We start from the raw sequence: 115,343 nt of genomic DNA, 5'->3' as shown, positions 1-115,343 counted from the left end.
ACCCCGGCACGGGGCCGGGGCCCATCCAGCTCGTGGCGGCCATCATCTTCGGCGCTCCGTGGAGGGCCATGGCGGTGCCGGCCACCAGCCGAACGAAGAGCAGGCCCGCCGCCGTGGAGCGGTCGAGCGCGCGAGGGAGGAGAAAGCTCAGCATCCTGTCCATGTTCATGATCCCTCCGCCGCCGGTACCGGCCGGAATCGGCGCGCCACCGCGGCTCATGGGACATGGATGCGCCCGACCCGGGCGCGTGATAACCAGCCTGCAGCTTGAAGGACCTTTCCGCGTTCGTGAAAGATGCGGGTGCCGGATGGACCGCTTGACCAGCATGGCGGTGTTCACGAAGGTGGTCGCGACCGGGAGCTTCTCGAAGGCCGGGCGCGAGCTCGGGCTCTCCCCCGCGGGCGTGAGCAACCACATCCGCGCGCTCGAGGACTGGCTGGGCGCGCGGCTCATCCACCGCACGACGCGGCGGCTCAGCCTGACCGAGGCGGGCGAGGCCCTCCACGAGCGCTGCGCGCGCATCCTCGAGGAGGTGGAGGGGGCGCAGGCCGCCGCCGGCGCGCTGCAGGAGGCGCCGCGGGGCCGGCTCAAGATCTCCGCGCCCATCACCTTCGGGATGCGCCACCTGGCGCCGGTGATCGCCGACTATCTCCTCGCGTATCCGGGGGTGGCCGTCGATGTCGCGCTGAACGACCGCAAGATCGACCTGCTCGAGGAGGGGTTCGATCTCGCCGTCCGCATCGGCGAGCTCCCGGACTCGAGCCTGGCCGCGCGTCGCCTCGCGACGAGCCGATCCGTGCTCTGCGCGTCCCCAGCCTACGTCGAGCGTCACGGCGCGCCAGGGGAGCCGGCCGAGCTCGAGCGCCATGAATGCCTCGAGTACGCGTACCGCGCGACGCCGGGCCAGTGGCGGTTCAGCGGGCCCGACGGCGAGGAGGTGTCCGTGCGCATCCGAGGGCGGCTGACCTCGACGAACGGCGAGCTGCTGCGCGTCGCCGCGCTCCGCGGGCTGGGCATCAGCGTCGCGCCGACGTTCATCGTGGGTGAGGACCTCGCCGCGGGCCGCCTGGTCCCCCTCATGCCCCGCTATGCTCCGGCGGAGCTCGGCGTTCACGCCGTCTACCCGCAAGGGCGGCACGTCCCGGCGAAGGTCCGGAGCTTCATCGACTTCGTCGTGAGTCGCTTCGGGCACGAGCCCGCGTGGGACGCCTGGGCGCGCGGCGGGGCGGCCCCACCGGCGCAGGCGGCGCGGGCGCGGCAGAAGGAGCGGCGATGACGCCGCGTTCAGCGGCGCGACGGACGCGAGGACAGGGAGGCGCCGCGGGAGCTGCGGTGACCGCACGACGGGCGATCAGCGGGTCTGCTGCGGGACGAGGCGGTCGGCCGTCTGCGCTGAGCCCTCGAGCCCGGCGTCAGCCGGGACCTGGACGCGTATCAGAGCGCCGGCGCGTTCATGAGACGCGCCGCACACCGGCCGTCCTTGCAGAGGCAGCCGCCGCCGCAATCCATCGTCCCTGGCCGGCACTCCTGCGTGCACACCCGCCCCTCCTCGCACGCGGGCGCGCTCGCCTTCGCGACGCAGGCGGCCGGGTGGCATCCGCAGGCGGGCACGCAGTCCGCGTCGCTCTGGCACGGGTCGCTGCCCACGACGATGTCATCGCCCGTCGAGGGGGCTGTCGGCGGCGTGCTTGGCCCCTGTCCCGGAGGCGCGCTCGCTCCGGGGGGCTCGCGCGACGAGCTCCCGCACGCGGCGCCGCAGAGCACGGCGGCCAGGAGGACTCCCGTCGAGCGCTGGAAGATGTGTCTCATGCACGTGCTCTCTCATGAGTCACCTCCAGGTTCAAACGGTTCACGAGGTCGCGCCTGGAAGAGCCAGCGCGCCTGCTGTGCGATGAGGTCCCCGCGGGGGCGCCTCGGGCGATGCGCGGAACATCGCGTCTCGGGCCCGCTATAGTGCCCAGCGTGCTCTCCCGCTCCAGGCCACCGGACGCCGCCATCCGCGCCTTCCTCGCCCGCCAGGCGGGGCGGCCGCTCTCGTACGCGGACGTCGGCTGCACCGGCGCCGGCGGCGGCCCCGCGCGGCCTCCCGCCGGCTTCGACGTCGACCACCACCGCGTCGTGCTCGGCCACGGCGCCGAGCTCTTCGACCGCGCCGTCGAGGCGATGCGGCGCTGGGCGCAGCTCCAGCTCGGCTGGGTCGAGCTCTGCTACCCCGACGCGCCCCTCGATCCCGGCGTCACCGTGGGGATCCTCGTCCACGTGCTCGGGATCCACTGGCTCAACGCGTGCCGGGTCGTCTACACCGTCGACGAGGCGAGCGGCCCTGTTCGCCGGTTCGGCTTCGCCTACGGCACGTTCGAGGAGCACGGCGAGCGCGGCGAGGAGCGCTTCCTCGTCGAGCACGACGCGCCCTCGGGCGAGGTCATCTACGAGATCTTCGCCGTCTCCAGGCCGAACCACATCCTCGCCAGGCTCGGCGCTCCCTACGCGCGCACCGTCCAGCGGCGCTTCGCCCGCGACTCGATGAGCGCCATGCGCCGCGCCGTGGCCTCCTCGCCGCGCGGCGAGCCGGGCCCCGCGCGCTCCCGGTGACCCGGCCCCGCCCTCACGCGAGCGCCCGGCCCTCACGCGAGCGCCCGGCCCTCACGCGAGCGCCCGGACAGCGCGCAGCACCGCCTCCACGTCCGCCTCCGAGCTGAGCAGGCTCGGCGCGACGCGGGCGTAGGAGGTCGCGTAGGGCGAGGTCGACGCGATGATCTTCCGCTCCCGGAGCCTCGTCACGACGGCCGCGGGCGTCAGCCCCGCGACCTCGAAGCAGACGAGCCCCGCGGAGATCGCTTCGTCGAGCGGCGTGTGCAGCGTGACGTGCCCCATCCCCTTGAGCCCTTCCTTGCACTGCCGGTTCAGGGCATGGATGCGCGCCGCGACCCTCGCCTTGCCGATGCGCCGGTGGAACGCGAACGCCGCGGGCAGCGCCCAGCGGTGCTCGAAGGAGTGGAACCCCCCGGGAGACATCATGTTCGCCGTGGTCGGCGGCGCCGGCTGGCCCGCGAGCCAGGCCCCGTATCCCTCCCGGCCGAAGTGCGGAACGCTCGGGCGCAGCAGCGGCCAGAGCTCGGCCCTGCCCCAGAGCACGCCCGTGCCCCGCGGCCCGAAGATCCATTTGTGACAGCCCGCCGAGAAGAAGTCGCAGCCGAGATCGGCCATCGAGACGTCTTCGACCCCGAAGCCGTGCACGCCGTCGACGCAGCACAGGACGCGGTCGCCCGGCGCCCGCCCCTGGTTCGCCCGGGCGACGACCTCCGCGATGGCGCGCACCGGCGTCTTCACCCCCGAGCCCGAGTGAACCCACGTGATCGCCACGACCCGCGTGGCCGGGGTGATCGCCGCCTCGATCGTGCCCGCCATCTCCGTCGCCGTCGCGGCGCTGCTCCGCTCGTACAGCGCGATCTTCCGCACCTTCGCGCCCGTCCGCTCCGCCGCGAGCCGGAGCGACTCGTGCGTGGCGTAATGGTCGTGCGCCGTCGTGAGGACCTCGTCGCCGGCCCGGAGCGGCAAGCCGAGGTACAGCGAGGCGAGCCCCATCGTGGTGCTGTCCGTGAGCGCGATCTCGTCGGCCCTGACGCCCATGTACGCCGCGGCGGCCTCCCGCACCGGCGCCGGGTCCTCGTGGTCGTGCAGCGCGTCCACCGGATTGTCGTCGAGCCCCCTCCGCAGCGCCTCGATCGCCTCGCGCACAGGCCGCGGGTGCGACGCGAGCAGGAAGCTCGCCATGTGGATCCACGCCGGCGACACGTCGAACTCGCCCCGGACGCGCTGCCACTCGTCGGCGGGCGCCCGTGGCCGGTCGCTCGCGGCGATCGCCGGCTCCGAGGCCGCGCAGCCCGCGGCGCCGAGCGCCAGCAGGCCTTCGAGCAGGCTTCGCCTGGGTACTTTCGTCATTCTCGTCTCCTCCCTCGATGCAGGGCGCAGCCGCTCCGGAGCCGCACGCGCGCTCGCCAGGGAGCGCCGCGCCTCCGCGAGCAGGGGAGTCTCCCCTCCCCGCTCCGCGCACGCCGCGGAGTATGCACGGGCGCCGCGGGCAAGGGTAAGCCTTCGAAACGAATGACGTTTTCGTGATGGCGGGCAGCCCGCAACGGTCCGTTGTTTCAGCGCTGTCCCGTCACGCGGCGTGAGCTCGATATTCCTGCATCACCGCAGATCGCCTGTGGGCGGCGCGCATCGCGAGATGCGCTTTTTCACCATCGGAGCCAGGGATGGGCTCCTCCGGTCGCCGCGGCCGTCGCCAGATGGGCTTCAGCGGATGAGGTACCCGCCGAGGAACGCCTCGACGTCCCCGGCGAGCGTCCCTACCTCGACGGGGATGCCGGCGGCGCGCAGCAGCGCGACCCCGCGGCCGAGGTTCCTGGGATCGCTGTCGATCACGGCCACGAACACGGCGCCGACGCGCCGGTGGATCAGCGCCTTGGCGCACGACGGCGTGCGGCCGAAGAACGAGCAGGGCTCCAGCGTCACGAACGCGGCGCAGTCCGAGACATCGCCGGGGAGCGCCGAGAGCGCCATCGCCTCGGCGTGGTGGCAGCCGGGCGCCTGCGTGAACCCCTCCGCGACGATGCTCCCGCCGCGCACCACGACGCAGCCCACGGGCGGGTTGGGGCGGCAGCGCGGCAGCGCCCCGCGCGACACCTCCAGCGCCCTCGCCATGAAGCGCCGCTTCTCGGCCTCGGAGTACGAGAAGCGAGCGCCCCGCGGGATCCGCGCCTCGACGGCCAGCGCGCTCACGGCGCCGGGCTCGGGTACCGGGCGTGGATCTGGTCGATCTCGGCGAGCACGTCCCTGTCGAGCACCACGCCCGCGCTCTTCACGTTCTCCTCGAGCTGCTCGAGCGTCGTCGCCCCGAGGATCGTGCTCGCCACGAACCAGCGGCTCCGCACGAAGGCGAGCGCGAGCGTCGCCGGGGTGAGGCCGCGCTCGCGCGCCAGCTTCACATAGGCCTGCACCGCCTCGTGCACGTTGGGCTTCCGGTAGCGCTGGCCGAACGTCTCGAACCGGGCGAGCCGCGAGCCCGGCGGAGGCCCGCCCGCGTACTTGCCCGTGAGCAGGCCGAAGGCGAGCGGGCTGTACGCGAGGAGCGGCACGTCCTCGCGGCGCGACGCCTCCGCGAGCGCCGCGTCGAACGTGCGGTTGACGAGGCTGTAAGCGTTCTGGATCGACACCGGCTTCGGGAGCCCGAGCTGCTCCGCCACGCGGCTGAACTGCGTCACCCCCCAGGCCGTCTCGTTGCTCAGCCCGATATAACGGACCTTGCCGTCGCGGATCACCTCCGCGAACGCCGCGAGCTGCTCCGGGATCGGCGTGCTCGAGCGCTCGTTCGCCGGGTCGTAGGCGGTCGCGCCGAACTGGGGCACGTACCGGTCGGGCCAGTGGATCTGGTAGAGATCGATGTAATCGGTCCTGAGGCGACGCAGGCTGTCCTCGACCGCGCGCCGGACGTTCGCGCGGTTGACCGCGAGCGAGCCGCCGCGGATCCACGAGAAGGGCCGGCCCGGCCCCGCGATCTTCGTCGCGAGGACCACCTTGTCGCGCGGCCTCTGGCTCAGCCACTCGCCAACGTAGCTCTCCGTGCGCCCCTGCGTCTCGGCGCGGGTCGGCACGGGGTACATCTCGGCGGCGTCGACGAAGTTGATCCCGGCGTCGAACGCGTAGTCGAGCTGCGCTTTCGCTTCCTCGAGCGTGTTCTGCTCGCCGAACGTCATCGTCCCAAGGCAGAGCTCCGAGACCCGGAGCTCGCTGTCACCCAGCTGTCGGTAGTGCATCGCTGTTCCGTCCGTTCCCGCGTCCCGTACCACGGCCCGGCGCGGCCGTCCACCATAACGGATGCAACTTCTCTTATAACAGACGGTCGCTCCGTGGGGCGTGACTGCCCCGATGCGCCGGAAGCACCAGCGCGCCTGGGTGACCTCGGACATCCACGAGCCGCCGTTGCAGCGCGCCACGACCACCGCCCGTGGACGTGGTGGAGGCCGAGGACGAGCGAGCCGCGCCGCTCCGCCTCACCACACGGACCCCAGCTCGAACATCGCGCTCGCGCCGCGCTCCGGCATGTCCGAGGAGATGCGCTCGTCCCTGCCGTGGGTGCCCGCGGCGTCGGCCACCGTGAAGCGGATCGACATGACTTCAGAGCAGGTCATCCCCTTGCGGCGGAATTCATCGCAGTCCCTGAAGCCGACGATGACGCCCAGGCGCGGGCGGATGGTGCCGTCGCGCACGGACTGACGCCCGGCCACGACGTCATGGTCTCCGTTGCGGCGAGATGCGTTTAACCATTGCGAGCGTGCTCAGCCGGGTTTATCATTCTTCCGCTTTCGGTAATCTCTAGAATTTCTCCCGGAAGACCTCCGCACAGAACAGACGTGGACGCCGCTGCCGCGTTCCCGCAGCGGCGTCGATGGCGAGGTCTGCGATCCGCCGTGACCCGATGTCATGGCTGAACGGTCCGGGGTGAAGGGATTTGGGCCCGTGCTGGGCGCTCTTCGAGCGCAACGCCGATGGTGCCCAGCGCGACGCAGGACGTCGGCGCCCGGGGACGTTCACAAGCGCTCGCGCGTTCGTTCGTGACGTTCAACATCCTCCAGAAGGAGCCAGGAGCTGAATATGAACGGCGTTCTACCTCTCTTGACGTTCATCGCAGTCGCTCTGATCCACGGGCCGGCGGCAGCGGCGACATTTTATGTCGACGACACCGGCGACGACGAGAACGATGGCTTGACCCCTGCAACGGCATGGGCGACGCTCCAGCATGCCGTCGACACCATCGGTCCTGGCGATACCGCCCTCGTGCTGGAGGGACTCTACGAGGGGTGTCGTATCGAGAGCTCTGGCGAGGCCGGCCAGCCAAAGACCCTGCGGGCACACCCACCCTGGGGAGCCGTTGTGCTCGAGCCCGGGCCGAACAACCGGCATAACAGCAACATCGAGGTCGAGTCGTTCGACGGCGTCGTCAAGCACTGGGTGATCGACGGCTTCGAGATCGTTGACGGCCCCCGATCCGGCGTCGACGTGCGCGTCACGCGCGACATCACCGTCCAGAAATGCCACGTCTACAACAGCGGTAGAACCGGGATCTTCACGGCGTTCAGCGACGACGTGGTCGTCCAGTACAACGAGTCCGAGCTCAACGGCGAGCACGGAGTTTACATCAGCAACAGCGGCGACTTCCCCGTGGTGCGCGGCAATCTCCTCCACGACAACTTCGCGGCCGGTGTCCACATGAACGGCGACAGGACCATCCAGCCCGGCGACGGGCTCATCAGCTTCGCCACGGTCGAGGCCAATGTCATCTGGGAGAACGGCGTCGGCGGCGCCTCGGCCATCAACTGCGACGGTGTCAGCGACAGCGTCATCCGGGACAACCTGCTCTACGGGAACCACGCGAGCGGGCTCTCTCTCTACGCCATCGACGGCAGCGAAGGCTCCAGCCGCAACGAGGTCTACGACAACATCATCGTGATGGCGGATGACAGCCGCTGGGTGGTCAACATCCCCGAGTCGCCTGAGGGCATCTCCAACCCGAGGTGCAACAAGATCGTGAACAACGTCCTCTACACGCCGCGCCTCGACAGGGGCTCGATCCTGATCTATCCGGGCGGCGCGGAGGACCCTTGCTTCAAGAGCGATTACAACGTGGTCGTGGACCGCTTCAGCAGGGACAACGGCGACACGATCATCAGCCTCGCGAGGTGGCGGCGAGCGACGGGGCAAGATAGGCACTCGCTCCTCGCGCCGTCGGGTATTCTGTTCGTCGATCCTGCGAGCGACGACCGTCGGCTGCACTTCGGCGGCCCGGCGGTGGACCGTGGGCTCTTCCTCGGCGGCGCCGCGCTGGACGATCTGGACGACCTGTGAGGGATTTCTCGGCCGCTCGGCGCGGCGTATGAGGCCGGCGGGCGCGCCGTCGGCCCTCTCCGGCCCACCAGCTTCCGGCAGCCGCTTGCTCGGGTCTCCGCCCTGAAGCTCATCGCGGAGCGCATGGTACCCGAGCTGCGCTCGGGGCGGCGTCTTCGTCGCGCGCTTGCGGGCTGCGGGCGCCCCGTGGAAGATGCGATCGATGGTCCGCGATCTCGGCCTTCGACGAGCGCTCCGGACGCTCGACCGGATCCCGGCGGGGCGCGCGCTCGCCGCAGGGCTCGGTACCGGCGCGGTGCTCGGGTTCGTGTGCCTTCGAGCGCCGAGCGCGGCGGGGATCGCCGGGTTCATGGCGCTCTTCGCTGCGGCGGCGCCGCTCGCGATATCAGCCCGACCAGTCGCGGTGCCGGCGGGGGAGCCCGAAGCCCCCTCCGGCCAGATGCGCCACGACGGCGCGGAGCCCGGCGCGCTGCCGCTTCAGCGCTGGGGCATCCTCCGGAGGCCGCTTGTACCACGACGCGCGCCGGCGGGCGCTCTCTGCGGGCGCCGCCGGCGGTCCTGGCGATGCGCGAGCGCCGACGCGGCTGCCGTCCGGGCAGCCGAGGAGCTGCGCGACCACCTGCTATGGCCTTGCGCGGCGAATGCTTCTGTGATTGCTTCGAAGATCGCGCCCCTTATCGAGGAAAGACAATGGACCAGCAGAAGCCGAACGGCAGGCCGACGGCCATCGTTTCCGCGGACGTCGTCAAGCGCCTGTTCAAGGAGTCGGCCTCACCCGAAAGCACGCCGAGCGCCGTCGACCCGGCCGAAGCGCTGACGGAGGAGCAGCGCCAGGAGCTCCTCGTGAAGCTGAGCGCTGCGCAGGCCCAGATCGAGAGCGCGGATCTCGGTCCAGGCATCATGAGCTCCCCGGATGCCGCGCTCGGAGCGCGACTGCAATCGTGGATCGCCGAGAACGCCGAGGAGCGAGACGCCGAGGAGGCGGCGCTGGCGACGAGAGAGATCCAGTTCGACGGGCGCGATCTGCGCTGGGGCACCAGCCTGCTCAGCTGGCTTGGAAAGGTCACCAAGGAGGACCAGAAGCGCCCCACCGGCGGGCCGGAGGACCTCCCCTCCAGGTGCCGGATCGGCATCGCGGGCGACTGGGGCTCTGGCCTCTACGGGTCGCGTGCGGTCGGCATCCAGCTCGCCGACCGCGGCTACACCTACGCGATTCACCTCGGGGACGTGTACTACGCCGGGACCGAGCGTGAGGTCGCGGCACGCTTCCTGCCGTACTGGCCACACGGGAACGGGGTCATCGGCCGGACGCTCAACTCGAACCACGAGATGTACTCCGGCGGCCACGGCTACTTCAAGAAGGCCCTCCCGGCGCTCGGGCAAGAGTCCAGCTACTTCGCCCTGCGCAACGACGACTGGCTCATCCTCGCGCTCGACACGGGTTACGACGAGCACGACCTCGACGCGCGGCAGGTCGAGTGGATCCGGCAGAACGTCGACGCCGCGGGCGCGCGGCGGGTCATCCTCATGTCGCACCACCAGCCCTTCAGCGAGCTCGAGAAGGGCGGACCGAAGCTCGTCCAGGCGCTCGGGCCGCTGCTCGAAGCGCACAAGGTCTTCGCCTGGTACTGGGGCCACGAGCATTGCGCGTTCATCTACGACGAGCACCCGACGTGGAAGCTCCAGGGACGCTGCATCGGGCACGGCGGCTTCCCTTACTTCAGGTACAAGGGCACCACCGGGCTCAAGCACGTCAGTCAGCAGGGCTCCTCGCACTGGCGCATCTTCAAGCCGAGCGCGAGGTCGCCCGGCGGGCGCATGCTCGACGACCCCAACCCGTACGTCGCGCCCAAGGCCGAGCCGGAGGAGTACGGCGCGCAAGGGTATGCGTCGCTCGTGTTCGACGGGCCGTCGCTCGTCGAGCACCTGCACCGGCCGACGGGCGAGATCATCTACACAAAGCAGCTCACGCCATGAGCGAGCTCGAGGACCTCACCGAGCAGCTCGCGATGTGGCGGCGCGCCGCAGAGCGAGCCCTCCAGGGCAAGCGCGTCCAGGAGGCGATCAACGCTCCGCGCGCCCTCGTGCCGCCAGGCGCAGGCATCGACGATGCGAGCGCGCAGCTGGCGGTGGATCTCCTGCAGGCCGGCGAGCTGCCGAACCCGGCGCAGCTCGCGTCCCTCGCGCAGTGCCTGCGGCTCCTGCGCACGCCGCTCTTCGTCACCCAGGGCGCGATCGTCGATCCGGCCCCGATGCTTCCCGACGCCGAGCCTCGCTGGCGCCCCGGGCAGTGGGGCGCCTTCATGCGGCGCTCCGCCGCGTGGCTGCGCGCCGTCTGCCGGGTCGATCGCGCGGACGGGACCCCCGAGGGCACGGCCTTCCTGGTCGGCCCCGAGCTCGTCATGACGGCAGGGCACGTGGTGATGGATGCCTCGCTCGGCGTGGGGCGCCTGATGCGCGGCCAGGCGACGGTGCGCTTCGGGCAGGAGCGCAATACCCTCGATCCGGAGCCTCCGATCGACGTGGTCTCGGTCATGTTCCTGGACACGCAGCTCGACGTCGCGCTCTTGAAGATCGACAGGACCCCGGACGGCGTCGCCCCGCTCGTCCTCTCCAGCCGCTCGTCGGCGCTCCACGCCGAGGTCGCGGCCGTCGGCTACCCGCGCAAGGATGCGAGCCGCAACCTCGGGATCGGCCTGGCCATCTTCGGCGAGCCGTTCGACGTGAAGCGGGTCGCGCCCGGGGAGATCATCAAGCTCTTTCCAGGCGAGTTCCGCCACGACTGCTGCACGCTGGGGGGCAACTCGGGGTCTCCGATGCTGGACGTGTCGACGGGGAGCGTGCTCGGCGTGCACGTCCGCGGCATGAACGGCTGGTACAACGTGGCCGTGTCGGCTGACAGCCTCGCCAGGCGGCCCGACCTCAGGGACAAGATCGAGCACTGGACGGACTGATGGACAACCCGATGTGGCGCGCGATCATCATCGCGGTCCGGGATTACCCGAACATCGTCGGCCTCTCGAGGTCGTTCAGGAACGCCGACAAGGGCGCGCTCGTGTTCCGCGATTGGGTCACGACGACGGGCGGCGTCCCACCGAAGAACGTCGTCTTCCACCTCGGCGTCGAGGGGGACCAGCCCGCAGGCACGCTGCCGGCGACGCGGGCCGCGATCCGGAAGAGCCTCCTGACCATCGGGAAGGAGTGGAAAGATAAGACCGAGCGGCTCTATTTCTACTACTCGGGTCACGGCTTTTCGTTCAGGGATGGGCCCCAGTCCTCGGTCGATCTCATCACGACCTCCGAGTTTCAGGACCTCGACGACACGGATCCCGCCCTGCGCGTCGACGTGCTCTGCCGGGTGCTGCGCAACCTGGGAGGGAAGGGCCGCCATTTCATGTTCATCGACGCGTGTCGCAACGACGCGGAGCAGCTGATCTCCGGCGGAGATCTGAACATCAACGACCTCAGGCCGTCGGTCACCGGCAAGCCTGATCAGTTCGTCTTGCAGTCGACCACGACCGGCGCCGCCGCGACGAGCGGCGGCCCCGTGGGCAGCCCGTATGCTTCCGCGCTGCTCGACGGGCTGAACGCAGCAGGCAGATCGAAGCTCTGGCAGTATGCCAAGCTCGTCGTCACCTTCAGCTCGCTCGCCGAGTACATGAACGAGCGCCTCCGGCCGCAGGAGGTGGAGCCGACCGGCAAGGGCGACGTCGTGATCCGGGAGGTGAGCCCCGTCCCGGTGTACACCTGCACGGTGACGTTCGCCGGCTACGAGGCGGGAAAGGCCATGAGCCTGCGGATCACCCGGCCGGATGCGGACGAGAGCGCCGGGCGTGAGGTCCAGGTCGTCAGCGATCGGATGCGGGTCGAGCTGAAGACTGGCGTCTACCAGCTCGATCTTCGCTCGGCGGAGTTCACGGCGACCTTCGAGCCTTCCGGGCCCATCGACGTCTTCGAGGACATGGAGGTTCGCGTCGCCCTGCGCCGGTCTGAAGCCGGGCCGCTGGAGCTCGGGACGCCGCTCGACTTCGGAACGCCGGACAGCTTCGAGGAAACGATTCCTCCCTCGATCCCTCCGCCAGAGCTCGGCGTCCTCAGGACGGCGAGCGCTGGGCCTGTCCGCAGAGCGGCGGCCGTGGGCGGCCCGGCCTCCGGTTCCCTTACCGACAGGCTCCGCTGGATACTGCGCGCCCTGGGCGTACCGGTGCACGAGCTGCTCGACGACGGGGAAGGCGTGCCCGCCTTGCTGGCGCTCGCGGTGACGCAGTGGATTTCCCTGGCCAGAGACCCGGCCAGCTCCTTTCGCGGGCTCTTCGTTCCTGAGCTCGAGCGCGACATGCGACCGGGCAGACGGGGCGTGCTGGTGCTCGCCGTGGGCGACGAGCGACCGTCGATATCGCTCGAGCGCGCAGGCGAGCCGCCGCGCTTCGCGGACGCCGAGGAGACGCGCTTCGCGAAGGATGTCTGGGCAGCGGGCCGCGTCTCGACCAAACCGCTGCTCGCGGTGGTCTCGTGGCCAGGGAAGCAGCTCATCGCCGCGGCGCCGCCGCTCCTGCCCGACCACATGACCTTGCTCGTGGTGCAGAGCCGACGGAGGGCGAGCCCGCGCCTGTTCTGCCTCGCCATCCCGGACGGGCCCGGCGCTGAACCAGGAGACGCCACGTCGCGGCTGGAGGAGGTCCTCCGGCTGGCGCGCATCGAGGAGGCGATCGTCGATGGCACCGCGACGTTCGGGGGCAAGTCGCTCGACACGCTGGTGGATGCCGTCGTCGGGCCCGCCGCGTGCCACGCGCTCATCGCTGACGCGCGCCTCGACGAGGCACGGCAGCTCTGCAGCGCGCTCGCAGCGCAGTATCCGCGGGTCCCGGACGTCCTCGGCCTGCGATGCCTCCTCGACGGGCGCCGCCGTCGCCCCTCCACGCCGGCCTACCCCTTCTGGCTGGAGGGCGCGCTGGCGCTGCGCCCGAACGGCGTGTTCGAGGAGCTCGGCATGGTCCTCTCCCTGACCGGCCCCTGGGCGCTGTGGCGAGCGCCGGCGCTGCGCAGCGCACCCCAGCGGCCATGACGCGGTGAGCGCGCCGCCGAGGAGGGCGAGAAGCGGCAGCAGGGCCGCCTTGGCCTACGCCACGGTCAACCCGGGCTGCGTCACCGGCAGCACTCCGAGCAGGGCCTCGCGCATCGCGGTGTACTTGACTCGATCGACGCGCGCGGTTCGTCCGGGCGACAGCACGTTTTCGATTTCAATCTCATCTCGGGACTTCACCATCGAGCGCGCCATTCACGAAGTCGACCCTGGGGACCCGGAACCGCATCGCGATCCAGGCGCCGAGGAGCTTCACGTAGAACATGAAGGGCTGGGTCTTGCCGTTCGGCACGTCTTCCGGCAGCTTCGTGCCCTCCGGCAGGTCTTCTGTCATCGTGCGCATCTCGAGCGGCGGCAGCGTCTCGAGCGGCCACCTGAGGCCGTAGAGGCTGAGCCAGTGGCCATCCGTGAACTCGAGGAAGAAGGGAGTATTGCAGCAAGCGGCGACCACCCGGCGGGTCTTCGACGCAGGCTGAAGACGATGTTCCTTGAGCTGAGCCGCCCCGGCCGTGCAGCGGACTCGATCCTTGCGGTAGAGCACGAAGCGCGTCGCGCCCGATGCTTCGAGGAGCTTCGGAGCGCCGGGGAGAGCCTCGAGCGCTGCGCCGGCGGCTCGGCAGCTGTTGCAGTAGCACTCCACGCTCACGAGGTGCCGTCCCTCGAGCTCGAGGGCGACCTGGCCGCAGGTGCATGTCAATCGCGTCATCTGTGTCACGGGCACGCTCCTCGGGGTTCAGGGCGAGAGAACAGCAGCTTCAGGTACGTTGCGAGGTGGTCGAGGCTCTCGCGCGCCACGCCGGGATCGCTCGCGGCCTTGGCGACGACGAAGGCCCCCTGAATGACCGCTTGCGTGTGCCGGGCGAGGCTCGCGGCGGAGACCTCCTGTCCACGGCCGCAGGCCTCGAGCGCGGCTCGCATGTCGGGCTCGAGCGAGCTCGCGTGGCCGAGGATGCTCGCGGCGCAGGCGTCTCGGATCGCCGGCGAGCTCTCGTAGGTCTCCTGAACCAGCGTGCCCGCGAGGCACGTGAACTCCGGGAAGGGCCCCGCGATCAGCGCCTTGCGGAGCTCGACGTACGCCAGCACGCGATCGCGCGGATCCTCCACCTCGTGATACGGCGCCCCCGCGAAGAGCGTCGAGGTCGACTCGTCCCAGTCCCGGGCGACGGCCACGCCGAGCGCCTCCTTCGTCCGGAAGTGGTGAAAGAAGGCCCCCTTCGTGACGCCCGCGGCGCTGCAGAGGTCGTCGACCGACGTCGCCGCGTAGCCCTTGGCGCGAATGAGGTGGCGCGCGGCGTCGATCAGCCGCTGCCGCGCCTCGCCCAGCTCCGGTTTCGACTTCGTCGGCCTGCCCACGACACGTACATACCGTACGGATGGTATGTACGTCAAGGATGAATGTGGCGATTTCCATGCCCGACCGGGCGATGAGGAGCCCTTCCCCTTCCCGCGGGCCGACGGGCGCGTCGGCAGCACCGCCGTCCCCGCCGTGACGCGTCTCCTGGAGGCGTCGTGTCCTGAGGGCCCCTCTGGCTCTGCCCCGGGACGGCGCCCTGGAAAGAGCGGGTGCGGTCGCAACGCCGAACAGCGATCGCCAGTTCGCCCGCGGGCGACGAGATGCTACGGCGGCGGCCAGCGGACGCCGAGGCCCTGGTGCGGCGAGTCCGCGCTCAGGCGGACGTCGTCCGCGGGGGCCGGCAGCGCGCGCCACACGCCGGGGTGCTGATCGGGCTGCTTCCCCTGGTTCTCCTCGAGCGCCTCGTAGAGCGCGCCCTGGTGCAGCAGGTACGCGCCCTTCGGGTAAACAACGGCGCGCTCGTCCGGGCTCAGCGTCGCGCGGTCGGTCCACCACTCCAGACGCCGGTAGTTCTCGTCGATCGCGCCCGCCATGAAGTCGCGGAAACGGATCCGGGGCACCGCCGCGTTCGGGTTGTCCTCGGCCGTCACGCTGTCGAACAGCCACTTGATGAACGGATAAGGCCCGTCCACCCGGTCGCCCACGAGGACGTGCGGATTGGGCGCGTTGCTGCCCACGCCGAAGACCTGCACTGGCTCGTCCGTGTCGGGGTATACCTCGCCATAGTTGAAGTGGAACCCGAGCAACGTGTTGCGCTCGAAGCGTATCGTGGCGCCGGTGTCCACCGCGTGCGTGTACACCCCGGTGAGCGACGTGTCCGCGAAGTAGTTGTCCGTGAACGCGATCGTGTCCCCGGGCGAGCGCGGGTCGTCCTCGACGCGCGTCGGGAACAGCTCGACGAAGAGGTCGCCCGTCCCGATCACGACGTTGTGGTGAAGCTCGAGCTGCCGTAGCGCTGGCCGAACTGCACATTGCCGTCCTGGTAACGGTAGAACGCCGACCGCCACCGGACCGCCCCTGGACCGATGACGTTGTGGTGGCGGTCCGGGCCGGTGACCAGGGCCGGCTCCCCGCCGGCTTGCATGACGATGGCGCCCTCGAGCGGCGCCGCGTCGCCTGTGACCACGCCGGTCACAAGAAACGTGTGCGGCAGCTCCTCCGGGGCGCCCCGAAACCGGTTCCGACGCTCGCGCAGGTGGTCGTCACGGATGCCGCGCCGGCGCCCGCCGGCCCGGCGCCGCCCTGGCCGGCCGCGGGCGGCGGCGCCTCCGAGCACGCGCCGCCGAGCAGGCAGGCGGCGAGCGCCGCTGGAAGCATGGGTGATCGTAGCCGAGTCAGGGTTCGCGCCGCCGTTCGCATCACGGCAGATCCATACGGTATAGCCGGCTCGGCAGCCTGCCGACCAAGTAGCGCTTGCCATCCGGCCCGGAGGTGCGTCGGTCGATGCGCCAGCACGGCCCGCGAGCTGGGCCGTGAAGATGTCTCCGGTTCGGAAGCGCCCGAGGTCTACAAGACCGCCGTGTGCCACGAGGACGCCGATGAAACGCTGGCCGAGCTCGGCATGGCGCCGAACCACAGGGCGGGCGATTGCGACGTGCCGATGTGCGCGGCATGGATCTGCTGCCTGAAGACCGCGGATCACGCGTCACGTGTGGGTGCGTAGACGTTCGAGCGGCGGCACGAAGCAGGGATTTCCTCGACAGAAAAGGAGACCATCTTGGCGATGCATCCCCCTGAGGCCGAAACGGATAGGCTCCCCGAGACGCCGGCAGTGTCGCGCGCCTACGCCTGGCTGGTCTTTGCCTTGAGCTTTGGCCTGCTGCTGTCCGACTACATGTCGCGGCAGGTCCTGAATGTGGTCTTGCCGTCGCTGAAGATGGAATGGGGCCTGTCCGACACCCAGATGGGGGCCCTGAGCGGCATCGTGGCGCTGACCGTCGGTCTGCTGACCATCCCATTGTCGCTGCTGGCCGATCGCTGGGGCCGCGTCCGGAGCCTGACCCTCATGGCGACGCTGTGGAGCGTGGCGACGCTGGGTTGTGCGCTGTCGACCAACTTCGGTGAAATGGTCGCCGCACGTTCCGTCGTCGGCGTCGGGGAGGCCGCCTATGGCAGCGTCGGTACCGCCGTGGTGTTGTCCGTATTCCCGCGCCGCCAGTGGGCCAGCCTGAGCGGCGCCTTGATGGCCGGCGGCGCGTTCGGCGCCGTGCTGGGCATGGCGCTGGGCGGCTACATCGCCGCGAGGATGGGCTGGCGCTGGTCGTTCGGCGTGACGGCCCTGTTCGGCCTCGTCCTGGTCGTAATTTACCGCTATGCCGTAACAGAGCAACGGTTGCGACCAGCGCATGATGGTCAGCGCGCCGCTGTCGCACAGCCCCCTGTGCGCCAGACGATGACCTTCCGCGCGGTGATGAAGGCGCTAATTTTCACGCCCTCGCTTGTTTGTCTCTATGCCGGCGGCGGTCTGCAGCTGTTCATCATGGGCGCGATACTGGCCTGGATGCCCAGCTACCTGAACCGTTACTACGGCATGACGATCGATCGGGCTGGTGTCACCGCGGCCGTCTTCATCCTGATCGGTGGCATCGGCATGATCGTCTGTGGGGTGTTGGCCGATCGACTGAGCCGCCATCAGCCGGCTCGCGCGTGGATGATGGCGATCGCGTACAGTCTGACCTGTTGCACTTTGCTGGCTGTGGCCTTCCGGCTCGAAGCGGGCCGTCTGCAAATGGTGCTCGTGGGGGCCGGCATGTTGTTCGCTGGGGGCACGGCCGGCCCGGTCAGCGCCATGGTCGCCGGCCTGACCCGGGCGTCCATCCGTGCGACGGCGTTCGCGACGTTGACGCTGGCCAACAGCCTGCTCGGCCTGGCTCCGGGGCCCATGGTGCTCGGCGTCATTGCCGACCGGATCGGCCTCCTCGGCGCCCTGCGGGTCGTCCCGTTCGTCGCGCTCGCGGCCTCACTGGCCTTTGCCCTGGGCGAGCGCCATTCAGGGGCCCGGATGGATGAAAGCCCCTGACCCGAACGACCCCCGAGCGCCCGCGGGACCTGCGCCTCCACGCGCATTTTGCGCCTGCTCGTTCGTGGACGGCGTCGGCCAGGCTGACGACGCCGAGCTCGGCGCCGATGGTGCAGGTGAGCGGCTCGACCTGGATGGAGCCGCGCGTCGGCGTGCGGGCGGCGCCCGATCCGGCGGATGTTGAGCTGACCATTCTGGTCCTCCGAGCTCCGCTTACGTGGGTACGGCGATGGATAGCCGATCTGACGCGCTACACGACAAAGATCGAGGAGCCGGTCGTCCTGCGCGACTCCAGCTCACGGTGCGCCCGCGCCGCGTCCTCTAGCCTGTAGCGCTGGTTGATCTCGATCCGGATCCGCCCCGCGGCGACGTGGCCGAACAGCTCGCCCGCGAGCTCGCCCTTCTCCTCGGGATCAGCGATGTAGTCGGCGAGCGCGGGGCGCGTGACGAACACCGATCCCCTGGCCGCGAGCTGCGCCACGTCGAGCGGTGGGACCGGGCCGGAGGCCGTGCCCATGCACACGAGCAGCCCGCGCGGCCTCAGCGAGGCGAGCGAGCCGGCTAACGTGTCCTTGCCGATGCCGTCGTAGACGACGGACACGCCGGCCCCGCCGGTCAGCTCGCGCACGCGCCTCGCCACGTCCTCGCGGCCGGAATGGATGACGTGATCGCAGCCGTGGGCGCGCGCGATGTCCCCCTTGGCGTCGCTCGACACCGCGCCGATCACGACGAGGCCAAGGAGCTTGGCCCACTGCGAGACGATGAGGCCGACGCCGCCCGCCGCCGCATGCAGCAGGATGCAGTCGCCGGCCTTGAGGGGCCAGATACGGCGCATCAGGTAAGCCGCCGTGAGGCCCCGCATGGTCATCGCCGCTGCCCTCTCGCAGCTGATGCCGTCCGGCAGCCGGATCAGCGGCGCTGCGGGCAGGATCCGCTCGGTGCAGTACGCCCCGAGCGTGTCGAGGAAACCGGTATACGTCACCCGGTCGCCCGGCGCGACATTCGTGACGCCCTCACCGACCGCTTTAACCACACCGGCGGCCTCCACCCCGATGCCGCTGGGGAGCGGCACGGGATAGAGCCCGCTGCGAAAATAGGAGTCCGCGAAGTTGAGCCCGACGGCGACATGCCGGACCCGGACCTGGCCGGGGCCCGGGCTGCCGACGGCGGCCTCCTCCCAGCAGAGGACCTCCGGCCCGCCGGTCTGATGAAAGCGGACTGCATGTTCCATCGAACTCCTCCCGGATCCCGCCCCGGCGCTTGGCCGCCGCGCGCAGCGGCACCCCGCGCTCGCCCACCTTGCGGTTGGGCGCGTAGCCGAGCTTCGCCAGCGTCTCGTCGACGCTCCGATAGATCTGGCCGATTTTGTAGATGCGGCGGGCCTCCTTGCCGTCCGCGAGCTCGCGGCCGAGCTCGCGCGCGATACGGACGGTCTGCTCGATCTGCTGCACGGAGGTCATGCGCTGCCCCTTGCGTCCCCACAGCGTGTCCTCGATACCGCAGCGGGCGTGCAGCCCCATCGCGATCGCCATCGTGTTGATCGGCAACACGTTGCGCATGAGGGTCTCCACCGTCAGACAGGCGCCGTCGGGCACGCGGCGGATGAACTCCATCATGTTGTAGGGGTTCGGCCCATCGAACCCGGCGCCGATGGCGACCCAGGTGACGTTGAGCGGCCCGGTGTAGACGCCGCGGCGGATCAGGCGCTCCACCGTCTCGAGCTGAGGGATGTTGGCGAGCTGGAAGTGGGGCTGGATGCCCGCTGCCGTGAGCCGCCTCAGGTGCTCCTCGACCCAGGCCGGGCCGGCCGGCACGGTCATCTCGCGGTAGGCCTCGCGAACGTCCGGCTGCGCGAACGAGCTGCCGGCATAGTCGTCCTCGGTCATCAGCTCGACCACGTTCATCTGGGTGGTGTTGATCGCGATCGTGACCTGGTCGGGCTTCGGCGAGAGCTCGGTCAGCCTGGGGCGCGTGTCATCGCTCAGCCACTTGGCCTGCTCTCCCTCGCTCTCCGGGGAGAAGGAGATCGATCCGCCGACCTGCAGGAGCATGTCAGGCACCGCGTCGCGCAGGCGCGCCAGCAGCTCGTTGAACATGGCCAGCCGCTTGGAGCCCTTGCCGTCCGGCTCGCGCGCGTGCGCGTGCAGCACGGTGGCGCCCGCGTTGTGACAGTCCACCGCCTTCTGGACCTGTTCGGCCATCGTCACCGCGATGTCCTCCGGAAAATCGGCCGGCTCCCATTCCGGCCCGTACGGCGCGACCGTGATGACGAGCTTTTCTTGGTTCTCTGGGAACAGGGAGTCGTCCAGGAAATCCATATAGGTTCCTCGCCTCAGGTCACCATCGAACGAGGCGGTGTGGACGTCCTGCGCGTCGGCGCGCTGAAGCACGCCGGTGCTGTTCTCCCTGGTCCGTGACTGCTCCGAGCGCAAGGGTGCGGCTTGGTGGAAGCACCCCGGTCGTCCCGGCTCGTCCTCTCGGGGCGGTCGTCGCGGCGCGGGCGCGTCGCGGCGCGGACGCGTCGCGGCGCGGGCGAGCCAGGTCCGCGGAGCGCCGCTGTGCTCAGTTCTCGCGCCGTCCGCGCCCCGGCGCTCCTCGCGGAAGCCGTCGGCGGACTGGGTGCCGCGCGAGGGTGGCGGGTGGAAGCGGGCCGAGGTGAAGCAGACGCGAGGGCTCAACGATAACCATGACCGCTCGCCCCAGGCGTCACGAGGTGAGGGGCAGAAATCTGCGGTTCGGGGTGGCTATCGACAACCCAGATCAGTTGAATGCCGTGAGGTCTTTCGGCTTGATGCCATGCTGCTCGCAATAGGCAAGGTAGCGCTGCATCCCGGTCTTCCAGTTTTCGAGCGCGAAGACGTTGTCGTTCTCGTCGAGAAACGCGAGATCGCCGGTCACCTGAACCAATGTGACCACATATCCGCTTCCGCCTTCCGTGCTGACGACTTCAGGCGTGTGGGCCGATGCGGCGGTCTCGTACACGATGCTGCCGGGCCCGGCGCCCCAGTCGTGCTCCTTGTATTTCCACTTGCCTTCGATCGTGTAGACCATGACCGTACCAGTGTGGTGGTGCCTGGGCAGTTGCAGGTCGAGCGGCGCCTTCATCAGTACGATCCATTCACCCCTGATCGGGTCAAGCTTGAAGTACTTCAGCAGGACGTTTTCTGCATAGGGCGTAAACGGCACCCACGGTAGCGATTCGCCATCGATGACTTCGGTGCCGACGTGTTCGTAGAGCATATCTCTGTCCATTGGTGTGGTTGTGGTCCAAAATTTGTAAACGTGCCAGGGCTACCCGCCTGTCTCTGATGGGCGGATGGCCTGGATGCGCCGGATGGAACCGTTCGGCTCAGGCCAGCGGGCTGCCCATGAGGGTGGCGCGAAGCATCTTTCTTGGCGCACTGCCGTAGTCAGCCACTGCGTAGTGCTGAACCTGCAGATTGTCCCACATGGCAACCGTGTTGGTTCTCCACTTCAGACGCACCTGGTATTCCGGAATCGCGGCCTGAGAGGTCAGATAGTTCATCAGATGATGAGCCTCCGGCATGAAGTCCTGTCCGTACCGGATGTGCTCGAAGCTGAAGAAATTCGAGAAATGGGTCGTGAACGCCGAGTTGACGAACAACACCTTTTCGCCCGTCTCAGGATGGGTGAGCACAACCGGGTGCTCAACACCGGGGGTCTTCGCGGCCATCGCGTGGCGCTCCTCGATCGGCAACTGGGCGCCAAAGGTTTGCTCGGCACTGTGCTTGGCGCACAAGCCATCGATCCGTTGCTTGATGGTGTCGGGCAGTTTTTCATACGCCATCACCATGTTGGTCCATATGGTGTCTCCGCCGGTTTCCGGACCGAGTTCGCAGCGCAACACCGCTCCGCGGGGCGGCGCCTTCTTGAAGGTGACATCGGCATGCCAGATGTTTTCGCGGCTGGACTTTTCGACGTAGTTGGGTTTGCTCGGGTCGAGATTGCGGTACAGCATCAGCAGCTTGTCCGCCTCCGGATGGCTCGGAGCAATGGGATGGGCTTCCAGTTCGGCGAACTGCGCGGCGAAGTTCTGTTGCTCCATCGGCGAGATGTTCTGATCGCGAAAGAACAACACCTTATGCTTCAGCCAAAGCGCCCGTATTTCAGCAATGGCGTCTGGATCCAGGGCGGCATCAGCGAGGCTGATATTGCTGAGTTCGGCGCCGATGGAGGGCGTGCAAAGCTCCACCTTGATCGAATGCCGGCGCACCGATGGCCGGATAATGGCCGGTGCGGTGGGCGTGGCTTGTGAGGTAGTGTCTTGGGGTACGGCGGTCGACGTCATCGATGTCTCCAATCTGTGCTTGTGCGGCGGCGAGCAATATGTGCGTCCTGCAGATGTGGCTTGTCCCTGTTGACGCGCCGTTGACGCGCCCGAGCACGCCTGACGCGCCCGAGCACGCCCGCACCATCGCGCTCGTGGTGGGCACGCGTCCGGTCGCTGATGGCCATCAGCCGATGACCATCGACCAGCCGGGCCTGCTCGCCATCAATGAGCCAGCTCGGTAACAGCGGTACAGGGGCACCCTTTCGTCAGTCCACGAGACCAATAGTATGCATTACGGCCGCGATGCTATTGGCATGGCGGGACATTTTCTTCGCACATTGGGACGCGAGGCCAGGAGCCTCGGCGGGAAAGTGAATAGCGACAACGCTCCGGCGCAGTCCGGGCGGCAAAGCCGGCAATCGCGAGAGCAGGCCGGGATCTGTAACGTCAACGTCAGGAACGTGTAGGGTGCGGCTGGTTCAGGCAGTGTGGCTGGCTGGGATGACGAATGGACGCGTCAGACGCCCTCGAACCTGCCTTCCTGCTTATGCGAGATGGGTCCGGCTGCCGCCTTGCTCTCCCGGTAGCGGGCGGCCCAATCCGAGGGTGCCTTGCCAAACTGACCGCGGAACCAGCGAGAAAAGTCACCGGCAGAGGAAAAGCCGAGAAGTTCGGCGACTTCATACAACTTGCGTTTGCTGTTGGCCAGATACTCCTCGGCGAGCTCAGCACGTACAGCATTGATGATCGTTGTGACACTCTCACCCTCCGGCGCCAGGTGCCGGTTAAGGGTGCGTCGATGCATGCCAAGATGCTGGGCAACCCGATCGACGGAACAAAGTCCGCTTGGCAGCAGCATCCTGACGATCTGGCGCGCCCGCTGCGCCGGCTCGTCGCGGAGGTTGGCCATCTGCATGTCCAGCCATCGCTTCACCTCGCGATGCAGCGTCGGATCTGCAGCGGGGATTGGCATGTCCAGGTCGCACCCGCGGCAAACGATTGAATTGCATTCCTGTGAAAACACAATATCTGTTCCCAGAACGCGGCGGTGCACGTCAAGGCTGGCAGGGCGCTCGTGGGTAAAACTGACTCTTACCGGTCGGAAGGTATTGTGGGTCAGCATTCTCAACGTCCGCAGTTGGATGGCGGTCGACATTTCGATGGTCTGGCGCCAGACGCCATGGCGCTGCATATTCACACCCACGTGCAGCAGCACGACGTCACCTGCGTCGTCAAGCAGCAATTGCACGCCGGCGTTGTGCAGTCGCATATAGCGGACGCAAGATTGCACTGCTGCGCGAAGCGTTGGCTCTTCCCGGATCAGCAGCGCCAGCATGCCCAGGTTGGCCAGGCTTCTCGTTTCCGCGAGCAACAGTCCGAAGGCCTCTTGGCCGGACAGGCGGGCCGACTCCTCCAGCAGCCACCCAACCGACTCGGCACTAATCATCAGATTCGGATCGTCGAGGACGCTGGCCGGCAGCTTGGCCATCCGCAGCATACGAAACGGATCGAGCCCCGCTGAGCGGGCAACGTGCTCATAGTCGGAAAGGCTGGCACTTCGCGTCAGGGTGTGCATGTACCGTCACCTGTCCCAATTTCACAAGATAATGTCCTGGCAAGCTTAGCACAGAACAGCCTGTGAGGGCTACCTTACTACTTAGCAGGGAACCGGGTTCCAGCCGGAAATGCGAGGTTCAGGCCGCTCGCGCCTCGAGATCCACCGTGTCTCGTCCGCTCGAACGTCACTAGTCACCGTGATTACCCTGGACGGTGCCGCTCGTCCCCCGGCGGATCTGACGACCGACCGGTGGCAGCCTTGCGGTTTGCCCGAGGGAATTCCAGTTCCCTGCTTAGAGGCCGAAAATTTCAACAGATGGAGGTAGACAATGGACACGTGCGCTGCAATGCGCATCGGTCAGCCGATCGCCGCATTGGGGCAAGTGGACGCGGACGACCCCGACGCATTCAACCACTGCTTTGCCGAATTCAACGGTATTCGCATGCATTACATCGACGAGGGGAAGAGCCCGCTCGTCATTCTACTGCATGGTTTTCCATACCTGTGGTACATGTGGCGGCGCCAGATCGTGGCTTTGGCCGAGGCCGGCTTTCGGGTCGTCGCCCCCGATCAACGGGGATTTGGGCAAACCGATCGGCCGGATTCCATTGAAGCCTACGATATGAGTCAGGCAGTCGGGGACATGGTTGGCTTGATGGCGGCCCTGGGTGAAACGTCCGCGGTGATCGTCGGACACGACTTGGGCGCATGGGTGGCTCAAGCGGCGGCCATGCTGAGGCCGGATCTGTTCCGCGGCCTCGTGATGATCAGTACTCCGGTGCCACCGCGTGGAAAGGTCAGACCGACCGTCGGCTTGCGGGAAATGGCGAAGGGCAGGGTGTCCCACCACCTGTACTTCCAGCAGATCGGTAAGCCGGATCGAGAATTGGCCAGCGATCCGCGCAAGACATTGCGCAGCGTCTTCTACTCGGTCTCCGGCAGCGCCGTCGGCGCCGAACGCTGGCGCCTGTTCGTCGAACCCGGTGAGCCCATTCTCAACGCCTTCACTGAGCCGAAGGAGTTCCCGTCATGGTTGAGCGCACGGGCGCTCGACTACTACGTCGATGAATACACGCGCACAGGATTTACCGGTGCCCTGAACCACTACCGCTGTCGCGACCGGAACTGGGAAATCACAGCGTTTCTGGACGGCGCGGTGGTGCGCCAGCCGAGCCTGTTCATCGGTGGCGCTGCCGACCCTTCCCTCGAGCCGCTCGAAATTCGCAGTCGCTACGACCGGCTCGACACCCATCTACCCGGACTGCAGAAGAAGGTGCTGCTACCCGGCGTGGGCCATAGCGCGGCGGAAGAACGCGCTGATCAAGTCAACGAATTGCTCCTGGAATTTCTCGAGCAGCTCGAGCGCTAGCCTAAGCTCAGCCGCGTGCGCTGCGCTCGACACCAGCGACGCGCCGAGCTCACCCCTGACGCTGTGCAGGCGATCGTCATCGAGGTTCAGCGCGACGTGGATCCGGACAAGAAGTTCTCGTGGCCGACGTACGTCACGGCCGTGCGCGCCAGGAAGCGCTGCGGCACGGTCGTCCTCGTTCTCGTTGTCGCGCCGGACGCCGGCGTGGCGGCCTGGGCGGCGGAGAACATCGACCTCGGTTTGGGCCTCGGCAACGTCGAGCCGCTGGTGCTCGGTCCGGCCGTCGTACCCGAGATCACCGACCCAGCTGACGCGGAGGAGGAGACGGAGCTCGCCGTGCTCTCGGCGGTGGCGCACGGCAACCGGCCGAACGGGCTCACGGTGGTCCAGGCGGCGCTCGTTGCCCTCGGCCGGCTCGACCAGGAGCACGCGCTGGTCTACTTTCAGCTCATCTCGAACGGGGTTGCGTGAGCCCATGCGGCAGGCTCTGGAGGCGTTGATCATGGAACGGCAGATCGAAGGCGAGGCGACGTTTCCCCCGTTCGTGCAGGAGCTCATCGATCGCGGCAAGCTCGAGGGCATACGTGAGGGCAAGAGGGACACGCTGCTGCGGCTGCTTGCGCGTGCAGGGATCGTGCTGGCCGAGGACGAGAGAGCGCGCCTCCAGGCATGCACGGACATTGCGACCCTCGACCGCTGGATCGATAACGTCCTCGGGGCGAAGACGGCCACCGAAGTGCTCTCCTGACGCTCGACGGACGCGGCCCAACAAGGCGATGAATCAGCCGGGCTTCGCCCGCTGATCGTCACCAGAGCGTTCCCCCGCGCATCACCTCGTCACTCCGCGCCCCCGGCCGCGAGCGCGCCGTCCTCTCGCCGCCTCGCCTGCCGGTAGCCGATGGGGCTCACGCCGTGGGCGCGCGCGAAGGCCCGCGCGAACGCGGGCTCGCTGTCGTAGCCGACGCGCGCGGCGACGACCTTCACGGGGAGCGTCGTCTCGCCGAGCAGGACCGCGGCGCGCTCGAGGCGCAGCCGGCGCACGTGGTGGCCGAGCGGCTCGCCGAGGAGCGCCGTCGCGCGCGCCGCGAACGCCGAGCGGGAGAGCCCGGCCTGGCGCGCGAGCTCCGCGAGCTCCCACCCGCGCTCGGGCGCCGCGCGCACCCGCGCGAGCGCGGCCGCGATCGGCTCGTCCCGGAGCGCCTCCCGCCGCGGCAGCGACGCCGCCGGGTCGCGCAGCGCGCTCGCGAACAGCGCGTGCCCCCACGTCTCGCCCACGGAGCGGCGCAGCGCCGGCGACAGGTCCGGCGCCCCGGCGAGCAGCGCCAGCGTGTCGTTGAGCCAGCGCGCCAGCCCCGGCGTCTCGCCCGTGACGTGAACCGCCGGCGGCAGCAGCGCGAGCCACGGGGCGCCCGCCGCGTCGAGGTGCAGGTCGACGATGACGAGGCGCGTCTCCGGCGCGGCCGCCGTCGCCACGGAGCCCTCGCCGACGGCGTGCATCCCGCGGCAAACGGCCTCCGGGTGCTCGAGCGACGTCGACGGCCGGTCGCGAATGGCGTGCTCGTCGGCGCGCGGCAGGAACACGAGCTCCCCCGCGCCGAGCGCGAGCTGCCGCCGCGCCACGTCGACCCACCCGCCGCCGCAGGTCGCCGCGTACACCCGGGCGGACGCGCGCTGCGCCGGCCGCCGCTTGCCCCAGCGCTCGCCGAGCGCGAAGCGCATCACCTCGGTCTCGCGGACCACGACGCTCCGGGCCAGCTCGTCGAACGCGGCGGACATGACGTCATCGACTCTACTGCGCGCGCCGTCCGGCGCCAGCCCTGGACGCGCGGATCGCGGAGCTGGACGCCCTGCAATCGCGGCGTGCCTACGCTGTCCCTCGCAGACGAGGCGTGCCCACGCCGTCCTCGCGCACGAAGCCGCCCTCGCACACGAAAGGAACGAGCCCGATGAGCGATCCCCGACCGCATTCCCCGCCGGATTCATCAGCGCAGCACGCCCCGCCGCGCTCTCCATCGCAGCCCCCGCCGCACGATGCCGCGCGGGCGCTCGACGCGCACCTCGCGCTGATCGGCCGCGACATGGAGGCCTGGCTCGACCTCTTCGCCGACGACGCGACCGTCGAGTTCCCGTACGCGCCCGCGCTCGGCACGCCGGCCCTCCTCGAGGGCAAAGCGGCCATCCGGCGCTACTTCGAGGGCGCCCTGGAGAGCTTCCGCGACCTGACGTTCCGGGACGTGCGGCGATACCCCACCACCGATCCCGAGGTCGCGCTCGCCGAGGCGCACGGCTCGGCGGTCATCCTCCCCGCGGGCAGGCGCTACGAGCAGGACTACGTGATGCTCGTCGCGACGAGGAACGGCAAGGTCGTGAGGTACCGCGAGTACTGGAACCTCGGGCCCGTCGTCGCGGCCTTCGGCGGCGATCTCATCGCGCAGCTCAGCGCCCGCGCGGGGGCGTCGTGAGCGCGCCCGCCGCGAGCGACGGGCCGCGCGTCCTGATCACCGGCGGCACGGGCAACACAGGGCGCGCCCTCGCCGCGCGGCTCGAGGCCGCCGGGGCGCGCGTGCGCCTCGCGAGCCGAGCGGCGCCCGCCCCCCGCGAGGGCCTGGATCACGCGCGCTTCGACTGGGCCGACCCCGCGACGCACGAGGGCGCGCTCCGCGGCGTCGACCGCGCGTACCTCGTCGCGCCCTCGGTGGTCGAGGACCCCTCGGCGCTCATGCTGCCCTTCATCGACCGCGCGCTCGCGGGCGGGGTTCGCCGCCTGGTGCTGCTCAGCGCGTCGCTCGTGCCCGAGGGGGGCCCCGGGCTCGGCCTCGTCCACCGCGCGCTCCGCGAGCGCGCGCCCGAGTGGGCGGTCCTCCAGCCCTCGTGGTTCATGCAGAACTTCGTCGTTCCGCACAATTTCCGCCTCGAGGGGATCCTCGGGCCCGGCGAGATCACGACCGCGACGGGCGGCGGCCGCGTCGCCTTCATCGACGCCGACGACATCGCGGAGGTCGCCGCGCGCGCGCTCCTCGACAGCGCGCCGCACAACGCCGCGCACGTCATCACCGGTCCGGAGGCGCTCAGCTACGATGACGTCGCGGCCATCCTCTCCGAGGTCGCCGGCCGCGCGATACGCCACGTCCGCGCCGACGAGGCCGCCGCGCGCGCGCACCTCGTCCAGGCGGGGGTGCCCGCGCCCTACGCCGCGCTCCTCGTGCAGCTCGATCTCGCGATCCGCGACGGGGCGGAAGACCGCGTGACCGACACGGTCCAGCGCGTCACCGGCCGCGCGCCCCGCGCCTTCCGCGACTTCGCGCGCGCCCACGCGCACGTCTTCAACGAGCTCCACGAGCCCGCGCGCGCGCGCCGCGACGGCCCGGCCGGGTGAACGTCCCGGTCAGCCGGGCCGGACCGCGCGAGCCATGAGAACCAGCCTCACGGGCTCCGCAGGACAATCGCCCTCACGTCGTGGCTCACACCTCTCGTCCGCACAGCCGTTCTCTTGTAGCCTGGTCCGGTGCTGGCGGACGGCGCCTCTCCGGAGGTCGTCCACCCTCACGGGGTCAGCGGGAATCACGACCGGGGGAGGTGAGCCATGAGTACACGGAACCGCTTTGAAGACTGGCAGGAGTTCCTGGACAACGCCTCACTGGGCGTCCACCTCGTCGACGCGAACGGCAAGATCCTGTGGGCGAACAAGCTCGAGCTGGAGATGCTCGGCTACCGGCCCGAGGAGTACATCGACCGACACGTCGCGGATTTCCACGTCGACAAGGACGTGGTCGACCAGATCCTCTGCACCCTCTCCGGCACCGGCAAGCTGCTCTCGTACCCGGCCCGCCTCCGCGCGAAGGACGGCAGCGTCAAACACGTGCTGGTCAACTCGAACGTCTACAAGCGGGACGGTCAGTTCATTCACACGCGCTGCTTCACGAGCTGTATCTCGGAGCTCGTCTATGATCAGCTCAGGGGCGAGCTGGTCCGGGGCCGCCGTGCCGGGTGATCGCCAGGAGGTCGCCGCGGCCAACCTGCGGCGGCTCGACGACCTCGCGCGGGAGCTCTCGCGCACGAGGGAGATCAACCAGGAGCAGCAGGAGACGATCCGCACGCTGTCGACGCCGATCATCCAGGTGTGGGAGGGGGTGCTGATGATGCCCGTGCTCGGCGCGGTCGACCTCCGCCGGGCCGAGCAGATGATGCAGGCGCTCCTCGGCGCGGTGGCGCGCACCCAGTGCCGGGCGGTGATCATCGACCTGACCGGCGTCGAGTCGATCGACGCCGCGCTCGGGGGCCTGCTCCTGTCGCTGGTGCGCGCGGTGGAGCTCCTCGGCGCGCGGGGCATCATCGTGGGCATCCGCCCCGAGGTGGCGCGCGGCCTCCTCGCGGACGGCGTGGACATCTCGCGGGTAGCCACCCTGTCGAGGCTCCGCGACGCCCTCGTCCTCTGCATGGGCCAGGCGCCGGCGCGCCCCGCGCTGCGCAGCAGCGTCAGGTAGGCCGCCCAGGTTCGTCCTGGTGCGGAGAAGAAGAGAAGAAGAAAAAACCACAGAGGCACAGAGGGCACAGAGGATGAATAAATAAATAGTTTTTACTTTCTGTTCTGTGCCTCTGCGGTTCCTTCTCGTTCTCTCTTCTGCCCTCTGTGCCCTCTGTGCCTCTGTGGTTCATTCTCTCTGAAACCACGACTACCCTGGGCAGCGCGGGTTCACCGCTCAGCCTACAGGCGCGCTGCTCCGGCCCGGCTCGCTCAATCGAGCGGCACAGGCCAGAAGGCCGAGTCGACCAGGTAATCGCGCGCGTCGACACCCCGCTCGCGCGCGAGGGCCAGCGGGACGGGGCGGTAGAGCAGCGTGGCCGTGACGTTCGCCAGGTCGCAGCCCGCGGGGATCGCGAAGCCGTGCGAGGTCACCGCGAAGCTCCCCGGCGCGATGCGGTTGTCGCTGGCGATGTCGACGGCGCGGTGCTGCGGCGCGTGCCGCGCGCCCGCCGGATCGACGAGCACCTTGGCGAAGGTGTAGCCCGCGGCCCCGGCGAACGCGGCCGCGGGCTGGCCGTCCTCGTGCGCCCCGGGGAGCGGCGCGCCGAGGTAGACGACATCCCCGTCCTGGGCCGGGATCTCGCCGCTCAGCGTGAGCGCGCCGCCGCCCGCGGAGACCACCCGCGCCTCGCCGACCGGCGCGCGGATCTCGAGCCCCTTGTCCGCAGGGTCGAGCGACGGATCCGCGAAGCGGCCGACGCCGCTGTAATCGTCGTACACGCCGGTAGGCCGCACGGCGCGCACCACGTCCCCCGCCCGCGCGCGCGCCGCCCCCGCCGGCCAGGCGAGCACGGCGCCCGAAAGGCTCGCGTCCCCGCCCACGCGCCCCTCCGCGAGCGCGCCGCCCGTGTCGTTCACCGTCATGCCGCGCGACGGCGCCATGGGCGCGCCGCACGCCTCCGCGGCGACGAGGAGCACGAGCGCCCGCATCGGCTCCCCGGTCGGGACCGCGTGGCCCGCGAGCCCGCTGACGACAGCGACCTCGACGGCGAGCTCGCCCGAAGCCGCCGTCGCGGCGGCGACGCGCACCTCGACCGCCTCCCGGAGGAGCCGCGGCGCGCGCGGCGCGCCATCGAGCGGCCCGCGGAAGCCGTGCGAGAGCACCGTCCCCGGCGGGCGGACGAAGCCGAGCTCGATGCTCGCGTTCGTCTCGTCGGTCAGGTCGACGCTGCTCTTCAGCGAGGGCACCTCCGGCATGTGGCACGACTGGCACTGCGCCTCCGGGCGGTTCCACGAGCTCCCGGCCCACTCGGAGAACGTCTCGTGGATCGGCAGCCCGTCGGGCCAGCGCGCCGGGTCGAGCGCCGCGCCCGGCAGGAGCGCCGCCTGCTTCTGCTCGTGGCAGCCGCCGCAGAACGCCGAGGTCGAGTACTTCGGCTGGTAGCTCCCGCCCATGAACTTGCTCGGCACGTCCGGCCGCGGCCCGAACATCACCTGCGCGAGCTTCGCGGAAGGGTCGGCCGAGCTCCGCTCCTGCGGGCGCTGGATCATCAGGGCGCCCGCGACGCCGGGCGGCTTGCTCAGGTCGACGTCGCGGATCTTGTGGCAGGCGTCGCAGTGATTCCCCTTCTCGAAGGCGATGCCGGTGGCCTCGAGGAGATCGCGCCCGCCCGCAGGGCCATCCATGCCCGCGGCGTGGCAGTCGGCGCACGCGCCGAACGCCGCCGGTCTCCCCGCCGCGGGCAGCGCGGGGTCGTCGCACGACGGCTGCGCTTCCCCGCCGCAGGAAGGGTTGAGGTCCGGCAGCACGCCGCCGCCGAGGTAACACCGCATCGCGGCCTCCCCCTCGCTGCCGGGGACGCGCCCCGCCCGCCAGCGCCCGCCCGCGGCCGTGCACGCGGCCTCGTCGGCGTGGGCCAGCGAGACCCCCGCATAGACGGCCTGGAGCAGCGGGCTCCTGGCCGACCGCGCGTGCCCCGACCCGAGGAACTGGGTCACCAGCGTCGTGTGGCAGTGGTCGCAGTACCGCGTCGAGTTGTGGGGGTCGCCGTCGCCCGGGTCCCCGTAGCTGTAGCCGAGGGCGTTGTCCGGCGGCGCCACGTAGCGGAGCGCGATCTCCACCGGCCCTTCCGGGACGAGCTCGAGCTCGATGCCGTCCGTCCGGTACCCCACCTTCGCGGCGACGAGGGTCGGCTGGCCCGGGATGTCGCGCGTGATCTCGATGGAGAACGCGCCGTCGGGCCCGGTCACCCTCTCCGGCTCGCCGCCGGCCTGCATCACGAGGGCGCCCTCGAGCGGCGACGCGCCGTCCGTGACCACGCCGGTCACGACGAACGTGCGCGGCAGCTCCTCCGGGGCGCCGCCGAAGCCCGTGACGGCGCTCAGGCCGGTGGTCGTCGCCGGGTGCGCGCCGGCGCCGCCCTGCCCGGCGCCGCCCTGTCCGCCCGGCGGCGGCGCCGCGTCCGAGCAGGCGCCGCCGAGCAGGCAGGCGGCGAGCGCCGCGGCGCGCAGGGAGCTACCGGGCCGACCCGGGGTTCGCGCCGCGTGGCGAAGGTAGCGGCCGGCGAAGGCACCGCCGGCGAAGGGGCTGCGGAGCGGGAGCTGGAGGCACGGGCGGCGCACCGTCGACATCCTCGGACATCCTGGCAGCTCCTCGCAACCGCGCCCGCCGCGGGCGCAAGACGCACCGCTGAACGAGACGGCGCTGAGCGAGGCCCGGTTCAGTGCCGTCGGCGCCCCTGGGTTCTCGGGCTTCGAACCCCGCTTCCGTCGCGCGAGACACTCCTCGAGCTACGACACGCTATTGACTGACGCCGAGCGCGTCGAGGTGGTCATTATAGGCGTCGATCTGTTCCGCCGTGACCACGTCGAGGCCAGTGTTGACGCGGATATCGTCGATCATCAACGGAGCGAGGATCTTCTTGGTCGCGTCGAGGCCGATGTGCTTGATGCCGTAGAGGATGTAGGGCACGAGGTAGCCCTCGTAGTACTGCCGCTGAGTGTGCGTGGCCTTGATGAACCCCTTGCGCATGTAGCTGACGGTCTTCGGATCGAAGTCGAACGCGACGATGGCGATGTCCTTCCTGCCCGCGGCCTCTGCGGCCATCGCGCACCGATACGCTTCGTTGAACATGCCGATCATCCCCACGACGGGCGGGTCCGCCGCCTCGATCTTGGCCTTCATCGTTGCGGTGTCTTCTTCGTCGCCCATCTCCGTCAAGGTCTCTTGAATCACCAGGGTCTCGTAGTCGGTTCCCTTGAACACGTCCTGAGCACCCTTCGTCCTTTCCATCCCGGTGACCCACACGGGGTTGGTGTTGCCGAGGATGATCACCGTACCCGGCCCCGGGGGCAGCATCGGGAGCAGGGTCTCCCCTGCCTTGGTTCCGGCAGCCTCGTTGAGGGTTCCGACGTAGATGGATCGCTTCGATGTCGCCACGTCAGCGTCGAGCGTCACCACGTGGATCCCCCGCTCGACGGCCGCATCGATACCGGTTGCGTTGCCTTCGCCGAAGGGCGCGATCCCAATTGCGTCGACGCCCCCCGCTATCGTCTGCTCGATCTGCTCGTTCTGGAGCTTTACCGCCATCTGCTGATCGCCCGGCTCTTCAAGGCGCCCGACCACGTTCCCCGTCATCCGGAGCTCGCCCATGGCTCGGTTCGCGGCCGTGGCGACCGGCGCAAAGAAGCCGGAAACAACCTTCAGCAGAATCTCCGCATGCATTGACTCGTGCGGGAGCTCGTTGAGCTCGGCGACGAGATCATCGACCGTCGCCTCGAGCTCCACTGGCGTGAATTCAGTGGCGGGAGTTGGCCTTCGTTTGATGGGCGTGGGGCTCTCCTCCACGGAGTAGGTGCCGGGTGCATCGCTCGATCCGCATGCAGCCGTCATCAACGTGAGCCCGAAGGCCGTGATCCAGCGTCTTCCTATCGTCTTCATGAGACTCCTCCCCCTTCGTGGTTCGCTCGTCCGCGCAGTGACCCCTGCCTGCGTCAGAGTCGATCTTGCATCGAGATCAATTCCAAAAATTGCATGTGACGGCGACCGGGGCAAGGTCAACGAAGGCATCACCGCGGATGGTCCACGTTTGCATGAAATGATGCTCATTTGCCCCGTATTCGTCGAACTCGTATTCTGCGGCCGCCCCCACGTATCGGAGAGGGATCCCCGCACGAAGCTTGGTCATCGCCGTCTTCAGATCTCGCCACGAGGCGCTCTCGTGGTCGGGGCTGTTGAGGTGGCGGATGATCTGCTGCAGCTCGTGTCCAGACTCAGGAATCGCCCCGCGCGTCGCCTCTGCGTACGCGAGACCCATCGCGATGAGGACGACACCGTCGTAGTAGAAGTGTGCCGCCGGGAACGGCACCTCACGGTCCCACCGGCGGGAGAAGTGCCCGATGAAGGCGGCGGCGTTCTCGGTCGTGCAGTCGACCGTCTCTCGGGCTGCGTCCGTGATATGGCACTCGTTCTGCAGGCTGAGCGAAGGCGTGACCCCGACGTATCCATCGAGAGAGCCTGTGGGGATGTTGGCGAGGAGCACCTCGGTGCGCAGCGCGGGACCGAGAAACCAGGTACCAGGGCGTCCGGAGGCGGTCCATTCGGTCACGATGGTCGAGCCGGTGAGCGGGTACGCCGCCAGCAACGTGCGATCGGCGTGGTGTCCGAAGCCGGACTCGAGCTCGGTCGTGTACGCTTGTTCGCCCGGCGCGAACGTCGTCGAGGGCAGGCTCTTGCCCCCGAGCTCCACGAAGGCGGTGATGAACCGGCTGCTGAGGGTGGCGTTGTAGTCGTCCCGCGCGGCGAGGGTATTCACGGTGCCGACGCCATCGCGGACGGCGAGCTTCGCCAGCGCACAGCCAATGGCAAATGGGGAAGGGGCGAGCCGCATCCAGCCTCCCCTCGTGTCGCTGCGCGCGACGGAAGGCGCGGCATACCCCGGCAGCATGTGAAAGGCGTCGAGCGCCCTCATTTCCGGCGCGATCTTGAGGGCGAGATCATTCTCTTCGGGCCCTACCACGTAGGCGACCTGCTCCGTGTGGAGCAGGTCGAGCAGCGGGCTCAGCCCGCGCTCCGTGCTCGAGTGGCTGTCTCGGCTCACGACGTCGAACGGCCTCCCGTCGAGCCCACCCGCAGCGTTCAGGTCCTCGATCGCGAGCAACATGGCCTTCTCGAGGTTGCCGCCGATGGCCGACTCTCTCCCGGAGAAGGGCAGGATGGCCCCGATGACGACCGCATCCGCGGGGTGACCGGGCTCTGCCGGCGCGCATGATGCCGAGACCAGCGACACGAGCCCCGCGAGCAGCGAGATCTTCATGCCGTGCAAGCGGCTGCGATCAGGAAACCCCTGCTGGTATCGATGATACATGCCCCTCCCCTCGAGACACTGCATCACGTGGAGGACAGAGCTGTCAAGGGTGCATCGATGAACCTGAACGGCGGTTTTGGCGTCGAGTGGTTAGCCTGCGTCATTGGACCCCGCGAGACCGCAGCGGTGCGCTGATGTAGCCCGGTGCGATCCCCTCGCCGACCCGCCGGGCGCGCTCAGGCGGCGCGGCGCTGCGCTGCGCGGTAGTTGCACGGAGAGCGCCCGGCCCAGCAGGACGGCGATGACCTTGTGCACGTCGGCGCCATGGGGAAGCTGGGACGATGGCCCCGATGATCTCGGTGCCGACCTCGGCCCATCAGGAGCCCGATGTCCGCATATCTCTCCGCTCCACGGCGCCGCGCGCTGGTCCTCGGGCGACGAGAACCTAGTTACCGCACACCGCCCAGCCCTCTTCATCGATCCGGCAGGGCCCCGTCGGCAGGCAAGGGAACTTCTGGAGGCCGTTCATGCTGTCGCACAGCACCACGGCGGTCTGCCCGTCGACCTCCTCGCACGTCCCCAGCTCGGGGATGCCCGTGCAGTCGGGCGCCGCGACGTCCGGCGCGAACCAGCAGCGGGGGCGCGCGCCCGGCCCCTCGGTGCACGAGTCGGGCGCCGCGGCCGCCTCCACCTCGGGGCTGAACGTCAGCGCTTGCTCGTACGGCGGGATGAGGCCGGGGATGGCGGTGCCGCGGAACTTCGTCTGACAGAGCGCTCCCTGAAAGATGGTGTCCACCCTGCACTGCGGCGGCGGGTTATGGTAGTTCGTCACCGCCTCCTCGCTCGTGTCGGGCGTGCTCAGGTCGGGCACAGGGATGCGCTCGGTCCAGCGACCGAAGGCCTCGGCGACCGCGGCGAGCCGATAACAAAGGTTCTGTGCGTCGACGTCGCTCCACGCCGCGTCGCAGCGGGTCTTCACGTACCCGGTCACCGTCTCGCGGAACCTCGCGTTCACCTCGCGCTCGGCGGACCAGAGCCGCGGCAAACACTCCTTCGACGCGAAGTAATCGGCCTGGCCTTCGGCGCTGCTCACGGTCCCGAACTCCCCCATCTCCAGGCCCTGGACCTGCTGCACCTGTTGACCCGAATGCTTGAAGGGGAAGCCCCCGAGCGCGTGGCCGATCTCGTGACAAGCGACGAACGCGGCGACGTCGGGCGGCGTCAGGCCTTGCCTGCGGAGCTCGACGCCGAGGTGGATACGCCAGGTGCGATCGGCGGCGATCTCCAGCCTGGGCGAGAGCGCGGTCCCGTAGCTCACCACGAGGCGAGCCTCGTTGTCGCTCGCGTGGTCCCGGTAGGCGTCCACCGCGCGGCTCGCGATGTCGAAGCCCTGCTCCGACGTGATCGTCGTCGCGCCGGTGCCCGCTTCGACCGCGGCGACCTCATGGACCTTCTTGACGACCACCGTCGGGTGCTCTGTCGATTGCCATGTCGCCCCGCCGACGCCGCCCGAGCCGGCCAGGATGCACAGCGCATACAGGCCCTCCTGCGCGGGCACCGGGAGGCTCGCGAGCCGGTCGTCCTCGATCCCGATCGGCGCGGAGTAGCCCTCCGCGGATCGGCAATCCACGCTCTCCATCGGGCCCACCTTGTAACGGTAGTGTGTGTCCGACGTCGAGGAGAGGCGGACGCCCCAGGCGCTCTGCTCGGACGGCGCGCCCCGGGCCGGCGTGGCGATGAGCGACGGGATCCCGGTCAACGAGGCATGTCCGCCGGGGTCCAGCTGGCAGCCGGCGTTCGTCGGATCGAGCCGGCCCCCGGCGTCGAAGCACGCAGCGATCCCCGTGGCATCCACGATGTAGCTCGCGCCCTCGACGCCGCGCGGGGGCTCGCCGCCGCCTACCTCGCACGGGTAGCCCAGGTAGCAGGGGTCCAGCGGCTCGACCGTCTTGAAGTGCGCGCTGAAGACCCCGAAGACCCTCCCCTGCTGGTCGAGCGCCGGGCCGCCCGAAGCCCCCGGGCCCATCCCGCGGCAGTCGTACACGTGCATGTCGCGCCAGTACCAGTAGTGCTCCACCACGTCGGCCCTGAGCGCGCGCTCCTTGCAGCGCGCACGGCGCACATACCTGTCCTGGTACTCGCCGCCGTCGTGCTCCACCGGCACCCCGGCGAGCTCCACGGGCTCTCCCGCGGCCGGGGCCGCGTCGGCCAGCGGGAGCGGCTCGATGCCGATCGCCTGGAGCTCACCGATCGTGAGATCGAGCTCGATCAGCGCCAGGTCGGCTCCCTTCATCGTGACGTACGCGTTCCGGACACCGAGCGCTTGCACGAGCGATTCAGCGGCGGTGTCATGGAACTCGTAGAAATAGAAGCCCGGGGTACCCTCGGTCTCCTGATCGACCCTCACGTCGAAATACATCGAGAGCTCGAACGGATGCCGGGCGCATTGACCGGCGGTGAGCACGTGAGCGGGCGCGCTGGCGTCGTCGCTGGTCCTGATGAACGCGCCAGTGCAATTGCCGTTCATCGAGGCGACCGCCCGGAGATAGGCATTCTCGGGGTCTGCGCCGGAGACCAGCTCCGCCTCCGCCGGGGGCGGCTCGTCCGGCGGATCCGGCTCCCCCGTCGTGGTGGACGACACCTCGCTCGTCGGGGGTGGATCCTCGCGCGTCGAGGCCGACGGAGCAACGCCGCCGGGGGGCGGCGGAACAGGGACCTCGAAGCAGGCGAACAAGGTCAACGCGGCGAGGCTGACGAGCGATGCAGCCGCCGTGCCACGGTGCCCATAGTTCCTGGTTCCAGGTCTCGTGCGCATTGCGGTCGCTCGTGAGGATGACATGGGACGGTCGCCTGAAGGGACCGAGGCGACAAGGAAGCTCGAGCTGCGCGGGGGAGGCGCCGCCCTCCGCGCCTCCGGGGCGCGCGCGGCGTCCCGCCGGTCGTCAGCGGACACGAGGAGGCGCGCCTGGACACCGGGGACAGAGCGATCGCTCGCCGCCCGGCTCCGGGCAGCTCACGGGACTTGATGCCGCCACGGTGAGCGAGCCTTCAGACTATTTCAGGGCTCGGGCCGCAGGGGCAGGCCGAAGAGCGGGAAGAGCCGCTGGGCGTCGAGGAACGAGCACACCCCGACGATCTCGCCGGCGGACACCTCGATCACCTGCATCGCCCACGGCTCGAAGGCCCCCGCGCCGCTCGGCCGGTACTGCGCCAGCGCGGGCGAGCCGTTCGCCACCGTCGGCACGAGCCGCGAGCCCTTGCACCCCGCGCCCACCTTGAGGAGCCACGCGCGCACCGAGGCGCGCCCCCGCAGCCACAGCGCGTAGGGCGGCATCGACCAGGTCGCGTCCTCGCGGAGCAGCGAGACCAGCGCGTCGGTGTCCTGCCGCTCGAAGGCCTCGACGTAGCGGGCCAGCAGCGACTGCTGCGCGTCGTTCATCGGCTCGTGGAGGTCGGTCTTCTCGTCCTGCCCCAGCGTCGCCCGGGCGCGCTGCAGCGCGCTGTTGACCGAGGCGACGGTCATCCCGAGCAGCTCCGCGATCTCCGCGGCCTCCCAGGACAGGACCTCCTTCAGCAGCAGCACCGCGCGCTGCCGGGGCGGGAGCCGCTGCAGCGCGGCCACGAACGCGAGCCGGATCGTCTGCCGCGACGAGACGAGCTCCGCCGGATCGCACGCCGCCAGCGCCCGGCCGTCGGGGATGGGCAGGATCCACGTCGCCTCCGGCAGCGTGTCGAGGACCGGGTTCTCGGCCGATCCCACCGGCCCGAGGTCCATCGGCCGGGCCCGCCGCGCCCGGCCCTCGAGCATGTCGAGGCACACGTTGGTGGCGATGCGGTGCAGCCACGTGCGCACCGCCGCGCGGCCCTCGAACTGATCGAAGCTCCGCCACGCCCGCACCATCGTCTCCTGCACGGCGTCGTCCGCGTCGAAGGCGGAGCCGAGCATCCGGTAGCAGTGGCCGGTCAGCTCCCGCCGGTGCTGCTCCAGGCGCAGCTCCACCTCGCTGGAGGGAGAGCTCGCGGCCGGGCTGGAGGAGATGTCCATGGCGGTAGAATACTCCGGGTGCCCGCCGAGGACCCCCTGCCGGACGCACCCGCCCCTCGCTCCTGCGGCGCATTCTGGACTGATCGTTCCAGAATGGTCAGCCCAGGATGCGCGGCGCAGGAGCGAGGCCACCCCGGGCTCGGCAGGGGGCCAGCCCGCGCCGCGCGACGCGCGTGAGCTCCTCGGACCTCTCGCGGTAGTAGACTCGGACAGGAGACCTCCATGTCGCTCAGGCAGCGCGATTACATCCTCCGCATGATCGAGCAGCTCGCCGAGGCCATCGGCCGGATCGCCGGGCTCCGGCGCGCCGGCCAGCTCGACGAGGCGGAGCTGCTCGTCCGCACCACCGCGGATGGGCTCTTCGGTCCGATGCGGGACATGCTCGACCGGCTCGACGCCGCGGGCGCGGCCACCCTGCTCGGCGATCACGAGAAGATCGGCGCGTACGCGGCGCTCTGCGCGGAGCAGGCCGAGCTCCTCCAGCTCCGGGGCCGGGCCGGGCAGGCGCTCGCGGAGCGCAGGCGAGCGCTCGAGCTCCACCTCGAGGCGACGGGCCGCGCGCCCGACGGCAACCCCCGCGCGCAGGAGGCCGCGCGCGCGCTCCTCGGGCAGGTGGACGCCGCGCGCCTGTCCGAGCGGTACCGCGCTCTCGCCGCGAAGCTCGGCTGACCCGCCGGGGCGCGGCGCGTCCTGCGCCGCGCCGCCTGCCGGATTGCCATGACACCGGCGCGAACCCATGAGAGGTGGAACTCCCGTGGAACCGACCACCCCGTCCGTCAGCTTCGCCTCGCTCGGCATCGGCCCTGCCCTCCTCGATGTGCTCGCCGAGCTCGGCTACGAGGAGCCCACCCCCATCCAGCGGGAGTCGATCCCGCACCTCCTGACCGGGCGCGACCTGCTCGGGCAGGCCGCCACCGGCACCGGGAAGACGGCGGCGTTCGCGCTGCCGCTCCTCGAGCGGCTCGAGATAGGGAGCGAGCCGCCCGCCCGCCCCTCGGCGCTCGTGCTCGTGCCGACGCGCGAGCTCGCGATGCAGGTGGCCGAGGCGATGCACCGCTACGGCCGGCGCCTCGGCGTGCACGTGCTGTCGGTCTACGGCGGCCAGCCCTTCGGGCAGCAGCTGCGCGCGCTGCGCCGCGGGGTCCACGTCATCGTGGGCACGCCGGGCCGCGCCCTCGACCACATCGGCCGCGGCACGCTCCTGCTCGACGGCATCCGCACGGTCGTGCTCGACGAGGCCGACGAGATGCTCGACATGGGCTTCGCCGAGGCGCTGGAGGCGATCCTCTCGGCCACGCCGAAGGAGCGGCAGACGGTGCTCTTCTCCGCGACGCTGCCCCCGCGGATCGCGGCGATCGCCGGCCGGCACCTCCGCGACCCGGTGCGGGTCAAGATCGCGGCCGAGAAGGCGGCCCCCGGCGAGCTGCCGCGCGTCCGCCAGACGGCGTACATCGTGCCGCGGGCGCACAAGCCCGCCGCGCTGACGCGGGTGCTCGACATGGAGGACCCGTCGTCGGCGATCATCTTCTGCCGCACCCGCAACGAGGTGGACGAGCTGACGGAGGCGCTGCGCGCCCGCGGCTACGAGGCCCAGGCGCTGCACGGCGGGTTCTCGCAGGAGCACCGGGATCGCGTGATGGCCCGCTTCCGCGCCGGCACGGCCGACCTGCTGGTCGCCACCGACGTCGCGGCGCGGGGGCTCGACATCGAGCACGTCTCGCACGTCATCAACTACGACGTCCCCTGCGCCGCCGAGGTGTACGTCCACCGCATCGGCCGCACGGGCCGCGCCGGCCGCGAGGGGGCGGCGATCACGCTGGTGGAGCCGCGCGAGCACTACCTGATACGCAACGTCGAGCGGCTCACGGGCCAGCGCATCGAGGCCGCCACCATCCCGACCGTGGCCGACCTGCGCGCCCGGCGCCTCGAGCTGACGCGCGCCTCGCTCCGGGAGGCGCTCCTGGAGGGCGGGGCCGAGCAGTTCCGGGTCGTCGTCGAGGCGCTCTCCGACGAGTTCGACGTGATGGACATCGCCGCCGCCGCGGTGAAGCTGGCCCACCACGCGACCGAGGGGGAGCGGCCGGAGAACGAGGCGGACATCCCCTCGGTCCGGCCGCCTCCGCCGGAGCGCGCCCGCGACGACCGCGCGTGGCGCGGCCCTCCGGGTGCGCGCGGGCGCCCCGGGGAGGCGCAGGCCCGGCCGCGGCGCGACGGAGGGGAGGCCGACGGCAACGTCGCGCGGCTCTACATCGGCGCGGGGCGCAACGCCGGCATCCGCCCGGCCGACCTCGTCGGCGCGATCGCGAACGAGGCGTCGCTGAGCTCGCGCGACATAGGCGCGATCCAGATCGCCGACGGCTTCTCCACCGTGGAGGTCCCGGCCGACGCGGCGGACACCGTCATCGAGGCGCTGCGCGCCACCCGCCTGAAGGGCCGCAAGGTCCAGGTCCGCCGCGACCACCATGACGTCCCCGGCGGAGCGCGGGGCGACGCGGACGAGGCCCGCGGTGGCGGCGGCGCGGACGAGGCCCGCGGCGGCGGCGGCGCGGACGCCGAGGTCAAGCCGCGGCGCAGCACGGCCGGGGCGCGACCGCGGGCCAGCGCGGCCGACGAGGCCAGACCGCGGGCCAGCGCGGCCGACGAGGCCAGACCGCGGGCCAGCGCGGCCGACGAGGCCAGACCGCGGGCCAGCGCGGCTGACGAGGCCAGACCGCGGGCCAGCGCGGCCGGGGCACGCGGCGGCGCGGACGAGCCCCGCGGCGGCGCTGCCAAGACCCGGCCTCGCGTGGTGACCGTAGAGGCCCGGGAGGGCGCGGCCGAGGCTCGCGGCAGCGCGGCGGGCATGGCGCCCCCGCGGCGGCGCCCCCGGGCCTGAGCGCCACCACCGCCCGGGAAGCTCAGCTCAATCCGCGGCGGTCTTCCGCCGCTGGAACTGGGCGAAAAGCGCCGCGCGGACCTCGTCGTGCAGCGGCTCGCCCGGGATCCCCCTCAGCGCGTCGATCGTCAGGTCCATCTGCCGCAGGTACGTGCGACACCGCTCACACCACGAGAGGTGCCGCGCACAGCCCTCCTCTTGCTCCGCGGACAGCGCCCCCTCGCTCCTGTCGGTGATCATCTCCGTCAGCTGACAGCACGTGACGACCATGCGCGCTCACCCCCTCGTCAGGTATCGCTCCAGCGCGGCCCTGAGCTTCGATCTGCCACGGTGCAAGAGCACCCTCTGGTTCGCCTCGCTGATACCCAGGATCTCGCAGACCTCGTCGGAGGGACACCCCTCCACGTCGCGCAAGACGATCACCGCGCGCTGTCCAGGCACCAGCGCCTCGAGCTCACGCTGCAGCACGGCGCCGATCTCCTTGCGCAGCAGGAGGCCTTCCGGGCTCTGCTCCGTCCACGGAACGGGCGGATTCACCCAGTCGCCCGTGCCGTCGAACCGGGCCGGATCGACCGCCGGCTCGCTGCCCTGATCCGCGTCCTCCAGCCAGGAGACAGGGACCGTGCGCTTCTCTCGCGTGCCCCACGTCCTGGCGCGGTTCGTCAGGATCCTGAACACCCATGTCTTCAGCGAGGAGCGCCCCTCGAACCGCACGAGGCCGTCGAAGACCGCCGCCCATGTCTCCTGGACGACCTCCTGCGCGCCGGCAGGGCCGGCGATGGTCCGGGCCAGCCGGAGCATGGGCGTGTGGAGCTGGGTCACGAGCCGCTCGAAGGCCTGCTCGTCTCCCGCGAGCAGCCGGCGCACGAGCGCCGTGTCGTCCGCGAGCGCAGCGGAGGGGGCCGCGTCGGCCGGCGCGCCCACGGGCGCAGCGGAGGAGGCCGCGTCGGCCGGCGCGCCCGCGGCGAGCACCGGGCCTGTGTCGGCCGGCGCGCGCTGCGCCGTCGGCGCCAGCGCGGCCGCCGTGCCGTCGGGGCCGGCGCGGGCCGAGAGCTCGTGGGACACGTGAGTCACGGTATCACGCCGCCCGGCCGCGCATCAATCGAGGCCGATCCGGGGCGGCCCGTCCCGTGGAGGACGACGGCCGCCGCCCGGGTCACAGCGACGTCAGCGCGTCCGCGAGCTCCTGCGGCTTCGTCAGGAAGGGGGCGTGGCCAGCGTCGAGCGAGAGCACCTTCTCGCAAGGCAGCGCCGTGTACTGCGATCGCTGCTCGGCAGGGCTGATGGCAAGATCCTTGAGCGCCTCGATGTAGACCCGGGGCACGCTCCCCCACCGCTCCTCCGTGACATGGATGGGCTCGTCGAACGGCTTCGCGGGCTCCTCGCGCAGGTGGCTCTCGAGCCGCTGGATGTCCTCCGGAGAGCAGTCCTGGCAGAAGGCGTTCTCGGCCCACCCCTCCTTGAAGGACAGCGAGGTGCCGTCGCTCGACGGGGCCGCATAAGCCTTGATCTCCGCCCCCTCGTCGTCGGCCCACTCCTGGTTCAGCGACCGGCCGTCCTTCATCAGGAACGCGGTCAGGTAGACGAGCGTCTTCACCTTGTCGGGCCGCTGCTCGGCGGCCTCGCTCACCACGATGCCGCCCATGCTGTGGCCGACGAGGACCACGGGGCGCGAGGCGCTGTCGATGGCCTCCACCACGGCGTCCGTATACGCCTGCAGGCTGGCGCTCGCGAGGGGCGTCTGGTCCTCGCCGTGCGCGGGGAGATCGAGGGCGATCACCTCGTTGCCGCCGGCCTCCAGGAGCGGCACCACCTTGTCCCATGCCCAGGCGCCCACGAAGGCGCCGTGGACCAGGACATACGTGTTCTTGCCCGACCCCGGGGAGCCGCCGCCTCCCGTCCCCCCGTCCGCGTCCCCGCCGCCGCAGCCGAGCAGCGCGGACGACATGAGCGCCGCGGCCGAGATCATGGTGCCAGACCGCAGGACCTTGCGAAGCAGACCGTTCATGGATGTCTCCTCATCGTCGCCAGGCTCTCCTCGAGCGCGACGTCGTCTGTGTTTCGGCGTGCGATGAACGCGCGCGCGCCTGCGCCCGGGCGTGTCCCCGGCGCCACGGCGGCTCATCCCGCTACGAGCACAGTCTCGGAGGGGGGCCGAACGTTACAGCCCGATCGAGGAATCGTACGGAGAGGGCCGCGGCCTCGCGCCGCCGGCGCGACGGGCAGCCGGTGCACCGGATCGGCAGCAGCAGCCCGGAGAGGGCGGCGGCGTGCACCAGGGCGAAGTAGGCGATCGCGGCGCGGTTCGCGCGGTCCCTCATGGCGGCGCTCTCCCCTCCCCTCACGCGACCGCGGCGGCGCGGCCCGCCCGCCCGGACCTGATGCGCGCGAGGCCGCGCGGATCCGCCCGGCAGGACGAGGCGTCGAGGCGCGAGAGCGGCAGCGACTGGCGGCGCACGTAGAGCGCCACCGGGACGAGGAGGACGAGCAGGAGCCCCCACGAGTACGCCATGTGCAGCGCAGGTGTCAGGCCGGGGACCACGGCCCGCTGGACGACGCGCGACATGAGGAGGAGCGCCGCGGAGAGGCCGATGAAGGAAGCGATCTCGCCGCGGAGCTGGCGCGCGGCGTCCCCGCCGGCGGGAGCGAGGAGCGCCGGAGCGTCGGTGGCCATGCCGGCAGGCTGAGCAGCCGACGTGCCACGAGGCGGCACCCTGACGGATCGCGGCAGTACGCGAACGGATCGCGGTGCTCGCGGGCGCGCGGCGCCGCGCGGCGCCGTCAGCCGGTGAGCGCGTTGCGCGGTCGCAGCGCTGATTGCGCCGACATGGCACAACGCCGGCGGAGGTCACCCTCCAGCGCAGGGCGCGAGGGCGACCTGCTCGAGGTCCTGAGCGGCGCCTCGCTCAGATATCGCCGCCGGCCTCGCTCCCGAGGCGCTTCGCCGCTTCCTCCCAGGTTGCCTCCCGCTCGCTCCCCTCCCACGAGATCACGTTGCTCGTCCCGCGGCTGATGGAGTGGGCCTGGCCCATGGCCCTGACGTGCGCCGGGCTGCCGACGAAGGCGAACATGTCCTGTTCGCTCTCCCATACGGTGAGCGTGCGGAGCGCCGCGCACGAGGAAGAGCGCGCGCCCGCCATCGCGACGAAGCCCTTCATCGTGAACATCCCCTCGACGACAGGATCGGCGAGATCTGCCGCCGTCTGCGCCATCTCGGGCTTCATGGCGAGGTAGGTCGTCGAGACGAGGTAGCTCCCCGGCTTCAGCGCGCCGGTGCCGGCGTCGACGCCGGGCCCCGCGAGCTCGAGGGCGCCCTCTCGGTCCGGCTCGAGCTCCCCCTTGTAGCACCCGTCGAACCGCGCGCCTCCACCGCCGTTCGGTCCTCCCGCGGCCCCCTCGCTCGCGGAGGACGCGCCGTCGCGGTCGTCAGCGCACCCGCCCCCCGCCATGGCGACGACCATCCCCAGACCGACCGCGAAGCGCTGCAACAACCATCCATTCATCATGTGATCTCTCCTCTTTTCAATCATTTCGTCGTGACGTCACAAGGGCTGTACGACAGCGAAATACAGGCCGTCGAACGAGCGCCCGAGCCGCTTCGATGCGAAGCGCTCCGCGAAGCCCATGGCGATGACCCGCACCTCGCCGGCCCGGGAGCGCACGCCTCGCGACGACGCCAGGGTGACCACCCAGCGACGCTCCCCTTCCGCCCTCTCGACTTCCAGGTACGTGTACGAGCCGGCGTCGAGCCGCTGCACGACGTGCCCTTCGAAGCGCATTCCCTCTCCGGCCGGCAGCGCGAAGGCCGACAGAGGCCCGAGCGGGCCCGCCGCGGCGCCGTCCGGAGCACGGCGCCAGCCCGCGCCGGCGACCAGCCATTGCGCGCTGACGCCGAGGAGCGCGAGGGAGACCACTGTAGCTCCTGCGAGGCGCGTCCATCGGCGCCCCTTCTGTCGCGTCGCGACCATCGCTCTCTCCCTTGCTTGCGCGCCATCGGCACGCCGCGAGCTCACCCTGCCTTCCGCGAGCGGCCGCGGCTCGCGCCGGCCGACGAGGGCACGGAAACGCGCGACCGGCGGCATCAGCGCGCGAGCGGACGGCGCGGATCGCGGCCGGCGCGCAGAACCTCGCGCCCTGCGCCGCCCTGCGCCGCCCTGCGCCGCCCTCGCCGCCGCTCGTCACGCGGCGCTGCCGCTCGTCACGCGGCGCTGCCGCTCGTCGCGCGTCGGCGACCGTTCGTCGCGTTCGGCTCTCGGCGCGGCGGCCATCTGCTATCCTGTGGCATCGTGGCCGCCGCCCGCAGTGAGACAAGGCCGTCGCGACCCGTCCTCATCCCGCGCGCGGCGATGTGGTTTGGCGCGGTCGCGCCGCCTTTCATCAGCCTGCTGCTCGACGAGGACGCGATCGACGTGCTCCGATGGGCTCAGCCCCCCGGGCGCTGGGCGAGCGCGCTGCGCGGCGTGGCTGCGATCGCGCTGTACACCAACGCGATGTTGCTCGCGCACGCCGCTGCCTACAACGCCGGTCTGGCTCGATTACCTCTCCAGCAGCTCGCCCGTCCCGTCCGGTTCGCCGTCTACGGGCTGACCAGCGCCGTCGTCGTGACCGCGGGCACGCTGCTGTTGATTCCGGTGTTGCGCGTGGTGTCACCGGACATGGTGGAGGACCCGCTCGGCCTCATCGTGAGAGGCGTCCTCCTCAGCTTTGTGTGGCTCGGCGCGGTCTACACGTACGTGCAGTTCATGGCCCGCATCCGCACGGAGAAGCTCCTGGCGCACCGCGAGCAGCTCGCCGCGCTCGATGCGCGCGTGCGGCTGCTCCAGGTGCGGACGAACCCTCATTTCCTGTACAACAGCCTGAACAGCGTCATGAGCCTCATCGCCACCGATCCCGAGCTCGCCGAGGAGACCCTGGGGCGGCTCGCCAGGCTCTTTCGCTACTCTCTCGAAGGCTCGGAGCGCCACGTCGTCCCGCTCGGCGACGAGATCTCGAACGTGACCGAGTATCTGGAGGTCGAGCGGATCCGCTTCCGGGAGCGGCTCCGGTATGCGGTCCTCGTGGACCCGGCGCTCCACTCCATCGAGGTGCCGCCGATGCTGCTCCAGCCGCTCGTGGAGAACGCCGTCAAGCACGGCGCCAGCCGCCGCGTGGAGGGTGGCTCCGTGACCCTCCGCGCCGAGCTCACGGGCGACGATCTGCTGCTGTCCGTGCTCGACGATGGCCCAGGCCCGGAGGGCTCGAGTCATCGTGGAACCGGCACCAGCCTGCTGGATCTGCGGGAACGGCTGCGGCTCCTCTATGGAGAAGACGGCCGTCTGTCCGCGGGGGTCGGTCCCGAGGGAGGGTTCATGGCCCGGCTGCGCTTGCCGGCGCGGTGGAATCGATGACCATGCGCGTGCTCGTCGTGGACGACGAAGCGCTCGCGCGGGCGCGGCTCGTGCGCATGCTCGCCCGCGTCGAGGACATCGAGGTGGTCGGAGAGGCGGCGACGGGCGCGCACGCGCTCGAGCGCGCACGCGAGCTCCACCCCGACCTGCTCCTGCTCGACGTGGACATGCCGGGACTGGACGGGTTCGGCGTGGCGGAGGCGGTCGGCGCGCCGCTCGTGGTCTTCACCACGGCGCACGCGCAGTACGCGGCGCTCGCCTTCGAGGCCGACGCGGTGGACTATCTGCTCAAGCCCGTGGTGCAGGAGCGCCTCGAGCGGGCCCTGGAGAAGGTCAGGCAGCGCCTGCGCGCGCGATCGGTCATGGCCGCCCCGGCGCCCCCACCGGAGCCGTCCCCGGTGACGGCGGCCCCGGCGGCGCCGGCGTCCGTGGAGCGCGCCGTCGAAGCGGCCGCCGGGGTGAGCACGGCCGCGCTCCTGACCGTTCACGACGGGGGCAAGGTCCGCTTCTTCGATCCGCTCCGCGTCACGCGCTTTCGCGCCGACGACAAGTACACAGCTTTCCTCCTCGACGGCGAGGAGCATCTCTTGCGAGAGAGCCTGAGCACGCTGGAGGAGCGCCTCGCGCCCTTCGGCTTCGTCCGCGTGCATCGGGCCGAGCTCGTTCGCGCGAACGCGGTGCGGGCGCTGACGCCGGAGGCGGGCGGTGCGCTGCTCCACCTCTCCGATGGTCAGACCGTCTCGGTGAGCCGTCGCTCCTTGCCAGCGCTGAAGCAAGCGCTTCGGCTGCGCTAGCGCCACGGCTCAGCGGACAGCACGGCTGCCGTGAGCGCATCTGCGCGCGAGACCATAACCGCCTGTCCACCTTCGCCGCCCGTGGTGCCGCCGTTCAGCGGCGCGAGCCCACCGGGCCTGGTAAGGGGAGCAGTCGGCCGTGGATGTGTCGGTGGGTCGCCGCCGGTCGGCCCCCCGGTCGAGGCGCTGGTCGCGCTGCTCGCCTTGGTGGTGGCGGCGGTGCTGGCCGGGTGGCGGCTGCAAGCTCGGGCCGGCGCCGGGCGGCAGCCGCCACCCGGCCAGCACCGCGCTATCTGCGCTGCGTTCGCTGCCCGCGGATCGAGAGGTCTTGACGTCGCCGCCGCACATGGACGGGCCAAGCGCCAGGAGCGCGAGCGGCAACGCGAGGATCCGACATGCGTGGTAGCTCAAGATCATGCTTGAGCACCACTTGTGCAACGGCTGTGCCGCCCGGCGCCGTGCGGTCCCGGCCGCCCTGCTGTCGGGGCGATATCCGCGGGGGTGACCGCGATAGTCCCGCCTGGGCCTGGTGCCGCGCCGGCGCTGGCGTGAGCGGGTGGCCATGAGGTCCCGGCGGAGCTCCCGCGGAGAGAGCAGCTGGACGACGTGCGATCAACCCCGGTGACGTCAACCACGTCAACTCCTGGTTGACATCGCGGCGCGAGGAGTCGCGGCGCGATGACGCGCACCGACGAGAACGCTCGCGCCGCGAGGGCACGGTCCGGCCTTTCTCGGGCTGCCCCGCTGTCCAGAGCGCTCGCCCTGCCCCGCCTCGATGGCGGCCCCGGCCGTCTCCCTGGCGGCCCCGGCCGTGCCCGTGGCAGCACCGCGTGATATCCCTGCGCGGCCGAGGTTGACGTCGTCGTCCAGGAGGCCGCTCTCCGCCGGGTCAGGACCGCGTTCAGCGCCGGGAAGGGCAAGGGAAGAGACGATGAAGCGACATGTGTTGATCACCGGGGGTAGCATCGCGGGTCCTGCTCTGGCGTGGTGGCTGGCCCGTCATGGCATGGCGGTGACGGTGGTGGAGCGCGCCCCGACCTTCCGGGACGGCGGGCAGAACATCGACGTGCGCGGTGCCGGCCGGAAGGTCGTCCAGCGCATGGGGCTCGAGGAGGCGATCCGCGAGCGGACGACGCACGAGGAGGCGATCGCTTTCGTGGACGAGCGAAACAACGTGCGGGCCAGGATCGGCGCTGAGCAGTTCAGCGGCAACGGCCCTGTCGCCGAGCTCGAGATCCTCCGCGGCGAGCTCGCGCGCCTGCTGCTCGATCACAGCCGCGGTTCGGCCGACTATATCTTCGGCGACAGGATCGCTGCCCTCGACGACCGCGGCGACAAGGTCGGGGTCCGCTTCGAGCGCGGCGACGAGCGCGAGTACGACCTGGTCATCGTCGCGGAAGGGATCGGCTCGTCCACGCGCGCAATGCAGTTCGGGGATGAGGTCGAGCGCGTTCCGCTCGATCTGTACATCGCCTACTTCACCATCCCGCGCGGCGAGAACGACAGCAATGTCTCGCGCTGGTTCAACGCGCCGGGCGGCCGCAGCGTGTTCCTGCGGCCGGACAACCTCGGCACGACGCGCGCCGCCCTGTCGCTGCAGGAGAAGCCTCGAGGTTACGAGAAGCTGACGCAGGACGAGCAGAAGGCGTTCTTGAAGGAGAGGTTCGCGGACGCCGGCTGGGAGACGCCGCGCGTCCTCGCCGCGCTCGACGAGGTGAAGGACTTCTACTTCGAGGCGATCGGTCAGGTGAAGATGCCTCGCTGGTCCAAGGGCCGCGTCGCGCTGGTCGGCGACGCCGCCTATTGCGCCTCACCGGTCAGCGGCATGGGCACGAGCCTCGCGCTCGTCGGCGCCTATGTGCTCGCCGGCGAGCTCGCGAGAAGCGACGATCACGCCAGGGCATTCGCCGCTTACGAGCGCATCATGCGCCCTTATGTCAACCAGGCCCAGGACGTACCGAAGGTGGGACCGCGTATCGCGCAGCCGCAAACCCGGACCGGGATCGCTCTCCAGCAGGCCGCCCTGAGCCTCGCGAGCAAGCCCTGGTTGAGCTGGCTCGCCGGCAAGCTGCTGTCGCCGCCCTCCGACAAGATCGACCTGCCGGACTACGGCCGGAGCGCGTCAACCGCCTGATACCGGCCGGATGTTGGCTGGCGGCGCTGGCCGCCATACTCTTCAACGCCATGACCCAGACCGCCACCTACGTTTATGTCTCCAGCGCCGAGAGCCGCGAGATCTCGGTGCTGCACCTGGACACCGCCGACGGATCGCTGACGCCGGTGCAGACCGTCGGCGTCGAGGGCCAGGCCGGGCCCCTGGCCGTCTCGCCGGATCAGCGCTTCCTCTACATCGCGCTGCGCTCCGAGCCCCATGCCGTGCAGAGCTTCGCGCTCGACGCGGCCAGCGGGCAGCTGAAGCCGCTGTCGACGGCGCCGCTGCCCGACAGCATGGTGCACCTCGTCACCGATCGCAGCGGGCGCCATCTCTTCGGCGCCTCCTATGGAGGCCACAAGACGAGCATCAGCCCGATCGGCAGCGACGGCACGGTGGGCGAGCCTGCTGCGGTGTTGCCCACCGGCCGCCACGCGCACGCCACGCTGGTGGCTCCGTCGAACCGTCATGTCTTCGTCACCACCCTCGGCGCGGATGCGGTGATGCAGTGGCGCTTCGACGCGGCCACCGGCCAGCTCACGCCGGGCGATCCGCCGACCCTGCCGGTGCGTCCGCAGGCCGGCCCGCGCCACCTCGTGTTCTCTCCCGACGGGCGCTTCGTCTACCTGCTCAACGAGCTCGACGCGAGCGTCGACGTCCTGGCCTTCGACGGCGGGCGCGGGACGCTGTCGGCGGTGCAGAGCCTCTCCACGCTGCCCGAGGGCTTCTCCGGCAAGCCCTGGGCGGCCGACCTGCACCTCACGCCCGACGGTCGCTTCCTCTACACCTCGGAGCGCACGTCCAGCACGCTGGCCGGCTTCCGCGTCGATGCGCAGACCGGCCGTCTGAGCCTCGTCTCGCACACGCCCACGGAACAGCAGCCGCGCGGCTTCCACATCGACCCCAGCGGCCGCTGGCTCGTCGCCGCCGGGCAGCTCTCGCACGCCGTGCGCGTGCACGCCATCGACCGCGCGAGCGGCAGGCTCGACGGCTCGAGGCCGCACCCGGTGGGCCGCAGTCCCCACTGGGTGGAGATCCTGAGCTTCCCCCGGCCCTGAACACCGCCAGCGCTGGGTGCTCGACAGCGAACGCATGACTTCTCCTCCGGTACGAAGTACGGGCGGCGGCGGTGCTGGCCGGCCGGCACATATCCTGACGTGTGCCGCGGCACAGCCTGGCGCAGAACGAGATCGTGCATCTGGCACGCTCGGCCGTGATTTGCAGTGGCTTTCGCGTCCTCTCGATCTGGCACCCGGGGTGCACTGGCGGGTGGCATGATGAAACTCACTTCGACCCTTCTCGTGTTGATTCCGATCCTGTGTGCCGCCTGCGACCCAGGCGAGGGCGGCGCGATCGACTTCTCCGATCTCTTCGGCGGCCACCACGATCACGGCGGGCCGTCGGACTCTCACGATCCCCCTGGGCCACCGGGCACTGGCGGCGCGGGCGGGGGCACCGCGCCGGAGGAGCTCCTGCAGGCCGTCGCGATGACGCGCGCGCAGCATGACACGCTCTCGGAGGCGTACTGGGAGGAGGTGGAGCTCGAAACCGGCAGCGTGACCAGCGTGACCAGCGGAGGCGGCTTCGAGGACGAGCCGGATCCCAACGAGCTCATTCTCAGCGTGTCCGACATCGCCGTGCTGGGCTGCGGTGTCTATCCCGTGAGTCTTCCCTGCGGTGGGCACAGGACGCTGTCGTTCGTCTTGCCGGTCGCGTACCAACAGGTCGGTGTTTACGACTTCGATGACCCCGCGCTCCACGGCTTCGTGACCGAGACGGGCGAGCACCACACGCCAGGGTCGGACAGCTGCATGCGAGGCGGCGGTACGATGATCGGTTCGGGCACGCTCGAGATCCTCGCGATCGACAGCGTCGAGGTGCGGTTCCGCGTGACCGCCGGATCACCATCGCTGGACAGCGACGTGGGCGGAGAGTACACGGCGCCGCGCTGCCCGTGAGCAATGCCCCTCAGCGACGAAGTCCCGGATCGAGGCCCTGACCGCGGCGCTGCCGCCTCCCGACGGGCCGCAGGCCGGCGAGGGGGCCGCGAAGCAGCGCGCCTGAGGGCGCAGAACGTGGCTCCCAGTCGACGTCCTCCTGCAGCGCCTTCGGCAGCCGCTGCCGGGCCGCCGTCGCTCGCGCGGCGCGGGCTGGCAGCTCGGGCGCAGCCTCCCTCGCTGCCGCGGCCATTCTGGACTGATCGGTCCAGAATGGCCGCGGCAGCGAGGGTCACGGGAGTCCGGCAGGTCCCCAGGCCGGAGCCTGCGACGGCCGCCGCTTTGGGTGGTGACGCTGCGCGTTCTGGGCTAGACGCGTCGCCATGCCCTGGCGATCGGTCGAGCTCCGACGAGCTCTCCTCGTCGCGCGCCGGAGCGCAGCCTTCGCGCGCTGGAGCGCGAGGGGCGAGCGGCGCAACGAGGACCAGACGCCGCCGGGCCGGCAGGCACCAGGAGAGCTCCGTGGCTGATCGAGACGATCTCGTTGCGCGCGACCGCCGCTGCGTCATGCACCCCTACGCCGCGCCCATCTCGAGCGCGCCGCTGTTCGCCGTCGACCGCGCCGAGGGCGTCCGCCTCACGCTGACCGACGGCCGCGAGCTGATCGACGGCATGTCGTCCTGGTGGGCCGCCATCCACGGCTACGGGCACCCTGCGCTGACGGCGGCCGTCAGCGCGCAGCTCGAGCGCATGAGCCACGTCATGTTCGGGGGCCTCACGCACGCGCCCGCGGTCGAGCTGTGCGAGACGCTCGTGGCGCTCACGCCCGAGCCGCTGACGCGCGTCTTCCTCGCCGACTCCGGATCCGTGTCCGTCGAGGTGGCCATCAAGCTCGCCTTGCAGTTCTTCCTGGCGCGGGGGCAGCCGGAGAAGCGGCGCCTGCTCAGCGTGCTCGGCGGCTACCACGGCGACACGTTCGGCGCGATGGCGGTCACCGATCCGGTCAACGGCATGCACCACCTCTTCCGCGGCGCGCTGGCGCAGCACCTGTTCGCGACCGCGCCGGGCCCGGCGTTCGACGCGCCCTGGTCGCCGGAGGCGCTGGGCAGCATGGCCGCGCTGCTCGAGGAGCACGCGCGCGAGGTAGCGGCCGTCATCCTCGAGCCCATCGTGCAGGGCGCCGGCGGGATGCGCTTCTACCACCCGCGCTACCTGCGCGAGCTGCGCGCGCTCTGCGACCGCCACGGCGTGCTGCTCATCCTCGACGAGATCGCGACCGGCTTCGGCCGCAGCGGGGAGCTGTTCGGCTGCCAGCACGCGGGCGTCGCGCCGGACATCATGTGCCTGGGCAAGTCCCTCACCGGCGGCACGATGACGCTGGCCGCAACGCTCTGCACGGAGCGCGTGGCCGAGACGATCGCCGGCCACGAGCCGCGCGTGTTCATGCACGGCCCCACCTTCATGGGCAATCCGCTCGCGTGCAGCGCCGCGCTGGCCAGCATCCGGCTGCTGCTCGAGTCGCCATGGCGCGCGCGCGTCTCGGCCATCGAGGCGCAGCTCCGCCGCGAGCTCGCCCCCTGCCGCGCGCTCGAGCCGGTCGCCGACGTGCGCGTGCTCGGCGCGATCGGGGTCGTCGAGCTCAAGCGGCCTGTCGACATGGCGCGCGTGCAGCCGGCGTTCGTGGAGCGCGGCGTCTGGCTACGACCGTTCGGGAAGCTCGTCTACACGATGCCGCCTTACATCATCGAGCCGGCAGACCTGTCGCGCATCACCCAGGCCATCGCGGGCGTGCTGTCCGAGCTCGGATGAGGCCCCGGCGCGGCGGCCGCTCACCTCGCGCCGGCGAGCTTCAGCACGGCGTCCCGCTCGGCGTCGGTCGGGTCGCGCTGGCAGTCCTTGCCGGCTTCGTGCAGGGAGTCGAGCTGGCGGACGAGATCTCCAGGGTCCACGCTCAGGCACCCCTGCTCGAACTCCGAGCACTCGGCGACGGAGAGCGCGGTCCCCGCGACGTAGCGGCAATCGGGATCCTGGGGCGGATACCTCAGGAAGGCGGCGGCCTGCTCGAGGAGACACGCGTCCGACGGCGTGTTCGCCTTCTTGCAGCGCGCGGCGGCGATGCGCGCCATCCGCTCCAGCTCGGGCGCAGGGTACATGGGGGCCCGGGGGCGGGGCGGGGCGACCTCGGCGCTCACGGCCGGCGGGCCCGCGGCGGGCCGCGCCGTCCCCTCGGAACACGCGCCCGCGAGGAGCGCGCACGCGCCGGCGAGCGCCGGCAGGGATCCCCCAGATCTCATGTAGCGACGAGTACCACACCCGCTCCGTCACCCGCAATCGGCCGCGCCCGGCCCGGCGCGCGCCTTCCAGCACCGGCGCCCCGTCTCCGGCTCCCACCGTCCAGCCATGGCGCGCGCGGTTCGGTTATCCTGGCGCATGGTGCGCGTGTGCCGCTCGCTGCCGCCGGTCCTGCCCGCCGCCGCGGCGGCGAGGTAGAACGGCCGCAGTGAGCAACGAGAGAGAGGCAGCTGGCGCGATGTCCGCCCGGAACCCCGCGCAGAACAGCGCGCATGACGGCGCGCACGGCGCCCTGGAGCTCGCTGTGTTCGCGGGCGGCCGCGTGACCCGGCACCCGCTGCCGGCCGAGGGCCGGGTGTCGCTCGGCCGGTCGAAGGAGAACGACGTCCCGATCGACGACAGCTCCGTCTCGCGCCGGCACGCGATCATCCACCTCGGCCCGCGGATCGCGATCGAGGACCTCGGGAGCGCGAACGGCACCCGCCTGCGCCGCGAGCGCAGCGCCGGGCCGACGACCAAGCTGCTCGAGCTCCAGCTCGAGCAGGGCAAGACCATGGAGCTCGCGGTCGGGGACGCGGTGAACCTCGGCTCGACGCTGGTCGTGATCCTGCCGCGCGAGGGCGCGACGAGCGCGGCGCCGGGCCAGGGGCAGGGCGAGCCCATCGTGCTCGACCCGGCGATGCAGCGGCTCTACGCGCTGGCCGAGCGCGTGGCCGGGGCGCCGATCACGGTGCTCCTGCTCGGCGAGACGGGCGCCGGCAAGGAGGTGCTGGCCGAGCACATCCACCGGCGCTCGCCGCGCGCGCAGGGGCCGTTCCTGCGGCTCAACTGCGCGGCGCTCTCCGAGTCGCTGCTCGAGAGCGAGCTCTTCGGCCACGAGAAGGGCGCCTTCACGAGCGCCGGCCAGGCGAAGCTCGGCCTGCTCGAGACGGCCGAGAAGGGCACCGTGCTGCTCGACGAGGTGGGCGAGCTGCCGCCGTCCATCCAGGTGAAGCTGCTGCGCGTCCTCGAGGACCGGAAGGTGATGCGCGTCGGGGGGCTGAGCCCGCGGCCGATCGACGTGCGCTTCCTCTCGGCCACGAACCGCGATCTCGCCGCCGAGGTGAAGCGGGGCGCCTTCCGGGAGGACCTCTTCTTCCGGCTCAACGGCATCGCGCTGACGATCCCGCCGCTCCGGGCGCGCGTGTCCGAGATCGCGCCGCTCGCGCGCGCGCTCGCCGCCAGGACCGCGGGCGCGCTCGGGCGCCGGGCGCCGGCGTTCGCCCCCGAGACGCTCGCCGCCCTGGAGGCGCACCGCTGGCCCGGCAACATCCGCGAGCTGCGCAACGTGATCGAGCGCGCGGTGGTGCTCTCCGGCGGGGACACGCTGCTCCCGGAGCACCTCCTGCTCGACGACGCCGCGGCGACGGCGCTGGAGACGAGCGCCGCGCCTCCGGCCGCGCCTCCGTCGACGCCGCATGCCGCGCCGGCGGCGGCGCCGCATGCCGCGCCCCCGCAGGCGGCTGACGAGGACGCCGGCGCCGCCCGGTCGAACCAGAGCGCGGGCGACCTGCGGAGCGAGCTCGACGCGATCGAGCGGCGCCGGATCGTCGACGCCCTGGAGCAGTGCGCCGGCAACCAGACGCAGGCCGCGGCGCTCCTCGGCATGCCCCGCCGCACCTTCGTGGCCCGGCTGGACGCCTACGGCATCCCGCGGCCGCGCAAGCGCAAGGGCTGACCCGATCCGCGGTCCTCCGGCCGCGCCGCGCCACGCGCCACCCGCGCCACGCGCCACCCGCGCCACCCGCGCCACCCGCGCCTCGCGCGCGCCCCACGCGCCCCATGCCGCCCACACAGCGGCTCCGGTCCTCCGGCGGCGCTTCGTGCTCCTCCATTACCTCCCAGGTAATCGCCGCCCGTCCGCGCCGTGGTTCAACTCCACCTCACGACGCAGACGAGAAGGAGAACCGCAATGGCTGAACAGAACATCGACACGTCGTTCGCACCGGCGAAGGCCGAAGCCGGTCCGGCGGCGACACCGGAGCTGCCGCCCGCGCGAGCAGCGCATGGCAAGCCCCATCGCGCCCCCGGCCCGTTCATCGAGACCCGGGACGGCGCGCTCCTCTTCCACCGCGACTGGGGCGCTGGCAAGCCCGTGCTGTTCCTCTCCGGCTGGGCGCTGAGCAGCGAGATGTGGGGCTATCAGATGCTCGACCTCGCCGACAACGGCCTGCGCTGCGTCGCCTATGACCGGCGCGGCCACGGCCGCTCGAGCGATCCGGGGCGCGGCTACGACCACGACACGCTCGCCGACGACCTCGCCGCCGTGCTGGAGCAGCTCGATCTGCGCGAGGTCACGCTGGTGGGGCACTCGATGAGCGGCGGCGAGATCGTCCGCTACCTCTCGCGCCACGGCGCCGGCCGGATCGCGCGCGCCGTGTTCCTGGCGCCGACCACGCCGATGCTCCTCGAGGCGCCTGACAACCCGGACGGCCTCGACCGGCTCCTCGTCGAGCAGGTGCGCGCCGCGATGCGCGCGGACTACCCGGGCTGGCTGGCCGACAACGCGGCGCCGTTCTTCATGCCCGACACGTCGCCCGCGACGATGGACTGGGTGCGACAGCTGATGCTCCAGTGCTCGATGAAGGCCTTGATGGACTGCAACCTCGCCTCCGTGGAGGCCGACTTCCGCGACGAGCTGCGCCGGATCGAGGTGCCGACCCTCGTCATCCACGGCGACCGCGACGCGTCGGCGCCGCTCGCGCTCACCGGCGAGAAGACGGCCGCGCTCGTCCCGGGCAGCCGCCTCATCGTCTACGAGGGCGCGCCGCACGGGCTGTTCATCACCCACCGCGAGCGGCTCGGCCGCGATCTCCTCGCCTTCGCGCAGCGCTGAGCGGCCGCGCCTCCCTCCGCGCGCCGCGCCGCCTCGAAGCTCCACAGGGCCCGCAGGCACGGCTTGCGCAGCCCCTGCTCAACTCGCGCCGACGCGGCGCGATCCGCGGCGCCGGCGCGCGAGGCCTCCCCGGATCCGGCCCGGATCCCCGAGTCCCCGCGGTGGCACGACACCTGCTGAGACGACCAACGCCGCGCGCAGCGCCGCCATTCCGGCAGGAGAGCGCGCAGGCCTATCTCAAGGAGTCTCTATCATGGTGCGTGCATTCATCGCTTCGCTGATCGTCTCGTTGCTCGCTGGCTGCGCCGTGACGCCCGCAGAGGAGGCAACCGAGGAGGATCTCGTCCCGGCCGACGCGACGGCAGAGCAGCCGGCGTCGAGCGCGGCGCTGTTCGCTACGACGGTGGCGGAGGCGGAAGGCGCCGCGGCCGCGTACTCCTCGACGGTGACGTTCAATGCGGAGACGCCGTTCTACATCCCGCCGCGCGTCGGCGGCGATAGCGACTTCAGCGGGAACGGGCCGAGCGTCTACCTGATAACGGGGCTCCACCTCGTCAATGGCAACGAGGTCTGGGCCACCGTCCATATCGATGCCAAGGAGACCAAGAGCGACTGGACGCAAGCCACGGGGACCGGCTGGTTCCACCTCTACACGGCCCCCCGCGAGATCACCGCGATCTTCGCCCAGCCGTTCCTGGAGCACAAGTACGTCGACACCGACCACGACCGCGACATCTTCGGGTTCCCCGCCGGCTACCTCGTGTCCCGGCTCGAGTACGTCGGCGACACAAAGGGAAACGAGGCAGGGTCCAGGACCGGAGTCAAGGTCGTCTTCCAGCCCATCACGGTGGGCCTGCTGTAACCTGCCGAGAGGAGCGCGCGGGCGGCGCGAAAGGTCACCTCGCGCCGACCAGCTTCAGCACCTCTTCGCGCTCGAAATCGGTCGGCTCCCGATTGCAATCCTTGCCGGCGTTCTGCAGGGCCGTGATCTGGTGGTCGAGGTCCTTGGGGTCCACGCTCTGGCAACCCTCGTTGAAATCGGAGCACTCGGCGACGGAGATCGCGGTCCCCGACACGTAACGGCAATCCGGGTCCTCGGGCCGGAACTTGAGGAACGGGGCCGCCTCGTTGAGCAGACACGACGAGTCCGAGGACGCGTTCGCCTTCTTGCAGCGCGCCGAAGCGACGCGGGCGACCCGCCGCAGCTCCTCCTTCGGATAGCTGCGGCCCCGCGGGCGAGCCGCGCTCTCCGCCGCAGGAGCGGCCGGAGCCGGCGCGCCGGACGACATCCCGGCCCCGGCCGTGGAGGGCGCGCCCTCCCCGAGGCCCTCCGGCGTCGAGGGAGAGAGCGGTGTAGAGGAAGCGCACCCGCAGGCGAGGAGCGCGGTGACTGTGATGAGAAGAATTCCCCCAACCTTCATGGGAGTCTCATATCACACATCGTCCCGCACCTGCAATGGCGCCCGCAATGCAGCGCTCTCACGCGGGGGCACTCCGGCGCCTGGTCAATGCGTGAAGAATTGCAGTGTGAGCGCTCCCGCCGCGCACCGGGGCTGTCGAGCACGCGGGCCGCAAGCGGGCCGCGCGCTCGACGCGCTCCGCTTGCGCAGACCTTGCGCAAGTCGAGCGAGGTCCACGCGATCCGCGGCGCCGCGGCGCGAGGGCACCCCGGCGCTCCCCCGGAACCTCGCGTCCTCGCGGTGGCACGACGCCTGCTGAAGCCCTCTGCGCAGGGCCGCGATCGACACATCAACGAGGTCCGGGGCCCCATCCCTGTCGACGCCGCGAGGTCGACGGCGACCGACGCGCGCCGGGCAGATCCGCCAGGGAACCGGGTAGCATCCGAGACGTTTCACCAGAGCAACCAGGAGATCATCGAACCCATGAGCACTGGATCAGGCAAAGGCGAGCTGGAGCCCAACGAGGGAACCACCTCGGTGATCGGGACGGAGCAGACGGATCAGACGCAGATCCCCATCGACGCGAAGCTCCGCTTCCTGGACGCGAGGACCGGCGGTCCGCTCATCCACCTGGCCGTGACGGGCTCGACCCCGCCCAGCGGCTACGCGCCGAAGGTCGAGTACTGGTCGCGGCGCGACGCCGTGAAGGCGGACATCATGACCCTCGAGTCGAGCACGTTCACGAACCGCCCGGGCACGCCGGGGTACCCGAAGGAGTTCACCGACTGGATCGCCGGGGGTAACGTGCTCGCGACGGCGCAGGAGGCCTCGACGCAGGAGTGGCTCCTGGGCATCTACCAGCCGACGGCGCCGATCAACGCGCTCTACTGGGCCGCCGATCCGGACGCGCCGAGCACGAAGCGGATCGGCCTCCTCGTGGAGTGCGGGCCCTCCAGCGAGCTGCTCAACGTGATCTGGTACAAGATGACGCAGCCCCAGAACGGGCTCATCTTCCAGAAGGTCCCGAGCAAGCTGACCTTCACGAAGGTGTACGTCAACAGCGCGCCGTCGACCGATCCGCGCGCCATCGACCCGCAGGCTTCCTGGTACTTCTACCACGGCACGATGCGGCTCCTGTGAGCGCCCCGCGCGTCCGAAGCCTGCCCCTGGCGCCGACGCCGCGCACGCGGGCAGGCCTCGGGCGCCGGGCGGCGGCCGCTCACCCCGGCAGCGAGCGCGCCAGCCGGAAGCCGATCATCCCGAAGTGATCCGTGGGCTTGCCCGCGAAGCGCCCCGCGGCGCGGCACAGGTTCGGCGACGTGGACCACGCGCCGCCCCGCGCCGCGCGGAAGTCCGCGTCGTCGTCGTCGGCCGGATCGAGCAGCACGATCCCCTGCTCGGTCCGCGGCCCCTCGCGCTTCCAGGCGTTGATGCACCAGTCGCGCACGTTGCCCGCCGCGCCGCGCACGCCGTACGGGCTCTCGTCGAGCGGGAAGTCGTCCACGGGCCGGCGGCCGGCGACGTCCTCGTGGCTGCCCAGCATGCACCCCCAGGTCGGCTCCAGGAAATCGCCCCACGGCATGCAGCGGCCGTCGACGCCCCGCGCCGCCTTCTCCCATTCGAGCTCGTTCAGGAGGCGCCACCGCGCGCCCGTCTCGGCGGCGTACCACGCCGCGTAGCGCATCGCCGCGCGCCAGTGGACGAAGGAGACGGGCATCCGCGGCTCCTCCTGCGCGTGGGCCGGCAGGCAACCGAGCCGGAAGCTGCCGTCGCCGTCCCGCTCGAAGCGGAGCGAGTCAGGGCCCGAGCCCGAGGCGGCGCGGCCGAGCGACAGGCGCGGGCAGCACTCGAGCGCCTCGGCCTCGCGCCCGCCCGCCACGAGCGCGTTCAGGAAGGCGAGGTACTCGGCGTTGGTGACCGGGTGCCTCCGGACGATGAACCCGTCGCACCAGAGCCGGCGCCGCGGGAGGCTGTCCCCCGCGTCGGGATCGCCGCCGGAGAGGAACCAGCCGGCGGGCACGTGGACGTCGTCCTCGCCGAGCTCGCCGAGCCGGAGGAGGCGGACCGGGTGCGGCGCCCCCTCGCCGGGCCGGACGCCGTCCCAGCGCCGCCCGCGCTCGATGAGCACGGGGTAGCGCGCCTCGTGGTACCCCGGCGCGCGCAGCGTGAGGAGGTAGCTGCCGCGCGGGAGCGTCACCCCGAGCAGGGGCGTGGGGCCGAGCTCGCGCGCGGGCTCGGGCACGAGCCTGCGGTCGCGCTCGACGTAGCGGTGGAGGGTGACCTCGGCCCCCGCGGGGGCTGTCGCGAGCGTGAGCTCCCCGTCGCCGGCGAGCAGCACCGCGTGGCGGCCGCGGTCGTGCTGCCGCAGGAGCGCCTCGGCGCGCGCGGCGCCGCGCGGATCCCTCGCCTCCTCGGCCTCGGCGAGCTCCGCCGCGTAGTGGTCGGCGAGCGCCTCGTGCGCCTCGCGGAGGTCCGGCGCCTCGTTCAGCGCGGAGCGGAGGGTCTGCATCCACTCGACCTGGCCGAGCGACGCGGCCTGCTCGAGGCGCTCGGCCTCGTCCTCGATCCGCCACCCGCGCGCCTTCCGCTCGGCCGGGTCGAACGAGCTCAGGCCGTCGAGGATCGCCCGCGCCTCGTCGCGCAGCGCCCGCGCCCGCGCCCGGGTCGCCTCGAGCTCCGGCTGGATCGCCCGCGCCCGGTCGACGATGGCGAGCGCGCGCTCGCGCCGCCGCGCGCCGTCGAGCCAGCTCCGGATGTCGGCGGCGAGCGCGCCCGCGTCGGGGTGGCGCGCCTCCGGGGCGAGCGCCATGGCGCGGGCGCAGATGGCCGCGAGCTCCGCGGGCACCTCGTGGGGGGCGACCTCCTCGACCGGCCTGAGGCTGCCGCCGAGCAGCGCGCTCCACACGGCCGCGAGGTGGCCGTCGTAGGGGTGGCGCCCGGCGAGGATCTCGTAGAGCACGACGCCGAGCGCGTAGATGTCGGTCGCCGCGCCGAGGCGGTCGGCCTCGCCGCGCGCCTGCTCGGGGGCCATGTAGAGGAGCGTGCCCAGCACCTCGCCGGGCTGCGTGAGCGGGGCTGCCTCGATGAAGTCCGCCGCGTCTGCCGCCGCGGGCGGCGTCGCGGCGGGCCGCGCGAGGCCCCAGTCCATCACGAGGACCTCGCCGAACTCGCCGATCATCACGTTGGCCGGCTTGAGATCGCGGTGCATCACGCCGCGGCTGTGCGCGTAGGCGACGGCCTCGCAGACGCGGAGGAACGTGTCGATCGCCCGCCGCAGCGCGACCGGCGAGAGGCTCCCGCCGCCGGCCGCGTACATCTCGGCGATCACCTCGCCGAGCGTGCGCCCGCGGACCTCCTTCATGGTGAACCACAGCCGCCCGTCGGCGAGCGCGCCGCACTCGTGCACGGGCACGATCCCCGGGTGCTGGAGCGCCGCGGTCAGGCGCGCCTCGGCGAGGAAGCGTGCGCGATCGCTCATGGCGTCGCGCCCCTCGGGCGTCTGGACCTTCATCGCGAGCACGCGCCCCATGATGCGGTCGCGCACGCGGCGCACCTCGCCCATGCCTCCGCGCCCGATGCAGCCGAGGTCCTCGTAGCGGTCCTCGGCGGAGAGGCGCTCGGGCGCGGTGACGGAGATGGGGGGCGGCTCGGGCTTCGACGAGCTCGGGGGGGTCACGCGCAGCCTGAAGGTGACGTCCGACGCGGCGCCTGCCGGCGACGTTTCCCCTGGCTCGGCCGCGGCCGGCGCGCACGCGGGCTGCGTCCGCTCCATCTCCTCGCGCTGGCTGCGGTTCATGAGCCGTCGACTCCGCGGACCGCGCTCGGGGGCCTGTCCGAGCCGAGATCCGCGCCGACTCTATCGTCCGATCGCGCGCGTCTCAACCCGACGGGGCCTGTCGAGCCGCGGGCGGGGGCGCGCCCAGCGCACAGCGCCCCACGCGAGGAGCGCAGCGCGCCTGGCGTCTCGGCGTTCTTCCGGTGTTCCTGTCCAGCCACACGGCGCGCTAGGAGTTCAGCAGGAAGCCGAGGCCGCCGGTGAGGCCGAGCTGGAGCGAGTCGCTGTCCTGGAGGCCTCCGCCTTGCGTGCCCTTGATGCTGGCGACCCGCAGGACGAGCTCCGGGGCCACGTGCAGATAGACGTGCTTCGTGGGCCGGTAGACGAGCCCGAGGTCGACGACGCCGATGAACGCGCTCATCGACTGGCGCCCCTCGTCCTGCCAGATCGCCTCGGTGCGGGCGCCGCTGTACCCGAGCCCGACGCGCGGCCACAGCGTGATCGGCTCGTTCAGCGCGATGGCGTAGCCGACGCGCGGCACGACGGAGACCGCGAGGGAGTGGCCCTTTGCGATGTCGTCGTCGGGCATGCGGTATTCACCGCTCATGTACGAGAGGCCGAGGGTGCCTCCGACGGAGAGCTGGTCGGTCACGAACACGTCGATGGAGGGCGAGACCCAGCCCGTGTGTGTCCTCGACGAGCGCGTGTCCGAGAACGTGTAGCCGACGATCCCCGTGTACCCCGTGGCGCCCCAGGATCCCTGGTTGCGGAGCCCGGCGATCATGTTCGGTCCGAGGTGGCCGCCCTCGGTCGTCACCCCGACGATGTTGTCGAGGGCGACCTGCCCGCGCCCTCCGAAGTGGTCTATTGCGGGCTCGCTCGCGCGCGCGCCGGCCTCTGCGCGCGCGGCGCCGGCGGAGAACGTGGCCAGAGCGATCATCAGGATGGCGATGCGAACAGGGCGGGTCCGGTGGTTGAGCAGCATGAGTCCCCTCTCGATGTCCGGGCCAGCGGTCGCTGACCCGCCATAAGGACGAGCGCAGATCGGCGCGCTCCGCCGGAGACCGCGGGCGCGACGGCATCGCGTTTCCCCCTCGGTCCGCCGCAGTCAACGCCAGACAGCCACGCTGCCTTTCTGCCATGTTGTCAATCGCTCCAACCAGCTGGAATCCGACGAGCGCTCCTGGACACCCCCTCTTCACCCGCGAGCCGCCCCCACGCAGCGCGAGGCGGCGCCTCTGCGCTCGCCCCCTCGGCGCCTCATCCAACCTCACGAAGCTGATGTCTGACCTGAGCAGAACCGGGCTCGCGTCCCTGCCCGTAGGCCCCCGGGGAGGGGGCCGGCCGCCCTGGTTCCAGCTAGCCGGGCGTCAGCAGACTCCGCGCCTCGGTCCGCAGCACGACCGCCTGCCCGAGGCTCTGGATGGCCTCGACCGGCACATCGAGCACCCCCGCGCGGAACAGCCCGTGCTGCACGCCGAGCACGTCCGCCGCCTCGGCCCGGAGCTTCACCCGCACCCCCGCGAGCTTGAACGACTCGCTGTCCAGGTAGAGCTGCTCCACCTCCCCGATCACGTTGCCCTCGGCGTCGACCACCGAGTGCCCCCGCACATCCTGCTCGTACGTCAATCGCATGGCGCTCGCTCCCCGTAGGGCGAAAGCACGACGCAGGCCACCCGGCCGCCGCGGCGCCGTATCCCCCGCGCGCACCGCCGCGAGCGCGCCCTGATCAGCTCGGACGCTGGTGAGGGCGGGAGTCGAGCGGCAGCTCCAGGGTGAAGGTGGTCCCGCGCTCGGCGTCGCTCACCAGCGTCACCCGCCCTCCGTGCGCCTCGGCGCACCCGCGCACGAACGTGAGGCCGAGCCCCCACCCTCGCTGCCCGCCCGCCATGGCCGCCCGGGTCCGGACGAACGGCGCGAACAGGCGAGCCTGGTCCTCGGCCGGGATCGGCGGGCCCTCGTTGTGCACCGCCACGACAGCGTGCTCCGACGCCTTCTCGACGGTGATGACGACCGGCGCGCCGGTCGCTCCGTACTTGAGCGCGTTGCTCGCCAGGTTCCAGATCGCGCGGTGCAGCTCCCCCGCGCTCCAGATCCCCTCGAGGCACGCCGCTCCCCGGAGCACGGGGCGCTGGTCATGGAACGAAGCGAGGTCGTCGACCACCTCGCGCGCGATCGCGACGAGATCGCACGCGCCGAGCAGCAGCGGGAGCCCGTGCCCGGCGCGGATCCGCTGCACGTCGAGCAGGGTGCGGATCATCTCGTCCATGCGGGTCAGGCTGCGGACGATCCTCCCGGCGAGCACCTGCGGGTCGTACCCTGCCCGGTTCATCCCGATGACCTCGGCGGCGTACATCGCCGCGGTCATCGTGCTCCGGAGGTCGTGGGTGATGAACGACATGCACTGCTCGCGGACCTGCTCGAGCTCGCGGATCTGCGTCACGTCCCGGTAGAGGTTCATCGCGAGCGCCACCTGACCCCGCGCGTCGCGCACGGCGCCGCCGCTCAGGACGATGTGCCGCACGGCGCCGTCTGGAAGGTGCAGGAGCACCTCCTCCTCGGCGAGCGGCTCGCCCCGCACGATCCGGGACAGCACTTCCTGCTCGAAATCGAGGGGCGCGCCGTCGAGGTGCCTGAAGTCGCAGCGGCGGTAGTCGTCCAGCGTCGGGCGCTCGCTGGCGAGGCCGAGCATCTCACGGCCGGCAGGGTTCACGAGGACGACCTCGCGGGTCGCGCCGAACACCGTGACACCCTGGGACATCACGTCGAGGAGCGCCCTGAGCTCGGTCGCGCTCTGGCCCGCCCGCTCCGCGAGCTCCTGCTCCCGGATCCCGGCGACGATGAGCTTCTCGTTGGCCTCCTTGACGTCCCGGGCGGCCTGGGCCTCGCGGGCGCGCACCGCAACCTGCTCCGTCGTGTCGAGGAGCTGCACGACGAGCCCCCGCTGGCGGGCCCGCTCGTCGAGGAGCGGGGCCACGATGGCGGTGCCATGGATGACCCTCCCCTCCAGGCACGCGAACGCTACATCTGTCGCCACGTCGGTCACGCCGTCCCGGAACACGCGATCGAGCAGCGCCTCGAGGGCCTCCGCGCCGTGAACCAGGCTGGCGAAGCGAACCCCGGCAGGCGTACCGGACGGCACCACGGGCAACCCGCAGAACGCGGGGTTCGCGTAGAGGACGAGGTGCTCTCCCGTCACGGTCAGGAGGGTCGGAAGCGGAGATCGCTCGACCGCAGGCCGGTACCGGTGGATGAGGTCCACGTCTGTGTCAGGCATTGACGCGCCGTCCCCCCCCCCCCCACACAGCGTGTACATGATCCAGGGTCCCTTATCTATCGTCCGAGCGGCCGGACGATCGATCGGTATACCACGCTCCCGTCCTCCTGGATCTCGATGAGGTAACTCAGCTCGACAAGGCGGGCCAGCGCCCGCGACAGCGCGGGAGGATCGATCCCGATCGACTCGGCCAGGCGCTCGGCCGTCGCTTCCCCGAGCTCCTGCACCTCGGCGAGCACGGCGCGCTCGAGGTCGGTTATCCCTGGTAAGCCCGCCGGCTCGAGGCGAGACGGCTTCGGGACGCCCGTCAAGACGCCGTGGTAGCCGGTGAGCGGCGCGGTCACCCTCATCCCCCGGGAGGAGATCTCGTAGAAGTGCAGGTACTGGCTGTGCCGGCTCCTGCGCATCTTGGCGACGGTGAGCACCTTGCGCAGCTGGCCGTCGATCTCGGCGTAGCGCAGGAAGATGATGTTGTTCGCCAGGAAAGAGACGGCGTGCGGGCTGAAGTTGATCTTGTCGAAGGACTCCGTCACCTCGATGGTGAGCAGGACGCTCACGCCTCCGCCCGTCAGCGCCCCGACCATGCGGTAGAGCGACTCCCGGAAATCGTCGCGGAAGCTGGGCGACAGCGCCAGCTCGAGGCCGTTCAGGGAGTCGATCACGAGCCGCCTGGCGCCGATCTGCGCCACGGCCTGCTGCACCTCGTGGAGGACCTCGTCGGCGGAGAGATCGAGCGGCCTGAAATAGAGCACGCGGAGCTGCTGCTGCCGCGCCATGGCCTCGAGGTCGAACCCCATCTCCTTCGCCCGGAGGAGGAACTCTTCCGGGTGCTCCTCGAAGAGGGCGAGCACCGCGGGCTCGCCGTGCTTGGTCCCCTCGCCGGCGAAGTGGATGCTCACGGTCGTCTTGCCCGAGCCTGACGGGCCCGCCACGAGCGTCGCGTCGCCCGTGAGCGGGCCGCCGCCCAGCATCTCGTCGAGCCCTGGCACACCGAGGGAGGCGCGGCGCCGCTCGGGGAGCTCCTCCGCGCCCGGGAGCCGCGACATCGCCCGCGGGAAGACCTGGATCCCCTGCGCGCTGATGCGGAAGGTGTGGAGACCGGGGAGCGCCGCCTGCCCCCTCATCTTCATCACCTCGATCTTGCGGACCGTGGAGTTCCGCTCCTTGCGCTGCGAGAGCAAGACGATCCCGTCCGCGATGGTGAAGACGGGGTTGTTGTGCATCTCGCTGTCCGAGTACTCGCCGACAAGGAAGGAGGTCACCTGCCAGCTCGTGAGGTGGAGCGCGAGCCGCTGCAAGAAGCCCTGCAGCTCCATGTCGCCCCCGACATACGCGCGCACCACCGTGCGGAAGGAGTCGACCACCACGATGGCGGGGTTCGTCTGCTCGACGTGCTGCACGATGCGCTCGAGCAGCGCCGCGGGGTCCTCCGCGAGCACCTCGCGGCTCAGGTCGATGAACCGGATCACCGTGCCCACCTTCTCGGGGTCGAAGAAGCCCAGCTGCTGCTGGTAGCGCAGCATCTTGAGGGACGGCTCCCCGAGGACGGTGAAGTAGAGGGCCGGCCGCTCGGCCGAGGCGTTGGCGAACGTGAGCTGGTGGGCCAGCGTCGTCTTGCCGGCGCCCGGCGGGCCGGCGATGAGGTTGAACGAATACTCGGGGAGCCCGCCGCCGAACACCTTGTCCAGACCAGGGATCCCCGTCGACAGGAGCTTCAGACCCATTCTCTCTCCGTCCCTCATGGCACCTAGGCCTCCTCCCTGCCGGAGCCTTCCGCACCGTCGGACAGACCCGTCCAGCCCCTGCGCAGCAGGCGGAAGGTGAGGCCTTCACCGATGAAGCTGCAGAGCAAGGTGATGATGTTGTCGAGGAGCACCACCGCGGCCTCGCGCGCCTGGGCTGCTCCCTCGCGCTCGATCAGCTCGGTCATCCCTCTCATCACGACGGTATCCTCACACGTGACATCGCAGGCGTTGAAGGCGGGGTGGGACCGCCTGGTGAGGTGAACGGCGCGCGCCAGGACCGCCTGGAAGCCCGCCGGCCCGATCACCGTGGACAAGACCTGGTAGAGCCGGCGGAGGGCGCCCTCGGTCCCCTGCGCGATATCGGCCGGCGTCTCGCGGCCGGCGAGCTCGTGCTCGATGATCCGCCGCGACAGCGCGCGCGCCCCGGCGTCGTCTGGGCTCACCTCGTGTCCTCGGGGCGGCCGGGGGCCATCCCCCGCCGCTTCACGCGGCGCTCCGAGGGCAGCCTCGCTATCCCCGTCAGCAGCCCCTCGATGCTCTCACCCCGCGAGAGCACGCGGATCCCCTCGCCGCCGATCTCGTACTGACGGATGGAGTGGTCGTGCATGGTGTCGCGCATCTTGAGGATCGACAGGATCCGCCGGAGCGTGCCCTGGAACTCGACGTGGCGGAGGAGGATCACGTTCTCGGCGAGCACCGCGAGCGGGGAGCAGGCGAAGTCGAGCTCGGGCCCCACCACCTGCCCTGTCTCCCAGGTGAAGAGCGTCGTGACGCCCCGCCCGCGCAGGAGCTCCGCCAGGGAGGCCAGGACGCCGCGCCGGCGCCGCTCGTCGGGGATCGTGTGATCGAGCTCGGCCAGGCCGTCGACGCACAGGCGCGTCGCGCCCGTGCGCTCGAGCACGGCCATGCTGTCCGCGAGCACCTCGTCGACCACGAGGTCCACGGGCAGGCGGCGGAGGACGGTGATGATCCCTTCCTTGACCGGGCCCTCGAGGTCCATGCCGAAGGAGCGCGCCCTGACGACCAGCTCGGGGTACGGCTCGCGGAACCCGACGAGGAGCCCCTTCTGGCCCTGCCGCGCCCCCTCGATGAGGTAGTGCAGCAGGACGAGCGTCTTGCCCGTGCCGGGGGCGCCGGCGGCGATCGTGACGCTGCCGCGGGGCAATCCGCCCGACATCATCGCGTCGAGCTCGGGCTGCCCGGACGACAGCCGCTCTGCCGTCGGCGGCGCCACGGCGGGGAGCGGGCGTGACTCGAAGCGCGGGTAGACGGCCAGGCCGTCGGCGGTGATCCGGACGGCGTGGCTCCCGAGCACGCAGGCGGTGCCGCGGTTCTTCCACATCCTCAGCGCGCGGACCTGTTGCCGGTGCGCGTCGGGATGCTGGAGCTCGACGACGGCGTCGCTCATGGTGAACTCCGGCGGCGTGCTCCCGTGCATGTCGGGCACCTCCGAGGTCGTCACGACGGTGGTGCAGCCGAGCGCCGCGAGCGCGACGCTGACTTCATGCAGGAAGTAGCGTTGCTCGGCCGAGTCGGGGTGGAGGTCGCGGAGCGTCATCAGGCCGTCGAGGACGAGGAGCTGGGCCTCGTGCGACCGCGCTGTCTCGATCAGGGCGCTGGCGACCTCCGCGACGCCTCGCCGGACGAGCGGGTAGATGCTCTCCAGGAAGAGCCTCTTGCCGATGAGCCGCGGGTCCCAGAACGACATGGTCCCGATGTGCGCGATGAGCCGGGAGGCGGGCTCGGCGAGCGTCGAGATGTAGACGACCGGTCGGCCCGCCGACGCCGCGTGGAGCGCCATCTGGAAGACCATCGTGGTCTTGCCGGCGCCGGGAGGACCGAACACGAGGAGCATGCCTCTCTCGAAGAGGCCGCCGCCGAGCACGTGGTCCAGGCCGGGGATTCCTGTATCGAGGAATTTCGTCGGGTTGCTCGCCATGTCCACAGTCAGCACGCGCGCGGAGGCGGTCACGACCGGGAGCTGCGCCGGGGCCTCGTGCTCCACAAAGCACGAGCGCGCGGCGGCGGCAAGCGAGCGACTCCCCCCTCACGGTGAGGGGGGCCTGACGCTGGACGCGCCGTGGCTAGCCGCGCAGGGCGGCGGTCGCCTGGGGCCGCAGCGCCGGACGCGGCCGTTTGGCCACCTCGGCCTTCCTGGGCACGGGCGGCCTGGCGTCGGCTCTCCAGGGCTGGAAGCGCTCGTCCTTCCACATCACGAGGCCGCCCGAAAGGGGCGCCTCGGGGGCCGCGTCGTCGTCGGAGCGCAGCCAGACGAGCGGGCGCGCCTCGAAGACGGGCTTCGTGCACGCGATGTCCTCGAACGCCGCGGACCATGACCCGGTGTTCCCGAAGAACACCCCGTCTTCCCAGCTCCCCTCCGGGTTGTGGGTGTGCCCGAAGATCACCGCCTTGGCGCCGTGCGCCCTGGCCACGAGCCGCGCCGCCCGGTTCACGCCCTGCCAGACCGCATCCAGCGTGGGCTTCGGGACCGCGCACTCGTAGGCGACGAGGAGCGTCGGCGCGAGCAGCGCCGCCGGCGCGAGCCCCTCGGGCATCCAGCACAGGCACGCGAGCGCGGCGAGCAGCCCGACCAGCGCGAGGCCGAGGCGGTCGAGCCAGAGCTCGCGCGCCACCCGGCCGAGGCAGTCCTCGGCGGGCCGCGCGAAGAGCCGCGCGTGCTTCGCCACCGCGGGCAGCGGCGCGCCCGTCTCGCGGGCGGCCGCGGCGAGGCCCGCGCGCCGGAGCCCGCGGCGGCACGGGTCGCGCCTGCGCACGAGCTCGACCATCGTGCGGAGGGCGCCGACGGCGAACGCGAGGATGAGGGAGCGGCCCGTGAACAGGTAGTACCGCGCCCAGTGGGCGAGGTAGCCGAAGCCGGAGAGCATGAACGACGAGTCGACGTGCGGGTTGAAGTACCCCATGCGCGACACGAGCAGCCGGCTCACGAGCGAGCCCATCGTCGGCTGGATCTCCCCCGGGTTCCGGCCGAAGGGCGCCATCGGGTAGCGGTAACAGCAGTACGAGTCGTACTGATTGCCGTGCTCGACGATGACACCGTCCCGCGTGCGGTGGAACCAGGAGCGGAAGACGACCCGCGCCGCGAGCGCCGCGCGGAGCTCTTCCGCCGGGCGGCGCTCTTCGGCCGCGCGCGCGGGGCGCGTCGGAGGAGCGCTGTCCCGGGAGGAGAGCTCGCGGGCGGCCGCGTCGACGATGCGCCGCTGGACCGCGTCGCGCACCTCGGGCAGCGTGAGCTGGATGTCGTGGTTGCCGGCGACGAAGACGACGGTGTGCCCGTCCGCGACCACCCGGCCGACGGCGTCGACGAAGATCGGGTGATCGCGCAGGATGGCCTCCATCGCCGGGACGGCGTGCGCGGCGGTGCGCGGCAGGTCGTGGACCACGCTCTCGTTGTCGATCACCCGGGGCGCATCCAGGTCGAAGATGTCGCCGTTCAGGACCAGCGTGAGCTCGTCGGGCTCGGTCGCGAGCCCCCCGGGGCCGCCCTTCCCCTTCCGCACTTCTGCTCGGAGCGCGTCGAGCATCGCCGCGATCTCCCCGTCAGGGGAGTACGGCGCCTGTCGATAGCGCATCCAGAGGCCGGCGGTCGGCTCGAGCTCACATAGATGGATGTCTGAGATAGCCACCGTGTGGTGCATCGACGGGGAAACTGACATGTCCACGTTTCCACGCCAGCCACAGGACCGTCAAGACTTGGTGTCATGGCCCGTCGTGGGCGCCCTGCCGCCGTGCGCCCGGAGCGTGATCCAGGCTCGAACACGCGCTTCACACCGGTTCGCCACCGTGCATTCCTGTGAATGTCGCGAGTTCGCCACGAGCGCTCTCGGTGCGCTCGAACAGAGAAAGCATTGAGCTCTGCTCTCAGGGATTCTCGTCGAGCGAGCAGCCGAGTTAGCGGACCCCATCCGTTGGGGGTCCATCGAACCAGCACACGCTCTGTTGGGGTCACCCCCGGGCGTGCGTCCGGCGCGGCGGGTGCGTCCGGCGCGGCGGGGCGTGGCGTCCGGCGCGGCGGGTGCGTCCGGCGCGGCGGGTGCGTCCGGCGCGGCGGGGCGTGCGGGCGTCCGGCGCGGCGGGGCGTGCGGGGCGTGCGGGGCGTGCGGGGCGTATGACAGGCGGCCCCATCTGCGTGGGCAGGCCGCGAGCGAGCGCTGCGCTGCCGAGGGGCGTGGGCCCGCGCTCGCGGCGCCGGCCTCTGGTACGGTGCACACTGAGGCGAGGCTCCGCGGTCCCTCGTGTCTGGACGGACTGCTGAGCCCGTGTGGTGTTCCGCGAGGGAGAGAGTGATCATGTCGACCCATTTCATCGGCGACGCATGGGTGGCCGGCGCGGGGGAGCCGTTCGCGAGCCGGAACCCGGTGACGCAGGCGATCGTCTTCGAGGGGCGCGCCGCGGCGGAGGAGCAGGTGGACGCGGCGGTGAAGGCGGCGCGCGGCGCGTTCAGGGCGTGGCGCGATCGCGGCTTCGAGGAGCGGATGGCGCTGGTGAAGCGGTTCGCCGGGCTGCTGGGCGAGCACAAGGCGCGGCTCGCCGACGTGATCGGGCTCGAGACGGGAAAGCCGCGCTGGGAGGCGCTCACCGAGGTGCAGACGATGATCGGCAAGGTCGACGTGTCGCTCATGGCCCACAGGGAGCGGACGGGCGAGCGGCAGGCCGAGGCGGGCGACGCCACGGCGGTGGTGCGGCACCGTCCGCACGGGGTGGTCGCCGTGTTCGGCCCTTACAACTTCCCGGGCCACCTGCCGAACGGCCACATCGTCCCGGCCTTGATCGCGGGCAACTGCGTTGTCTACAAGCCCTCGGAGCTCGCGCCGAAGGTCGCCGAGGAGACCGTGCGGCTCTGGCAGGAGGCGGGCGTCCCGGCGGGGGTGCTCAACCTGGTTCAGGGCGGGAAGAGCACCGGCGTCGCGCTGGCGGGTCACCCGGACATCGACGGCCTCTTCTTCACGGGGAGCTCCGCGACGGGCAACGCGCTGCACCGGCAGCTCGCGGGCCGTCCGGACAAGATCCTCGCCCTGGAGATGGGGGGGAACAACCCGCTGATCGTCCAGGACGTCGCGAACACGGAGGCGGCGATTCACCACATTCTCCAGTCGTCGTTCATCTCGGCGGGGCAGCGGTGCACGTGCGCCCGGCGGCTGCTCGTGCCGGCGACGCCGGAGGGCGACGCGCTGCTGGGGCGCCTGGCCGAGGCGGCGGGCCGGCTCAAGGTGGGCAGGTACGACGACGCGGAGCAGCCGTTCATGGGCGCGGTGATCTCGCTCGCCGCCGCGGATCAGCTGCTGAGGGCGCAGGCGCGGCTGCTCTCGCTGGGCGGCAAGGTGGTCCTGGAGATGCGCCGGCTCGAGGAGGGGACGGCGCTGCTCTCGCCGGGGATCATCGATGTATCGGCGATCGAGGAGCTCCCGGACGAGGAGTATTTCGGGCCGCTCCTCCAGGTGCAGCGCTATGCGAGCTTCGATGAGGCGCTGTCGCTGGCCAACCGCACGCGTTACGGGCTCGCGGCCGGGCTGTTCTCGGACCGCAAGGACCTTTACGAGCAGTTCTGGCGGGAGTCGCGGGCGGGGATCGTCAACTGGAACAAGCCGCTGACGGGCGCGTCGAGCGCGGCGCCCTTCGGCGGGATCGGCAGCAGCGGCAACCACCGGCCGAGCGCGTATTACGCGGCGGACTACTGCGCCTATCCGGTGGCGGGGCTGGAGGCGGAGGGCGTCGTGCTCCCGGGGCAGCTGGCGCCGGGGATGAGGCTCACGACGGGCTGATAAATTCCGGTTTCTCTGACCCGAGGTCGTCAACCCCGCGGATCCTGGCGCGGGCCGGCTTCAGCCTATCTGGCGCGGCTCACCCCTGAAACCGTGGAATGTCAGGGCTGCCCATGCCGTCGATGGTACGGCGGGATTTCGAGAGTCCTCACACGTTCGCCCCAGCTGGACGCCCCGCGCGTCGAGCACAAGAGATTGCTGCAACGGGCCTATTCGGACCCGCGGGAGGAGAAACATCATGCATTCTCTGTTCGTGGCGCTCGCCACCGCAGCCATCCTCGTCCTCGGCGCCTCGCGCGCCTCCGCCGACGTGCAGAATGTACCAGAGCTGTGCGAACAAGGCATCGGAGCGACCGGCTTCGAAACCGGGAGAAGCGCGCAGCACGCCATTGTCATGCGCCTCTGGAGCGTCGAGTTCAGGGCCGATTTCCACCGCGCCAACCAGTTCATCGACAACGTCACCCGGACCGTGCTCGCCGCGCAGCCCCCTGTCACGGTCGAAGACAACGCCTTTCTCGGCTGCCGCTTCATCGGCATGGTCGACGGCGCGACCCGAGCGATCGTCGAGATCGCCACGAATCAACTCATCGCCTGCGCCAAAGAAGGCGTCGACATGGGCACGCACCTGGCGCAGCTCAACTGCGCGCTGACCCAGATGTTCAAGGGCGAAGTGAGTGCTCAGCGCGTGTGCTACGTGACCATAGATATCGAGTGCCGCGTCGACATCGATCTGGGTTGCCGGACGGGCTTCGATAGGTACGTGCGGGACCACGGCTCCTCCGCGTGCTTCAAGCTGACGCGCAGTCCTGAGCTTGCCACGTTCATCAAGGACGCCGGCTGCAACCTTCTTTGAGGATACGGCGCCATGAAGCTCCCCATTTTGATGCTCCTGCTCATGGCCGCTACGCCTGTCTGGGCGCGAGCGGCGCGACCGGCCTCCTGCGCCAGCGGCTTAGGTCAAAGCGGCTACGACGCGGGGTACGATGCCCAATCGAAGGTGCTCGCCCAGCTCTGGAGCACCCACCACGAATCCTGTGATCAGTTCAATCAATTCAAGAACCAGGTGGAGCTCACGCTCACCAACGATCTGCCGGAGAACGTCTTCCTGCGATGCCGGCGAGCCGGCATGATCCAGGCCTTCGAAGACGCGGTCTCCCGCATCGCGCTGGCGTGCACGTCCACCTGCGCGTTCGACCTCGAACCTTACACAAAGCGCTCGGCGCAGATGTTCTGCAGCGGGACGACGGCGGCCGCTTTCGCCCAGGCCTTGCTAAAGGCGGGCATCGCGACCCCCGCCTGCGGCGCCAACGACTGGACGACGTGCAAGCAGAAGGTCAAGACCGAAGCCGAGGCCACCTGTCGCGACACCGTGGAGGCCCGCCGCGGCGAGCTCGATCTACTGGCGGCCGCCGCCTGTCCATCACCGGAGTGAGCAGGCCGCGGTTCATCCGGTCGCGGTAGGGACGGCTGCGTACGCTACGACATCGTGAACGCCTGCATCGCGGCATTGTGAACACCCAGATCGCGGCATCGTGAACGCTCGTTTCGCGACGGTGAGCGCCCATGCATCAAAGGGGGCCACCGTCGCTGCACCGCCTGCGTGGCGACACTACCCAGGCGACGATTACGTACGTGGCCTCGACGTGCGTCGAGGGGCGCGGCCCCGCCGCTGCCTGCGGCAGGCGCGCCGCCCGCTTCGCCGGGCGCGCCACCTTGCCCCGGAGCAGCGTCACTCCCACAACCGATGGTCAGGCCGACGGCGTGCGCGGCGGAGGGGCGCGGCAGCGTGGTGCGCTCCCCACGCCGCGGTTCGCGCGCAGCGCGGAACACTCACGGCACGGTGTATTCGCAGAAGCCGGCCTTGCATGCCACGGTACCGCTCCCGCAAGGCGGGATGGCGCCGCGCAACGTGCAGGAGAAACTGCATGAAAAGTTGTCACGGAACTCGCTCACGAGCGACGCGTTGATGGCCATATCTTCTCCACCGTTGGCGCAGTCGCAGCAGCCATTGGTGACGTACACACACTCGCTGTCCTGAGAGCACTCTCGGTACCTGAGCGTGTCTGCCCGGCTCAACGGCTGCTCCGTGCGTCTCCCGCACCCTGTAAAAGCCAGCAGCACCGCGATCGCAGACATGTTTTTCATCCGAGGCCAACCCCTCGCTCTGTACAGAAGCACCGGTGAGACCGCGCCTTGGGTCCGCCCTGGGTAGGCACGATCGGCGCAGATGTCGTCGCACGAGCCATCCGCGATGGTCAAGAAAGCGCTATTCATCGGGACCGAGCCGAGTGGTTTCACGATCTTACGGTAGTTAGCGTCGGGGCTTCGGGGCTTCCCGGTGCCACCGGCAATGCGCGACGTGGAGTGGCACGCTCGCCTCGCCGCAGGTGCCGCGGCTCCCGCAGGATGTTCAGTAGTGGGCGATGATCGCGTCGAGCTCCGCCTGCGTGACCCGGACCGCGTTCGCGTGGCGCACGCCGGACGGAAAGCGGTACTGCGCGCTCGGGAGCTCCGTCCAAGAGCCCGGATCCGCGTCGAGATCCGTCGTGCTCCAGCACCCGAACACACCGCCGTTCAGGTAGTAGTCGGCGAACAGGTACCATCGACTCTGCCGCGGATCCTTGATGACGAACGGTCCCTCCGTCGCTCGTCTCCTGCTCTGGGTCGACCCGCGCGTGATGTAGTCCGCGCTCCATCGCGTGAACGTCGCCGGATCGAGCGCGAGCGTCGGCGAGCGCGCGATCTGGATGTCCTTGCCCGAGCCGGTGAGCGCGCTTCCGCTGCTGTCCGTCTCGTCCTTGAAGAAGAGGTAGTTGCGGTCGTTCCATTGCGTGATCGTCGCGTCGATGACGCTGTAGCCCGGATCGAAGAGCACGTCGGGCGTCGGGTTGACGATGGTGACGAAGTCCTCCGTGTAGCTGACGTAGATGCGGTTCGCGCCCGTGGTGTCGTTTCCGGACCAGATGATCGCATAGAGCCTGCGATCGGGGTCATAGTAAGCCTCCGGGGCCCAGGCGTGCATCGGGGCGGCGCCGGGGCCCGGGAGGTTCGTGAGCGTGATCAACCGGGGATTCGTGAAGGTGATGAGATCGGTCGAGTCCGCCACGAAGATCTTGGAGCTCGGGTGGTTCCAGTAGTTCGCGTCGTTATTCGAGAGCGTCCAGTCCGTGGCGATATAGACGTACGTTCCATCGTTCTTGCGGAACAGGAACGGATCTCGGATGTGATTCGTCCCCATCCCGGTGAGCTGGTACGCCGGCTGTCCATCGGCGAGGGTCGACCAGCGAAGCCCGTCGGTGCTGTGGGCGAGGTGCAGCGAATCGCTCGACACGTCCTGATTCGGCCCGAAGTAGCTCAGCACCCACGCACCCGGGGAGCAGCTGGTTGCGTTCATCGTGGCCGTGTGCTCGCCGTTCGTGCACTCGAGGCAGCCGCGGTCCGTGGTGCTGCTCCCCTCCGTGCCGACGAGCTCCCCTGGCACGCAGTCGGTCCACGCGACGCACGTCGTCGTGGGATCGGCGTCGTCGTCCCAGGTGCCGTCCCCGCACTCGACAGGCGCGGCGGTCCCGCCAGCGCAGTACGTGCCCGGCGGGCAGGCGTCGCACTGCGCGGGCGTGGCGCTCGTCCCCGGCGCGGTCTGCCTCGTCCCGGGCGCGCAGGGCGTGTGCGCCCTGCAGCTCGGCGCGTTCATCGTGTCGCTGAAGGTGTCCTCCGGGCACGCCGTGCACCGCCGGTCCGCCGTGGGCGAGCCCTCGGCGCTCGCGAAGGTGCCCGCGGCGCAGCCTGTCCATGCGACGCAGCTCGTCGCGCCATCGCCATCGTGATCCCAGGTGCCCCCGGAGCACGCGGGGGGCTCGGTATCGGGTCCTGCGTCTCCGCCGGTCGTCGTCACCGGGTCGCTGCACCCGGAGGTCCACAAGAGCGCCACCAAGAGTCGTGCTCTCGAGCTGCTTCCCGAACGTGCCATCTCGCTCCTCGATGTCGTGCGTGGTTGCTGCGCCGATGGACGCTGGCGTGAGGTGCTCCGGCGCTCAGCGGGCGAGGCGTTCACATCCTCGTCCACAGCTGGCTCGGCTCGCCGTTGCAGGACCGGATGATCAGCGAGAGAAACTGTGAGCGTTCACATTGTTGGTGTCAATCAAAACCGACCGGCGCGCGGCCATCCTCGGACCCGGTGGCTGACCAGTCGAGACCGGCTGGGAGGCCGTCCTGCGCGAGGCCGAGGCGGCCGAGAGCCCCGTCCTCCTGACCGGATCCGGCGCTCGTCCGGGCCTCCGCGCCGCCTGCCCTCCCGCGTGCAAGGGGTCGGGATCGAGATCATGGCGAGCTCCGAGGTGGATGGGCTCCCGGGGAACGGCGCCGTGAGCTCGTCGCCGGGCCATCTCGATTGACGCCGATTCTGTGAACGTTCACAATTGCTCTCGAACGGCCCTTTCGCTCTGTCCAGGACCGGTCGTCGTGCGCGCGGGCGCTCGTCCTCGGGATCGGTCCCGGCACGGCTCCTCTCGCTCGGTCATCGCGGACGAGGGTCCACCGATGGATAGAGCCCCCCTCATCATGCGAGCACCGAGATCTCCCCACCCGGAGTGCACTTCCCTCTCTACGCCACGCGCTGCGCTCACGGCGGCAGCTCGCGCCTTCGCCGCGCTGCTCGTGGTGGTCGGGTGCTCGGAGGGGCCCTCGACCGATGCGCCGGGCGCGTCGACCGGATCACCGGGCAATTCATTGCGGATCACGACGGCGGGCACGGCGCTCAGCACCTCGGAGTCCGGCGGGCGGGTGACCGTGAGCGTGGCGCTCGACGCCGCGCCGAGCGGGCCTGTCACGGTGCCGGTCTCGAGCTCGGATGCGACCGAAGGCTCCGTCTCACCGACGACCGTCTCCTTCACGGCGCAGGACTGGAGCGTCCCTCGAGAGATCACGGTCACGGGCGTGGACGATGCGGAGCGCGACGGGGACCAGGTCTTCCGCGTCCGCCTCGGGCCCTCGGTCTCTGCAGACCCAGCGTCCGACGGCCTCGTCGCGGAGTCCGCTGACATCACGAACACGGACGACGACGCTCCAGGGACGGCGGCGATCGTCGTCAGCGACCCGTCGGGGCCCCTCGCCGAGCGCGGCGCGCCCGTGACGTTCACCGTGCGCCTCGCGTCGCAGCCGAGCGCGCCCGTGACGATCGCGCTCAGCGTCAGCGACACGACCGAGGCGGCGCTGAGCCATGCGGACCTGACGTTCACGGAGGCGAGCTGGAGCACCGCGCAGACCGTGACCTTGAGCAGCGTCGATGACTGGCAGGCCGACGGAGCTCAGCCCGTACGCGTCGCCTTCGGCTCACCGGCCAGCGAGGACCCCGAGTACGCGGCCCTCGCTGCCCCCGCGGATCTCGAGCTCTCCAACCTCGACGACGACGTCGGAGGGGGCTACCAGATCCGCACGGCGCGCATGGAGGACGCACCGCTCTACGTCGCGCACTCCTATTATCATGCGATGATCACCGACCTCGACGACAGGGCGAACGACCAGCTTCCTGCGGACTTCCAGTGGAGAGTGGTTCCCGCCCTCGCGAACCCGGATGATCCGACGCTGGTGTCGTTCGAGTCTGTGGGCTTCGCCGGTCGCTACCTGCACGTCGACAGCGCGAGCTCGACCCGGTACCCGCCGCAGAGCGAGGCGTCCAACCGGGCTGACGGGCTCTGGCAGACCCCACCCGAAGAGAGGAGTCACCTTCTGTGGATCGACGTGTTCACGGACACCGCCGAGTTCCGGAGGGACGCCACGTTCCGGATCGTGCCCGCGCTGAACGGGGATCCGACGATGGTCTCGCTGCAGTGGTACTCGGACCCGACACGTTATCTCCGGCACCTGAACTACCAGATTCACGCGCACGTGCTCGACGGCACGGCGGTCGAGCGCTCCGAGGCGTCGTTCGCGCTCGAGCCGCTCGGCTATTTGATCTCGCAGCGCGCAGATCCCCACATCCAGCGGCACACGGACGGGTACTACTACTTCACCGCGAGCGTGCCGACGTACGATCGCATCGAGATCAGGCGCGCGACCACGATACGAGGCCTGGCCAACGCGACCCCGAAGGTCGTCTGGACGAAGCACGCGACCGGCCCGATGGCGGCGCACATCTGGGCGCCCGAGCTACATTTCATCGACGGCAAGTGGTACATCTACTTCGCCGCCGGAAGCTCGACCAACATCTGGGCCATTCGCATGTATGCGCTCGAGAGCTCATCGGCCAACCCGATGGAAGGCGCGTGGGCCGAGCGAGGGCAGATCGTGACGGACTCGGACACCTTCGCGCTCGACGCGACGACGTTCGAGCACGACGGCAAGCGCTATCTCGTGTGGGCGCAGGAGGACCCCAGCGTCGCGGGCGACAACAGCAGCTTGTTCATCGCGGCCATGGTGAACCCGTGGACGCTGGCCCGCCCCAACGTGCGGATCGCCAGACCCGAGCACGCCTGGGAGACGGCGGGGTTCGCGGTCAACGAGGGTGCTGCCGTGCTCGAGCGGAATGGGCGGGTCTTCATCAGCTACTCAGCGAGCGCGACGGACGCCCGCTACTGCCTCGGCCTGCTCACGGCGAGCGCGACGGACGACCTGCTGAGCGCCAGCTCGTGGACGAAGAACGAGAATCCAGTGTTCGTCAGCGCAAACGGGCTGTATGGCCCGGGCCACAACTCGTTCACGACCTCGGCGGACGGGTCGATCGACGTGCTCGTGTACCACGCGCGGAACTACGAGAAGATCACGGGCGACCCGCTCTACGACCCGAACCGTCACACGCGCGTCCAGCGGCTCGGATGGAATGCGGACGGAACGCCGAGCTTCGGCGCTCCGCTCCTGAACGGCGCGAGCACGATCGGCGACTGACCGTTTCGACGAGGAGTCGAGCACGAGCAGCGAGGCGCGGAGCTCGGACGCTCGCGGGTCCGGCCGCGGTGAAGAACCAGCGCCGCCCGCGCGACGCTGCCGCGAAGCGGCGCAGAGGTCCGGCCATCCATGGCCGGACCTCTGGCGGGCGGAGCTGGCTCGCTGGATGGTCAACGACGGCAGCGGCGGCCGTCGGGGAGCGGGGAGGGTGCGCCGGGGCCGAGGGGGCCCTTCCCGTCATGCTGGACGCGATGGGGCCCGACGTCGATCGAGATGCGCGAATAGCACGCTACGGCTTGGTCACCTCGAAGGAAGCGACGTTCACCGAGCCGCCCAGAGACTGCGTGGCGTAGTTGAAGATACCGAAGCGATAACCGAGGAAGTACTGCCAGTCCTTGGTCATGTTGAGCGTGTTGCCCAGGTCAGTGAACCGGGTGCCGTCCGTGCTGTAGGAGAAGCGCGCTTGCGCGCCGCCGCCGTCCGTGCGGACGTTGGCCTCCACGCGCAGCCAGATCTTGTCGCCTGTGACGTCGGCGCCAGCCACCTCATTACCCTTGCTCGTCGTGGTCCAGGAGGTGTTCATGTTGACCCCGTTGGTCATCACGACGCGCGTTCCCCCGTTGGTCTTCTTGACCCCGATCCACGCCGACACGTCGCGCAGGGCAGCGAGGCCGGCGACATCGCCGTTCTTCATCTTGCTATGGTCGAGCTCGATCGTCCCGATCGAGACGGGCCCCGCGATGCGGCGCGTCAGCGTGTTCCGAGCGGCATAGAGATCGTCGGTCACCGTCGCCGTCTGCAGGGTCAGCCCAGCCCCGGAGGACCACTTGGTGTCGTCGGGGTTGTGGTTCCACTCCCATTCAGGGCGCAGGGTCTCTCCCGCGAAGGTATCCTTGCTCGGAGGCGGCGTCACGCGATTCGAGCCGCAAGGCAGGTTCGGGAAGGGGTACGTACCTCCCCATTTGCCGTCCACCAAGGTGACCGAGGGCCAGCCGTCGGTCCATGTCATCGGGGCCATGACCGGAATGCGGCCAACCGGGAACGCGTCATTGAACCCGATGTAGTACCATTCGCCGTTCTGCGTCTCGACGATGCCGCCTTGATGCGGGCTCCCGCCGGAGCCCGGGGCGCCAGCGTAGGGCAGCTTGACCGCGAAGGGCCGCAGCTCGTAGGGACCGAACGGCCCGTTCGTCGATCGCAGCACGTACTCACCGTTCGCGTACTGCGTGGTGAAGATGTAGTAGTTCCCGTCCTTCTTGTAGAAGCGAGAGCCCTCCAGCGGTCCGGAGAGGGTGCCCGGCGTCTGGAACACGACTTGGCTCTTGACCTGGCTGAAGCCGTCTGCGCTCAGCTGGGCCACGCTGATCGTGTTGTTCCCGGAAGCCACGTACATGGTGTCGTCGTCGTCGATCAACAACCCCATGTCGTAATAACAACCACCTTTGTGCTTCTCCCACGGACCTTCGGGTGACTTGGCGGTGAAGACCCAGCCGCCACCCTTGTTGTGCATGCAGCCCATCCAGTAGAAGGTCTCGTTGCTCTTCCGGTACTGGAGCGTGGACGCCCAGATCCCGTTCACATAGGATCTACCCCCGTTCAGGTCGTACGACGCGTCCATGTCCAGCCGGGGGACGGAGTGCGAGACGTATTCCCAGTGCACCAGATCGTAGGAGCGGAGCAGGGGCGCTCCGGGCGAATGGTGGAACGAGGACGCCGTATAGTAGTAGGTGTCGTCGACGCGAATGACCTCATCATCGGGGAGGTCTTCCCAGATGAGGGGATTGGAGTAGGTCTCAGGGCAGACAGCAGGGGCGCCACCACCCGAGCCACCGTCGCCGCCGCCGGTGCCAGAGTCACCGCCCCCGGACGCCGCCGGTCCTCCGCTGGAGCTCGTCGAGCCGCCGCTCGTCGCCTGCCCAACGCTCCCGCTCGAGCCGCTGACGATCGAGCTGCCCGTCCCAGGGCCAGCCGTCGTACCCGTGGTGTCGCCGCCGCCATCGCCGCCCTGCGACTCCCCGCTACAACTTGCAAGGAGAGAGACGAGGACTACTGTAGACGCCGTACCGGCTGTACGTCGAATGCGAGAGCGGGTGTTGGTAGATTGGAGAGGGAAGTGCATGGTGATATCCCAAGGAAAAAGGTCGGCGAGAGCGCTCAGCACGCCGCTGGGCCACTGGCGGTGGCCGAGCTGCCCCCCGGCGACTTCCCGCGCTGCCCGAGGTGCCTGACGCACCTCCTCCTCCGTCGGCCGGCTTCTCGTGTTCGAGGATTCCAGGGACAATTGTGAACGCTCACATGCCGGGGTCAATCAAAAATTGACCGGGGCGCGGCGCGCCTCGATCCCGCTGGGTGCGCAGCGGCGGCCGGCCGCGGCGCTCGCGTGAGCTTCCGCACACGTTCGGCTCGTGCCGATCTCGCGCGCCCCTCGCGCGTGCGCACGGCTCGTTCTGGGCCGATCATTCTGGAATGATCGGTCCAGAACGAGCCGCGCGCGAGGACCGCTGGGAGCGAGCAGGGGGCCAGCCCGAGCTGCGCGACGGGCAGCGGCCAGGGCAGCCGCAGGCCGACCGGTTTGGATTGACATCCGACATGTGAACGCTCACACTTACCCCCAGGGTTCATCCTTCGCGCTGAGCCCTGCACGGGTCGTCATGCGCACCGTGCCTTTCTTCGACGAGCACATCGGCGCGCGCGGCGGCGCCATCCAGCCGGTACGACACCGCGTTCGTCAGCGGCCCGAGCGGTAGCCTCTGTCTCTGTCTTCTCCCGCACCTGCCGGCGCCATGGAGCCGGTCTAGCCGGCCTTCAGCGTGCCTCGTTTGTACACGAAGAAATCGGCGTCGGTCGCTTCAACGGCCGTGATCAACTGTTCCGGACCCCAATCGATCAGGTGAACATGCATTCCTCAAGAAGGTTGGCGCCAGTGACCTGGTGCGGGGGCGCGCTCGTCTTGGCCGGGCTCTTCGCGAGCCCTTCCGCGCTCGCCGATTATCCCATCGCCTCGCACCGCTACATCGCCGACCCGGCCTCGCTGGTGCACGGCGGGCGCGTCTACCTCTACGGCTCGAACGACGACGACAACGTCAAGGCCGACGGCTCGGACGACGGCTACAAGATGGCCTCGTTCGTGGCGATCTCGAGCAGCGACCTGAAGAACTGGACCGACCACGGGGAAGTGATCCGCGTGCCCCGCGACGCCTCCTGGGCGGCCAACACGTGGGCCCCCGCGCTCGTGGAGCGCGACGGCACCATCTACATGTACTTCGCCAACAACGGGTCAGGTATCGGCGTCGCCTCGAGCGACAGCCCGACCGGCCCGTTCAGAGACGCGAAGGGCAGCGCCCTCATCACCTCGAGCACCCCCGGCGCCTCGGGACAAAACATCTGGCTCTTCGATCCGGGGGTCTTCATCGACGACGACGGCCAGGCGTACCTCTACTTCGGCGGCAACGGCGAGCAGAACGCGCGCGTCATCAAGCTGAACAACGACATGGTGAGCGTCTCGGGCTCGGCCACCGCGATCACGGTCCCGTACTTCTTCGAGGCCTCCTGGATGCACAAGCGCGACGGCGTTTACTACCTGTCGTACTCGACGAACCCCGCGAACGGCATGCGGATCGACTACCTCACGAGCACGAGCCCCACGTCCGGCTTCACTCACCGCGGCACGGTGGGGCCCCAGCCGCCGAAGAACAACAACAACAACAACCACGCGGCGATCTTCGAGTTCGGCGGCTCCTGGTACCATGCCTACCACAATCGCTCCGTCGCCAACGACGCCGGCGAGCCCCCGGGCTACCGCCGGAACCTCGGGCTCGAGTCGTTCACCTACAAGGACGACGGCTCGATCGTGCCAGTGACCTACACGCCGGACGGGCTCAAGCAGGTCGGGCACCTCGACCCCTACGCGCGCGTCGAGGCCGAGACCTTCAACGCGCAGCGCGGCATCGAGACCCAGCCCTGCAAGGAGGGGGGGATGAACCTCTCCAGCATCGAAGACGGCGACTGGGTACGTCTCCGCGGGGTCGACTTCGGCGAAGGGGCGGAGAGCTTCAGCGCGCGCGTCGCGAGCGCCGCGCAGGGCGGCAGCATCGAGCTCCACCTGGACGCGCCCGACGGCACGCTCGTGGGGACCTGCGCTGTCGAGGCGACCGGGGACTGGCAGACGTGGAGCGATACGTCGTGCGCGGTCGACGGCGCCGCCGGCGTGCACGACCTGGTTCTGGTCTTCACCGGCGGCGATTCGTACCTCTTCAACGTGAACTCCTGGCAATTCTCGCCCATCGGGGGCGCGGGAGCCGGCGGGGGTGACACGGCTGGAAGCACGAGCGGCGGTGGCGGCGTCGCCTCCGGCTCAGGCTCTGGCTCGGGCTCTGGCTCCGGCGGAGGGTCCACGGTCGGTACGGGCGGGGCTTCCCCGGGCCCGACGTCGACCGCCCAGGCGTCGTCGGGGGGAACCTCCGACGGTGAAGCGAGCGACCCAGCCGGCTGCAGCTGCCGCGCGGCGAGCCGCGCTCCGTCCGGGAATTCCCTCGTGCTGACAGCGCTGCTCGCGGCGTCCCTGGGGCTCCGGCGGCGCGGCCGAACCGGGCGTGGCCCGGGAGCCACGAGCTCGATCTCGGGATGAACCCCACGTCGCGCCGCATCCCCCGCGGCGAGCGACGTGCACCGTCTCCTCCAGGCAATGTGCGTACGGCGCGGTGCGGTTACGGAGAGGCCTTCTCCTGACCCAGCTCCACCGGGATGGCGGCGAGGCCGCGCACGCCGGGGTTCATCCGCCACGTCAGCGGGGCGGAGGAGAGCTCGGCGTTCGGGAAACGGCGGACGAACGTCGCGATCGCTGTCTGGGCCTCCACCCGGGCCAGCGCGGCGCCGGCGCAGTAATGCACGCCCAGGCCGAACGAGATGTGACGGATGTCCGTGCGGTGGAAATCGAGCCGGTCGGGCTCGGGGAACTGCGCGGGATCGCGGTTCGCCGCGCCGAGCACCAGGAAGGCGCGATCGCCCTTCGGGATCCGCGCGCCGTCGAGCTCGATGTCCTCCAGCGCCACCCGGCTCATCCACTGCACCGGGGAGTCGTAACGGAGCAGCTCCTCCACCGCCGGGCCGACGAGCATCGGCGACCCGCGGAGCTCGTCGCGCGCGGCGGGGTGGCGCAGCAGCGCGAGCAGGCCATTGCCGATGAGGTTCTTCGTCGTCTCATGGCCGCCGAAGAGCAGCATGCAGCACGTCGAGAGCAGCTCCTGCTCGCCGAGGATCATGCCCTGCTCCTCCGCGACGATGAGCTGACTCAGCAGGTCGCTCCCGGGGCTCTGGCGCCGGGCCGCGATCACGCCGCGGAAATACTCCTCCAGCTCGGCCACGGCGCTCAGCGCGCCGCCGGCGATCTCCAGCGTCGGCCGGCCCGCGCCGAGGAAGCCGCCGAGCGCGTTGGACCAGCCCTTCAGCTTGTGGCGGTCCTCGGCGGGCACGCCGAGCACCTCGCCGATCACGAGCAGCGGCAGGAGGTCGCCGAGGTCGCGCAGGACGTCCATCTGCCCCGCCGGAGCGACAGCGTCGAGCAGCTCGTTGACGAGCGCCTCCACCCGCGGACGCAGCCCCTCGACGAGCCGCGGCACGAACGCCTTGTTGATCAGCGAGCGGATGCGCGTGTGCTCCGGCGGGTCGAGCAGCAAGGCCCACGACGCCAGGTTGCGGCGCAGGGGCTCGAGCCGCTGCCGCACCTCGTCCGGCAGCTTCGTCACGAAGGCGCTCGAGCGCTTCGCCGAGAGGCGCGGGTCGCGGAAGCCCGCGGCGACGTGGTCGTAACGGGTGACGAGCCAGCCGTTATAGCCCGCGCTGAAGTACACCGGCGCTTCCTCGCGCAGCCTGGCGTAGACGGGGTACGGGTTCGCGAGGGTCGCCGGCGATTGAAGGCGGAACGGGTCGAGATCGGCGTCCGCCGCCGGAGTGGCCGCGGGCGTTGCGTCGGGCTTCGGTGCGTCGGGCGAGTTCATCGAGCCAGGGTACGACGGTCGCGACCGCTTTGGAACCGGCGCGGCCCGCGCCCGCGAGCGCACGCCCGGCGGGTAGGGCCGCGCGCGAGGCGACGCGGGGCGCGGAGGGCCGCGCCTCCCCCGGCGCCTAGCCGCGCGGGCGCGGCTCAGGCCCAGAGCTTGATGCCGCCGAGCAGGCCGGCGATGTTGTCCACCACGACGACGTTCTCGGGCAGCCGCGAGGCGTCGAGCAGGCGCGCATTGCCGCCGCCGAGGTAGAGCTTGCGGTAATTGAAGATCGGCTCGATCTGCGCGATCATCTGGCGCACGCGCTTGTTCCAGCGCTTCGGGCCGATGCGCTTGCACTCGGCGTCGAACACGCGGTCCTCGTACTTCAGGTCCCGCTTGCCGTACGGGTGGTGCCCGAGCTCGAGGTTGGGCACGTAGTGGCCGTCGATGTACAGGGCGCAGCCGAGCCCCGTGCCGAAGGTGAGCACCATCTCGAGCCCCTTGCCCTCGATGACGGCGAGCCCCTGGATGCCGGCGTCGTTGGCGACGCGCGCAGGCCTCCCGAGGCGGCGCTCGGCGGCCTCGGCGAGCGGGTAGCCCTTCCACTTCTCGTTGTCGAGGTGGGGCGCCGTCTTGGTCACGTTGTCCATCACGACGCCGGGGAAGCCAATCGAGACCCGATCGAACTCCCCCTGGGCGCGGGCGATGTCCGCGATGACGTCGAGGATGGGCTCCGGCGAGGCCGGCTGGGGCGTCGGCACGCGCACGGGGTCCGTCTTCGGAGTCCCCTGCTCGTCGAGGATGGTGGCCTTGATCCCAATTCCGCCGATATCGATACAAAGCGTGCGCATGGATCCCTCTGTGTTCCCCCGGAGCACTTCCTCCGAGGCTGTCGCGGGGGCGCCTGCGCGCCCGCGATCACGGCGGACATAATCTAGAGCTCTGGCGGAGTGTCAACTGGCGCCGCAGCGCCGCGAGCGCGCGCGCCCGGAACGGCGGTCTGCGCCCGGGATCCGGCCGCCGCCGCGCCCTCGCCGCGCGCGCCGCGCCTCCCCTCCCCCGCCGCCCGGCCCCGCGCCCGCCCGTGGCGGCGAGGCGCGCCGGGGACGCAGGCTAGGGGGAACCGCACGCGTCGCAGGCGACGCTCGGCGGGGCCTCGCCGTTCACGAGGCTGTCGAGCCACCGCACGAGCCGCGTCCCGCCCGACTCGACCGTGTAGAACTCGGGCCGCCAGAGGATGCAGTGCGCGCTGCCGGGGGCGAGGAACGAGCTGAAGTTCTCCGTCGACGCCTCGATATCGGCGACCGACGCCCTCATCGCATCCGACCAGGCCTGGGCGTCGCCGCCGCCCATCGCCTTGAAGAAGAAGCTCTGGTCGTCATCGTACACGGTGTTGTACTGCGACAGGCGCATGTCGGGGTAGTGGTCGCCGATGGCCTCGTAGAGCACGGAGAGCCTCGCGAGCTCGGCCGCGTCGAGGCCGGTGATCCACGCGGGATAGGCGCCCTGGGGCTTCCACGAGGGGAAACTGTCCTTGAAGAACGAGTCGGTGATGATCCCCGCGCCGCTGTCGGCGAACTGGACCACGGATGCGCCCTTGTAGTGCTCCCGCAGATGCGCGGACCACAGGATGGATCCGTACGCGCCCGCGCTGCAGCCCGTCACGAAGATCTTCTCGGGAGCGGGGACGTTCTCGTAAATCCAGCCGAGCGCCGCGCGCACGTTGACGGCGCCCTTGTGCTGGATGGTGACGGCCTGGTCCCCCTCTCCATAGGTGGCCGTGTTGTCGCCCCAGTGGATGTCCCCGGTGCAGTAGGGGATGTAGACATGGTGCCAGTCCCTGAAGGGGTTGTCCGGGTTCTCATGATCGTAGATCCCGGTCGCCCCCTGCTGGTTCACCACCGCGGCGTCCTCGGTGACCGTCTCCTGAAAGAGCGCGCCTGCGACAGAGCAGGTGGTCTGGCTCCAGCACGCGCCGCCGCCGCGGAACTCGACGATGAGGCGGTTGACGGTGCCCGGGCGGACGAAGTACTTGAACGGAGCGCCGCGCGAGCACGTCGTCTCACCGCCCGGCTCGATGGTGTTCCACCCGGGCGCCAGGCTCTGGATCCCGGCCGGTGGCGCGTTGCTCGGGCTTTCGTCCTTGGCGGACGGGCCGCCACAGCCGAGGAAGGCGAACAGGCACAGCGGCAGTTGAGCTTGAAGGAACGAGAGGGCCTTGATTCCCATGATTCCGGAGAATAGCACTCCGCGGATCTCGGGCTTCTCCGCCGGAGACGGCCGCCGGGGATGATGCTCCGCGCTATGGCGGCGGGGCGTGCTCTGCCCAGAGCTGGGCTGCGGCCGCGCTGACAGCGCGCCGGATCGACCCCTCGTCGAGGCGGGCTCGGTCGCGCGGCGCGAGGACCGCGCAGATGGCGAGCGCGGCGATGTAGAGGGCGCCGATGAGCCCGATCCAGCGCAGGCCGGACGCCCCCAGCCGTGAGATGATCTCGATGGGCACGATCTGCGCGCGGATCTGGACCGATCCGATCACGAGCACGGCGCGGTCTCCTTCCTGCAGGTCGATGTCGGCGGGGCCGGTCAGCAGGCGTCCGAGCCCGTCGGCGCCGTGGACGCGCGCCCGGGTCCGGCGCGGCACGTGCAGCACGTAGCGGGCGCCGGTCACCTCCGCGATGACCGGGGCTGCCCTGTCGAGCTCTGCTGACGGCACGCGCGCGATGGACGAGGGCGTGTCGCCGATGTACGCCCGCCCCTCGGCGAGCATGTGGCGGACGCCGATCACGTCCTTGCCTCGGACGGCCACGAGCTCGAGCGCGCGCCGCGCGGTGGAGCTCGTCGCGGGCGGCCGCGATCTCCGGTCGCTTACAGGTTCGGCCCTGGATGCCTCGTTAGGCCCTTTCGCCATACTCTACAGCCCCCTTCATCGGCCACTTGCAGGGCTCGACTCAGCACGTCACCCGCAGACCTGCCCTCGGCGGCGCCGCCCCGCGCGCTTCCGCATCACTCCCCTTCCCTGGCTTCCCTGGCACGGAGCGTTCCGCGGCCAAGCGCGCAAAGACGTGGCGCTCCGGCGGTCTCGTCCCGCGCGCAGGTCCGGCGGAGGCAACGTTTGCCCGGCGGGCGGAGGCTTGACGAGGGCGGGGCGCCCCGAGGCCCGGCAGGTGGACCGGAGCTCGCGCTCGACCTTGACGTCCGGCGCGAGCTCGTCGCGATGGCGGGGTGGCGGGGGCGCGCGCTGCGACAGCGCCCCCTTCGGGTTCATCGACCTCTTCAACGGCGCTCCCACGAAGGAGCACGGATGTGTGGCCGTCGTCGGGTATTCAGCGCGGATGGCGCCGTGGGCCAGCTCGGTCTCCGACCAGCAGGCGTCACGCTGCCGCTGGCGGAGCCGCCGACGTCGAGCCCAGTCCGGCCGCCATCGCATGATCAGCGGCGAGCGCCTGCACGTCGACCGCCTGCGCCATCAGGCGATTACCCACGGCGTTGGGGTGGGCATGATCCCCCGAGTCCGCGTCGACCCGCAGCCGCGAAGGGTGCCTCGGATCGCGGACGGCAAGATCGAGATCGACCACCGCGTCGAAAGCGCCGCCCGTCCTGATCCAGCGATTGACGGCGATGCGGGTCTCGTCCTTGTCCGACGTGTAGTGCTCCGAGCCCTCGAACGGCAGCAAGGTCGCGCCGACGACGCGGATCCCATTGACGTGCGCCTGCGCGATGAGCTGCTGGTACCCCGCGATCAGCGCCTCGGCCGGCAGCCGCGGCTCTCGCGGTGCAAATGGAGAGCCGGGAAAGACGATGTCGTTGATGCCGATCAAGACGATCGCCGTCCTGGTGCCCGACAGCGCGAGGAGCTCTCGCCCGATCCGGGACAGCGCCGCGCCGCCGATGCCGTCGCTCAGCAAGCGGTTCCCGGAGATCCCGGCGTTGACCACCGATACGCCAGCGGGGACCAGCCGCTCGGCCAGGAAATCCGACCAGCGACAAGAACGGAGGGCGCTCGCGCGGCTCGGCGGCGTTCGCCAGGCAGAGCTCGAGCGGCTGCTATCGCTGGACCAAAGAGCTCAGCCATGCCTCGATATCCCGCGTCGGCGCGTAGCTGTCTTGCTCTCGCTCGCGATCGCCGTCGAGCGAAAGCCTGAACATCGGGCACTCTTCCTCCGGCGGAAAGGTCTTCTTCTGCACGACGGCGCCGGTCCGCCTGTCGAACACGGTGGTCTCGGTCTCCTTGAACCGTATCGTCAGGTCAGGGAGCGGCTTTCCCGCTCGGTCCTTGTACCCGGTGCACGTCTTTCGGCCCTTGATCTCCGGGAGCCGGCGCGTGATGGCCACCTGATCGACGTCTTGCAGCAGGACCGCCTGGCCGAAGAGCTTCATCGAAGCCGTCTCCAGGAGGATCACGTTGCTCTGACCGCTGTCCTGCTTCGGCTCCCCTTCGAAGAGGACCGGACCATTCTTGACCCGCTCGAGCACCGACAGGACGGACATGACGGCGTCGACCTGGCGCAGCTCGATGGAAGCTGCCTGTCCGGAGGGGAGCTCGAGCGCGAGCGTCGCCTTGGGCCCTAGCAGGTAATCGCGGTACTTGGCGGCTGGGATCTTTCCGAGCTGGCCCTCGACATTGTCGAGCTTAACAATGTCATAGATATCGCTCTCGATGCGCCCGCTCTTCTCCGCGACCTTCCACCTGGTGCCTCGCGGGAAGCCGTGGAAGACGATCTGGTAGCTGCCCTCGAAGATGGAGACCTCGCCGTTGATCGCTTCGTCGGACTTGACGACGAATTTGCGCCCATTCGACCACTCGAGCTCGAACGGGCCGCGGAGAGATCCGGGGCCCCGATCGCCCCGCGAGGCGAGCGTGGCGACGCTCGCGGCCACGGCGACGGCGATGGCGGCCCCGAGCAGAGTCGCCGCTATCGTGCGGCTTCCCGCCGCAGCGGGGCGAGGCGCGGCCGCGGGCGGGCCTGGGCGTCGCAGCTCGTTCTGTGTTCCGCAGTAACGGCACACGATCGTGCGGCTGCCCGGCGGCACCTCCAGCGGCGCGATGCATCGCTGGCAGTGGTAAACGTCGACGGGGCTCATCGGCTGCAAGTTCCTCCAGGAGCGCGAGGGCACGTGGACGACAGTCCGCGCGCGGGTTCCACGCCGAGGAGCGCGAGGACGAGGCCGCCGACAATGTACTGCGCCTCGATGGAGCTGTGGACCTTCCCGTCGACCTTCGTCGCGAATTTGATGGGCCAGGACGCTCCACCTGCGACGGCAAGCCGAGCCGCGCGATGGCGGCGAGGCCAGCCGCGCTACGCGTCTCCCCCGTTCTTCTCGAACCAGGCCGCCAGCATGTCGAGGAACACGCGCGTCTTCGGGACGAGCGCGCCGCCGGGCGGGAACACCGCGTGGACGTCGAAGCCGCGAGGCGTCCACTCCTCCAGGACGGGGACGAGCCGCCCCTTGGCCAGGAACGGCCGGACGAAATACCGGGGCGACCGGACGACGCCCGCGCCGGCCGCCGCGGCCTGCACGGCGAGCTCGAAGCTGCTCAGGGAGAGGCGCGGCCGCACGACGAGCGAGAGCTTCTTGGCGCCGCAGGCGAAGGGCCATGCCTTGGGCCCGCCGCCCTCGCGCGGGACCATGACCATGACCGTGTCGTGGGTGCCGAGCAGCTCCTCGGGCCGCGCCGGGGCCCCGCGGCGCTCGAGGTAGCGCGGGCTCGCGTAGTAGCCGCCGGTCGCCACGCCGAGCCGCCGGGCGACCAGCGACGAGTCGTCGAGCGGGCCGACGCGGAGCGCGAGATCGAAGCCCTCGCGCACGAGGTCGACCCGCCGCACCGACGTGTCCAGCTCGACGGACACGTCGGGATACCGGGCCAGGTACGGCGTGATCACCCCCTCCATCAGGATGCCCGCGAGCGCGGCCGACGTGGTGACCCGCAGGAGCCCGCTCGGCTTCGACTTCGCCATCGCCACCACGGCCTCGGCGTCGCGCGCGGCGGCGAGCGACCGGCGCGCGTGCTCGAAGTACGCGCGCCCCTCGTCGGTCACGCGGAGCGAGCGCGTCGTGCGCACGAGCAGCGAGACGCCGAGCCGCTCCTCGAGGTCCTGCACCCGCTGGCTGAGCGTCGCCTTCCGCGCCCGCAGCGCGCGCGCGGCGGCGGTGAACCCGTTCGCCTCGACCACGGCGACGAACGCGGCGAGCTCCTCGAGCGACCGGCCCGATTGGTACTCCATTCGTTCCAGTCTGTCGTTCCCATAGCACATTGTCAAAGTCGATGTCTGGCCGCATCGTACCGTCGTGGCGCCGGAGCGCTGGTCCCGGGGGCACCGATGGCTCTGGACCGGCGCGCGGCGCGTCGATGTCGCGCTCCACGGCGCGGTTCAAGCAAGGTTCAGGCAAGGAGATACCCCATGATCCTCGTGACGGGCGCTGGAGGGACGGTCGGATCTGCCCTCCTCGGAGAGCTGAAGTCCTCTGGCCACAGGCCCCGCGTCGCCCACCGCTCCAGGGACAAGGCCGAGAGGGCGCGGGCCGCGGGCGACGACGCCGTGATGCTCGATTTCGCGCGGCCGGAGACGCTCGGGCCGGCGCTCGAGGGCGTCGATGCCGTCTTCCTGCTCGGCGCCGGCGGCCTCGGTCAGGTCGAGGGGGAGATCGCCGTCGTGGACGCGGCGAGGGCCGCCGGGGCGAAGAGGATCGTGAAGCTCTCGGCCTGGAACGCCGCGGGAGAGGCGTACTCGTTCGCGAAGCTCCACAGGTCCATCGAGCGCGCGGTGGAGTCCTCGGGCCTCGCCTTCACGCTGCTCCGCCCGAACGGCTTCATGCAGAATTTCGTGAACTTCATGGCCGGATCGATCAAGGCCCAGGGCGCGTTCTACCAGCCGGCGGGCGACGCCCGGATAAGCCACATCGACGTGCGCGACATCGCGCGGGTCGCGGCGCGGGCGCTCACGACCTCCGGGCACGAGGGCAAGGCGTACGAGCTCTCCGGCCCGCGGGCGATCTCGTACGGCGAGGCGGCGGAGATCCTCTCCGGCGTCCTCGGCAAGAGGGTGAGCTATGTGGCCGTGTCCGACGACGCGGCGCGGGCCGGCATGGTGGCCGCCGGGATGCCGGAGCTCTACGCCGACCACGTGATCGACCTGAACCGGCATTACCGGACCGGCGCGGGCAGCGCTGTGTCGACGGCGGTGAAGGACGTCACCGGGCGAGAGCCGGTGTCGTTCGAGCAGTTCGCCCGCGATCATGCGGGCGCGCTCCGCTGATGCCCGCCCATTGATTCCTCCGGCGCGAGATGCGACCGTCGCTGCATGCGCGTGCTGATCGCCGGAGCTGGCATTGGAGGTCTGGCCGCGGCGCTCAGCTTGCACGCGGCCGGCATCGAGGCGCAGGTCGTCGAGGCAGCCCGCGAGTTCCTGCCGCTGGGCGTCGGCATCAACCTCCTCCCCCACGCCGTCCGGGAGCTCACGGAGCTGGGCCTCGCCGACGAGCTCTCGGCGGCGGGGATCCCCACGGCCGAGCTCGTGTATCACGACCGGTTCGGCAGCCGGATCTGGGCGGAGCCGCGGGGCGTCGCGGCCGGCTACCGCTGGCCTCAGTACTCCATCCATCGCGGCGAGCTCCAGCTGCGGCTGCTCGCGGCGGTGAAGCGGCGCCTCGGCGCCGCCGCCGTGCGCACCGGGCTCGCCGTGGAGCGGTTCGAGCAGACCGGCGCCGAGGTGCGCGTCGCGCTGCGGGACCGCGCGACAGGCGCGCTCGACGAGGTCTCCGCCGACGTCCTCGTCGGCGCCGACGGCATCCATTCGGCGGTGCGCGCGGCGCTGCACCCGGGGGAGGGGCCGCCGCGCTGGAACGGAGTTCACATGTGGCGCGGCGTGACCGAGGGCGAGCCGTTCCTCACCGGGCGCAGCATGATCATGGCGGGGAGCAACCTGACCGCCAAGTTCGTCGCCTATCCGATCTCCCGCGCCGCGGAGCGCCGCGGCCGGGCGGCGATCAACTGGGTGGCCGAGGTACGCCTCCACGACGGCGCGACCGTCGCGCCCGAGAGCTGGGACCGGCGAGGCCGGCTGGAGGACGTCTCACCCCACTTCGCCGCGTGGCGCTTCCCCTGGCTCGACGTGCCCGCGCTCATCGCCGGCGCCAGCGCGATCTTCGAGTATCCGATGGTCGATCGCGATCCGCTGCCGTGGTGGAGCGCTGGCCGGGTGACCCTGCTCGGCGACGCCGCCCATCCCATGTACCCCATCGGCTCGAACGGCGCCTCCCAGGCGATCCTCGACGCGCGCGTGCTCGCCTGGCACCTCGCGCACCTCGCGCACCTCGCCGCCGCGGCCTCCCCCGAGGCGGCGCTGGCCGGCTACGAAGCAGCCCGCCGGCCGCCCACGAGCGCCCTCGTCCTCGCGAACCGCGCGATGGGTCCCGAGCGCGTCATGGCGCTCGTGGAGCAGCGCGCGCCGCGCGGCTTCGCGCGGATCGAGGACGCGCTGAGCAGGGACGAGCTCGAGGAGATCGCCCGCAGCTACAAGGCGGCGGCCGGGTTCCAGATCGAGGAGCTCAACGCCCGTCCGTCGTGGAGCGTCGAGCCTCGCGAGCCGGCCCGGGCGCACGCCCACGCGGCGGCGCCGGCGGGCTAGAAGCGCGCCGCGCCTGTGCCCCGCCGCGGAGCGCCGCGCGTCCACGACCTCGGCGGGCATTCCCCCGAGGCGCGCGCGGCAGCCACCGTCGGACAGGTCGGCGACCGCGCGCAAGGGAGGGGCGATCGGTCACCCGGAGGTCGATCGCGCGGACCGCTTCTTGCGCAGCTCGATCAGCCTGCCCGCGTGCTTGACGAGGACCGCCCGGTTCAGCCGCAAGAACTTGACGATCACCTCCAGCTCCGCCGCGCTGAAGGCCTCGAGCGCCTTGTTCCCCTCCTCCACCAGCGGGCCGTAGATCGCCGCTGTCATGACCGAGGGCTCCTCGTTCATCTTCGCGCCCCACGGCCTGTTTTCGGTCATGCACACCATGGAGTTCCCCTGGGACGCCGCGGGCGCGCCGAGGACGGGCGTCGGCAGCACCGAGGCCGATCTGATCCGCGCGTGGCCTGGGCTGCTCCATGACAACACGCGCGACTATTTCATGTGGGGCGTCGCGTGGAAGGCCGACCGCGTTCCCGCGCGCCTCCTCGAGATGCGCGGCGGCGAGCTGCTCCCGCTCGTGAAAGAGCTGACGCCCGGGTGGAGCCCGAGGATGCATCGGATCTATGACATGAGCGATCCCGGGTCGACGTTCTCGATCAACATCTCGACGTCCGAGCCGATCAAGCCGTGGGAGGCCAGCGACGTGACCCTGCTCGGCGACGCCATTCACACGATGACGCCGGGCCGCGGGGCTGGCGCCAACACGGCGCTCCGCGACGCCAACCTGCTCCGCAAGCGGCTCATCGACGTCCGAGACGGCAAGCTCTCGCTGCTCGAGGTGGTCCACCGGTACGAGGCGAAGATGGTCGAATATGGGTTCAAGGCCGTCGCCGAGTCCTTGAAGGACCAGGGCGGCGACAGCCCGATGTACAAGCCGGTGATCGGCTCGATGATGCTGGCCGGGATGCGGACGATGCTCCGGGTGACGAGCCTCTTCCCGCCGATGAAGCGGAGGATGGCGAAGAGCCTCCTGCGCGAGCGGGGCGCCGGGCGGAAAGAGGATTGAGCGAGGGCACGGGCGGCGTGTCGCTCTCCCCGTTCGACCCGTGGATGTTCGTCATTCGCGTGACGAGCGCGCGACGATCATGCTGGAACCCGCCGCAAGTGTCCGCTATATTGACATTTGCATCCGTTATAAAAGACGTACGCCTCTCCCGTGGCAGGGTTTCCCGCCGCGGACCCTGGTACTTCCATGGTGACGACCCGCGCACTCAACATCTTTTCGATCGTGCTCGTCGTTCTGGCGGTCGGCGCGATCACGGTGAAGAACGTCGAGGGCAGGGCCCCCGTCGAGCTGTTGAACGTCTCGTACGACCCTACCCGGGAGCTTTACGCGCGCATCAACCCGGTGTTCGCGGCCAGGTACGAGAAGGAGGTCGGGAAGCGGGTTCTGATCAAGCAGGCGCACGGCGGCTCGTCCAAGCAGGCCCGGTCGGTGATCGCCGGGGAGCAGGCCGCGGACGTGGTGACGCTGGGGCTCCCTTCGGACGTCGAGTCGCTCCACAAGCACGGCCTCATCGCCGACCGCTGGTCACAGCGCCTGCCGAACAACTCGCAGCCCTATTACTCGACCATCGTGTTCGTCGTCCGGCGTGGAAATCCGCTGAGCATCCACGATTGGCCCGACCTCATCAAGCCGGGAGTCGAGGTGATCACCCCGGACCCCAAGACCTCCGGCAACGGCAAGCTGAGCGCCCTTGCGGGCTGGGGAGCAACGCTGGCCCGCGGAGGAACCGAGGCGGATGCGAAGGCCTACCTCAAGGCCCTCTACGAGCACGCCCCCTTCCTCGAGGCCGGCGCGCGCGCCGCCGCCGTCGCCTTCGCCGTCGAAAAGCTCGGCAACGTCCACCTCGCCTGGGAGAACGAAGCGCTCCGCGAGGTCGCCGAGGCGAGCGGCGAGCTCGAGATCGTCTACCCTCCCGTCAGCATCCTCGCCGAGCCGGCGGTCGCGTGGGTCGACACGAACGTCGCCAAGCATGAGCTGCGATCGGCAGCCGAAGCCTATCTGGCCTACCTGTTCACCGACGAGGCACAGGAGATCATCGCGCAGAGCGGGTACCGGCCCTTCAACCGGAAGGTGCTCGACAAATACGGGGATCGATTCCCTCCGCTCAACCTGCTTTCAATCACGGCTATCGCAGAGAGTTGGGAAGATGCTCAGCAGAAATTCTTCGCCGAGAACGGGATCATCGAGACCGTCTACAAGCCCAATCCCAGATAGCTCCTTGGAACCGGGCTCCACGCCCTGGCCCTCGCAGCCGAGCGCGAGCCGGGGCGAGGAGCGGGTGAGCGGCGAGGAGGGCCCGCGCGGCGCCGCGCGATACGGGCTGAGCAAAGCCCGCCGGGACCTGCAAGCGGCCATCACGGTCGCGGTGATCTCGCTCCCGCAGAGCATGGCTTACGCGCTGGTCGCGGGGGTCGATCCTCGCTTCGGGCTGTACACGGCCATCGTCTTCACGGCGGTCGCGGCGGTGCTCGGGTCGTCCTCCCACCTCATCAACGGGCCCACCGGGGCAGTGTCGCTCGTCGTCTTCAGCACGCTGTCGTTCATCGATCCCGAAGCTCGCCTCGACGCGTACGAGGCGATGTTCTTGCTCGCCGCGATGATCGGCGTCATCCAGATCGCGATCTCGGTGCTCAAGCTCGGGGATCTGACCCGGTATATCTCCGAATCGGTGATCACCGGCTTCATGAGCGGCGCCGCGCTCCTGACGATCGTCGGGCAGGTCGCCAGCGCGCTCGGGCTCCGGAGCCAGGGCACGGGCCATCAGCACGTGTTCTATCGCCTGTGGTTGACGCTGACCCAGGGCGGTCCCATCAACGGCAAGGCTCTGGCGATATCCGCAGGGAGCATCGTCCTGTCCTTGATCGCGCGTCAGCTGGTCAGGCGCTACAAGCTGCCGCAGCTCGATACGTTCGTGGTCCTGCTCGCGGTGTGCGCGTACGCTTACCTCGCAGGTTGGTCGGAGCCAGGCGCGACCGGCAAGCCTGCTGTGGCGCTGATCGAGGAGGTGCCCGCGAGCCTCCCGAGGCCGCACATCCCGGAGATCGAGTGGGCTTGGCTCGGCAAGCTGTCTTCTGGCGCCTTTGCCATCGCGCTCCTGGGCCTCCTCGAGACCTTGGCGATCGCCAAGGCCATCGCGCACAAGACCCGGCAGACGATTGATTTCAATCGACAGTGCCTCGCCGAGGGCATCGGCAACCTGACCGGCGCGTTCTTTCGCTGCATGCCAGGCGCCGGTTCGCTCTCTCGCTCGGCGATCAACTATCAGGCAGGCGCGGCCACGAAGCTCTCAGGCCTCTACACCGCGGCGCTCGTCGCGGTGATGGTGTTGCTGCTCGCCCCGCTGACCCACTACGTCCCGAAGGCGGCGCTGGCCGGCCTCCTCGTCGTCGCCGCTGCGCGTCTCATCGACCCCGAACGCCTGCGCTACGTCGTCCACGCTTCCCGCTACGACGCCGCCCTCCTGATCCTGACCTGGCTCTCCGTGCTCGTCATCGGCGTGGAGTTCGCGATCCTCATCGGTGTCGGCTTCTCCCTCGTGCTGTTCGTCCCGCGCGCCGCGAAGCTGAAGGACGCCGAGCTGGTCGTGACCGAGGAGCGCGTCGTGCGCGAGAGGGTGCGCTCGGACCCGAGGTGCACCGCGGTGGCCATCCGCGATCTCGAAGGCGAGCTCTTCTTCGGCGCCGCCCCGGAGCTCGAGCGGCACCTCGAGCACGCCGTCCGGCTCGCGCGCAAGCAGGGCACGCGCCATATCGTGTTGAGGGTCAAACGGTTGCGCAACCCGGACGCAGTCTGCCTCGAGCTCCTGGAGCACTTTCTCCGGGATACCTCGCGCCAGGGCGTGGCGGTCTTCCTGGCAGGTGTCCGGCCGGATCTTCTGCGAGGGATGCAGCGCTTGCGGTTCGACGACTGGTTTCCCATGGAGCGCCGCTTCGTCGAGGACGACGAAGGCAACGACGAGGACTCCGCGACCCTCAAAGCCGTGCGCAAGGCCTACGATCTCCTCGGCCCCGGCAACACCTGCGAGCACTGCGCGGCGCTCGCCCTCTCGGAGAAGCCCGTGGGCGCGGCGGCCTACTATCTCGTGTGAGGGACGACCGGGGCGCGGCCGCGGCTCACGCCACGGTGAGCACGACCTTGCCCGTGGTGTTGCGCCCGCCCATCGCCGTGTGCGCCTCCGCGGCGTGCGCCAGCGCGAACGGGGCGTGGACGGGCGTGCGCAGGCTGCCTGCGAGGGCGAGCTCGAACAGCGTGGCGAGGGTGCTCGACACCCAGGCTGGCTCCTCGGCCAGCGGCACATACAAGGAGAACCCGCTGATGGAGTGGTTCTTCACGGGGAGCCCGCCGACCACGGCCTCGGTGATTCCGAGGCTGCCGCTCGCGGCGCCGTAGATGACGATCCGGCCGCGCGGGGCGAGGCCCTCCAGGCTGGCCGCGCGGAGCTCGCCGCCCACCGCGTCGAAGACGACGTTGGCGCCGCGGCCGCCGGTCGCCTCGCGCACGCGAGCGACCCAGCCGACTTCAGCGTAATTCACCCCCACGTCCGCGCCGAGCGAGCGCGCCAGGGCGAGCTTGTTTTCGCTGCTGGCCGCCGCGATGACCTTCCCCGCGCCGGCCCGCTTGGCGAGCTGGATGAGGAGCGCGCCGACGCCTCCCGCCGCGGCGGTGATGAGCACGGACGCGCCGCGCTGGACCTCGGGCGCGCTCTCGACCAGCCCTTGCGCCGTGAGGCCCTGCACGAGCAACGCGGTGGCCTCGGCGTAGCCGATGCCGTCGGGGAGACGCGCCGCCTGCTGGGCCGGGAGCGTCGCATACTCGGCGTAGCCGCCGCCGCTCGCGCGCAGGCCGGCGACGCGCGCGCCTCTCGCCAGGTCGTCCACGCCAGGACCGACCGCCTCGACGACACCGGCGACCTCCACGCCAGGAACGAACGGATACGCGACCGGCGCGGGGTACACGCCGGCGCGCTGGAGGAGGTCCATGTAGTTGACGCCCGCGGCGTGGACACGAACCAGCACCTCGCCCGGACCGGGCTTCGGGGTGGGGACGTCGACGAGGCGGAGCTGCTCGACAGAACCAGGGGAAACGATCTGGATGGCCTTCATGGGAACTCCTATTTGGAATCAATGAAGTTACAATTCTGAGCATGAAGAGCCGCGCCGTGGCGCGGCTCCCAGGGAAATACCCTCGGTTTTACGAGGCGGTGCGCTTCGCGCAGCCCTTGAGGCGAGCGTGGATCTCGCGTTCCAGGTCGGCGATCGTCACCCGCACCAGGCTGTCTTTCAGGGCCTGCTCGGCCACGCCGAACACCTCGTCGAGGTAGTCGGTGATCAGAGGAGCAATGTCGCAGGAGAGGCTTGGACCATGAGGGTTCCTGGCGATGATCTCCTCATCCTGCTCGACCGCCTCGTACACGTCGCGCAGCGTGATCCGCTCCGGCGGTTTGGCCAGCGAGATGCCGCCGCCCACGCCGCGCTTCGTGTCGACCAGCCCTGCGCGCCGGAGGCTGCCCAGCAGGCGACGCACGACGACCGGGTGTGCCTGGACGCTCTTCGACAGCTCCTCCGACGTGAGCGTCGCCTGCCGCTCGCGGTGCACGAATGCCAGCTTACCGAGCACATGGATCGCCATGGCGAAGCGAGACGTCATTCGTAAACCTTTGGGTTACATATGGCGCCGCGAGCGTCACGTCAAGGGAGCGCCCGGCGGTCGCGGCCGGCCTCGGTCACGGCGCGCCGCCGGCCTCGGTCACGGCGCGCCGCCGGCGGGGAACGGCAGGCCCTCGAATGGCATCGACGACAGCACCTCGAGCGTCCGGATGGGCAGCCTCTGAAGGAACCCTGGCCAGATATCGACGGGTCGTCACGATGGAGCGCGTGGTCAGCGCTCCGGCAGCAGGTGCTCCGCCAGGTAGTCGATGAACACGCGGAGCTTCGGCGGAACGTGCTTCGCCTCTGGCCACACGACGTGGCACGCCACCGGCGCGCCGACCTGCTCGGCGAGCACCGGAACGAGCGTGCCGGCCTCCAGCTCGTCGCGGATGAGCACGTCGGCGACGTACGCGAGCCCGCGACCGCGCACAGCGAAGTGAATCAGGAGATCGAGGTTGTTCGCGACCACGCTCGTGCGCGCAAACCGTGGCGCGGAGTCGGCTGGCTCGCGCACCGTGAGCGCGTGCAGACGACCGCTCGTCGAGAGGCGAAACTGCAGGAGATCGTGCCGCGCCAGATCGCGCGGAAGCCTGGGAGCGCCGCGCCGCGCGAGGTACTCGGGCGAGCCGACGAGGAGCGCGCGAAACGCGCCCAGGTAGCGCGCCGTCAGCGTCGAGTCTTCGAGCACGCCCGATCGAATCGCCGCATCGAAGCCTTCGCGTACGAGATCGACATAGCGGTTCGTCGACTCGATCTCGAGCACGACGGACGGGTACGCCTCCTGGAAGTCGGCCAGCGCCGAGCGGAACGGGCCGCCCGCGACGGGCACGCTGATGCGCAGCGTGCCTCGCGGCTCACCGTTCGCCTCCGCGAGCTCGGCCTCCGCCGCGCCGACCTCGGCGAGGATGCGCCGGCACCGCTCGACGAAGCGCTCGCCCTCCGGCGTGAGGCGCAGGCTGCGGCTCGTGCGCTGGAAGAGCCGCGCGCCGACGCGCTCTTCGAGCCGCGTGATGCTCTTGCCGACCGCCGACGCAGATACCCCCAGCGCGCGCCCCGCCGCGGCGAAGCTCCCGCGGTCCACGACCTCGATGACGACGCCGAGCGCGCTGAGGCTTTCCACGCTCTCGCGAGGCTATTCCAGGCTCGCGCCGCGATCATGGACAAAAATGTCCGGGTTGCCCGGAGCCGCGCCCGTCTTCCGGAAGCGGAGCGTCGACCGTAGGGTCGCCGCATGAGCATCCGCGACTTCGTTCATCCCGAGCTCGTTGCTTTCCTCGACACGCTCCCGACGTTCGACCTCCGGGCCGATACGCTCCCCGAGATCCGCCGCGCGACCTCCGCGCAGCCGCCGTTCGGGGCGCTGCCCGGCGGCGCGGAGGCGACACGCGAGGAGCTCCATGTTCCCGGCCCCGAGGGCGCGCCTCCCGTGCGCGTGCTGATCTATCGCCCTGCGCGAGCGGAGGGCGGCTCACTCCTTCCCGCCGTGCTCCACATCCACGGCGGCGGATTCGTGATCTGGGGGCCGGAGGTCAACGATCTTCGCAATCGCTTCATCGCGGCTGACATCGGCTGCGTCGTCGTCTCCGTCGACTATCGCCTCGCGCCCGAAGCGCCCTTCCCTGCTCCGCTCGAGGACGCCTACGCCGGGCTGAAGTGGCTGCACGCGAACGCGAGGTCGCTCGGGGTCGATGCGTCGCGCATCGCGGTGCAAGGCGAGAGCGCAGGCGGCGGGCTCGCCGCAGCCCTCGCCCTGCTCGCGCGCGATCGCGGCGAGGTCCCGCTCGTCTTCCAGCTGCTCGTCTATCCGATGCTCGATGACCGCACCGGCACGGCCGGAGAGGGAGCGAAGGCCCCGCGCAGCGGCGAGCTCGTGTGGACGCGGGCGAACAACCGCTTCGGGTGGCAGGCGATGCTCGGGCGGGAGCCGGGCGGCGCCGACGTTTCGCCCTACTGCGCTCCCGCGCGCGCGACCGATCTCGCGGGATTGCCGCCGGCGTTCGTGCAGGTCGGGTCGCTCGATCTCTTCGCCGACGAAGACGTCACGTACGCGCTGCGTCTCCTCCGCGCCGGCGTGCCCACGGAGCTGCACGTGCATCCGGGGCTCTTCCACGGCGCCGACGTGTTGCCCGGCACGCGCATCGGCGAGGCGTTCGCGCGAGAGGCCCACGAGGCGCTCCGCCGCGCGCTCTCGGCAAAGCTCACATGAGCCGCGTGTCCGCCGGAGCCTTCTTGTGCTCGTCGTGACGTCCATCGTCTCGATGGCGGCGAACAACGACCTGCGGGACCAGGATGTCCGTGCCGTGCTCGCCGGCGTCGCCACCCTGGTCTCGACCTGGACACAGCTGCCTGACATCGCGCAGCAGTGCCCAGGTCGAGGCTAGCTTCTCAAGGGGTCACGTAGCAGACGTCGAGGCGCGGCCGCTCGGCGGCGCCGGGCTCCTCGCTCGACCGGAGGGTCCGCTTGCCCGGACCGACCTCGCGCAGCAGCACGCCGTGGTTGTCGAGCGCGCCCGAGACCCAGTCCTGGACGAGCGCCGTCACGTCGCAGGACACCGTGGCTGTCCGGTTGGCCGGCACCGCGAGCGACGCCTCGACGGCCGCGTCGAAGGCGCCGTTCAGCGTGTTGTACGTGACGGTGGCCTCGGACCAGGGCGCGGTGATCGCGTGGACGTCGAGCGGCGCGGCCGTCGGGGCGTAGAGCGCTCGCACCGAGAGCGTCGCGCCCTCGATGGTCGCGTCCACCGGGATCGCGCCGAGGTTGAAGGCGACGAGGCCCATCTTCACGCCGCCGCCGGAGGTACCCGTGAAGAGGCCGGGGTACGAGCCAGCATTCGTGTTCGGCTCGGAGGACGAGATGAAGGAGTCGGCCGCTCCGCCCACGCCGCCGCGGTAGATCGCGACGCAGACCGGATCGCAGGCATTGCCGTCGCCGTCGCCGTCGTCGTCGCCCTGCCCCGGGTTCGCGTCGCCAGGGCAGTTGTCGCAGAGGTCGCCGACCCCATCGGCGTCGGCGTCCGCCTGGTCGGCGTTCGCCGCGACGAGGCAGTTGTCGCACGCGTCGCCGACGCCATCGGCGTCAGCGTCCGCCTGGTCGGCGTTCGCCGCGAGGGGGCAGTTGTCGAGGCTGTCGCTCACCGCGTCGCCGTCGCTGTCGACCCACACCGGGATGTCGACCTCGAACGAGGCGCTCGCCGCGTTGCCCGCCGCGTCGGTCGCGCTGCAGGTGACGGTGGTGAGGCCGACCGGCAGGACGGTGCCCGGCGCCGGCGAGCAGCTCACGGCGACCGGGCCGTCGACGGCGTCGAGCGCGACGGCGGTGAAGGCGAGCGCCGCGCCCCACGGCCCCTCCGGCTGCACGGTCATCGACCCGGGGATGGAGAGGACCGGCGCCCGCGTGTCCTCGACGATGACGGCGAAGGTGCCGTAATCGAGGTTGCCGGTGGCATCGAGCGCGTAGCAGTGGACGATGGTCACGCCGATCGGCAGGGTGCTCCCCTCGGGCGTCGTGCAGATCACGGGGACGGCGCCGTCGACGTCATCGATCGCGGAGACAGTGAAGGTGGCCGCCGCGCCGTTCGCGCCGGTCGCCTCGATCACGAGGTCGCCGGGCACGGAGAGCGTCGGCTCGGTCGTGTCGCCGACCGCGCCGGTGCCGCACTCGAGCCGCAGATCCAGGTCGAAGACCGGCGGCGGGATGAGCATGACGGCGCTCTCGACATGAGGCTGCTCGGCGGCGCCGGGCGCGTGGCAGCCGGGCTTCTCGGCGCGGACCTTGTAATAGCCGGTGAGGACATCCCAGCCGAAGTGCCCCTCCGCGTCGGAGATGCTCGGGTTGGCGCGGTTCATGGGCGACATGATCGCGCTCCCGTCCGGCACGACGGTGAACGAACCCGGAGCGCCGGTGTCGGAGCGGAGGAGCGTGACAGTGGCCCCGTCGATCGGCGCGCCGCCCACGGTCCGGATCCACCCGCTCGGGTCGATGTAGATCGGGAAGCTGAAGCTCGAGGTCGTCGGGCCGCACTGCGTCCGGAGGAGGACGGTGGCAGCCCCGTGGTTGGGATAGAAGGGCGGGATCACGGCGCGGAACTGGCCGTTCCCGTCGAGCTGCATCGGGCCCGCGGCGAACGTGAGGGTACCGAACTTCACGTCGTAGCTCGCCGTCCCGCCAGCGCAGCCGGGCGCGGTCAGGGTCGTGGGATCGTGCCAGTAGACGACGGGGACGTCGCCGCCGCCCGTGGAGGAGGGCTGGAGATCGACGCCCGCGGGCGGCGCGGCCGGCTTGCCCAGCTGGAGCTGCTGAGGCCCGTAGAGGGGGGCCGGCGCCAGGTCGAGCACGCTCTGGATCAGGTTCGACCCCGCCGGCGGGAACGCCGTGATCCGGTACGCCGTGATGGTCGGCATGCGGTTCGCCGTGAACTCGCCGAGCTCGTTGGTCGTCCCGTACCACGGGCAACGGCCCTGCCCCGCCGTCTCGCAGATCTGGACGGGCGCGCCGGCCACTCCCACCGCTTGACCTGCCTCGTCCAGGGCCGTGACGCGCCCCTGGATGACCCCGTCCCCGTCATTCAGGCTGCCGTTCCTGACCGAGTAGAGGTAGCGCCCCTGCTGGAGGGACCGCTCGCTGTGGCTGACGAGCGCGTAGGACAGGTCGGTGTCGATGAAGATATCCGTGATGTCCTGATCCGAGAGGAGCTGGACCTTGTTCTTCGCCAGCTCGTAGGCCCCGCGCGGGTGTGTGCCGTCAGGGAGCACGCCGGGCGCGTAGCCCACGCGGGCCGTCTCGCCGCCGAGCCCTCCGACGCCGCCGCTCGCCGAGCCGGCGTTCCACTGGATCTGATCGTAGTTGAAGAGGACGTCGAAGTCCCCCTTGGCGCGATAGACAGAGTTCTGCAGCGGATCGCAGTCCGGGTCGGCGGGGTCGCAGGCCGGGGGCGGAGTGCACTCCGGCGATGTGGGATTGCAGTTCGGCGGCGGACAGTCCGGGTCGGCGGGGTCGCAGATCAGGTCGGTGCACGTCGGCTCGGCGGCGTCGCAGGTATGGGCGTCGACGAGCAGGAGCTGGAAGAGGTTCAGTCGGTCGGTGCTGGCCGAGTAGTAACCCACGCCCGCGGCGCTCCCCGAGCTCGGGTCGAAGCTCGCCCACACAGCGCAGAAAGCCCGGCGGCCGTCGCCGGGGAGCTTCTCCACCACGCCCCAGTGGACGAGCCCCGAGCCCGGGCCCGTCGTGTCGACGTCGGCGAAGAAGGGAGCGATGATGGCGCGGTCCGTGCTCTCGAGCGGGAATGGCGTGAAGACGTTGAGCGGACCGTCGAAGGTGACGTTGCCGTTGTTGTTGACGTAAACGCTGTTGTAACGAATATCGAAGAAATTAACTTCGAACGGAAGTCCCTGTACGCCGCTCGATCCATCGTCGTTTGGCGGCAGCGTGCTCTCGAAGCAACCCTCGTCATAGATCACTGCGTTCGGCCCGACGGCGAGCGCCTCGCTGGGTAGACACCAACAAAGCACCAGGGCGCCGGCGGTCCCCCACCGACCAACATTGCGCGTCATCCTATCCTCGCTTCGCCTCACACACACAAAGAGGCGCCATGATAATGCATGCTCCCGCGCGACGATGGAATCCTTTTTTTGTACGCGGGGCGTCGTTCGCCGTTCGTCGTTCGTCGTTCGTCGTTCGTCGTTCGTCGTTCGTCGTTCGTCGTTCGTCGTTCGTCGTTCGTCGTTCGCCGTTCGCCGTTCGTCGTTCGCCGTTCGTCGTTCGTCGTTCACCTTTCGTGCCGCGGGCGCATCGAGCGGCTCTCGTTTGAAGGACAATGGAATTCGCTGCCCCTGAAGAAGCGAGTCTTCGTCGTCCTCATCTTCCTCGCCCTCCGCCTCGGCGTACTCCGCTCACGATGGAATTGCGCGCGAGGCACCTGCACCTTGACGCCGTTTCCGGCGCCTGGCTCTCATGGCGGCATGAGGCGCATGCCCATTTCGCCGTGCGAGACCGCATCAGCCCGCACTGGCCTGCTGCCTGGATTGCTGCTCGCGGCGCTCGCCGCGGCGTGCTCGCCTCCGGAGCCGCCGGCGGCCGAGGTGCTCTCGGAGCGGTTCCCCGCCGTGGCAGCGCGCGTCGTCGATCGAGGTGACGAGATGGTGGAGCGGGGCGCCAGCTTCACCCTCGCGGACGGTCGTGCCGCGGGGCGCCTCGCCGTGGAGGTGCCCCACGACGCGGCAGATCCGGTCCGCTTTCGCCTCCCCGGCGTCGGGGGGTGCGCCGGCCCGGCGGCGGTGTGCCCGGACGCGCTGGAGATCCAGGTGCGCGAGGCGGGGGCGCGAGGAAGGGTGATGCGCGCAGGCCGCGCGCTCGCCCACCGGCGGCCCGGAGCGACATCGTTCTGGACCGTCGAGCCCGGCGCAGCCGAGGAGTGGCTGCTGCTCGAGGCGGACGCGGTCCGGCGCGACGCCCCCGTGGCGTCATGGCATGTCGAGGGGGCGACGCTGCGCCAGGCGGGCGACGTGGTGCTCGCGGTGGACGGGGCCGGCGTCCCGCGGCTGCGCGTGACGGCGCCGGAGGCCTATGCCAGGGGGGGCGAGCGTCCCGTCGGCGCGCGCCTGTCGGTGGAGGGCGCGACGCTCGCGCTGCACGTCGACGCCGACGGAGAGGCGGTGCTCGTCGACCCCCTCTGGGAGCAGGTCCCCGCGGCGATGAGCGCGGGGCGCCGGGAGCACACCGCGACCCTGATCGCGGAAGGCACGAGGGCCGGCCAGGTCCTCATCGTGGGCGGGTACAACGGGGCAGCCGCGCTGAACACCGCGGAGCTGTATGACCCGCTGACGAACAGGTGGTCGACCACGGCCACGATGGGCGCCACGGGACGTTACCAGCACACCGCGACCCTGCTGCGCGACGGGCGCCGGGTGCTCGTCGCGGGCGGGCGCACCGGAGCGAGCGTCGTGGGGACGGCGCAGATCTACGATCCCGACGGCAACACCTGGACGAGCGCCGGGGAAATGGGCAATCGCGCGTCCCACACGGCGACGCGCCTCGACGACGGCGACGTGCTCGTCGCGGGTGGGATCGACGGCACCAGCGTGATCGGCGACCCGCGGCGCTACGATGCCGAGACGGGCGCCTGGTCGGCCGCGGGGAGGATGGGCGCGCGCTACACGCACACAGCCGTCGGGCTGGCCGACGGGACGGTGCTTGTCGCGGGCGGGTACTCCACCAGCTACCTGGACACCGCGGAGATCTACGACCCGGCCACCAACGCGTGGTCGCCGACCGACGGCCTGACCACGGCGCGGCGTTCGCACAGCGCGACGCTCCTGCCGAACGGCGACGTCCTCGTCGCCGGCGGCGACAACGGGGCGCACCTGCGGAGCGCGGAGCGGTACGACCTCCGGACGCGGACATGGCTGCCCGCCGGCGACATGCCTGTTGCGCGCAGCAGCCACGCCGCGGCGCTGCTCATCTCGAACAGCGCGGTCCTGGTCACCGGCGGCTTCAACGGCAGCTATCTCGCCTCGACAGCGCGGTACGACGTGGCGAGCGGGACGTGGTCGGGGGCCGAGGACATGCGGGCCGCCCGCGGTTACCACACGCTGGTGGCGCTCGGCGACGGTCGGCTCCTGGCGGCGGGAGGACGGAACACGACGGCGGCCCTCACGAGCGCCGAGCTCTATCTCCCCGAGTCCCCCGACGGCGCGCCATGCGCCAGCGGCAGGGAGTGTCTGAGCGGGCATTGCGCCGACGGGGTCTGCTGCAACACGGCGTGTGGTGGAGACGACCGGAACGACTGTCAGGCGTGCAGCGTCGCGGCCGGCGCGGCCGTGGACGGCGTGTGCGGCCCGCGCGCCTCGGGGGCGGTCTGCCGCGCCGCGGCCGGGAGCTGCGATGTCGAGGAGCGCTGCAACGGCAGCGCCGGCGACTGCCCCGCCGACACGTTCGCGCCGGCCACCGCCGTCTGCCGGCCGGCCGCGGGCCTCTGCGACGCGGCCGAGCGCTGCACCGGCACCTCCATCTCCTGCCCGGCGGATGTCCTCGCGCCAGCGACCGACGTCTGCCGGCCGGCCGCAGGCCCCTGCGACGCGGCCGAGCGCTGCACCGGCAGCTCCACCGCGTGCCCGGCCGACGCCTTCGCGTCGGCCGCCACCGTGTGCAGGCGGGCGGCGGGCCCCTGTGACGCGACCGAGAGCTGCACCGGCAGCGGCGTCGACTGCCCCGCGAACGTCTTCGCGCCAGCGACCGACGTCTGCCGGCCGGTCGCGGGCCCCTGCGACGCAGCCGAGCGCTGCACCGGCAGCGACGGCGCGTGCCCCGCCGACGCCTTCGCGTCGGCCGCCACCGTGTGCAGGCGGGCGGCGGGCCCCTGCGACGCGACCGAGAGCTGCACCGGTGGCGACGCCGACTGCCCTGCCGACGCCCTCGCGCCCGCCACCGCCGTCTGCCGGCCTGCGGCGGGGCCCTGCGACGTGGCCGAGCGCTGCACCGGCAGCGCCAACGCATGCCCCGCCGACGCCCTCGCGGCGGCCGAGACCGAGTGCGCGCCCGGCGCCTGCACCGACGACGCGACATCGAGCTTTCCGCCGAGCGTCTGCACTGCGGACGGCGCCTGCGTCGAGCGCGCCGCCGTGGACTGCGGCCTCTACGCCTGCGCGGGCGGCGAGTGCCTGACCGGGTGCTCGAACCACGAGCAATGCGACGCGGGCGCCTACTGCGACGCCTCGGTCTGCAGGGCGAAGAAGCCGCTCGACGCGCCTTGCGCGGCGGCCGTCGAGTGCGCCGAGGGCGCCTGCATCGGCGGCGCCTGCTCGCTCGACGGCGACAGCGACGGCGTCATCGACGCGGCCGACAACTGCGTCGACACGCCGAACACGACGCAGACCAACAGCGACGACGACCCCGAGGGCAACGCGTGCGACGACGACGACGACGGCGACGGCAAGCTGGACCCGGAGGACGCCTGCCCCACGGTCGCGGACGCGGGCAGCACCTCGGACCAGGCCTGTGGCTGCGACCCGCCCAGGCAGGACGGCGACGGCTGTGATGACGGCAACCCCTGCACCCAGGTCGACACCTGCCGCGAGGGGCGCTGCGTCGGCGGCGACCCCTTCGCGTGCGCCCAGCCCGACCCGAGCACGTGCAGGTTCGCGGCCTGCGAGCGGCAGAACGGCGCGTGCGTCGAGCGCAACAAGCTCGAGCGGGCGCCGTGCCCGGGCGGGATCTGCGTCGCCGGCGGCTGCTTGCCCGACGACCCTGGCAGCGGAGGCGCTGGCGAAGGCGGTGGCCCGGGTAGCGGCGGCGGCGGCGGGCTGGGCGGGGCCGAGGCAGGGGCGGGCGGAGCCGCTGGCGGCGGAGGCGGAGGGGGCGCCGGGCCGGGCACCGGAGGGCCGGACGGGGCAGCGACAGGCGGCGATGGGGGCACTGGGGGCAGCGCGGCCGGCGCCGGGGAGGCCTTCGGCGAGGGCGGGAAAGGGCAGCTCCGGCTCCGCGGCGGCGGCTGCGCCAGCAGCGCCGCCGCGAGCGGCGGCGGCGCGAGCGGTGGCGGCGCGAGCGGTGGCGGTCACGGTCCGCTGTGGCTCGCTGCGGGGCTGCTCCTCTCACGCCTGCGGCGCTGCGCGTCCAGCGTGGCGCCACGCCGCACGTCGGTCTCGTGAGCTTGGGCGACCTCCGCCCCCGATCTAGAGACCCCCGATCCCGCTCTCCGGGGCTGCCGGCTCGAAGACACCCGCGCGGGCGGATCCCGCCGCGCGCGGGCGGTCCATTCTGGAACGCGCTGTCCAGAATGGCCGCAACCTCGCCTCCGCGGAGCGGACCCCGCCACGCGCAGGCAGTCCATTCTGGAACGCGCTGTCCAGAATGGCCGCAACCTCGCCTCCGTGGAGCGGACCCCGCCGCGCCCGGCAATGCGCTCCCCGGAGCGCTCCATCCCGCTCGGCCGGTAGGCTCGCCGGCCCCCTGAGCCCATCGGTCGCGCTCCACCCCGCTGCCTGGCGCCGCGCGCGTCCTCCCCGGGGACGCCGCGCCCTATTTCGTGGCGCCCCTCCCGCGCTGGTGTAGATCGCGGCCCGTGAGGAAACGCCCCCTCGGCAAGACGACCCTCCAGGTCTCGGAGCTCGCCCTCGGCACCTGGGGCCTCTCCAGCGACGGCTACGGCCCGGTCTCCGAGGCCGAGGTCGATCGCGTCATCGACCGCGCGCTCGCCGTCGGCATCGACCTCTTCGACACGGCCGACGTCTACGGCCGCGGCGAGATGGAGCGCCGCCTCGGCAAGCGGCTGAAGGGCGCTGGCCCGACGTTCGTCGTCACCAAGATCGGCACCGATCTCGAAGGCCTTCCGACGAAGCGCTTCGACCCGGCCTACCTGCGCACCGCGTTCGAGCGGTCCCAGGAGCGGCTCGCCCGCGACGTGGTCGACGTCGTCCTGCTCCACAACCCCACCGTGGCCGCGATGAGCTCGAAGGAGCCCCTCGCCTTCCTGAAGGAGCTCAAGCAGGCCGGGAAGATCCGCGCCTTCGGCGTGAGCGCCGGCTCGGCGGACGTCGCCCGCTCCGCGCTGCGCGACGAGGTCGATCTCATCGAGATCGCCTACAACGCCTTCCTCCCCGGCGACCTCCACGAGGTCGCCGGCGACGTCTCCGAGAGCGGCGCCGGCGTCCTCGCCCGCTCGGTGCTCGCGCACGGGCTGCTCGCCGGCCAGTGGAGCGCCGACCGCGAGTTCTACGCCGACGACCACCGCGCGAACCGGTGGACCCGCGACGAGTTCAGGACCCGCATCCGCCAGCTCGACGCGCTGCGGCCGATGGTCACCGGCGCGGTCGTCTCGCTCCGCTCGCTCGCGCTGCGCTTCGCCCTCGCGAACAACCTCGTCTCGTCCGCCGTGCTCGGCCCCCGCTCGGTCGCGCAGCTCGATCAGCTCGTCCGCGAGGCCGGCATGCCCCCCTACCTCCACGAGACGACGCTCATGGAGCTCTCCGGACGCCTCAAGCAGGCCGGCATCGAGGTGTGAGCAGGATGAACCAGAACGACAGGGAGCTCGACGAGATCGTCCGCATCGCGCGCGCGGCGGCGGCGATCGTGATGGACGTGTACGCGACGCCGTTCACCGTCGAGATGAAGGGCCCGGGCGACCCGGTGACCCGCGCCGATCGCGAGGCCAACGCGCTCATCTGCAGCGCGCTCGAGGCCGCGTTCCCCGGCGAGGCGATCCTCGCCGAGGAGAGCGTCCCGGCGGCCGACGAGCTCGCCGCGCGCTTCCGGCAGGAGCGGGTGTTCTTCGTCGACCCGCTCGACGGCACGCGCGAGTTCGCGGACCGGAACGGCGAGTTCGCCGTGATGATCGGGCTCTCCGTCCGCGGCCGCGCCGCGCTCGGCGTCGTGGTGATGCCCACGACCGGCGAGGCGCTGGCCGGCCGCGTCGACGAAGGCGGCGGCGACGGGGGCTTCGCCTTCCTCGAGGCGAAGGACGGCAGCCGCCGCCCGCTCCGGGTCTCGTCCGTGGGCGCACCGGCCGACGCGGCGCTCATCGTCTCGCGGTCACACCGGCCAAAGGAGCTCGAGCCGCTGATCGCGCGGCTCGGCATCACCAGGGTCGTCCCGTGCGGCTCGGTCGGCGTGAAGATCGCGCGGATCGCGACGGGCGAGGTCGACCTCTACATCCACGGCGGCGGCGGCGCCAAGCTCTGGGACAGCTGCGCGCCCGAGGCCGTGCTCCTCGGCGCGGGCGGTCGCTTCACCGATCTCGCCGGCGCGCCCATCGACTATGCCGGCCCCGGGCTCAAGCTCGCCCGCGGCATCATCGCCTCGAACGGCGCCCTCCAGGACGCCGTCGTCGCCGCGGCGAGGTCGGAGCTCGGCTGAGGCGCGATGCGGGCCGAGGCGGAGATCGTCATCATCGGCGCGGGGATCATGGGCCTCGCGATCGCCTACAACCTCGCGCGGCACCACGGCATCACGGACGTCGTCGTCGTCGACCGGAGCTACCTCTGCGGCGGCGCCAGCGGCCGTAACGGCGGCGGGGTGCGGGCGCAGTTCTCGAGCGAGGGGAACATCCGGCTGATGCAGGAGAGCATCCGCATCTGCCGGGATTTCGCCCGCGAGATGAAGATCAACGTCTGGTTCCGGCAGGGCGGCTACCTGTTCCTCGTGCGCAGCGAGGCCGGCCGCCGGACGCTCGAGAAGAGCGTCGCCGTGCAGAACGCGTGCGGCCTCGGGACGCGGATGCTCACCGCCAACGAGGCGCGCGCGGTCGTGCCCGAGCTCTCGACCGAGGGCGTCGTCGCGGCGAGCTACAACCCCGATGACGGCGTCGTGTTCCCCTGGCCCTTCGTCTGGGGCTACGCCGAGCGCGCGCAGAAGCTCGGCGTCGACATCGCCACCTTCACGAACGTCCTCGGCTTCCGCACCCAGGGCGCGCGGATCGACGCCGTGGTCACCGATCGCGGCGAGATCCGGACGCGCAAGGTGGTCAACGCCGCCGGCGCCTGGAGCCCGGAGGTCGCGCGCCTCCTCGGCGTGGAGCTGCCCAACCACCCGCACCGCCACGAGATCTGCTCGACCGAGCCGCTCAAGCCCTGGCTCGGCCCGCTCGTCGCGGACCTGTCGAACGGCCTCTATTTCTCGCAGTCGATGCGCGGCGAGATCGTGGGCGGCATCTCCAACGAGGACGTCCCCGAGGGCCTCGACATGGGGTCGAGCCACAAGTTCCTCGCGCTGTACTCACGGGCGCTCGTCACCGCGTGCCCGATCCTCGGCAGCGTCAAGGTGCTGCGGCAGTGGGCTGGCTGCTACGACCTCACCCCGGATCAGAACCCGATCGTCGGCGGGGTCGACGAGGTGGAGCACTTCTACCAGGCGTCCGGGTTCATGGGGCACGGCTTCATGATCGCGCCGGTCATGGGCAAGCTCATCGCGCAGCACATCGCCGAGGGCACCGCCCTGCCGCTGTTCGACCGCTGGAACCTGCGCCGCTTCAAGGAGGGCCGCCTCCTCAGCGAGGCGATGATCATCGGCTGAGCGGCCCCCGCTCGCGGCCCCATCGGCCGCGCGCCTCGGCCCCGCCGCGCTTCGTCTATACTCGCCCCCCTTCCCATGGGTCACCTCGTCCTCGTCACCGGATCTTCGAGCGGCATCGGCCTCGCCACCGCCGTCGCGTGCGCGGCCGCGGGCCACCGGGTCATCGCCACGATGCGCCGCCCCGAGAAGGCCTCCGCGCTCCTCGCCGCGGCCAGCGCGCGCGGCGCCTCGCTCGAGGTCGAGCAGCTCGACGTCGCCGCGGAGGGCGCGCCCGACCGGGTCCGGGAGATCCTCCAGAAGCACGGCCCCGTCTACGCCCTCGTGAACAACGCCGGCATCGCGGTCGGCGGCGCCTTCGAGGAGCAGGCCGACGACGACGTGAAGGCCCAGTTCGCGACCAACGTCTTCGGCCTCATGGCCGTGACCCGCGCGGTGCTCCCGTCGATGCGGAGCGCCGGGCGCGGCCGCATCATCAACGTCTCGAGCGTCTCCGGGCTCGTCGGCCTCCCCGGCGTGAGCATCTACGCGGCCACGAAGCACGCCGTCGAGGGCTTCAGCGAGGCGCTGCGCTGGGAGGTCGCCCCGTTCGGCGTCCACGTCTGCCTCGTCGAGCCCGGCACCTTCAAGACCGAGATCTTCTTCGAGAACCAGCGGCGCGGCGCCCACGTCTCGCCCGACGGCCCCTACGCCGCGATGACCAGGGTGCTCGAGCAGCTCGTCCTCGAGGACGCCGCCAAGGCCCCGCCGCCCGCCCCGGTCGCGGCGGCGATCCTCCGCCTCATCGAGGACGCCTCGCCCCCGTTCCGGACCCTCATCGGCCGGGACGCACGCGCCCTCGTCGCGCTGCGTCGTGTCATCCCTGACCGGCTGTTCGCCACGGGGATCCGCCGGCTGGTCCAGGTGCCCCGCTCGCGTTGACACGCTCTCGGGCGCCGAATAGTTTCGGCTCCGCCGCTTCCATCACGGGGCGGCGCCATGTCGTGGCCGAAGGGGGGTCGCGCCCCCATGCCGCGCGCTGTTTTTGTCCGCTGTCGTCCCCTCAGGCTAACGAAGGCTAGCCGCTGACCGCCTCTCCTGCCGCGCACACCGCGCGGCGGCGAGGTCAGGCCGGCAGCATCACCGAGGTCCCGGAGGAAACACCATGTCCCGCTCAGCACGCAGCATCCTGCCGCTCGTTCGCTCGCTCCTCCTGGGGGCCGCCACCGCGTCGTCGATGGCGCTCTCCGCAGGCGTCGTCGCCGGGTGCGCCGACGAGAACGACCCCGAGACGCACGTCAAGCGGCTCGACGATCCGGCCACGCTCACCCCCTCGGTCAACCGGCTCGTCCAGTTCTTCGAGGACGCGATGACGCGCGACAACAAGGACCGGAACGGCCCGAACGTGAAGCCGCTCCTCGACAAGATCATCGAGCCGATGACGCAGAAGTGCGTGGCCGGCGACCTCGACGAGCGCACGAACTCGAAGCTCATCAAGTTCATCTCCGACACGCGGGACCCGCGCGGCGAGGCCTGCCTCATCAAGGCGCTCAAGGACTACAAGCCCGAGTCGACCGAGGAGGACGTCCGCTGGGCCGTCCGCGGCCTCGGCGCGATGAAGTCGAAGGCCGCCGCCGGCCCGCTCATGGACGTCTTCGCCAAGCTCCAGCACGGCAAGCCGAAGGGCTCCACGATCTCGCGCGACGTGCACGACGCGATGGTCGAGATCAACGACCCGTCCTGGGAAGGGCAGCTCATCACCATGGTGGGGCGCCCGATCAACGATCCCAAGGACGTGGCCACGATGCGGAACGAGCTGTTCTGGCAGATCACCGCGGCCGAGCTGCTCGGGTGGCAGCGCAGCGAGAAGGCGGTCGTGCCGCTGCTCAAGGTGGTGCTCTCGCCGCTCAAGGCGGACGCCGCGACGACCGCCATCCTCGCCCTCACGAAGATCGGCAAGCCCGCCATCCAGCCGACGATCGCGCTGCTCCAGGGCGACCAGAAGGAGCTCGTCGAGTACTCGAAGGTCGAGAACCTGAAGGGCGCCGGCGACAAGCCGGGCGCGGAGCAGAAGAAGGCCGCGGAGACCGCCCACGTCGCGGCGGCCGCGCTCGTCCTCGCGACGATCGGCCGGCAGGAGTCGTCGCAGCCGCTGCTCGCGGCGCTCGAGAAGTCCGAGGACGTCCCGCGCGCGATCATCGCGCGCGAGCTCACCAAGGTGCCCAAGACCCCGGAGATCATCGCGGCCTTCCAGGCGGCCTACGACAAGACGCCCGCGTCGCTCGAGATCCCGCCGGCGGGCATCAACGCGCGGGTGATGCTGGCCGAGGCGGCCAGCAACTTCTTCGACGCGAGCGTCGTGCCGTGGATCGTGAAGACGGGCCTCGAGGCGCGCGGCGAGGAGGACGACGTCGCGCAGATCCGCGACGTCTCGCTCCAGACGGCGCTCAAGCTGATGAAGCCCGACCAGATCGCCGACGTCGACCGGCTCG

General features: G+C 70.8%; 95 protein-coding genes and 2 pseudogenes (2 of these 97 running past the window's edge). 44 read left to right on the top strand and 53 right to left on the bottom strand.

What is annotated here, in order from left to right; all coding sequences use genetic code 11:
- Positions 1-169, bottom strand: partial view of a DoxX family protein gene (locus tag WME89_RS05130; RefSeq protein ID WP_438008133.1) — the start only. It extends 413 nt beyond the left edge of the window; only the first 169 of its 582 coding nucleotides appear in the window; it begins with the start codon at positions 167-169; the stop codon falls past the left edge of the window.
- Positions 170-308: 139 nt separating this feature from the next.
- Between WME89_RS05130 and WME89_RS05125 the strand changes: the two genes are divergently transcribed.
- Complete coding sequence (locus tag WME89_RS05125; RefSeq protein WP_438008132.1) at positions 309-1,277, top strand: LysR family transcriptional regulator; 969 nt, start codon at positions 309-311, stop codon at positions 1,275-1,277.
- 158 nt (positions 1,278-1,435) lie between these two features.
- Here the strand turns inward: WME89_RS05125 and WME89_RS05120 are convergent, their stop codons facing one another.
- The gene (locus WME89_RS05120) at positions 1,436-1,810 is read right to left on the bottom strand and encodes a hypothetical protein (RefSeq protein ID WP_438008131.1); all 375 of its coding nucleotides are present in this window, start codon (positions 1,808-1,810) and stop codon (positions 1,436-1,438) included.
- Positions 1,811-1,963: 153 nt separating this feature from the next.
- Between WME89_RS05120 and WME89_RS05115 the strand changes: the two genes are divergently transcribed.
- Positions 1,964-2,593, top strand: a complete 630-nt coding sequence (locus tag WME89_RS05115; protein ID WP_438008130.1) for a DUF1990 family protein — start codon at positions 1,964-1,966, stop codon at positions 2,591-2,593.
- 51 nt (positions 2,594-2,644) lie between these two features.
- On the opposite strand, the gene WME89_RS05110 is transcribed toward WME89_RS05115, so the two are convergent.
- The 4 genes from WME89_RS05110 to WME89_RS05095 all read right to left on the bottom strand — a co-directional run bounded on the left by WME89_RS05110 (position 2,645) and on the right by WME89_RS05095 (position 6,288).
- Positions 2,645-3,943: an aminotransferase class V-fold PLP-dependent enzyme gene (locus WME89_RS05110; protein ID WP_438008129.1), complete on the bottom strand. Its 1,299-nt coding sequence runs from the start codon at positions 3,941-3,943 to the stop codon at positions 2,645-2,647.
- Positions 3,944-4,297: 354 nt separating this feature from the next.
- Complete coding sequence (locus tag WME89_RS05105) at positions 4,298-4,705, bottom strand: bifunctional diaminohydroxyphosphoribosylaminopyrimidine deaminase/5-amino-6-(5-phosphoribosylamino)uracil reductase RibD (RefSeq protein WP_438011891.1); 408 nt, start codon at positions 4,703-4,705, stop codon at positions 4,298-4,300.
- A gap of 74 nt (positions 4,706-4,779) precedes the next feature.
- Entirely contained in the window at positions 4,780-5,817 is a 1,038-nt protein-coding gene (locus WME89_RS05100; protein WP_438008128.1) for an aldo/keto reductase, read from the bottom strand.
- Between the two features lie 237 nt (positions 5,818-6,054).
- A complete protein-coding gene (locus WME89_RS05095) occupies positions 6,055-6,288 on the bottom strand; it encodes a hypothetical protein (RefSeq protein WP_438008127.1) in 234 nt (77 codons plus the stop codon).
- A 367-nt stretch (positions 6,289-6,655) separates the two neighbouring features.
- On the opposite strand from WME89_RS05095, the gene WME89_RS05090 reads away from it, so the two are divergent.
- The 4 genes from WME89_RS05090 (at position 6,656) to WME89_RS05075 (ending at position 12,971) form a co-directional block, all read left to right on the top strand.
- Positions 6,656-7,906 (top strand): right-handed parallel beta-helix repeat-containing protein, encoded by a 1,251-nt coding sequence (locus WME89_RS05090; RefSeq protein ID WP_438008126.1) that lies wholly within the window; start codon positions 6,656-6,658, stop codon positions 7,904-7,906.
- A gap of 690 nt (positions 7,907-8,596) precedes the next feature.
- Positions 8,597-9,883: a metallophosphoesterase family protein gene (locus WME89_RS05085; protein WP_438008125.1), complete on the top strand. Its 1,287-nt coding sequence runs from the start codon at positions 8,597-8,599 to the stop codon at positions 9,881-9,883.
- Positions 9,880-10,860 carry a trypsin-like serine peptidase gene (locus WME89_RS05080; protein ID WP_438008124.1) on the top strand — a complete coding sequence of 327 codons (981 nt, stop codon included), beginning with the start codon at positions 9,880-9,882 and terminating at the stop codon, positions 10,858-10,860. Before WME89_RS05085 ends, WME89_RS05080 begins: the two co-directional genes overlap by 4 nt.
- Positions 10,860-12,971, top strand: a complete 2,112-nt coding sequence (locus WME89_RS05075) for a caspase family protein (protein WP_438008123.1) — start codon at positions 10,860-10,862, stop codon at positions 12,969-12,971. The genes WME89_RS05080 and WME89_RS05075 overlap by 1 nt, the downstream gene beginning before the upstream one ends.
- 54 nt (positions 12,972-13,025) lie before the next feature.
- Here WME89_RS05075 and WME89_RS05070 read toward each other — a convergent pair whose 3' ends face one another.
- The 5 genes from WME89_RS05070 to WME89_RS05050 all read right to left on the bottom strand — a co-directional run bounded on the left by WME89_RS05070 (position 13,026) and on the right by WME89_RS05050 (position 15,469).
- Positions 13,026-13,172, bottom strand: coding sequence for a DUF6958 family protein (locus WME89_RS05070; protein WP_438008122.1), 147 nt, complete (start codon positions 13,170-13,172; stop codon positions 13,026-13,028).
- Positions 13,153-13,695 (bottom strand): GFA family protein, encoded by a 543-nt coding sequence (locus WME89_RS05065; protein WP_438011890.1) that lies wholly within the window; start codon positions 13,693-13,695, stop codon positions 13,153-13,155. The genes WME89_RS05070 and WME89_RS05065 overlap by 20 nt, the downstream gene beginning before the upstream one ends.
- Positions 13,696-13,700: 5 nt before the next feature.
- Complete coding sequence (locus WME89_RS05060) at positions 13,701-14,342, bottom strand: TetR/AcrR family transcriptional regulator (protein WP_438008121.1); 642 nt, start codon at positions 14,340-14,342, stop codon at positions 13,701-13,703.
- Between the two features lie 264 nt (positions 14,343-14,606).
- Positions 14,607-15,266, bottom strand: a complete 660-nt coding sequence (locus tag WME89_RS05055; RefSeq protein ID WP_438008120.1) for a hypothetical protein — start codon at positions 15,264-15,266, stop codon at positions 14,607-14,609.
- Entirely contained in the window at positions 15,263-15,469 is a 207-nt protein-coding gene (locus tag WME89_RS05050) for a hypothetical protein (protein WP_438008119.1), read from the bottom strand. The genes WME89_RS05055 and WME89_RS05050 overlap by 4 nt, the downstream gene beginning before the upstream one ends.
- Before the next feature lie 597 nt (positions 15,470-16,066).
- Here WME89_RS05050 and WME89_RS05045 point away from each other — a divergent pair.
- Positions 16,067-17,362 carry an MFS transporter gene (locus WME89_RS05045; RefSeq protein ID WP_438011889.1) on the top strand — a complete coding sequence of 432 codons (1,296 nt, stop codon included), beginning with the start codon at positions 16,067-16,069 and terminating at the stop codon, positions 17,360-17,362.
- A 250-nt stretch (positions 17,363-17,612) separates the two neighbouring features.
- Here the strand turns inward: WME89_RS05045 and WME89_RS05040 are convergent, their stop codons facing one another.
- From WME89_RS05040 to WME89_RS05020, 5 genes and pseudogenes are all read right to left on the bottom strand, one after another.
- On the bottom strand, positions 17,613-18,593 hold the full coding sequence (locus tag WME89_RS05040) for a quinone oxidoreductase family protein (RefSeq protein WP_438008118.1): 981 nt from the start codon (positions 18,591-18,593) through the stop codon (positions 17,613-17,615).
- A gap of 52 nt (positions 18,594-18,645) precedes the next feature.
- Positions 18,646-19,680, bottom strand: a pseudogene (locus tag WME89_RS05035) (3-keto-5-aminohexanoate cleavage protein); the annotation flags it as partial.
- A 442-nt stretch (positions 19,681-20,122) separates the two neighbouring features.
- Positions 20,123-20,602, bottom strand: coding sequence for a 2,4'-dihydroxyacetophenone dioxygenase family protein (locus WME89_RS05030; RefSeq protein WP_438008117.1), 480 nt, complete (start codon positions 20,600-20,602; stop codon positions 20,123-20,125).
- Between the two features lie 109 nt (positions 20,603-20,711).
- Positions 20,712-21,671, bottom strand: coding sequence for a TauD/TfdA dioxygenase family protein (locus tag WME89_RS05025; protein ID WP_438008116.1), 960 nt, complete (start codon positions 21,669-21,671; stop codon positions 20,712-20,714).
- Positions 21,672-22,170: 499 nt separating this feature from the next.
- Positions 22,171-23,229, bottom strand: a complete 1,059-nt coding sequence (locus tag WME89_RS05020; protein ID WP_438008115.1) for an AraC family transcriptional regulator — start codon at positions 23,227-23,229, stop codon at positions 22,171-22,173.
- A gap of 424 nt (positions 23,230-23,653) precedes the next feature.
- Here WME89_RS05020 and WME89_RS05015 point away from each other — a divergent pair, with 424 nt between their 5' ends.
- From WME89_RS05015 to WME89_RS05005, 3 genes are read left to right on the top strand one after another with little or no spacing between them, the layout of a single operon-like run.
- Positions 23,654-24,580 (top strand): alpha/beta hydrolase, encoded by a 927-nt coding sequence (locus WME89_RS05015; RefSeq protein WP_438011888.1) that lies wholly within the window; start codon positions 23,654-23,656, stop codon positions 24,578-24,580.
- Positions 24,581-24,595: 15 nt separating this feature from the next.
- Positions 24,596-25,051: a hypothetical protein gene (locus tag WME89_RS05010; RefSeq protein ID WP_438008114.1), complete on the top strand. Its 456-nt coding sequence runs from the start codon at positions 24,596-24,598 to the stop codon at positions 25,049-25,051.
- A gap of 31 nt (positions 25,052-25,082) precedes the next feature.
- Positions 25,083-25,328 (top strand): hypothetical protein, encoded by a 246-nt coding sequence (locus tag WME89_RS05005; RefSeq protein ID WP_438008113.1) that lies wholly within the window; start codon positions 25,083-25,085, stop codon positions 25,326-25,328.
- A gap of 89 nt (positions 25,329-25,417) precedes the next feature.
- On the opposite strand, the gene WME89_RS05000 is transcribed toward WME89_RS05005, so the two are convergent.
- On the bottom strand, positions 25,418-26,356 hold the full coding sequence (locus tag WME89_RS05000) for a helix-turn-helix domain-containing protein (protein ID WP_438008112.1): 939 nt from the start codon (positions 26,354-26,356) through the stop codon (positions 25,418-25,420).
- A gap of 170 nt (positions 26,357-26,526) precedes the next feature.
- On the opposite strand from WME89_RS05000, the gene WME89_RS04995 reads away from it, so the two are divergent.
- The 4 genes from WME89_RS04995 to WME89_RS04980 all read left to right on the top strand — a co-directional run bounded on the left by WME89_RS04995 (position 26,527) and on the right by WME89_RS04980 (position 29,064).
- Entirely contained in the window at positions 26,527-27,042 is a 516-nt protein-coding gene (locus WME89_RS04995) for a nuclear transport factor 2 family protein (protein WP_438008111.1), read from the top strand.
- A complete protein-coding gene (locus WME89_RS04990; protein WP_438008110.1) occupies positions 27,039-27,956 on the top strand; it encodes an NAD(P)H-binding protein in 918 nt (305 codons plus the stop codon). The genes WME89_RS04995 and WME89_RS04990 overlap by 4 nt, the downstream gene beginning before the upstream one ends.
- Positions 27,957-28,163: 207 nt before the next feature.
- Positions 28,164-28,571, top strand: a complete 408-nt coding sequence (locus WME89_RS04985; protein ID WP_437653599.1) for a PAS domain-containing protein — start codon at positions 28,164-28,166, stop codon at positions 28,569-28,571.
- Entirely contained in the window at positions 28,525-29,064 is a 540-nt protein-coding gene (locus WME89_RS04980) for an STAS domain-containing protein (protein ID WP_438008109.1), read from the top strand. The genes WME89_RS04985 and WME89_RS04980 overlap by 47 nt, the downstream gene beginning before the upstream one ends.
- A 251-nt stretch (positions 29,065-29,315) precedes the next feature.
- Here the strand turns inward: WME89_RS04980 and WME89_RS04975 are convergent, their stop codons facing one another.
- From WME89_RS04975 to WME89_RS04955, 5 genes are all read right to left on the bottom strand, one after another.
- Positions 29,316-31,676, bottom strand: coding sequence for a hypothetical protein (locus WME89_RS04975; RefSeq protein WP_438008108.1), 2,361 nt, complete (start codon positions 31,674-31,676; stop codon positions 29,316-29,318).
- 169 nt (positions 31,677-31,845) lie between these two features.
- Positions 31,846-32,985, bottom strand: a complete 1,140-nt coding sequence (locus WME89_RS04970) for a substrate-binding domain-containing protein (RefSeq protein WP_438008107.1) — start codon at positions 32,983-32,985, stop codon at positions 31,846-31,848.
- A gap of 76 nt (positions 32,986-33,061) precedes the next feature.
- Positions 33,062-34,411, bottom strand: a complete 1,350-nt coding sequence (locus WME89_RS04965; protein ID WP_438008106.1) for an ABC transporter substrate-binding protein — start codon at positions 34,409-34,411, stop codon at positions 33,062-33,064.
- Between the two features lie 385 nt (positions 34,412-34,796).
- Positions 34,797-37,166 carry a trypsin-like peptidase domain-containing protein gene (locus tag WME89_RS04960; RefSeq protein WP_438008105.1) on the bottom strand — a complete coding sequence of 790 codons (2,370 nt, stop codon included), beginning with the start codon at positions 37,164-37,166 and terminating at the stop codon, positions 34,797-34,799.
- Between the two features lie 243 nt (positions 37,167-37,409).
- Complete coding sequence (locus WME89_RS04955; RefSeq protein ID WP_438008104.1) at positions 37,410-38,396, bottom strand: sigma-70 family RNA polymerase sigma factor; 987 nt, start codon at positions 38,394-38,396, stop codon at positions 37,410-37,412.
- A gap of 222 nt (positions 38,397-38,618) precedes the next feature.
- On the opposite strand from WME89_RS04955, the gene WME89_RS04950 reads away from it, so the two are divergent.
- Both WME89_RS04950 and WME89_RS04945 read left to right on the top strand, forming a co-directional pair.
- Positions 38,619-39,065: a hypothetical protein gene (locus tag WME89_RS04950; protein ID WP_438008103.1), complete on the top strand. Its 447-nt coding sequence runs from the start codon at positions 38,619-38,621 to the stop codon at positions 39,063-39,065.
- Between the two features lie 85 nt (positions 39,066-39,150).
- Positions 39,151-41,271, top strand: coding sequence for a DEAD/DEAH box helicase (locus WME89_RS04945; protein ID WP_438008102.1), 2,121 nt, complete (start codon positions 39,151-39,153; stop codon positions 41,269-41,271).
- A gap of 27 nt (positions 41,272-41,298) precedes the next feature.
- On the opposite strand, the gene WME89_RS04940 is transcribed toward WME89_RS04945, so the two are convergent.
- The 7 genes from WME89_RS04940 to WME89_RS04910 all read right to left on the bottom strand — a co-directional run bounded on the left by WME89_RS04940 (position 41,299) and on the right by WME89_RS04910 (position 45,185).
- Entirely contained in the window at positions 41,299-41,541 is a 243-nt protein-coding gene (locus tag WME89_RS04940) for an anti-sigma factor family protein (RefSeq protein ID WP_438008101.1), read from the bottom strand.
- Between the two features lie 6 nt (positions 41,542-41,547).
- The gene (locus WME89_RS04935) at positions 41,548-42,345 is read right to left on the bottom strand and encodes an RNA polymerase sigma factor (protein ID WP_438008100.1); all 798 of its coding nucleotides are present in this window, start codon (positions 42,343-42,345) and stop codon (positions 41,548-41,550) included.
- Between the two features lie 82 nt (positions 42,346-42,427).
- On the bottom strand, positions 42,428-43,279 hold the full coding sequence (locus WME89_RS04930; RefSeq protein ID WP_438008099.1) for an alpha/beta fold hydrolase: 852 nt from the start codon (positions 43,277-43,279) through the stop codon (positions 42,428-42,430).
- A 121-nt stretch (positions 43,280-43,400) separates the two neighbouring features.
- A complete protein-coding gene (locus tag WME89_RS04925; protein ID WP_438008098.1) occupies positions 43,401-43,592 on the bottom strand; it encodes a hypothetical protein in 192 nt (63 codons plus the stop codon).
- A 20-nt stretch (positions 43,593-43,612) separates the two neighbouring features.
- On the bottom strand, positions 43,613-43,945 hold the full coding sequence (locus tag WME89_RS04920) for a hypothetical protein (protein ID WP_438008097.1): 333 nt from the start codon (positions 43,943-43,945) through the stop codon (positions 43,613-43,615).
- Positions 43,946-44,177: 232 nt separating this feature from the next.
- Complete coding sequence (locus tag WME89_RS04915) at positions 44,178-44,777, bottom strand: antibiotic biosynthesis monooxygenase (RefSeq protein ID WP_438008096.1); 600 nt, start codon at positions 44,775-44,777, stop codon at positions 44,178-44,180.
- 36 nt (positions 44,778-44,813) lie between these two features.
- Entirely contained in the window at positions 44,814-45,185 is a 372-nt protein-coding gene (locus tag WME89_RS04910) for a hypothetical protein (protein ID WP_438008095.1), read from the bottom strand.
- A gap of 432 nt (positions 45,186-45,617) precedes the next feature.
- On the opposite strand from WME89_RS04910, the gene WME89_RS04905 reads away from it, so the two are divergent.
- From WME89_RS04905 to bioA, 6 genes are all read left to right on the top strand, one after another.
- A complete protein-coding gene (locus WME89_RS04905) occupies positions 45,618-46,658 on the top strand; it encodes a sensor histidine kinase (RefSeq protein WP_438008094.1) in 1,041 nt (346 codons plus the stop codon).
- Positions 46,655-47,452 (top strand): LytR/AlgR family response regulator transcription factor, encoded by a 798-nt coding sequence (locus WME89_RS04900; RefSeq protein ID WP_438008093.1) that lies wholly within the window; start codon positions 46,655-46,657, stop codon positions 47,450-47,452. Before WME89_RS04905 ends, WME89_RS04900 begins: the two co-directional genes overlap by 4 nt.
- 931 nt (positions 47,453-48,383) lie before the next feature.
- Entirely contained in the window at positions 48,384-49,586 is a 1,203-nt protein-coding gene (locus tag WME89_RS04895) for an FAD-dependent monooxygenase (protein ID WP_438008092.1), read from the top strand.
- Between the two features lie 50 nt (positions 49,587-49,636).
- On the top strand, positions 49,637-50,662 hold the full coding sequence (locus WME89_RS04890) for a lactonase family protein (RefSeq protein WP_438008091.1): 1,026 nt from the start codon (positions 49,637-49,639) through the stop codon (positions 50,660-50,662).
- A gap of 216 nt (positions 50,663-50,878) precedes the next feature.
- The gene (locus tag WME89_RS04885; protein ID WP_438008090.1) at positions 50,879-51,562 is read left to right on the top strand and encodes a hypothetical protein; all 684 of its coding nucleotides are present in this window, start codon (positions 50,879-50,881) and stop codon (positions 51,560-51,562) included.
- Between the two features lie 501 nt (positions 51,563-52,063).
- Positions 52,064-53,350, top strand: a complete 1,287-nt coding sequence (gene bioA / locus WME89_RS04880) for an adenosylmethionine--8-amino-7-oxononanoate transaminase (RefSeq protein ID WP_438008089.1) — start codon at positions 52,064-52,066, stop codon at positions 53,348-53,350.
- 20 nt (positions 53,351-53,370) lie between these two features.
- Here bioA and WME89_RS04875 read toward each other — a convergent pair whose 3' ends face one another.
- Positions 53,371-53,835 carry a hypothetical protein gene (locus WME89_RS04875; protein WP_438008088.1) on the bottom strand — a complete coding sequence of 155 codons (465 nt, stop codon included), beginning with the start codon at positions 53,833-53,835 and terminating at the stop codon, positions 53,371-53,373.
- Positions 53,836-54,041: 206 nt separating this feature from the next.
- Between WME89_RS04875 and WME89_RS04870 the strand changes: the two genes are divergently transcribed.
- The 3 genes from WME89_RS04870 (at position 54,042) to WME89_RS04860 (ending at position 57,570) form a co-directional block, all read left to right on the top strand.
- Positions 54,042-55,550 (top strand): sigma 54-interacting transcriptional regulator, encoded by a 1,509-nt coding sequence (locus WME89_RS04870; RefSeq protein ID WP_438008087.1) that lies wholly within the window; start codon positions 54,042-54,044, stop codon positions 55,548-55,550.
- Positions 55,551-55,784: 234 nt separating this feature from the next.
- Positions 55,785-56,708: an alpha/beta fold hydrolase gene (locus WME89_RS04865; RefSeq protein ID WP_438008086.1), complete on the top strand. Its 924-nt coding sequence runs from the start codon at positions 55,785-55,787 to the stop codon at positions 56,706-56,708.
- Positions 56,709-56,961: 253 nt separating this feature from the next.
- Positions 56,962-57,570: a hypothetical protein gene (locus tag WME89_RS04860; RefSeq protein WP_438008085.1), complete on the top strand. Its 609-nt coding sequence runs from the start codon at positions 56,962-56,964 to the stop codon at positions 57,568-57,570.
- Between the two features lie 34 nt (positions 57,571-57,604).
- On the opposite strand, the gene WME89_RS04855 is transcribed toward WME89_RS04860, so the two are convergent.
- Positions 57,605-58,129 (bottom strand): hypothetical protein, encoded by a 525-nt coding sequence (locus tag WME89_RS04855; RefSeq protein ID WP_438008084.1) that lies wholly within the window; start codon positions 58,127-58,129, stop codon positions 57,605-57,607.
- Positions 58,130-58,591: 462 nt separating this feature from the next.
- On the opposite strand from WME89_RS04855, the gene WME89_RS04850 reads away from it, so the two are divergent.
- Complete coding sequence (locus WME89_RS04850) at positions 58,592-59,248, top strand: hypothetical protein (RefSeq protein WP_438008083.1); 657 nt, start codon at positions 58,592-58,594, stop codon at positions 59,246-59,248.
- Positions 59,249-59,327: 79 nt separating this feature from the next.
- Here the strand turns inward: WME89_RS04850 and WME89_RS04845 are convergent, their stop codons facing one another.
- The 8 genes from WME89_RS04845 to WME89_RS04810 all read right to left on the bottom strand — a co-directional run bounded on the left by WME89_RS04845 (position 59,328) and on the right by WME89_RS04810 (position 70,549).
- Positions 59,328-61,904: a protein kinase domain-containing protein gene (locus WME89_RS04845; RefSeq protein ID WP_438008082.1), complete on the bottom strand. Its 2,577-nt coding sequence runs from the start codon at positions 61,902-61,904 to the stop codon at positions 59,328-59,330.
- Positions 61,905-62,112: 208 nt separating this feature from the next.
- Positions 62,113-62,868, bottom strand: coding sequence for a hypothetical protein (locus WME89_RS04840; protein WP_438008081.1), 756 nt, complete (start codon positions 62,866-62,868; stop codon positions 62,113-62,115).
- A gap of 374 nt (positions 62,869-63,242) precedes the next feature.
- Positions 63,243-63,518 (bottom strand): PRC-barrel domain-containing protein, encoded by a 276-nt coding sequence (locus WME89_RS04835; protein ID WP_438008080.1) that lies wholly within the window; start codon positions 63,516-63,518, stop codon positions 63,243-63,245.
- Between the two features lie 94 nt (positions 63,519-63,612).
- Complete coding sequence (locus WME89_RS04830) at positions 63,613-65,160, bottom strand: ATP-binding protein (protein ID WP_438008079.1); 1,548 nt, start codon at positions 65,158-65,160, stop codon at positions 63,613-63,615.
- Positions 65,161-65,216: 56 nt separating this feature from the next.
- The gene (locus WME89_RS04825) at positions 65,217-66,884 is read right to left on the bottom strand and encodes an ATPase domain-containing protein (protein ID WP_438008078.1); all 1,668 of its coding nucleotides are present in this window, start codon (positions 66,882-66,884) and stop codon (positions 65,217-65,219) included.
- A 23-nt stretch (positions 66,885-66,907) separates the two neighbouring features.
- On the bottom strand, positions 66,908-67,348 hold the full coding sequence (locus WME89_RS04820; RefSeq protein WP_438008077.1) for a hypothetical protein: 441 nt from the start codon (positions 67,346-67,348) through the stop codon (positions 66,908-66,910).
- A complete protein-coding gene (locus WME89_RS04815) occupies positions 67,345-68,844 on the bottom strand; it encodes an RAD55 family ATPase (protein ID WP_438008076.1) in 1,500 nt (499 codons plus the stop codon). The genes WME89_RS04820 and WME89_RS04815 overlap by 4 nt, the downstream gene beginning before the upstream one ends.
- Positions 68,845-68,989: 145 nt before the next feature.
- Entirely contained in the window at positions 68,990-70,549 is a 1,560-nt protein-coding gene (locus WME89_RS04810; RefSeq protein WP_438008075.1) for a hypothetical protein, read from the bottom strand.
- A 663-nt stretch (positions 70,550-71,212) separates the two neighbouring features.
- Between WME89_RS04810 and astD the strand changes: the two genes are divergently transcribed.
- From astD to WME89_RS04795, 3 genes are all read left to right on the top strand, one after another.
- The gene (astD, locus tag WME89_RS04805; protein ID WP_438008074.1) at positions 71,213-72,685 is read left to right on the top strand and encodes a succinylglutamate-semialdehyde dehydrogenase; all 1,473 of its coding nucleotides are present in this window, start codon (positions 71,213-71,215) and stop codon (positions 72,683-72,685) included.
- Between the two features lie 238 nt (positions 72,686-72,923).
- The gene (locus WME89_RS04800) at positions 72,924-73,538 is read left to right on the top strand and encodes a hypothetical protein (protein WP_438008073.1); all 615 of its coding nucleotides are present in this window, start codon (positions 72,924-72,926) and stop codon (positions 73,536-73,538) included.
- A 12-nt stretch (positions 73,539-73,550) separates the two neighbouring features.
- Positions 73,551-74,117, top strand: coding sequence for a hypothetical protein (locus WME89_RS04795; RefSeq protein WP_438008072.1), 567 nt, complete (start codon positions 73,551-73,553; stop codon positions 74,115-74,117).
- Positions 74,118-75,095: 978 nt separating this feature from the next.
- Here WME89_RS04795 and WME89_RS04790 read toward each other — a convergent pair.
- Positions 75,096-76,613, bottom strand: a complete 1,518-nt coding sequence (locus tag WME89_RS04790) for a hypothetical protein (RefSeq protein WP_438011887.1) — start codon at positions 76,611-76,613, stop codon at positions 75,096-75,098.
- 608 nt (positions 76,614-77,221) lie between these two features.
- On the opposite strand from WME89_RS04790, the gene WME89_RS04785 reads away from it, so the two are divergent.
- Positions 77,222-79,564: a family 43 glycosylhydrolase gene (locus WME89_RS04785; RefSeq protein ID WP_438008071.1), complete on the top strand. Its 2,343-nt coding sequence runs from the start codon at positions 77,222-77,224 to the stop codon at positions 79,562-79,564.
- 289 nt (positions 79,565-79,853) lie between these two features.
- Here the strand turns inward: WME89_RS04785 and WME89_RS04780 are convergent, their stop codons facing one another.
- Positions 79,854-81,683: a glycoside hydrolase family 43 protein gene (locus WME89_RS04780; RefSeq protein ID WP_438008070.1), complete on the bottom strand. Its 1,830-nt coding sequence runs from the start codon at positions 81,681-81,683 to the stop codon at positions 79,854-79,856.
- Positions 81,684-82,487: 804 nt separating this feature from the next.
- Here WME89_RS04780 and WME89_RS04775 point away from each other — a divergent pair.
- Positions 82,488-84,191, top strand: a complete 1,704-nt coding sequence (locus WME89_RS04775; protein WP_438008069.1) for a glycoside hydrolase family 43 protein — start codon at positions 82,488-82,490, stop codon at positions 84,189-84,191.
- A 79-nt stretch (positions 84,192-84,270) separates the two neighbouring features.
- Here the strand turns inward: WME89_RS04775 and WME89_RS04770 are convergent, their stop codons facing one another.
- The 7 genes and pseudogenes from WME89_RS04770 to WME89_RS04740 all read right to left on the bottom strand — a co-directional run bounded on the left by WME89_RS04770 (position 84,271) and on the right by WME89_RS04740 (position 91,772).
- A complete protein-coding gene (locus WME89_RS04770; protein WP_438008068.1) occupies positions 84,271-85,560 on the bottom strand; it encodes a cytochrome P450 in 1,290 nt (429 codons plus the stop codon).
- Between the two features lie 146 nt (positions 85,561-85,706).
- Positions 85,707-86,399: an ROK family protein gene (locus tag WME89_RS04765; RefSeq protein ID WP_438008067.1), complete on the bottom strand. Its 693-nt coding sequence runs from the start codon at positions 86,397-86,399 to the stop codon at positions 85,707-85,709.
- 262 nt (positions 86,400-86,661) lie between these two features.
- Positions 86,662-87,777, bottom strand: coding sequence for a pectin acetylesterase-family hydrolase (locus WME89_RS04760; protein ID WP_438008066.1), 1,116 nt, complete (start codon positions 87,775-87,777; stop codon positions 86,662-86,664).
- A gap of 73 nt (positions 87,778-87,850) precedes the next feature.
- Positions 87,851-88,456 carry a hypothetical protein gene (locus WME89_RS04755; RefSeq protein ID WP_438008065.1) on the bottom strand — a complete coding sequence of 202 codons (606 nt, stop codon included), beginning with the start codon at positions 88,454-88,456 and terminating at the stop codon, positions 87,851-87,853.
- Positions 88,457-88,919: 463 nt separating this feature from the next.
- A pseudogene (locus WME89_RS04750) lies at positions 88,920-89,528 on the bottom strand (GDSL-type esterase/lipase family protein); the annotation flags it as partial.
- 64 nt (positions 89,529-89,592) lie between these two features.
- Positions 89,593-90,630 (bottom strand): hypothetical protein, encoded by a 1,038-nt coding sequence (locus WME89_RS04745; protein WP_438008064.1) that lies wholly within the window; start codon positions 90,628-90,630, stop codon positions 89,593-89,595.
- Positions 90,631-90,845: 215 nt separating this feature from the next.
- Positions 90,846-91,772, bottom strand: a complete 927-nt coding sequence (locus WME89_RS04740) for a LysR substrate-binding domain-containing protein (RefSeq protein WP_438008063.1) — start codon at positions 91,770-91,772, stop codon at positions 90,846-90,848.
- 177 nt (positions 91,773-91,949) lie between these two features.
- On the opposite strand from WME89_RS04740, the gene WME89_RS04735 reads away from it, so the two are divergent.
- Both WME89_RS04735 and WME89_RS04730 read left to right on the top strand, forming a co-directional pair.
- Positions 91,950-92,804, top strand: a complete 855-nt coding sequence (locus WME89_RS04735) for an SDR family oxidoreductase (protein ID WP_438008062.1) — start codon at positions 91,950-91,952, stop codon at positions 92,802-92,804.
- A gap of 45 nt (positions 92,805-92,849) precedes the next feature.
- A complete protein-coding gene (locus WME89_RS04730; RefSeq protein ID WP_438008061.1) occupies positions 92,850-94,175 on the top strand; it encodes a flavin-dependent oxidoreductase in 1,326 nt (441 codons plus the stop codon).
- Positions 94,176-94,304: 129 nt separating this feature from the next.
- Here WME89_RS04730 and WME89_RS04725 read toward each other — a convergent pair whose 3' ends face one another.
- Positions 94,305-94,487, bottom strand: coding sequence for a hypothetical protein (locus WME89_RS04725; protein ID WP_438008060.1), 183 nt, complete (start codon positions 94,485-94,487; stop codon positions 94,305-94,307).
- Here WME89_RS04725 and WME89_RS04720 point away from each other — a divergent pair.
- The 3 genes from WME89_RS04720 (at position 94,486) to WME89_RS04710 (ending at position 98,314) form a co-directional block, all read left to right on the top strand.
- Positions 94,486-95,226 (top strand): FAD-dependent oxidoreductase, encoded by a 741-nt coding sequence (locus tag WME89_RS04720; protein WP_438008059.1) that lies wholly within the window; start codon positions 94,486-94,488, stop codon positions 95,224-95,226. The two genes, WME89_RS04725 and WME89_RS04720, sit on opposite strands and share 2 nt — an antisense overlap.
- 186 nt (positions 95,227-95,412) lie before the next feature.
- Positions 95,413-96,441 (top strand): sulfate ABC transporter substrate-binding protein, encoded by a 1,029-nt coding sequence (locus WME89_RS04715; RefSeq protein ID WP_438008058.1) that lies wholly within the window; start codon positions 95,413-95,415, stop codon positions 96,439-96,441.
- Positions 96,374-98,314 (top strand): SulP family inorganic anion transporter, encoded by a 1,941-nt coding sequence (locus WME89_RS04710; protein ID WP_438008057.1) that lies wholly within the window; start codon positions 96,374-96,376, stop codon positions 98,312-98,314. The genes WME89_RS04715 and WME89_RS04710 overlap by 68 nt, the downstream gene beginning before the upstream one ends.
- 25 nt (positions 98,315-98,339) lie before the next feature.
- Here WME89_RS04710 and WME89_RS04705 read toward each other — a convergent pair whose 3' ends face one another.
- The 3 genes from WME89_RS04705 to WME89_RS04695 form a co-directional block, all read right to left on the bottom strand.
- A complete protein-coding gene (locus WME89_RS04705) occupies positions 98,340-99,329 on the bottom strand; it encodes a quinone oxidoreductase family protein (RefSeq protein WP_438008056.1) in 990 nt (329 codons plus the stop codon).
- A gap of 88 nt (positions 99,330-99,417) precedes the next feature.
- Positions 99,418-99,873 carry an Rrf2 family transcriptional regulator gene (locus WME89_RS04700; protein ID WP_437623781.1) on the bottom strand — a complete coding sequence of 152 codons (456 nt, stop codon included), beginning with the start codon at positions 99,871-99,873 and terminating at the stop codon, positions 99,418-99,420.
- Positions 99,874-100,104: 231 nt separating this feature from the next.
- On the bottom strand, positions 100,105-100,995 hold the full coding sequence (locus tag WME89_RS04695) for a LysR family transcriptional regulator (RefSeq protein ID WP_438008055.1): 891 nt from the start codon (positions 100,993-100,995) through the stop codon (positions 100,105-100,107).
- Between the two features lie 111 nt (positions 100,996-101,106).
- Between WME89_RS04695 and WME89_RS04690 the strand changes: the two genes are divergently transcribed.
- Positions 101,107-102,081, top strand: a complete 975-nt coding sequence (locus WME89_RS04690) for an alpha/beta hydrolase (RefSeq protein ID WP_438008054.1) — start codon at positions 101,107-101,109, stop codon at positions 102,079-102,081.
- A 34-nt stretch (positions 102,082-102,115) separates the two neighbouring features.
- Positions 102,116-102,256, top strand: a complete 141-nt coding sequence (locus WME89_RS04685; protein ID WP_438008053.1) for a hypothetical protein — start codon at positions 102,116-102,118, stop codon at positions 102,254-102,256.
- 4 nt (positions 102,257-102,260) lie between these two features.
- Here the strand turns inward: WME89_RS04685 and WME89_RS04680 are convergent, their stop codons facing one another.
- The gene (locus WME89_RS04680; RefSeq protein WP_438011886.1) at positions 102,261-105,425 is read right to left on the bottom strand and encodes a DNRLRE domain-containing protein; all 3,165 of its coding nucleotides are present in this window, start codon (positions 105,423-105,425) and stop codon (positions 102,261-102,263) included.
- 417 nt (positions 105,426-105,842) lie between these two features.
- On the opposite strand from WME89_RS04680, the gene WME89_RS04675 reads away from it, so the two are divergent.
- The 6 genes from WME89_RS04675 to WME89_RS04650 all read left to right on the top strand — a co-directional run.
- Positions 105,843-109,517, top strand: a complete 3,675-nt coding sequence (locus WME89_RS04675) for a kelch repeat-containing protein (protein ID WP_438008052.1) — start codon at positions 105,843-105,845, stop codon at positions 109,515-109,517.
- 413 nt (positions 109,518-109,930) lie between these two features.
- Positions 109,931-110,869: an aldo/keto reductase gene (locus WME89_RS04670; RefSeq protein WP_438008051.1), complete on the top strand. Its 939-nt coding sequence runs from the start codon at positions 109,931-109,933 to the stop codon at positions 110,867-110,869.
- A gap of 5 nt (positions 110,870-110,874) precedes the next feature.
- The gene (locus WME89_RS04665) at positions 110,875-111,720 is read left to right on the top strand and encodes a 3'(2'),5'-bisphosphate nucleotidase CysQ family protein (protein ID WP_438008050.1); all 846 of its coding nucleotides are present in this window, start codon (positions 110,875-110,877) and stop codon (positions 111,718-111,720) included.
- Positions 111,721-111,726: 6 nt separating this feature from the next.
- Positions 111,727-112,875 carry an NAD(P)/FAD-dependent oxidoreductase gene (locus WME89_RS04660; protein ID WP_438008049.1) on the top strand — a complete coding sequence of 383 codons (1,149 nt, stop codon included), beginning with the start codon at positions 111,727-111,729 and terminating at the stop codon, positions 112,873-112,875.
- A 75-nt stretch (positions 112,876-112,950) separates the two neighbouring features.
- Positions 112,951-113,793, top strand: coding sequence for an SDR family oxidoreductase (locus WME89_RS04655; RefSeq protein WP_438008048.1), 843 nt, complete (start codon positions 112,951-112,953; stop codon positions 113,791-113,793).
- 223 nt (positions 113,794-114,016) lie between these two features.
- Positions 114,017-115,343 carry the 5' portion of a hypothetical protein gene (locus WME89_RS04650; RefSeq protein WP_437653786.1) on the top strand. The gene runs 428 nt beyond the window's last position, so the window shows 1,327 of its 1,755 coding nt (coding positions 1-1,327); its start codon is at positions 114,017-114,019; its stop codon lies beyond the right edge, outside the window.

Origin of the sequence: Sorangium sp. So ce321, assembly GCF_051530195.1 — a bacterium.
Classification (GTDB): Bacteria; Myxococcota_A; Polyangia; order Polyangiales; family Polyangiaceae; genus Sorangium.
This window is presented reverse-complemented; position numbering and strand designations above follow the sequence as displayed.

Bases quoted from the DNA above. Each gene is read 5' to 3' on its own strand.
- WME89_RS05125 (WP_438008132.1), top strand. From the start codon at position 309: ATGGACCGCTTGACCAGCATGGCGGTGTTCACGAAGGTGGTCGCGACC.
- WME89_RS05120 (WP_438008131.1), bottom strand. From the start codon at position 1,810: ATGAGACACATCTTCCAGCGCTCGACGGGAGTCCTCCTGGCCGCCGTG.
- WME89_RS05110 (WP_438008129.1), bottom strand. From the start codon at position 3,943: ATGACGAAAGTACCCAGGCGAAGCCTGCTCGAAGGCCTGCTGGCGCTC.
- WME89_RS05105 (WP_438011891.1), bottom strand. From the start codon at position 4,705: ATGGCGAGGGCGCTGGAGGTGTCGCGCGGGGCGCTGCCGCGCTGCCGC.
- WME89_RS05100 (WP_438008128.1), bottom strand. From the start codon at position 5,817: ATGCACTACCGACAGCTGGGTGACAGCGAGCTCCGGGTCTCGGAGCTC.
- WME89_RS05090 (WP_438008126.1), top strand. From the start codon at position 6,656: ATGAACGGCGTTCTACCTCTCTTGACGTTCATCGCAGTCGCTCTGATC.
- WME89_RS05085 (WP_438008125.1), top strand. From the start codon at position 8,597: ATGGACCAGCAGAAGCCGAACGGCAGGCCGACGGCCATCGTTTCCGCG.
- WME89_RS05080 (WP_438008124.1), top strand. From the start codon at position 9,880: ATGAGCGAGCTCGAGGACCTCACCGAGCAGCTCGCGATGTGGCGGCGC.
- WME89_RS05075 (WP_438008123.1), top strand. From the start codon at position 10,860: ATGGACAACCCGATGTGGCGCGCGATCATCATCGCGGTCCGGGATTAC.
- WME89_RS05070 (WP_438008122.1), bottom strand. From the start codon at position 13,172: ATGGTGAAGTCCCGAGATGAGATTGAAATCGAAAACGTGCTGTCGCCC.
- WME89_RS05065 (WP_438011890.1), bottom strand. From the start codon at position 13,695: ATGACGCGATTGACATGCACCTGCGGCCAGGTCGCCCTCGAGCTCGAG.
- WME89_RS05045 (WP_438011889.1), top strand. From the start codon at position 16,067: ATGCATCCCCCTGAGGCCGAAACGGATAGGCTCCCCGAGACGCCGGCA.
- WME89_RS05040 (WP_438008118.1), bottom strand. From the start codon at position 18,593: ATGGAACATGCAGTCCGCTTTCATCAGACCGGCGGGCCGGAGGTCCTC.
- WME89_RS05030 (WP_438008117.1), bottom strand. From the start codon at position 20,602: ATGCTCTACGAACACGTCGGCACCGAAGTCATCGATGGCGAATCGCTA.
- WME89_RS05025 (WP_438008116.1), bottom strand. From the start codon at position 21,671: ATGACGTCGACCGCCGTACCCCAAGACACTACCTCACAAGCCACGCCC.
- WME89_RS05020 (WP_438008115.1), bottom strand. From the start codon at position 23,229: ATGCACACCCTGACGCGAAGTGCCAGCCTTTCCGACTATGAGCACGTT.
- WME89_RS05015 (WP_438011888.1), top strand. From the start codon at position 23,654: ATGCATTACATCGACGAGGGGAAGAGCCCGCTCGTCATTCTACTGCAT.
- WME89_RS05005 (WP_438008113.1), top strand. From the start codon at position 25,083: ATGGAACGGCAGATCGAAGGCGAGGCGACGTTTCCCCCGTTCGTGCAG.
- WME89_RS05000 (WP_438008112.1), bottom strand. From the start codon at position 26,356: ATGTCCGCCGCGTTCGACGAGCTGGCCCGGAGCGTCGTGGTCCGCGAG.
- WME89_RS04995 (WP_438008111.1), top strand. From the start codon at position 26,527: ATGAGCGATCCCCGACCGCATTCCCCGCCGGATTCATCAGCGCAGCAC.
- WME89_RS04985 (WP_437653599.1), top strand. From the start codon at position 28,164: ATGAGTACACGGAACCGCTTTGAAGACTGGCAGGAGTTCCTGGACAAC.
- WME89_RS04980 (WP_438008109.1), top strand. From the start codon at position 28,525: ATGATCAGCTCAGGGGCGAGCTGGTCCGGGGCCGCCGTGCCGGGTGAT.
- WME89_RS04975 (WP_438008108.1), bottom strand. From the start codon at position 31,676: ATGTCGACGGTGCGCCGCCCGTGCCTCCAGCTCCCGCTCCGCAGCCCC.
- WME89_RS04970 (WP_438008107.1), bottom strand. From the start codon at position 32,985: ATGAAGACGATAGGAAGACGCTGGATCACGGCCTTCGGGCTCACGTTG.
- WME89_RS04965 (WP_438008106.1), bottom strand. From the start codon at position 34,411: ATGTATCATCGATACCAGCAGGGGTTTCCTGATCGCAGCCGCTTGCAC.
- WME89_RS04960 (WP_438008105.1), bottom strand. From the start codon at position 37,166: ATGCGCACGAGACCTGGAACCAGGAACTATGGGCACCGTGGCACGGCG.
- WME89_RS04955 (WP_438008104.1), bottom strand. From the start codon at position 38,396: ATGGACATCTCCTCCAGCCCGGCCGCGAGCTCTCCCTCCAGCGAGGTG.
- WME89_RS04950 (WP_438008103.1), top strand. From the start codon at position 38,619: ATGTCGCTCAGGCAGCGCGATTACATCCTCCGCATGATCGAGCAGCTC.
- WME89_RS04940 (WP_438008101.1), bottom strand. From the start codon at position 41,541: ATGGTCGTCACGTGCTGTCAGCTGACGGAGATGATCACCGACAGGAGC.
- WME89_RS04930 (WP_438008099.1), bottom strand. From the start codon at position 43,279: ATGAACGGTCTGCTTCGCAAGGTCCTGCGGTCTGGCACCATGATCTCG.
- WME89_RS04925 (WP_438008098.1), bottom strand. From the start codon at position 43,592: ATGAGGGACCGCGCGAACCGCGCCGCGATCGCCTACTTCGCCCTGGTG.
- WME89_RS04920 (WP_438008097.1), bottom strand. From the start codon at position 43,945: ATGGCCACCGACGCTCCGGCGCTCCTCGCTCCCGCCGGCGGGGACGCC.
- WME89_RS04915 (WP_438008096.1), bottom strand. From the start codon at position 44,777: ATGATGAATGGATGGTTGTTGCAGCGCTTCGCGGTCGGTCTGGGGATG.
- WME89_RS04905 (WP_438008094.1), top strand. From the start codon at position 45,618: ATGTGGTTTGGCGCGGTCGCGCCGCCTTTCATCAGCCTGCTGCTCGAC.
- WME89_RS04900 (WP_438008093.1), top strand. From the start codon at position 46,655: ATGACCATGCGCGTGCTCGTCGTGGACGACGAAGCGCTCGCGCGGGCG.
- WME89_RS04895 (WP_438008092.1), top strand. From the start codon at position 48,384: ATGAAGCGACATGTGTTGATCACCGGGGGTAGCATCGCGGGTCCTGCT.
- WME89_RS04890 (WP_438008091.1), top strand. From the start codon at position 49,637: ATGACCCAGACCGCCACCTACGTTTATGTCTCCAGCGCCGAGAGCCGC.
- WME89_RS04885 (WP_438008090.1), top strand. From the start codon at position 50,879: ATGATGAAACTCACTTCGACCCTTCTCGTGTTGATTCCGATCCTGTGT.
- WME89_RS04875 (WP_438008088.1), bottom strand. From the start codon at position 53,835: ATGAGATCTGGGGGATCCCTGCCGGCGCTCGCCGGCGCGTGCGCGCTC.
- WME89_RS04865 (WP_438008086.1), top strand. From the start codon at position 55,785: ATGGCTGAACAGAACATCGACACGTCGTTCGCACCGGCGAAGGCCGAA.
- WME89_RS04860 (WP_438008085.1), top strand. From the start codon at position 56,962: ATGGTGCGTGCATTCATCGCTTCGCTGATCGTCTCGTTGCTCGCTGGC.
- WME89_RS04855 (WP_438008084.1), bottom strand. From the start codon at position 58,129: ATGAAGGTTGGGGGAATTCTTCTCATCACAGTCACCGCGCTCCTCGCC.
- WME89_RS04850 (WP_438008083.1), top strand. From the start codon at position 58,592: ATGAGCACTGGATCAGGCAAAGGCGAGCTGGAGCCCAACGAGGGAACC.
- WME89_RS04845 (WP_438008082.1), bottom strand. From the start codon at position 61,904: ATGAACCGCAGCCAGCGCGAGGAGATGGAGCGGACGCAGCCCGCGTGC.
- WME89_RS04840 (WP_438008081.1), bottom strand. From the start codon at position 62,868: ATGCTGCTCAACCACCGGACCCGCCCTGTTCGCATCGCCATCCTGATG.
- WME89_RS04835 (WP_438008080.1), bottom strand. From the start codon at position 63,518: ATGCGATTGACGTACGAGCAGGATGTGCGGGGGCACTCGGTGGTCGAC.
- WME89_RS04830 (WP_438008079.1), bottom strand. From the start codon at position 65,160: ATGCCTGACACAGACGTGGACCTCATCCACCGGTACCGGCCTGCGGTC.
- WME89_RS04825 (WP_438008078.1), bottom strand. From the start codon at position 66,884: ATGGGTCTGAAGCTCCTGTCGACGGGGATCCCTGGTCTGGACAAGGTG.
- WME89_RS04815 (WP_438008076.1), bottom strand. From the start codon at position 68,844: ATGGCGAGCAACCCGACGAAATTCCTCGATACAGGAATCCCCGGCCTG.
- astD (WP_438008074.1), top strand. From the start codon at position 71,213: ATGTCGACCCATTTCATCGGCGACGCATGGGTGGCCGGCGCGGGGGAG.
- WME89_RS04800 (WP_438008073.1), top strand. From the start codon at position 72,924: ATGCATTCTCTGTTCGTGGCGCTCGCCACCGCAGCCATCCTCGTCCTC.
- WME89_RS04795 (WP_438008072.1), top strand. From the start codon at position 73,551: ATGAAGCTCCCCATTTTGATGCTCCTGCTCATGGCCGCTACGCCTGTC.
- WME89_RS04785 (WP_438008071.1), top strand. From the start codon at position 77,222: ATGGATAGAGCCCCCCTCATCATGCGAGCACCGAGATCTCCCCACCCG.
- WME89_RS04780 (WP_438008070.1), bottom strand. From the start codon at position 81,683: ATGCACTTCCCTCTCCAATCTACCAACACCCGCTCTCGCATTCGACGT.
- WME89_RS04770 (WP_438008068.1), bottom strand. From the start codon at position 85,560: ATGAACTCGCCCGACGCACCGAAGCCCGACGCAACGCCCGCGGCCACT.
- WME89_RS04765 (WP_438008067.1), bottom strand. From the start codon at position 86,399: ATGCGCACGCTTTGTATCGATATCGGCGGAATTGGGATCAAGGCCACC.
- WME89_RS04760 (WP_438008066.1), bottom strand. From the start codon at position 87,777: ATGGGAATCAAGGCCCTCTCGTTCCTTCAAGCTCAACTGCCGCTGTGC.
- WME89_RS04755 (WP_438008065.1), bottom strand. From the start codon at position 88,456: ATGGCGAAAGGGCCTAACGAGGCATCCAGGGCCGAACCTGTAAGCGAC.
- WME89_RS04745 (WP_438008064.1), bottom strand. From the start codon at position 90,630: ATGAGCCCCGTCGACGTTTACCACTGCCAGCGATGCATCGCGCCGCTG.
- WME89_RS04740 (WP_438008063.1), bottom strand. From the start codon at position 91,772: ATGGAGTACCAATCGGGCCGGTCGCTCGAGGAGCTCGCCGCGTTCGTC.
- WME89_RS04735 (WP_438008062.1), top strand. From the start codon at position 91,950: ATGATCCTCGTGACGGGCGCTGGAGGGACGGTCGGATCTGCCCTCCTC.
- WME89_RS04730 (WP_438008061.1), top strand. From the start codon at position 92,850: ATGCGCGTGCTGATCGCCGGAGCTGGCATTGGAGGTCTGGCCGCGGCG.
- WME89_RS04720 (WP_438008059.1), top strand. From the start codon at position 94,486: ATGACCGAGGGCTCCTCGTTCATCTTCGCGCCCCACGGCCTGTTTTCG.
- WME89_RS04725 (WP_438008060.1), bottom strand. From the start codon at position 94,487: ATGACAGCGGCGATCTACGGCCCGCTGGTGGAGGAGGGGAACAAGGCG.
- WME89_RS04715 (WP_438008058.1), top strand. From the start codon at position 95,413: ATGGTGACGACCCGCGCACTCAACATCTTTTCGATCGTGCTCGTCGTT.
- WME89_RS04710 (WP_438008057.1), top strand. From the start codon at position 96,374: ATGCTCAGCAGAAATTCTTCGCCGAGAACGGGATCATCGAGACCGTCT.
- WME89_RS04705 (WP_438008056.1), bottom strand. From the start codon at position 99,329: ATGAAGGCCATCCAGATCGTTTCCCCTGGTTCTGTCGAGCAGCTCCGC.
- WME89_RS04700 (WP_437623781.1), bottom strand. From the start codon at position 99,873: ATGACGTCTCGCTTCGCCATGGCGATCCATGTGCTCGGTAAGCTGGCA.
- WME89_RS04690 (WP_438008054.1), top strand. From the start codon at position 101,107: ATGAGCATCCGCGACTTCGTTCATCCCGAGCTCGTTGCTTTCCTCGAC.
- WME89_RS04680 (WP_438011886.1), bottom strand. From the start codon at position 105,425: ATGACGCGCAATGTTGGTCGGTGGGGGACCGCCGGCGCCCTGGTGCTT.
- WME89_RS04675 (WP_438008052.1), top strand. From the start codon at position 105,843: ATGCCCATTTCGCCGTGCGAGACCGCATCAGCCCGCACTGGCCTGCTG.
- WME89_RS04665 (WP_438008050.1), top strand. From the start codon at position 110,875: ATGAACCAGAACGACAGGGAGCTCGACGAGATCGTCCGCATCGCGCGC.
- WME89_RS04660 (WP_438008049.1), top strand. From the start codon at position 111,727: ATGCGGGCCGAGGCGGAGATCGTCATCATCGGCGCGGGGATCATGGGC.
- WME89_RS04655 (WP_438008048.1), top strand. From the start codon at position 112,951: ATGGGTCACCTCGTCCTCGTCACCGGATCTTCGAGCGGCATCGGCCTC.